This is a genomic window from Algibacter mikhailovii, assembly GCF_014651495.1.
Lineage (GTDB): Bacteria > Bacteroidota > Bacteroidia > Flavobacteriales > Flavobacteriaceae > Algibacter_E > Algibacter_E mikhailovii.
In genome coordinates, this window is the sequence record NZ_BMWZ01000003.1 from 115,344 (window position 1) to 230,686 (window position 115,343).

Below are 115,343 nucleotides of genomic sequence, written 5' to 3' on the forward strand. Positions count from 1 at the left end.
AAGTGTACCAAATTTAAGTATTCGTCCGATTGTTTTACTGGGCTTCATTCTAGAATCTTTTTTATTTGATGATATACCGTTTTCATATCTGGTGAGAGACTTTCATAAATACCTGGTTCACATTTTTTCAAAAAAGCTTCTTTATCTACCTCTATAAACGTCAAACCCAATTTTTTCAATTCTTGCTGCACACTTTTTTCATTTTCCTGAAATAATTGGTGTTCAAAATCCTGCATATCTTTTGCTGCTTCAAGAAAAATAGTTTGCAAATCTTTTGGGAGCTTCTGAAATTGTTTTTCACCAATAACGGGATAACTCCAACTTACCACATGACCAGTCAAATTAATGTAGCTCTGTACTTCTGAGAAACCAGCACTTTTTATTAAAGCAAAAGGATTTTCCTGAGCCTCAATAGTGCCTTGCTGTAATGAAGTAAAAACTTCAGAAAACGCCATAGGTGTGGGCTTGGCGCCTAATGTAGACCAGGCTGTTACAAATGCAGGAACATTAGGGATTCTTATAATTAAACCTTTCAAATCATCTGGATGTTTTATAGGTCGGTTTGATGTTAAATGACGTTCGCCTCTTTGAAAAAAAGCAACTGGTCTTAAACCCGTTTTTTGAATCATTTCTTTTTCCATTTGTTGTCCAATGGAACTATTTATAAATTTCTTCATATCAATGGAATCCCTCATAAAGAAAGGCAACTCACAAAAAATAGCCATTTCAAACCAATTGCTTAATACAGACCCTGTAGTAGTCATATCAATAACCTCCGCTTGAATTAAACGAATCGCTTCAATTTCTTTTGATAATTGTTCAGAAGGATAAACTTCCAATTTCATTCTACCCTTTGAGCGTTCATAAAGCAAATCCGCTAAATGTTCAAAGCCTTTGTACCATGTATGATTTTCATTAACAAGAAGACTGGCTCGAAATAAAAATTCTGGTTCCTTATCCTTTTTTGATTGACATTGAATCATTAAAAGACAAACCAATAAGAGCACGAATACATTAAGTAAAAACCTAAATTCACATCTTAATTTCAACATTAGATTTGAATAATTTTTTATTCCTTCTGAAATGTAAGGAATAATTGTTCTACATCCACATTATTGAATTATTATCTAACTAGGTTTTAATAATTTATTTGACCAATTACACTCTTGATAACTCCATACAACCATTATTATATATGTAATGGCTTCTTGCATGTTCCTATTGCTTCTTAAAGGTTATTTAATATAAATAAAACAAGTTCAATTGCCCTAAAGAATATGACAATAACTACTAATACCAAGAAAGATATATGTGAAGTAATAACATGATAAACCTAATCCTTGCCTTATACAAGTTAAAAGCGCCCAATGAATTAGCCAATGAAAAAAATTAAGTACTTAAAAAGTTAAAGATTAGAGTATACAGAAAATTATATTAGAATGAAATATACCGATTCAAATCCCACAAAAATTATTTATCTTTCCTGAGTATTTCTTCAATAAAAAGCGGCACGCTATTTGTTGAATAAAAAACGCTAATGAAAAAACAACTCTTCATTTTACTAATGCTTTTGCCATTGCTCTCTGTTGGGCAAGCAAGTAAGCTATACCGTAAAGCATTGCGATCAACTGATTTTGATGAAAAGATACAACTGCTCAATGAAGTCATTAAGTTAGAGCCTAAAAATTTGGATGCTTATTTTCAGAGGGGACTAGCAAAAAATGATTCAGGAGATTACCATGGAGCCATAGTTGATTACTCCAAAATTATAGTGGAGCAACCTGATGCTGACACGTATTACAATAGAGGGAATTCAAGATATAGTATAAAAGATTTAAGCGGGGCTAAAGAAGATTACGCAAAAGCTTTCATGCTAGACAAAAACTTTTTTGATGCATTGTATAGCTTGGCTTGTGTGCGGTATGACCTTGAAGAATATGAACGCGCCATACTTGATTTTAATAAAGTCATCAAAGCCGTACCTAATCAACCCAAATTATATACGTTAAGAGCATCAGCATATAAAGCGGTAGAAAAATATACGGAAGCTGCACAAGATTATTCAACCGCCATTTTAATTGCGCCAAACGCTATGCATTATTACAATAGAGGTGCCTTTCTAATGGATATTAATTATTACGAAAATGCAAACGAAGATTTAACCCGATCTTTGCGCTTAAATAGCAATAACGCATACGCCTATTTTTACAGAGGTGCTTCTTATTTAATACTAGGTGAATATACTAAGGCCATTTCTGACTTCAATGAGGCCCTCAAATTTGACAATATGGATTTTGATGCTCATTTAGGAATAGCCATGGCCTATAATAAGGTTAATGACCATGAAAATGCCAAGGCGAGCTTTAAACGTGCCAACGAAATTTTATCTATCGATGATGACGTTTCAAGTATTAACCCCTACAATAATACCTATTGGTTTCAAAATCAATATTATTATTTTAATAACAATCTTGCCCCACTAGCAAAGTTATAGGCATACCAACATTCAGCCAAATTAATTTTATTCCATTTCCGGTCAATGAAATTTATTATGAATTAAATAATCAGGATTCCATGTAACTGAAGGATATTTTAAGCGGAAATAACTAGGAATAAAACCTCAACTTTAAGAAAGTTATCCTCTATATTTTAATGGCAAATGCACCACTTTTTTTGTTTCATAAAAATCTTCACTAAAGTAATCACTTAAGTTATAAATAGTAGTTGTTCTATAATCTTTAAGTTCATCTGAAAGATCACCTCCCTTTAGATATAGAATTCCATTTTTTAGTTCATGGTTTTGTTTTTTTGCAATCTTTCCCTTGATCCAATGCACGAATGTAGGCATCGCAGCAACAGCTCTACTAACGATGAAATCATAAGTGTCATCAATAGCCTCTACTCTACTATGGGTTGTTTTCACATTGGTTATACCCAACCCTTCTATAACTTCATCTACCACTTTTAATTTTTTGGCGATACTATCAACTAAATGAAACGAACACTCAGGAAACAAAATTGCTAAGGGAATACCAGGAAAGCCTCCTCCCGTTCCAACATCTAATATTTTACTTCCCGCTTTAAATGACATTACTTTAGCAATACCTAATGAATGTAGGACATGACGCAAATACAACTCATCAATATCTTTTCGAGATACCACGTTGATTTTTAAATTCCAGTCTTGATACAAAGATTCTAATTGTTTAAACTTTTGTATCTGATCCTCTGTAAGGTCAGTAAAATACTTTAAAATGAGCTCCATTAAATTCTAGTGTTTTATAAATCAACAACATAACTCGCTAAAAAGAATGCCAATAATCAACTAAGCATCTATGATTAAACGATGACTGTTCTTGTTAAATTTTCAACAAAAATATGCTTTTTCAATACATTTTTTTACATAAAAATGGTATTACTTAAGTTGGTTTATACCTATCTTTGCCCTCAGGTATGATCAGCAATTTATATTATTTATCATATTAAATATAATAGCATGAGTAAACAAGCACTTTCATTTTCAAGAACTGATTCTGCAAAATTTTTCAAAACACTAAATAAACGCGTTAACGATTATTTTAAAGAAAACAATATAAAACGCACTGGTAATTGGAAACTTTATTCAAAAGCCATTTTCATGTTTGCCTTATTGATTGTACCAACAGTTCTGGTACTTACGGTAGATTTACCTTGGTGGGTACAAATATTATGTATGGTATGTACTGGTGTTGGCATGGCCGGTGTAGGCATGAATGTCATGCACGATGCTAATCACGGCTCTTTTTCTAGTAAAAAGTGGGTTAACAAATTAATGGGAAGCAGCATTTATATATTAGCTGGTAATGACTACAATTGGAAAGTACAACACAATGTTTTACATCATACATACACCAATATTCAAGGTCACGATGAAGATATTGATGCTGGTAGAATTATTAGATTCTCAAAGCACACCAAATGGTTAAAAATTCATCAATATCAAAAATATTATGCATTTTTCTTATATGGATTATTAACGGCCAATTGGGCGATAACCACAGATTTTATTCAAACCTACCATTATCTTAAAAGAAAACTAGCCTATGGAAAATTACCCCACCCGGCTACCCAATGGACTAAATTAATTATTGGAAAGATTGTTTATTACTCCATTTGGGTTTTACTACCAATATCACTTGGTTTTACATGGTGGCAAGTTTTAATTGGTTTTATAGTAATGCATTATACGGCCGGAATTATTTTAAGTGTCATTTTTCAATTAGCACATGTGATGCCAAATACAGAGATGCCCTTACCTGATTCTGATGGAAATATGAAAAACACTTGGGCTATCCACCAATTATTTACAACATCAAATTTCTCACCAAAAAGCTGGTTGGCTGAATTTTATACCGGAGGATTAAATAGACAAGTTGAACACCACTTATTTGCCAATATTAGTCACGTACACTATAGCAAAATCGCCAAAATAGTTAAAGAAACTGCAAAAGAGTTTAGCTTACCATACAACGAATATAATTCGTTTTGGCAAGCTGTAGCTGAACATTATAACCAATTAAAGGTCTTAGGAAGAAAACCTAACATGGCCTAATCATTATATTTACTTTTAACAAATAATTAAATGCAATTACTATCTGATAGAATTTTAAACATGTCTACGTCTGCAACGTTGGCCATGGCAGCAAAAGCAAGAGAACTTAGAGGAGAAGGAAAAGATATTATCGGTTTAAGTTTGGGAGAACCAGATTTTAACACGCCGGATTTCATCAAAGAAGCTGCGGTTCAAGCTATTAATGATAACTATAATTCTTATACTCCTGTTGATGGGTATGCTGATTTAAAAGAAGCCATTATCACAAAATTCAAGCGTGACAATAACTTAACATATTCTCCAAGCCAAATAGTTGTTTCTACAGGAGCTAAACAGGCATTATTTAATATTGCTGGTGTTATGCTAAATAAAGGAGACGAAGTGATTTTACCATGTCCATATTGGGTAAGTTATGCGGATATCGTGAAATTATTTGATGGTGTACCCGTTGAAGTCAAAACATCTATTGATACCGATTTTAAAATGACCGCGAATCAACTGGAAGCTGCAATCACGCCAAATACTAAAATGATGTGGTTTAGCTCACCTTGCAACCCAAGTGGATCGGTATACAGTAAAGCTGAACTACAAGCTTTAGTTGACGTATTAGCCAAACATCCAGATATATATGTGGTTTCTGATGAAATTTATGAACACATTAATTATGGTAAAGGTCATACAAGTATTGCGAGCTTTGAAGAAATGTACGATCGTACTATTACTGTAAATGGTGTTTCTAAAGCGTTTGCTATGACTGGATGGCGTATTGGTTATATTGGTGGTCCTGAAAAAATAGCACGTGCCTGTAATAAATTGCAAGGACAAGCTACTAGTGGTGCCAACTGTATCGCCCAACGTGCTGTGATAACAGCCTGTACAGAGTCTCCTGAAAAAGTAAAATATATGATCGACGAATTTAAACAACGTCGTGATTTAATTTTAGGCTTATTAAATGATATTGAAGGATTTAAATGCAATGTGCCTGATGGTGCTTTTTATGTATTTCCTGATGTAACTCATTTTTATGGAAAAACTTTAAAAGGAACGAAAATCAATAATGCCAGTGATTTTTCATTATTCTTACTGGAAGAAGCCCTTGTAGCAACGGTAACTGGAGAAGCTTTTGGTAACCCTGATTGTATAAGGATATCCTATGCTGCGTCCAACGAGCAAATTATTGAAGCCATAAAGCGTATAAAAGAAGCGGTAAGCTAATAACATATCACTTGAAATATTTTATAAAGCCACTAATATGATATTAGTGGCTTTTTTAAGTTATAGCATATAATCCCCCTGTAAGTATGAGAATAATAACTATAAAACCAATTAAGTATGTTATCCGCGCTTGCTTATTCTCTCTGGTTAGTCGTTCTTTAATTTCCATCAACTTTTCTGGTGTGGCTTTAGGAAAATCTTTAATTTCCACATGCTCATAACTACCAGATAATGCTTTTCTATCTTTTCTTTTTGATAATAGGCTTCTGTTATTCTTTAACGAATTGTTTGCAGCGGCCATTGCCCCTTCTCCTCCCATAATTTCTAATATTTTAATTGCGAATCTTTGTTGAAATATGCAACAAAGCAGTATTGAGTTTTAGAAGATATCTTAAAACATCAATTAATAATTTCGTAGTAGCTACTCTATAATATATGTAGGTTATTTTATAAAAATGTTACAATCGAGCTTAGTATTTTGCATTAGTGATGAGGTCCTTTTTTTGTAATAAAGCATAGAATAGCCTAAATAAGGTTTAGTAAATAAGGCGACCTATACTTCATTCGATTCCGGAAAAGGAAATCCCCAATTAAACTATCTGTTACGCCAAAAGAAGGGTGTAAAAAGAATCAGAACTGTGAATAGCTCTAAACGACCTATAAGCATTAAAAAAGACGCCCACCATTTACCTAAACTAGGCAAACCAGCATAATTGTTAACCGGCCCATAATCACCTAGGGCAGGTCCTACATTACCAAGTGTAGATGCAGCCAAACCAACGGCCGATTTAAATTCAATACCCATTATAGAAAACCCTAAAGAACCTATTATAAAAGATAACATATAAAGAATAAAAAAGGCCAAAACATTGAATACAATAAATCTATTAATAGCTTTTTTATTATAACGAACAGGTACGATAGCGTGTGGGTGAAGGGTACGTTTAAACTCGAGAAAACCGTTCTTTATTAATATTAAATGACGAACTACCTTTACCCCTCCAGAGGTACTACCAGCAGAACCGCCTAAAAACATCAGACCAAAAAAGAAAACCATTAAAAAAGGTGTCCACAAAGTATAATCTGCTGTTACAAAACCTGTAGTGGTTACAATAGCTAGTACTTGAAATAAAGAATGCCTAAAGGCACTTTCCCCTTCACCCCAAACCATGGGATGATCAATTGACGAGGCACTAACATCTGCCCTAAAATAAATAACAAGTGCCGCTACAATAGTAAATACAGCAATGAATTTGAAATACAATTTAAACTCCTCATCATGTATAATTTTTTGAACTTTCCCTTTAAAAGCAAAGTAGCTCAAAACAAAATTTGTTCCGGCTAAGAACATAAATAGTATAATAATATATTGAATAATAGGCTGCCCATTCCAATAAGCCACACTAGCATTTTTTGTAGAAAACCCGCCAGTTGATAAGGTACATAGCGCATGGTTTATAGCATCAAAAAACGACATTCCTGCTGCGGTAAGCAAAATAGTTTCAGCAGCTGTATATCCCACATAAATAAGCCATAAACGCTTAGCCGTATCTGTAATTCTTGGATGTAATTTATCTGTACTTGGTCCTGGTGCCTCAGCCGCAAATAATTGCATCCCTCCTATACCTAACAATGGTAAAATAGCAATAGCCAAAACAATAATCCCCATTCCACCAATCCAATGAGTCATACTTCTCCAAAACAAGACACCTTTTGGCACGGCCTCAATATCATTGAGAATAGAAGCCCCTGTGGTGGTGTAACCCGATATGGTTTCAAAAAAAGCATTGGTAAATTCTGGAATACTATTAGTAAATACATAAGGTAAAGTTCCTGATAGAGACATAATAACCCATCCAAAAGTAACCACAATATAACCTTCACGTTTATTTATCTCCTTCTCATGCAATCGTGTAAAAAACATGCATAATATACCTATTAATGAAGTAATAATTCCAGCAAGACAAATTGATAGTGTAACACCGTCTTGATAAAAGAAACTTATGAGTGCAGACAATAACATAAAGCCACCGTTAAACAAAAGCAGCAGCCCTAACATGTGAACTATAATTTTATAATTGAGTTTCAATATAGTATTGTTTAATTATGGTTTTAAACAAAAAGCTTTTCGACCGTTTTTATCGACTTCAACAAGCAACAGACAACAACGCGATCACCTTCCTGAATTTTAAAACTCCCAAGCGCAATCATACCCACACCATTTCTAATAACCCCTCCAATAATTGCTGTGATAGGAAAATTAATAGACTTAATGGTTTTATTACAAACCGCAGAATTTGCTTTGACCTCAAACTCTAATAATTCAGCATTTAAATTACTAAGCTTGGTCATAGCCACAACTTCTCCTCGCCTTATATATCGAAATATATTGTTTGCTGCCAGTAACTTTTTATTTATTAAAGTATCTATTCCTATAGAGTGTGATAAATCAAAATAGTCCATATTTTCAACCAAAGCGATGGTTTTTTTAACGCCTTTTGATTTAGCAACTAAACATGACATGATATTCGTTTCAGAGTTTGGTCCTACAGCAATAAAGGCATCCATTTGGGCAATATTTTCCTCTTCAAGAACATCAACGTTTCTACCATCACTATTAATAACCAAGACTTTCGTTAGTTCATCTGCAATCTCAAAAGCTCGATCTCGATTACCTTCTAATAGCTTTGCATTAAAGCCTTTCTCGCTTAAGTCTCTAGCGGTTTTATATCCTATTTGGCTTCCCCCCAAAATCATGACATCCTTGATGGCTCTATTTTCTTTACCTGTTAAACGGCATAACTCATCTGCACCTCCTTCTGAAGTAATAAAAACCACTGTGTCACCACGTTTAAACTTTGTATTGCCCCTAGGGATAATGGTATATTGCGTTCCAAACCGTTGAATCGCTATCGGTACAAAATGTATTTCAGGAAAAATCTCAGCAGCCTGCTTAACTGTTTTACCAACAAAAGAAGCCGATCTTGGTAGTGTTAATCCCGCCATAGTAAGTGCACCATCTTCAAACTCATAGTTTTCATCAAATGAAGATTGTTTTAATGACAATTCAATTTCTGCTGCAGCCAATGCCTCTGGTGATATTAATTCATCAATGCCAAACTTGGTAAATCCCACTTCGTCTTTGTAATGAATAAACTCTGTATTAGATATTCTTGCTATCGTTTTTGTAGCGCCAAGTTGTTTGGCCAAAACACATACCGTTATATTAATAGATTCGCTTGAAGTAACAGCAATAAAAAGTTCACATGAGTCCACACGAGCTTCCCTTAAAATTGCAATTGAAGTAGCATCACCTTTAACCGTTCTAATATCTAAATGGGTATCTGCGTAGGCTAAACCTTTTTTATCTGGGTCTATCAGTGTGATTTCTTGCGATTCGTAAGAGAGCAATTTTGCCAAATGAAATCCTACTTCACCTGCACCAGCAATTATTATCTTCATGGTTTAAATATCATAAAAAGTACAACAAATATAGTATAAAATCAATATTGTATTACGCAATAGCGTTAATATAATTATTTAGAATCCTTATTATGTAATACTTACCTAATAGTTTATATTTGCCAAAAATTTAAAGTTTTGTCAAAAATAAAACCATACAAGGATAGCGATTTAACCAAAAAAGAACAAGTCACTAAAATGTTTGATAACATTTCAGGTGAATATGATGGTTTAAACCGCGTAATTTCTTTTGGAATAGACATTAAGTGGCGCAAAAAAGTTGTTAAACTGGTTAAAGAAAATAATCCAGATACCATTTTAGATATTGCCACGGGAACTGGTGACTTAGCTATTAATCTTAGTGAAACCAACGCCTCTAAAATTATTGGTTTAGATATAAGCAGCGGCATGCTTGAGATTGGTAAGACTAAAATCAATAAGAAAGGATTAGACTCTAAAATAGATATGATTTTAGGGGATAGTGAAAACATGCCTTTCGAGGATGATTCTTTTGATGCTATCACCGTTGCATTTGGCATAAGAAACTTTGAAAATCTTGAAAACGGACTAAAAGAAATTTTAAGAGTTCTTAAACCAGGCGGTGCTTTTGTAATACTAGAAACTTCTGTCCCTACAAAAACACCTTTTAAACAGGGCTATAAATTGTATACAAATAATATTATGCCATTTATTGGAAAAACATTTTCTAAGGATCAAAGCGCCTATGCCTATTTAAGCGAATCAGCCTCTGTTTTCCCTTATGGTGAAAACTTAAACAATATTTTACGAAAAATGGGGTTTATTAATGTTGAAGATTTTCCACAAACTTTTGGAGTGGCAACAATTTACAAATCATCTAAGTAATAATATGAACCTTTCATAACTAAAAACAATACAATACTACTTTTAAGAGCCTCAAGTAACCATTGAAAAAACTAGTAAAACACATGAAACACGTTTTAATATTAATCGCTTTTTTATTTATATCTCAAGTATCTACTGCCCAGCTCTTTCAAAAAGAAAAAGTAACCTATGATGCCAATCAAGGGCAAGGTTCTACAGATAATGACTTATTGAGGTGGGGTTATTTCCTTGGACTGAATGGCTATGATTTCAAATTCAATTATAACGAAGACTTAAGAGACATATATGTTAAGCGCGGTCCTGGATTCAATGTTGGTCTTATTGGTAACTTGCGCATTAATAAATTTATTGATTTACGATTAGAGCCGGGACTATCAATAAATACTAGAGAATTACATTATAGCCCAAGTTATTTTGATGGTCAAGATTACAAACCTTCTGACTTAGTTAGGGAAATTAAATCTACTTACATTCACATTCCTTTATTGGTTAAGGTATCTACAAAGCGTGTAAACAACTTTAAACCTTTTATAGTTGGCGGCTTTTCAACAGCATTGAATTTATCTAGTAATGAAGATAATCCTGAGGATAATGATAATGGCCAATTTAGAACAACCAGTAACCCCTTCTTTTATGAGTTAGGCTTTGGTATAGACTTCTATTTGTACAATTTTAAATTCACACCTTCCATTAGAGGAATATTTGGTATAAGTGATGAATTAGTTAGAGACGAAGACCCTAACAGTCCTTGGACCAGTAATATTGCAAGTATGAAAACACGTGGGGCCTTTCTAAACTTTACATTTCAATAGTATTGTTTTCTAGGTTCCTCTTTTAAACTCACTTAATAATATTGCGGTAGCTGTCGCTACATTCAAGCTTTCTGTCACCTGCATATCTCCAAATCGAGGTATTGATATTTTATCTGTAATCGCGGCCTCTACTTCCTTAGAAATACCATTTGCCTCATTACCCATAACTATTATCCCCGATTTTGGTAAGTTCAATTTATACACATTATCACCATCCATGAAGGCACCATAAATGGGACTTTTATTCCCTTTTAAAAACGGCACCAAATCCAGATAATTTACAGTCACTCTTGTTATAGACCCCATAGTTGCTTGAATAACTTTTGGATTATAACAATCAACAGTTTCATTAGAACAAACCAAATTTTCAATTCCAAACCAATCACAAAGTCTAATAATGGTCCCTAAATTACCCGGGTCCCTTACGGCATCTAAAACCACTATTAGTCCGTTTTCATTAATTGGTTTCAATTCTGGTTTTTTAAAAACGGCTAAAGCATTGTTTGGGCTTGTTAAAAAACTGATGCGCTTTAAATCAGATTCAGAAATTAAAACTTCATTTTTGGCATCAATATTGATTTCCTCTGTGGTGTATAAGGCATAAAGTTCCAAATTAGATTGCATTAATTCTTTAATCGTCTTAACGCCTTCAGCAACAAACAAATCATGTTTTTGTCTATATTTTTTTTGCTTTAAACTCGTTATTAATTTTATTTGACTTTTAGAAAGCATGATTAAATTTATATTTTTTATAAAGAAAAGAAAATAATAAACAGATTAGTCAGACCCTGCGAATATTTAAATATTTTTTTGGTATAATTAATGTATTTTTGACATTATAACCAATACTTAACATTTTGTTTAATTATTAAAATTACAAAACCCAAAACTAAGTATACTTTCATTTGAATAAACAACTCCTAAAAATATTAATTTTCATCATAATTGGAGCGCAATTAATTTCCTGTGATGCTGTAAAAAGAGTTGCAGACGATGAGCATTTACTTACAAAAAACGCCGTCATCATTAATAGTGAAACTGATAAAAGGGAATCCATAGAAAACTTGCTTGCTCAAAAGCCTAATAAGAAGATTGCTAGTTTCCCCTTGAGTCTTCATGTATATAATTCAGCACGACCAAATAGAGATTCTATTTTTGATGCTTGGTTAAATAAAAAGCCAAAACGAAAAGAACATCTAAAAAACTTGTATTCTCAAAAGCAAGTAGACCAAATAAGAGCTTCGGCAATAGGGTTTAACAAATGGCTAAAAAAAACAGGAGAGCCTCCTGTTATAGTTGATGAAGATAAAGCAAAGAAATCGGTTAAAAATCTTGAGGCATACCATACTAATAATGGTTGGTTTAACGCTAAAGCGGATTACAATATCACCAAAAATGATGATAAAAGAGCGGAAATAGAATACACTGTAGATACAGGAACACCTTATATTCTTGATTCTATAACGACCACAATAAAATCGCCTTCTATTCAAGCACTTTATGAAGATATAAAACAAGAAAGTTATTTAAAGGAAAATGAGCAATACAAAACCTCTGATTTTGAAAATGAGCGCGATCGAATTTCATCGAAACTAAGAAATTCTGGAATTTATCATTTTAATACGGATTATGTATCTTTTGTTATTGACACCATAGGGACTAATAAAAAAGTAAATGTAAATCTAACGATTCCCGATCGGGCAATCAGAACCCCCGACTCCTTAGAGCGAGAACCGTTTAAAGTGTTCAACATTCAAGCAGTAAATATAATAACTGATTACTCTTTTGAAAATAGCAGTAAACCTTTTCAAGACTCAGTCTCTTATGACGGCTATAATTTATACAGCTATGGAAAAATGAGATACCGTCCAAAAACCATTACAGATGCCATATTTATAAAACCAGGAGATGTATTTAAAGAAATTGATGTTCTCCGTACTTACCGTCATTTAAAAGAACTTAAGGTCTTTAAATATCCGAATATTGAAATCACAGAACATCTTGATAATACGCTTACCCATACCATAAAGCTCTCTCCTTTAAAAAAATTCAGTTTAGGTTTAGGTGCTGATGTTTCCCAAAGTAATATACAAACTATTGGATTTTCATTTAACCCAAGTTTGCAAATGCGCAATATATTCAGAGGTGCAGAGACTTTAAGTGTTACTGCTAAGGCTGCGGTAGGTGCATCAAGAGACAAAAACAATCCTAATGATGCTTTTTTTGATATCATTGAATATGGGGTGGATTTAAGACTCACAATTCCCAGATTATTTACTCCTTTTTATACTAAGCATATCATTCCGAAATACATGTCGCCCACAACCCAAATTGGACTGGCAACTACAAGTCAAACCAATATTGGACTGGACAAACAAACTTTTATTGGGTCGTTAAATTATAACTGGCTACCCACTGAAGAATTGAATAATCGAATTAACCTCATTAACATTGAGTATGTCCGAAATTTAAATCCTGACAATTATTTTGGAGTATATCAAACATCCTATAACTCCTTAAATAAAATTGCCCAAGATGTTGGATATATTGATCCCGACGAAAACTTAGGTATTCCAGAAGAAGCAGATGAATTTATTGATTACGCCTTGGGCCCTCCTCCTGCTCCAGAATTATCAGAAGACCAATTAAATGAAGTAAACAGTATTGACGAGCGAAAAACTAGACTTACTGAAAACAACCTAATTCTTTCGTCAAGTTTCAGTTTCACTAAGGATAACAGAACGAACTTGTTTGATGAAGATTTTTCTATTTTCAGATTTAAATTTGAAGGAGCAGGAAATTTATTATATGCTGCCTCAGACCTTTTAGGTCTGGAAAAAGATGCTAGTGGACGTTACACGCTTTTTAATGTGGCATACTCTCAATATTTAAAAACGGAATTGGATTATGTGAAACACTGGGATTTGGGCAAAAAAAATGTCATAGCCATAAGAGGCTTTTTTGGTATTGCTATTCCCTATGGAAACTCAAACAGTATACCTTTTGCTAAAAGTTTCTTTGCTGGAGGCCCCAATGATAATAGAGCTTGGTCTGCCTATAGCTTAGGTCCCGGTAGTTCAAAAACCAGAGATGAATTCAATGAAGCCAATCTTAAAATTGCATTTAGTGCAGAACAGCGATTCAATATTTTCGAGAAATTAAATGGCGCCGTGTTTGTTGATGTTGGTAATATCTGGAACGTTCTTGATAATGTAACAGACCCAAATGCCACCTTTACAGGGTTAAGTTCTCTTAAAGACATAGCCGTAGGATCTGGAATTGGTTTGCGTTATGACTTTAGTTATTTTGTCTTTAGATTAGATGTTGGTTTTAAAACCTATGACCCTTCATATCAAGAAAAAAACAGGTGGTTTAATGATTATAATTTCTCTAACGCAGTATATAACATTGGTATAAACTACCCATTTTGAGCAAGATATCTTTACTATAATACTATAACGTTTTAGTGTTTTTTAACTAATTCACGCTTCAAAACGCCTGTAAATTCCTTAAAATTTGATTACTTTTGATTTCTAATAATTAGAAATTAATTTAAATTAAAAAAATGGGACATAACATAAAACCTGGAGTAGCTACAGGACAAGAGGTTCAAGCTATATTTAATCATGCCAAAGCTAACAACTATGCACTTCCTGCTGTAAACGTTATTGGCTCAGATACTATAAATGGTGTTTTAGAAACTGCAAGAGATTTAAATGCTCCTGTTATTATTCAATTTTCTAATGGTGGTGCACAATTTAATGCAGGTAAAGGTTTAAGTAATGACGGCCAAAAAGCCGCAATTACTGGAGCAATTGCTGGAGCAAAACATGTTCACACTTTAGCTGAAGCATATGGCGTGCCTGTTATTTTACATACAGATCACTGTGCTAAAAAACTTCTACCTTGGATTGGCGGGTTATTAGACGCTAGTGAGAAGCACTTTGCTGAAACTGGAAAATCGTTATTCAGTTCTCACATGATTGACTTATCTGAAGAGCCTATTGAAGAAAACATTGCTATCTGTAAAACCTATTTAGAGCGCATGAGCAAAATGGGAATGACTTTAGAAATTGAGCTTGGTATTACTGGTGGTGAAGAAGATGGTGTTGATAATACAGATGTTGATGACTCAAAATTATACACACAACCAGAGGAAGTTGCTTATGCTTATGAAGAATTAAGTAAAGTAAGTCCTCAATTTACCATTGCAGCTGCTTTTGGTAATGTACATGGTGTTTACAAACCGGGTAATGTAAAATTAACTCCAAAAATCTTAAAAAACTCTCAGGAGTTTATTACCAAGAAATACGGTGTTGAAGAAAACCATATTGACTTTGTTTTCCACGGTGGATCAGGATCTACAGTTGAAGAAATTCGTGAAGGTATTAGCTATGGTGTTATTAAAATGAACATTGATACTGATTTACAATACGCTTTCATGAGCGGTATTAGAGACTATATGGGTGAGAAATCTGAATATTTAAAGTCACAGATTGGTAACCCTGATGGTGATGATTCTCCAAATAAGAAATATTACGATCCAAGAGTTTGGTTACGTGAAGGCGAAAAAACATTTGTAACGCGTTTGAAAAAAGCGTTTGAAGACTTAAACAATGTAAATACTTTATAAACCTAAGTGTTTTTATTGTAAATATGAAAGAAAAAGACTCTGTTTAACACAGGGTCTTTTTGTTTTATCTACCTAGACAACAACACCTTAACCTCATTAAGGTAATAAAATCATAAAAGGCTGGCTCCTAAATTAAAAAAAGGTTTAATTTTGTAGTTAGGCTTAAAGGCGTCGGTTTTCAGGATGATTCTGAAAAGCTTCAATTAATGCCTCAATCTTAAACGAAAAGTTTGATTGTATTTTAATTTTAAAAACCACCTATTTAAGGTGATCAAAATAATAAATCATTATGTCTTGGTTTAAAAGAAAAACAGCAGGAATAACCACAACCACGGAAGAGAAAAAAGATACGCCAAAAGGATTATGGTATAAATCTCCAACTGGAAAAATTGTAGATACTGAAGAATTAGAAAAAAACTTTTATGTAAGTCCGGAAGATGGTTATCATGTTAGAATTGGAAGCAAAGAGTATTTTGAAATTCTTTTTGATGATAATAAATTCAAAGAACTAGACAAAAACTTAGAATCAAAAGATCCATTAAAATTTGAGGATACAAAAAAATATCCTGAGCGTTTAAAAGTTGCTCAAGATAAAACCAAACTAAAAGATGCTGTTCGTACGGCTGTTGGAAAATCAAAAGGAAAAGATTTAGTAGTTGCTTGTATGGATTTTGCTTTTATCGGCGGATCTATGGGTAGTGTTGTGGGTGAGAAAATTGCAAGAGCAGCAGATTACTCATTAAAAAACAATATACCGCTAATGGTTATTTCTAAATCAGGTGGCGCTAGAATGATGGAAGCAGCATTATCTTTAATGCAATTAGCAAAAACATCTGTAAAGTTAGCACAATTATCTGATGCCAAAATACCTTATATATCCTTATGCACAGATCCAACAACAGGAGGAACAACTGCTTCTTTTGCGATGTTAGGTGACATTAATATTAGTGAGCCTGGCGCTTTAATTGGCTTCGCAGGACCGCGTATTGTTAGAGATACCACAGGTAAAGAACTTCCTGAAGGCTTCCAAACTTCTGAATTCTTACTGGAGCACGGTTTCTTAGATTTTATAACCCTAAGAAAAGACTTAAAAGACAAAGTAAATCAATACATAGACTTAATTACTAACCAGCCTTTAAGGTCATAATTTTTATTTAGTTACTTCCCCCTAGGTACACAGAATGTTTTAATAGCCTAACATTCTAAAAAAATATAAAAATGAAAACAAAAGCCACATTATTAATTATCCTACTATTAAATGTTTTAAGTTGTGATGAAATAGACAAACTCACTGAGTTTGATGTTAGAGACAATTTTGAAAGCGTATTTAGAATTTCAGAAAGCGCAAATTCCGAAGGTCAACCAGTAAGTATAACCGAAACAGTTACCGTTGATATTTCAACCAATCAAGAAATTGCTGACAATTTAAATCTAATTCAAAGTATTGCTATTGAATCTATTACTTTTAAAATTGAAAATTTCTCTGGAAATGACAATATTACATTAAGTAATGCGTCTATAGCGTTTAACAATGAAATAATTACATTAGAAGATATTAACTTAAGCTCTGCCGAGGGTTCAGGCACTGTTTATAACATTGGAACAGCAAGTAATTACAACACCATTGCTAATATTTTAAAAAATGATCCCTCAGTTACAGCAAAAATTTCTGGTACAATAAGTGAAATACCTGTTAGTTTTGACCTAAGACTGAAAGTGGACCTTAAAGTAGTAATTGACGTAATTTAATTAAAGAAAGCGTTTCCAAAACCAAGAATAGTAATTAAGTCTGCGTAATATCTCAAACCCTTATTCTTTGGTTATATTTTAACGATACATTCTATAAAATTCACTTCTTGGAAAACAAAATTAATTAAGCCTGTTAGTTAATATCTAACGGGCTTTTTTGTTCAACGCCTTTTAAATATATTAAAAACTCACTACCTACACCTACCTCACTTTTAACTTCAACTTTACCCCCCATAGACTCAATATGGTTTTTAGTGATAAACAAACCTAAACCTATGGCATCTTTATTAGAATGGAAGGTTTTATACATGTGAAAGAGTTTCTTCCCGTATTTTTCTAAATCAATACCTACACCATTATCCTCTATTTTTAGTACAACAAATTGATCTTCATTGGTTGAAGAGATTTCTACTTTTGATTGTCTTTCTTCAGACCTATACTTTATAGCATTAGTTAAAAAATTCAATATAATACTATCTAAATAAGCAGGCACACCTTTTACTAATAACTCTTCATCAATACGGTTAATGATTGTAGTATTGGTATTTTGAGCAAGTGCTGTAACATTATAAATTGCTTTTTCAACATAACCATAAAGGTTCAATGTATGCAATTCATCATTTCCTACTTGCTTTATTTTTGCAACCTCGGTTAAATGAGAAACGGTTTCCTCTAAATTCTCAATCGCTTTTGAGAGTAATAGAAAGTTTTCATTTTCAGCGAGTAAAGTAAACTCCTCCTTCAGGAAATCTTTAATCGTTGATAAATTACCGGAGTGAGACCTTAAATTATGGGTTACTATATCTGCAAAGGCCGTGAGTCTTTCATTCTGCTCTCTTACTACAGCAAGCATAAGTTTTAGCTTATCCTGATTTAATTTTCTACTTGTTTGATCAGAGAACTGCCAAATCATTTGCCCAGGAGTACCATCCTTATTATAAATTAAGGATACAGAAATTAACACCCAAATAATCGTACCGTCCTTATGAAAATAACGTTGCATTACTCTATACCTACTTATTTTCCTTTGCATTAAACGTTCATACTTTGTGGCATGAACACCTAAGTCTTGTCTAAAAACAATATTTTGAATGTCCATATTGAACAATTCATTTCTAGTATATCCAAAGAGACTACAAATACTATCGTTTACTTTTACCCATTCGCCATCCAATGTTAAAATAACTATACCATTGTATGTATTATTGAAAATTTCTTCAAAAGAGTCATAAGTATCCGGAATACTATTATTAAGGAAACTAGATTTCATGCGGAGATAATTATAAGTTAGTTTTTAACTATAAGTATTGATCCTTGGGGAGGGTCTAGCTAAAATAACAAAAATAAATGTTTCAAGCTAAAAAATTACTATATTTGCCGCTCGAAAGAAAGGCTTTCGATTACATAACAATCATTTACAATAATATTAGCATGTATTTATCAAAAGAATCAAAAGAAGAAATGTTTGCAAAACACGGTAAAGGTAAAAACGATACCGGTTCTGCTGAAGGACAAATTGCGTTATTTACGCATAGAATTAATCACTTAACTGAACACTTAAAAAACAATCGTAAAGATTTTAATACTGAGCGTTCATTGGTAAAACTAGTAGGTAAGCGTCGTGCTTTATTGGATTACTTAACTAAGAAAGATATCTTAAGATATCGTGCCATAGTAAAAGAATTAGGATTAAGAAAATAGTCTACAACATAAAGACCACGCTAAAGCGTGGTTTTTTGTTTATACCTTTTTGTTTTTAATAGTGCATAGAGCATATAAAAAAAGGTTAGACTTATTACAATATAACTCAAGCGCAGGAGTTTAAACCGCGTAAATAGAAGAAGCTAATTATAGTTTTTCATTGGTCATACACACAACAACTACACAACACAACGACCATTGTTTAATTAAATTTAGGCATAGCTATGCTTAAATTACAAGAAAAAATTTATGATTCCAAAAGTTTTTAAAGAGGTTATTGACCTTGGTGATGGTAGAGAAATTTCTATCGAAACCGGAAAATTGGCAAAACAAGCTCACGGTAGTGTTGTTGTTCAATCTGGAAAATGTATGTTATTATGTACAGTTGTTTCCAACTACAAACAGGCCGATGTAGACTTTTTACCTTTAACGGTAGACTACAGAGAAAAATTTGCTGCTGCGGGAAGGTATCCAGGAGGTTTCTTTAAGAGAGAAGCTAGACCAAGTGACGGAGAAGTATTAACCATGCGTTTAGTTGACCGTGTTTTACGTCCATTATTCCCAAAAGATTATCATTCTGAAACTCAGGTGATGATTCAATTAATGTCTCATGATGATGATGTTATGCCAGATGCTATGGCAGGTTTAGCAGCTTCTGCGGCTATTCAATTATCTGATTTCCCGTTTGAGTGCCCAATCTCTGAAGCTAGAGTTGGTCGTGTAAATGGTGAATTCATTATTAACCCTACTAGAGCGCAATTAGAAGAGTCTGACATTGATATGATGATTGGTGCTTCTGCGGATTCGGTAATGATGGTTGAAGGTGAAATGGATGAGATTTCTGAAGAAGAAATGACTGAAGCTATTAAGTTTGCACACGAAGCTATTAAAGTACAATGTGCTGCGCAAGTAGCCTTAGCTGAAGCTTTCGGTAAAAAAGAAGTACGTGAGTACGAGCCAGAACGCGAAGATGCTGATTTAGCTCAGAAAATCCATGATATGGCATACGATAAAGTATATGCTGTAGCTCAAGCAGGTTCTGCTAAACATGAACGTAGTGCTGCTTTTGGAGAAATTAAAGAAGAAATCAAAGCATCTTTCTCTGAGGAAGAGCAAGAAGATTTTGGCGGATTAATTTCTAAATACTATTCTAAAGCTGAAAAAGCTGCGGTTAGAGATTTAACTCTAAATGAAGGTTTACGTTTAGACGGACGTAAAACAGATGAAATTAGACCAATTTGGTGTGAGGTTGATTATTTACCTTCTACTCATGGATCTTCAATCTTTACACGTGGGGAAACTCAAGCATTAGCTACTGTTACCTTAGGTACTTCTAGAGAAGCTAACCAAATAGATATGCCATCTTACGAAGGTGAAGAGCGTTTCTATTTACACTATAACTTCCCTCCTTTTTCAACGGGTGAAGCTAGACCTATTCGTGGAACATCTCGTCGTGAGGTAGGACATGGAAATTTAGCACAACGTGCTTTAAAAGGTATGGTTCCTGAAGATTGTCCTTATACAGTTCGTGTGGTTTCTGAGATTTTAGAATCTAATGGTTCTTCTTCTATGGCAACCGTTTGTGCTGGAACTATGGCTATGATGGATGCTGGTGTACAATTAAAGAAACCGGTTTCTGGAATTGCAATGGGATTAATCTCAGATGCGGAGTCTGGAAAATACGCTGTGCTTTCAGATATTTTAGGAGATGAAGATCACTTAGGAGATATGGACTTTAAGGTTACAGGTACTGCTGATGGTATTACAGCCTGTCAAATGGATATTAAAGTAAAAGGTTTAAGTTACGAGATTCTTGTAAATGCATTAAAGCAAGCCCGTGATGGCCGTTTACATATCTTAGGTAAAATTACTGAAACTATTGAAACACCTAATAATGAAGTAAAAGAACATGCGCCTACAATGATTACTAGACGTATTCCTAACGAATTTATTGGAGCTTTAATTGGTCCTGGAGGAAAAGTAATTCAAGAATTACAAAAAGAAACTGAAACAACTATCGTTATCAATGAAGATCCTGTTACTGAAGAGGGTGTTGTTGAAGTTTTAGGTGTTGGCAGTAAAGGCATAGATGCTGTTTTGGCAAAAATTGACTCGTTATTGTTTAAGCCAGAAGTTGGTAGCGTTTACGAAGTTAAAGTTATTAAAATGCTTGACTTTGGAGCTGTTGTTGAATATGTTGAAGCACCAGGAAACGAAGTATTACTTCACGTAAGTGAATTAGCATGGGAACGTACTGAAAATGTTTCTGATGTTGTTAATATGGGTGATGTATTTGATGTAAAATACTTCGGTATAGATTCTAGAACGCGTAAAGAAAAAGTATCTCGTAAAGCTATTCTACCTAAACCAGAAGGTTATGTTGCTAGACCACCAAGAGAGAACAACGACCGCGGTGGACGTGGTAGAGATAGCAGAGGTAGAGACAATCGAGGACGTGATAATCGCAATAGAGATAATCGCAGAGACGATAGAAAACCAAGAGAAGATAAAAAAGAAGATTAATTCTTAAATCTTTATAAATTTAAAGCCAATGGGTACATACTCATTGGCTTTTTTTTGATATTATTTCAATTAAAGCAAGTATTTATATTTAATATGAGAAGAATAAAATCTAAACCCAGATTATTCTCGTATAACTCATAAATCCATGCTAAAAAATGAAAACTACCTTAAGTAAACTTTCCCCTCTAGTTTCAAAAAATATAAATAATAACTCCAATTATTGGGGCACCTTTGTTATTGCTTGTACATTTTTCTTAATGATAGATGCCATCTACCTATTTTACATCTTACAAAATGACTTCTATGAATTTAATATAGAACGTGCCTCCACCATATTTGGGTTAACCTTTATGGCCATTGCTGGTGCATTAGTGCTTTTCAAGGCTTGTTTTTTTATTTATACGTTGTACAGATATTTTTGCTATAAACCGATAGCATCAGTTACAGATGACAAATTACCAACCTGTACCGTAATTGTCCCGGCTTACAATGAAGGCAAACAGGTATATGAGACACTTATGAGCTTAGCTAAGAGCGATTACCCTAATAAAAAATTACAACTATTGGCCATTGATGACGGTAGTAAGGATGACACATGGTCTTGGATAGAAGAAGCTAAAGCGGTTTTAGGTGACAGCTTATCTATTTTTAAACAACCCAAAAATAAAGGGAAACGTCATGCGCTTTATCGTGGATTCCATGAAGGTACAGGCGACCTATTCGTAACCGTTGACAGTGATTCTATAGTAGAAAAAAACACGTTAAGAAACCTTGTTAGTCCAATAGCTATAAATGAAAATTGTGGTGCGGTAGCAGGAAATATAAGAGTCTTAAATAACAAAAAAGCGTTACTTCCAAAAATGCTAGATGTAAGTTTCGTTTTAAGTTTTGAATTTGTACGTTCTGCTGAGAGCAGTCTTAATTCTGTACTATGCACGCCAGGAGCCTTAGCGGCATATCGCCGAGATGCTGTATTTGCCTGTCTTCCAGAATGGATTGATCAAAAATTTATGGGAAAACCATCCGATATAGGTGAAGATCGCGCTATGACCAACATGATATTAAAACAAGGCTACCATGTTTTATTTCAAAAAAATGCATATGCCTATACTAACGTTCCAGAAAAATACAGTGGATTGTATAAAATGTTTATTAGATGGGGCCGAAGCAATGTTCGTGAAAACATAGCCATGTCTAAATATGTATTCACCAATTTTAAAGATGAATCAAAGTTTGGTACACGTCTGCTTTTTTTAAGTCAGTCTCTAGAAATCATAATGTGTTACCCGTTTTTAATTTTTATGCTACTTTTTGTTGCTACTCACCCGTTACTGTTTATTAGTTCAACATTATTTAGTGTCTTTATTCTATCAACGTTTCCCGTCCTATTTTATGCCAAAAAATATAAACTTTCAGAATCGTTATGGGCATATACCTATAGTGTTTTATACACATTTGGATTATTTTGGATTACACCATATGCCATTGCAACGGCCAATAAAAGTGGTTGGTTAACACGTGAATTACCAAAAAATAAGACAACCAAATAGCTTCATAAGCATTCAATAAAAATAAAATAGGCATCTGGAATTATTCATACTTTTCCATCCAATCAAAATGCTTTGCAATTAAAGCTTCCTTATTGTTATTTACATAATCTATAAGAGCTTTAGAAATTGCCGACATATTTTTGGAACTTAACCATATTAAATTCCAATTCGTGACAATTGGTAAACCTTTTACAGGAATAATTTGTAGATCGCCAATAGTAATGGCATTTTTAATTCCTATTAAAGGCATAATAGAAAAGCCTAGTCCCGAAATAACTGCTTGTTTTAAAGCCTCATTAGAAGTTAATTCCATTTTTTTATAAGTCGATATTTTTTTAGAATCTATGAATTTTTCCATGGCTAAGCGTGTGGCAGAACCTTGCTCTCTATAAATAAGAGGTAACTTTTGAAATTCAGATTTTGATAAATTTTTCCCCTTATGCTTATATTGCTTTCCGCCTACCATGTATAGCTCATTTCTCATAAGCTCTATTCTGTTAATTTTCAATTTATTGGGTATCGTAGAAACCATCGCAAAATCAATCTCATTATTCTCTAAAGCCTTTATAACAACAGCCTTGTTGGTAACATCCATAATGAGGTCCACGCCTCTGTTTTCATTAATAAAATCCGAAATAATAAAGGGCATAACATATTTTGCTGTTGAAACTATCGCAATTTTTAATTTTCCTGCCAGTTCCCCTTGGTATGATAACGCCTTATAATCTATGGCCTTTACTTCATCCATTATTTTTTGTCCTGCCACAACGACTTCTTCTCCAAATTCGGTGATATAAATACGCCTTCCAACCAATTCAAAAAGAGGAATTTTAAATTGTTCTTGAAACTTTTTTAACTGTATTGAAACAGCCGGCTGAGTTAAATAAAGAGCTTCCGAAGCCTTAGTAACACTTTGTAATTGAGCTACTTTTAAAAACACTTCCAACTGATGCAAGGTATAGTTCATAATATATATTTATGTATTTCATAATAAATATAAATAAAAATAAATGAAAAATATGTATAAACTTTGCATCAAACAAAAATCCATGAAAGAAAGACTTTTTACCAGCCTTAAAACAATCAATGAAATACCAATCACATTTAGTGCTGTTTTTATCTTTTCGATGTATCTGACCTTTATTTCCTTATCACTAAAAAGCAACAAGCTACTTCTAGAAGAGCTTATTTTATGCGGCGCTATAATTGGCCTAGCATTAATAAATGGACATAACAACAACCTGTAACTAATAGAATAATTGAACTTCTTATGGATTTACATTTACTAATTGACAATCTTACAAACCCTGCCCTGCTATTTTTCTTTCTCGGGTTAATAGCTGTTCAACTTAAAAGCGATTTAAAAATCCCCGAGAACTCATCTAAATTCATCTCTCTATACTTATTATTAGCCATAGGCTTTAAGGGCGGCCAAGAACTTTCTCACAGTACTTTTTCTATGGAAATAGTTTGGTCTTTAGTCTTTGGTATATTTTTAGCCTTGACCGTACCCGTATACACCTATTACATATTACGCAAAAAATTCAGCATTGACAATGCTGGGGCTATCGCAGCCTCCTACGGCTCAGTAAGCGCAGTAACCTTTATAACTACAATTGCGTTTTTAGAAATGGAACAAATACCCTTTAATGGGCATATGGTAGCTGTCATGGCATTAATGGAAGCCCCATCGATCATGATAGGCCTTTTTTTAATTATGATTTCAAAAGGCAGTCGTGGAAATTCAGATATACCCATTAAAAACGTACTTCAACACGCCCTTTTCAACGGCAGTGTTCTATTAATTATTGGGAGTTTAGTTATAGGATTTTTGGCCAGCGACGCACAAGCTGAAGGTATAAAACCATTTACTACAGATATCTTCAAAGGATTTTTAGCCGTGTTTCTACTTGACATGGGCATAACCAGCGGTAGAAAGATTTCAGATTTAATTAAGAAGGGCTGGTTCGCTCTTATATTCGCTATAATTATTCCAATTATTAATGGCACTTTAGTTGCCTTAGCCAGTGGGCTTTTTATTGAAGGTGTAGGGAACAGACTTTTATTTGCCATATTAGCAGCTAGCGCATCTTATATTGCCGTTCCGGCTGCCATGAAGATTGCAGTCCCTAAAGCAAGTCCAAGTCTTTACATCCCCATGGCATTGGCAATAACATTCCCCTTTAATATTACCCTAGGCATGCCACTTTACTTATGTATTATTCAAAATTTCTAATAACTTTAAATATAAAATCTCATGGAAACAGTACAAAAAAAATCAGAAAAACAACAATTGAAGCAACACGTTAATCTTGTAGACGGGACATTTACTTTATCAGAGGCTAGAACCATTCTTAACGGCCTTTTGGATACAAAAATAAATTTCCATAAAATTCAAAGATTATCAATTAACGAAGGCGATAGCAGTGACCCATGCACCTTTGATACCGGCAGAATAGTTGAACTTATAGATTCAAAACAAGACACTAAAACATTCTTAGCCGATGCAAATTTAAAAGGAAAAAAATTAAGAATTGAAAGTACCGTTACAATAAACGTTATTGATTAATTTCGCTTTCTTAATATATTAAACCCCATCAATTGTAATGAAATGATGGGGTTTAAATCTTTTATTGCCGTTAAAACTTACCTCTCGGTATAAGTTTAAAAAAACACACCAATTTTGATTTCTTTTCTAAAACAACAAAAAAATTGTCAAATTATTTTTGAAAAGCCGACTATTTATTTATGCTAATTTCAATAGAATAACAGAAAAACTTAATCACACCTAATCAATTAATTGGTCACTTGGCACTAGGATTATTACATATCTAGTAATCCAAATCGAGTCGCAGGAACATGTTAAATGGAAACCAACATAAGCATAGCCTGGACTAAATTAGCATCCTTATCTTTAGATTCCGTTAATTACAAACGCTTTAAATAATTGCCACTGGTCCAAATCGCCGTTTATAATAAATATATCACTATTCTTAAAAATCGTGCTAATTCCTCCTGCAACAGCGCCTAATGAAGCCCCTGCTGTCACATCCATTATCACATAATCTGATTTAGAAAAGGAAAAAGAGAGCATTCCAACCTCATCATCACTTTCTCGGTTAGCAAGGCCATGAACTAGGCCTAATCCAGCACCAATTAAAGCGCCTTTAAAAACATTATGACCTCCCGACTTCTTAGTTTTAATTAGCCCAATATTTCTCATGAAAAAACTTTGATACACTTTAGAAGAACGCTTTAAACCAATTACACTATCGTTGATAAAGGCAATTCTACCTTTAGCAATTTTATTTCCTTCCAAATCATAAACTCTAACAAACATGTTCTTAATAGTTTCAGATTTCTGAGCCATGCTCAAATATGAATTTAGGAATAGAGAAAACATCAAAATAAAGGCGACAACTTTCATATATATGGAACTTTTAATTAATAGCTACCCATAAAGCTATGGTGTAACTAAATATTAATTATCCAAAAATATCTTGTGAATAGAATTTAGGACGTCCAACGATTATTTCGGACGCCGTTGTGGTTTAATATTTACCTCTAAATGCAGACGGAGTTTCGGAAGTAAATTTTTTAAAAGCGGCATAAAATGTAGATTTTGAGTTAAAACCACATTCTAATCCTATAGCTACTATAGTATAATCCTTAAAATCACTATTAGAAAGAAACTTCTTGGCTTGCTCGACCCTTAATCCATTTATAAAATCAGAGAAATTATAATCACTATAAGAATTTATTAATTTTGATAAATAACTTTTACTCATGCCAAAATCAGCAGCTAATACCTCCATACTTAATAAAGGATCGAGATATAACTTCGCTTGAATTATATGGGCTCTTACCTTATCAAAATCTTGTTGATGTTTGTCATTAAAGAAATCGTCCTCAGCATGAAAACGGCCTTCTAAATTCTGAGAACCAATAAGCACTTTATCTGTTTGTATTGAACTTCGTAAAACAATTCTATCTCTTAAAACATTGTACTTATAGAACCCTTGATACCCCATCCAATATAAAACTATAGAAGAACTAAGATTTAAAAACTTATAGGCATCATTATTACCTGTTAGCATTTTGACGCCAACAGCAATGGCCCAAAAACCAATAACCATTACCCCCATTCTAATAAACCATTTAATCCAATTTAAATCATCATAAGACAATATGTACGTAATTAAATGATCTCTTTTAAAGATTAGCAAACAGGCCTTTACAAAAAGAAAAATGCTAAATACTAAATTGAAAATTTCTTCAAATATGGTGTAGTTTTCAATTATTGAAGTGTTTCTATCTGGAACATTAAAATATACAAATGCAATTAAGGCGAACCTAACTAGCATTTCAATAACGAAAACTAGTCTTGAAAATTTCAAGAAATCCCTAACCTTATTCTGAACTTGTACAAAGTGCGTTGCAAAGGCATAAAACATAGGTAAAATAAAAACATACCAGGGCACTAGTAATTGTTGTATCACAAACAAATCTGAAACATAGCCATTATCTATTAACCACCGCTGAAGATTATTTAATGAGATAAAAAGAACTGTGAGGTTTAAAAAAATTATAACTCTATCACATTTTTTTTTCACAAAAGTCGTCACAAGATTAAATCCAAAACCTTGTATCACACCTGCAATTAAAAAAAAGTTGATAATTGAAGTCAAAATCGTCAGTAAAATTTTACTAAATATAAGAAATTCAACAATTTAGTACTATTTCTGAAAATAAAAATCCTCCACCTAAATCAAAAAAAACAATTAAACCACCAAGATCACCTAAATACATACTTCATTAAAGAATGTGGTATATGCAATCCACAATTTCTTTTGTACTTGTTTTGATACCTCTTGAGTATACAACCAAGGCGTTCTTAATGATGCCAAAGTAAACTCAATGCTCATTAATTACCAGTAAATAACAGGAACATAAATGCACCATAACCAATAACTAGAACAAATCCTTTCCATCTACTTATTTCTAATTTCTTTGGCAAAAGAACTAGGGGAATTAAGACTGCCGCAAAAGCTAACATCCAGAAGATATCATTTGAAAGTATGCTGCCCTCGGTAACGGGGATAGGCTTTACCAAGGCTGTCAAGCCAAGTACGGAACCAATATTAAAAATATTACTACCTATTAAGTTCCCTAAAGAAATAGCTTTTTCTTGCTTAGCCGCAGCAATAACTGAAGCTGCTAGTTCTGGTACACTAGTACCAATTGCTATTAAAGATACGCCAATTACAGCCTCACTAACCCCTATTGCCCTTGCGATATCTTTTGAACCCGCAACGAGCCACTCACTGCCAAAATAAAGCGAGGCCGCACCAATAAGTAGCCACAAGCCAATCTTAAAATTTGAAACAATAGCCAAAGCATCATCTACCTCTTCTACAACAACATCCTTTTTAGCCTTCTTAATAAGTACGAATAGAAAAGTTATTAGACCAACAAATAAAACGCCCCCCTCTAAAACAGATAATACATCATCATTTTTTAGGAAATAATACAATGCTATTGAAAACACCATCATTACTGGCCAATTAAGTTTATAGAATGACTGATCAACCAATATTGACCCTACCATAGCAGTAATACCTAGCACCAGGCCTATATTGGCAATATTAGAACCAATTACGTTATTAATAGCAATAGCTGGCGAACCTGAAAACGCAGCTTGAAGACTCACGAGCAATTCAGGAGCAGATGTCGCAAAAGAAACTACAGTCATCCCTATGATCATTTTGGAAATATTGAATTTAAAAGATAAGGCTACCGATGACCGTACTAAATACTCCCCACCTAAAACCAACAATATAAATCCAAGAATTACCCAAACAATACTCATAAAATATTTTTTACGAAGATAGATGAAAGTAAAAAAGTGAAAAGTGAAAAAATGAAAATTTTTAAAAACTTAAAAAATAGCCTTAGAACCAAGGCAGTATTTAATTAAATCAAGACACGACTTAATACCTTCTTTCATTTATGCTTTTACCATCATTTAAAGATTAAATCTATTAAAAACACCATTTTATGAATAAAAATCCCCTTGGATTCAAAACAACCTCCAAAAAAACCCCTTGAATTATTACATATTAAAACAATAAAAGCTAATTAGTATTTCATTTTAAAACACAAATCAAGACAACAACATTACATATGTAACACAAATCATCTTTTTACTTACACATCAGCATTCAAATTCATAGATTTTATACTATTCATTTGGCGGACATATGGCAAAATATATATCTTAAAAAAATAGTGCTATAAACAACCTAATTATTAACCTTTAATACCTGAAAAAAATGATAACGCTTGCCAAACTTGTAATTGATGTAATACTTTTTATTATATCATTCATCTAACCCATAAAAATGTAAAACTTCGTCTAGAATGAGTTTTATAATTTTTTACAAACCTAAAAGCAAGTATTAAACTTTTCAGAGTAGACTCCAAGGAAAACTTCATAATAGAATATTTCCCTTTTAGGGTTAGTACAACTTTACTCAAATAATTTTATTCACCTAAAAACATATGACTATGCTAACAATTCTCGGAATTTCATTAATTATTATTGGACTATTATCCTTCATTTTAAAACTTGTCCTTAAACCAAATAAACTTATAGATTGGTTTAATAAAAAACGTAGTTTACAAATCACCATTATAGGCTTAATTATGAGTGCATTTACAGGCATGTTCTTTTACGCCGATGCCGGAACTGCTTATGCAGTACAATACGTAACCGGAGGAGACAAAATGATAACCACACAAGGCGTAAAATTAAAATGGTGGGGAAGAATTATTCCTTTGTCCTATGAAACTTCTATAAAAGATATTATTACCGCTCCAAAGGAAGAACTTCCAAGAAACGGACAAGGTATTTACAATAGAAAAGCCCAAAAATGGGAGTTTAGTGATGCCATTAAGGCTGAAATAAGTACCTCTGTAATTGTGGGTGTCAACATAAATGACGAGGCGGTATTTCTTAACATGGCCGACAGAAATCGCAGCGAAGCTAAACTCATATATGGAAGAGTTCTACCCAACATAGATGCTGCAATAAAAAACACTTGTAAATTAATGGATGCACAAGATTATATCTCTGGTCAGGCCTCTGATTTTGATAGATACTTTAGAGACCAACTTGAAAATGGTATGTATCAAGTAGAATTATACTATGAATCTGATAATAACAACGAAATTGTTGGAGATACTTCAACCGTAAGACAAATAAAAATTGGAAAATCCAGTAAACAAAAAAAGTTTAGAATAAAAAGAGATTCAAGTGGTGAAATAATAAGAGATAACTCGAACACATTGAAACAATACGGATTAAAGATTTATCAAGCCCAGGTCACGGGAATCGATTGGGAAGAATCATTTGATAAAAGACTAGATCTTCAAAAAAATGAAGTCGCTCAAACTCAATTAGAAAAACAACAAGCAGAACGCGAATATTATAGAGCAAAAAAAGAAGTTGCCAAAGGTGAGTCTGAAAAAGCTAAAGAAAGAGCACGATTAGAAAAAATTCAAATTCAACAAACTATTGAAGCGGAAACTCAAGCCAAAGTTGCCGGATTTAATTTAATAAAGGAAAAAAAGCAATTTGAAGTCGAGCAGTTCAAAGCTAAAAGTAAAAAAGTAGCCGCTGATGCGCAATACTATGAAAATGCGAAATTAGTAAGTGCTGGTTTAACCCCTCAGGAAAAAGCGGAGTGGAATTATAAAACAACCGTTGGTGTGGCGCAACAACTTAAAGATTTAAGTCTGCCTCAAACCTATATTGACGGTGGAACAAATGGAAGTAATGGCAATTTATTACAATCATTAATTGGTGCAGATTTAGCTAAGAAAATGATGAATAATGGAGTAAAAGAATAATAAAAGAATACGCTCCAATAGTGCTTTATCTATTCTAAACAAAAATCAATTATATAGAAACCAGAGCCTAAAAGACTCTGGTTTCTATTTTTAATTGTTTATTATTCCATAAATTTGATATATAGATTTTAAAATCATGCAAAAAAAGCTATTCAAAATATTGGCTAGACTTAATAAGGTATTACTACCAATTTACAGCAAAAAACAATTGGACTTAGCTAAAGCTAGTAAAATACAAATGGCCATTATAGGCTGGAAGTGGTATGTTACTAAAAATGCTCTAGACTAGTTAATTTAGTAAACATATAGCCTTACAAACATGCCATAAAATCTAACTTAGGTCTTCTAAAAGCGATAACCAACACCCACCACTAAAGAATAGGTTGCGTACTCTTGTTTATAATCCCAATAAGCACCGGCCATTAATCCCCATGGCCCATTTAATTCATGGATAAATTCGCCACCAAGTCTTGTTACAAATAGATTTTCGTTTTTTTCTAATTCAATGCCTAGACCTGCCATTACCTTAAAAAAGCTGAAGAGTTCATAAGAAGCACCACCCAGAACCATAAAAGCATTTTCCCTATTAAGCTCTTTTGAAAGCACTAAATATTTACCTAACTCAAAATCGAGCATTAAAATTAATTCCCATCGCTCACTAATTTCTCTTGAATAATCAAAACCTATAGCAGGCACAAATACATCTCCAGAAGCCTCTGAATGCAGTTCTGAGCTTCCTGGTATATGTGTGTATCCAAAATTTAATAAAAATGAATTCTTTAGTTCTGGTTCCTCAGATCGCGTTTCTTGAGCCATTAGATTTAGGTTTCCCAATAGAATCAAAACCATCACTTTTGATAATAATTTGAACGTCGTATTCATAGTTTTCTTTTTATAATTACTCAAAGTTAAAGTTTTCAATGATTCCCAAAGTGATTCTTTATAAAATTTCATATAAAATTATTCGTCCTTGGTTCTTTTATAAATTCTTAACAACAGGAACTCTATAAAAAGGTCATCATTAAGATCTCGCAAAATAGTAGTGTATTATAATAATTTTAAGATATTTGTAAGCAACTCATCAATAACCACTTATATTTTATAAAACTTCATGAATTTAAAAACATCCAACCTCATTATTGTAATATGCTTTATTTTAGGTGTGTCAGAATTATTATATGCCCAGAATATAAAAGGTGAATTAAAAAAATGGCATAAAGTAACCCTAGAGTTTGAAGGTCCTTTAACCGCTGAAGATGCAGAAAACAACCCTTTTCTTAATTATAAACTTGATGTTACATTTACACATAAAAAATCAGGTAAAACTTATGTTATTCCCGGATATTACGCCGCAGATGGCAGGGCCGCAAATTCAAGTGCCAGCTCAGGGAATATTTGGAAAGTACATTTTGCGCCAGATGAAATTGGACATTGGGAGTACGCCGTGAAGTTTGTAAAAGGAAAATGGGCATCAATAAGAGTTTCTAATAAATTAAAGTCGGCCAACTATATGGATCAAATGACGGGTTCAATTAACATTGAGCAGACTGATAAAGTAGGAAGAGATTTCAGGGGAAAAGGGCGTTTGCAATATGTTGGAGAACGTTATTTAAAATTTGAAGAAAACGGCGAGTACTTTCTTAAATGTGGATCTGATGCTCCAGAAAATTTTCTTGCCTATGAAGATTTTGATGGCACTTTCCACAATGACGGTTATAAAGACGATTTGGTGAAAACTTGGGAAGCCCACTTACAAGATTGGAAAAAAAATGACCCCAGTTGGAAAAATGGTAAAGGAAAAGCTATTATAGGCGCTATTAATTATTTATCCTCAAAGGGTATGAATGCCTTCTCTTTTATAACTATGAATATAGAAGGAGATGACAAAAACGTTTTTCCATATGTTGATTATAATACCTATGATCGGTTTGACACCTCAAAACTAGATCAGTGGGAAATATTATTTGAGCACGCCGACAAACTTGGTATGTTTCTTCATTTCAAAACACTAGAGGCCGAAAATCAAGGTTTACTGGATCATGGTGGTACGGGACTTTACACCAAACTATATTACAGAGAACTTATTGCTCGTTTTGGACATCATTTAGCCCTTAACTGGAATCTTTGTGAAGAAACTGGCGACTGGCAAAACCCACCTAAAACATTTCCGGTAGATGTTCAAGGACGATTAACCCTTGCGAATTATGTATCCTCCATTGATCCCTACAAGCATCATATCGTTATTCATAATGGCAATTGGTTTACCGGCCTATATGGTGTTGATAGTAAATTTACAGGGGCTTCACTGCAAACCAATAGAGCTGATTTTGCAAATGTGCATAAGCAAGTATTAAGAATATTCGACGAGGCCAATAGCGAAGGGAGTACTTGGGCAGTGGCATGTGATGAACCTGGTGATGCCCAACATGCCTTATTACCCGATTCTGAAAATCCTGAACATGATAATGCTCGTAAAAATGGATTATGGGGAGCTATGATGGCTGGCGCATGGGGAACAGAATGGTATTTTGGATATAAACACGCACATTCAGATTTAACCTGTCAAGACTTTAGATCTCGTGACCTTTTCTGGGAGCAGGGAAAAATATGTCTCGATTTTTTCAAGAATAACAATATAGAATACTGGAATATGAACTCTAATGACACTCTCATTTCATCTGATGGTGACTTTGTCCTAGCCGATGCAGGGAAAAGTTATGTGGTATTCCTTAAAAATGGCGGTGAATCTACCTTAGACTTAGGTAGCAACAAGGGTACTTATGATGTTTTATGGTATAACCCTAGAACTGGCGGTAAACTTCAGCATGGCTCTATAAAAACCATAAGTCATAATGGTAACGGTAAACCTTCGCTAGGTGAAGCTCCTTCCCAAAAAAACATGGATTGGGTTGTGTATTTAAACAAAATTGAATGAGGTTTAACTACGCCTATTTATTTTAAGGGCTAAAGGCTTAGTCGTTTTGGCAGCATACAACCAACTATACAGCTAGCTTTAGGCTTCTTAAAGACATCTAAACACTAGTCATTGATAACAATTTGAACTTATTCGTAACACATTTCATGTAAACCAACAAATAATAAATTGTACACATTAAAAGTACCTTTTTCTATCATTTCAAATGGAATAATTAAGGTAACAGAAAAACAAACTGTGACAAATGAATAATTATTAAAAATTAGGATAGGGAATAAATAAAAAGGTTCATGCATCATTTAAACACATGAACCTCTTAAATTCTCCCTTAAGAACTTAATTAATAGCTCTTTAAATGTAATCATTTTTTAAATACTATTGATTAAATTATCCCTTTTTTTTTATCTAAAACCAAGAATTCTGTTTTTTCTACTTACCAAAACCGCAAAAAAACTCAAAGACTATCCCCTTAAAAAACTAAATAAAGCTATTAACCATCCAGACGCGAGAATAATCTTTGAGCAAATTATAAGATACTGATTTTAAACCACATAAATACAATATTCTCTATAAAATACAGATAATTCCTCACATCTGGTAATTTGAAAGAATTTTAACCTCTTTTTTGAGATTCGTTTAGCTGATTACCAAAAAACACAAACTTACAAGGATTTAAGGAGCCAAAACAACATAGAAATAACCGTGAATTTTTTAGCATAAACCTAAACAATTAATCCATGTTTTAGCTAGTCTTGTATATATTTCAAAAACAAAAAAGCCTCCAATCTCTTGGAAGCTTTATTATCAGTAGTGACCTCGACAGGATTCAAACCTGTAACCTCTTGAGCCGTAATCAAGTGCGCTATTCAGTTGCGCCACGAGGCCATTTTTGTGGCTGCAAATATACAGTTTTTATTAAATTGGCCGCATTACAGTTTACAAAACAAGTAGCAGATGCTGTGTCTGAAATCGTGCTACTTGATCCTTATCCAATATAAATACCTGATTAAAAAACCTTTAAACAATGTGTGCTTTCAAATAAAAACCCCATACCCAAAGTATTAGGAATAATCTCATTATGAAACAAAATACTTTATGAGTATCTCGTTAAAAAAACAGAAGCATACAAATCCTTTTTTCAAGTTCCGTTGGAGTTTAAAACCCTAACAACTCCTAGAATATGATTTATTCCTTCTGATACATTCTTAAATATCCATTCGGTAATATCTCAATAAATTAGGATCAAGTTCCCAAATCAACAGTCCTAGTGTTTTTATAATGAGATTAGTCGTTACTAAACTTACAATAAACAAAACCACCGTTTAAGGGAATCATCATTTCTCCATGTTTTAACCGCCATGAGAAACCATAACGGTGATAAGTTATTTATAAAACTTTACTCTAAGCAGACTAAATTAAATAATAATTAATGTAGTCCGTATTAACATAATTGTGCAAAAAAATAACTGTTTTTAGTTTTACTTTGCTCATTATGAATTTCTGTATAAATCCTCAAGGAGAAAATTTCTATTTAGCTTTTATTTAATAATTGTTGCTTTGCATCGGTAACCTTTGTTACAAACTCCATCTACATACTCAGTTACTTTTGCATTAATAAAACAATTTATTAATGAAAAAAGCACTTTTCTTATTTACCATCTCATTTTTATATTGGTCTATTTCCCTGAATGCACAAGAAATAGTTCTAATCACAAAAGAAAAAGTCCTATCTCTTGCATCAGAAAACAATACTTCATTAAAAATTTCCGAACAGGACTTTTATCAAGCAAGAGGTGATTTCAGACAAACCAATGCTGTTTTTTTACCTCAAATTACAGCCAGCCACACAGGATTAGGCACTACCAACCCATTAATGGCATTCGGGTCTAAATTAAATCAACAAATTATAACACAAGATGATTTTAATCCGACGTTGCTCAACAATCCTTCTCAGATTGAAAATTATGCTACGGTATTTGAGGTTAAGCAACCAATATTAAATATAGATGGGTTTCACCAACGTAAAGCGGCAAAATCTAAAATGGAAGCTATGTCCCTAAAAACAAAAAGAACATCTGATTATTTGTTCTTTGAAGTTGAAAAAGCATATATGCAACTCCAATTGGCTTATAAAGGTGTAGATGTCATGGAAGATGCTTTAACAGCTGCTCTAGCTAATAAAAAAATAGCGGAAAACAGTTTCAAACAGGGCTATTTACAACGAGCAGATGTCTTGAATGTTGAAGTGCGTGTGTCTGAAATTAGAAACCAGTTACAAACTGCAAAAAGCAATATTTTAAATGCTTCAAACTATTTATCCTTTTTAATGAATGAAAACCAAGTTTTGGTTTATAGGCCCGCAGATAATTTACAACTTTCCAAGTTTCAAGTAAAGCATGAGTTAATCTCAGAAAACCGTTCAGATATTAAAGCCATGCAACTCGCCTCAGCAGCTTATGAGTCAATGCATAAAGCTGATAACATGGCATTTTTACCAAGTTTAAATGCCTTCGGAAGCTATGAATTACATGATGATAAAATTTTTCAAGGTGGCGCCAGCGGATACACTTTTGGAGCCCAACTTAGTTGGGATATATTTCAAGGGTCGAAACGATTTGGAAAAGCACAGAAAAGTAAAGCTGAATTTGAAAAATCAAAACTTGAATATGAACAATACATATCTCAAAGCAATTTAGAATTAAACAAAGCAAAGCGTTCTTTAATGGATTTACAAAACAAACTAAGCTTAACTTCACTTGCTCTTGAACAATCAGAGGAATCCTTGAGAATTAGAACAAACAGATTTAAAGAAGGATTAGAAAAAACTTCAGATTTATTGCAATCAGAAACACAATATTCTCAAAAACAATTAGAACATTATCAAACCATTTTTGAATATAATTATGCATTAGCATATCTACAGTTTTTAACTAAGGATTAACAAAACGCCCTATTTAAAACTCTTAAAATAAAATTAAAGACCATGAAAAAACATATCTATATACTGACTTTATCACTAATCTTTTTGAGCTGTAACAGTGATTACAAAAAAAACATTAATGAAAATGCACCATATATTAACGTTAAAATTAGTCATGTTAATAACCAAACTAACAGTCCATTTTTATCAGTTAGTGGAAAAATAAAATCCGTTATGAGTGCAGATCTTAGTACTAGAATAATGGGTTATGTTAACAAGGTACATGTTAATGTAGGCGATACAGTAAAAAAAGGACAGTTGTTGATTTCTATTAATAATGCTGATTTACAAGCCAAACAAGCCCAAGTAAACGCAAATATTTCAGAGGCCACCGCTGCTTTCAATATCGCTGAAAAAGACTTTATACGTTTTAAAAATCTTTTTTCAGAAGAGAGCGCATCTCAAAAAGAAATGGATGACATGACCGCTCATTTTGAAATGGCAAAAGCACGTTTAGAAGGTGCTTATCAAATGAAAAATGAAATTGAAGCCCAGTTTGCATATTCCAATATTACAGCTCCTTTTAATGGTGTAATAACAGGCAAACATATTGAAGCCGGTAATATGGCAAACCCTGGTGCACCCCTAATAAGTTTAGAAAATCCTAATAATTTTGAAGTTATCGCTATGGTTCCAGAAACTGAGATTTCAGAAATCACAAAAGGAAGTGAAGTAACTGTTATAGTTAACTCCATAAATAAAACTTTAAAAGGTATAATTAGCGAAATAAGTGGTTCTGCTAAACATACAGGCGGGCAATATTTAGTAAAAATAGTTTTAGTTAAAACTGACATTAACATCCTATCAGGAATGTTTGCCACGGTGCAGTTTCCTGTTCAAAGGAAATCTAAATCAGATTTGGTTCTAATTCCTTATGAAGCTATTATTGAAAATGGTCAGTTATCTGGTTTATATACAATAAATGAAAATAATACTGCCATATTGCGCTGGTTACGTTTAGGTAGAAGACTTGGCAATCAAGTTGAAGTTTTATCGGGATTAAAAAACGGAGAAGCATACATACTGTCAGCGGATGGAAAACTATTTAACGGAGCTAAGGTAAAGCCATCTTCAACAGCAGAAAAATAGAACTAGAAATCTAATTCGACAAAGTTTAAACATATAACTAATCAGTATCGCGTTAAGGAAAGTAGTAAAAATCCTTTTTAAACTCCAAATATGTTTAAAAAAGATGGCAACGAATAACCTGTCTAAACGCTCAAATAAATTAAAACAATGAAAGAAGGTCTTGCTGGAAAAATAGCCAAAGTATTTATAGGCTCTAAGCTTACAGTACTTTTAATGGTAGTATTCATGGTTATTGGCGTGTACAGTTCGTTTTTAATTCCGCGTGAGGAAGAACCTCAAATTGACGTGCCTATGGCAGATATTTTTGTAGGATATCCTGGTGCCAGCCCTACCGAAGTAGAGTCTAGAGTTCTTAAACCTTTAGAGCAACTCATTTCAAACATAAAAGGTGTTGAATATGTGTACTCTACGGCCATGGAAGAACAAGGCATGGTTATCGTTCAGTTTTATGTAGGCGAAGATATTGAGCGGTCATTTGTAAAATTATATAATGAGATAAACAAGCATATGGACCATATGCCAAAAGGGGTAACATTTCCATTAGTTAAAACACGTGCTATTGATGATGTACCTATGCTTGGTCTCACCCTTTGGAGTGAAAATTATGATGATTATCAATTAAGCCAAATAGCCCAAGAATTAGAGCATGAAATTAAAACCGTGCACGACGTTGCCATTACACATAAAATTGGTGGTAGAAACCGACAGCTACGCGTTGTTATTGATAAAGATAAGTTAGCTGCAAGTGGTTTAGATTTATTGTCTGTTTCTGAAATGATAAATGCCAATAATGCACAATTGAATTCGGGCAGTTTTAACAAGAATGACACCGAATTTCTTGTTAAAACAGGAACTTTTCTAGCAACAGTAACGGATGTAGAAAATTTGGTTATTGGTGTACAACAAAACCAACCCATCTATTTAAAACAAGTAGCGAGCATAATTGATGGACCAGAAATACCTCAAAATTACGTGAGTTTAGGTTTTGGTCAAGGCAGTGAAAAGGCATCTAAATATAGATCAGAATACCCTGCAGTTACTATCTCTGTAGCCAAAAGAAAGGGTGCCGATGCTATGAAAATTGCAGATGTAATTATTGATAAAGTTGAAAACTTACGTAAAACTTTAATTCCTAACGATGTCCATGTAGAAGTTACTCGGAACTACGGTGAAACGGCCTCACATAAAGTATCAGAATTACTATTGCACCTTATAGGGTCTATTATTGCCGTAACATTTGTGGTTATGCTTGCCATGGGTTGGCGCGGTGGTTTAGTGGTGTTTTTATCTGTCCCTATCACTTTCGCCCTTACCCTACTAAGCTATTATATGCTAGATTATACGCTTAACAGAATTACACTTTTTGCCTTGGTATTTGTTACTGGAATTGTTGTAGACGACTCTATTATCATTGCTGAGAATATGCATAGGCATTTTAAAATGAAGCGCCTACCCTTTAAACAAGCTGCATTGTATGCCATTAATGAAGTTGGAAACCCAACCATTTTAGCAACATTTACGGTTATAGCCTCAGTTTTACCCATGGCTTTTGTTTCTGGGTTAATGGGACCATATATGGCGCCAATGCCCATTGGAGCATCTATCGCTATGATTTTATCCCTATTTGTAGCTCTAACAATTACGCCATATTTAGGCTATATTTTCTTAAAGGAGAAGGAGAAAAAGAACAAAATTGAAAAGATTGAAAAACCCATAGAAGACACTTTCATTTATAGGGTATATAACAAATTTGAACGCCCCTTAATTGAAAATAAATCTAAGCGCTGGCTATTCCTAGGTGGTACATTTATGCTATTAATTGGAACCATGGTATTGTTTTTTACTAAATCAGTAGCTGTTAAAATGTTGCCTTTTGATAATAAGAATGAATTCCAAGTAGTCATTGATATGCCAGAAGGCACAACACTTGAGCGCACGGCAGTTGTTGCACAAGAAATCTCTCAATATTTAACCACTAGACCTGAAGTCATAAATTATCAAAATTATATAGGGACTTCTGCTCCTATAACATTTAATGGTTTGGTACGTCATTATGATTTACGCGGAGGTAGTAATATGGCTGATATTCAAGTAAATTTAATAGATAAAAGTGAACGTAAAGCCCAAAGCCATGACATCGCAAAGTTATTGCGCCCTGAGATTCAAAGAATAGCATCAAAATACAATGCCAATGTAAAACTGGTAGAGGTACCTCCTGGCCCCCCTGTTTTATCCACCATTGTTGCAGAAATTTATGGTCCTAACTATGACAAGCAAATTGAGATTGCTAACCAAGTTCAAAGCATTTTAAAAAACACCGCTGATGTTGTAGACATTGATTGGATGGTTGAAGCTGATCAGATTGAATATCAATTTAATATTAATAAAGAAAAGGCCATGCTATATGGTGTTGCTCCACAGCAAATTGTTTATACCATGAATATGGCATTGTCTAACAAAGCCATAACAAATTTGTACGATGAAAATGCATTGAATCAAGTTGGTTTAGTGCTTGCTTTAGATGAAAAAGAAAAATCTACAATTAATGATATTTCACAGTTAAAAGTAAAATCTAAACAAGGTCATCTGATTCCTATTGCAGATTTAGTAGATATTAAGCAAGGCACTAAAGCCAAAAGTATTTACAGAAAAAACCAAAAGCGCGTTGTTTATGTAATGGCTGATATGGCTGGACAACTAGAAAGCCCTGCATATGCTATTTTAGGCATGGAAGAAAAATTAAAACAAATTCAGCTACCAAAAGGCTATAAGATTAACGAAATGTATTTAGGACAACCTGATTTTGAAGATGACTATACGGTAAAATGGGATGGTGAATGGCAAATTACTTTAGAAGTATTTAGAGATTTAGGTATAGCCTTTTTAGGTGCCATTATCTTGATTTATATTTTAATAGTTGGTTGGTTTCAAAATTTTAAAGCGCCAATTGTAATGATGGTGGCTATCCCATTATCATTAATAGGCATTATTTTGGGGCACTGGATGATGGATGCTTTTTTTACAGCCACATCATTTATAGGCATGATTGCCTTAGCTGGAATTATGGTGCGAAATTCAGTTTTATTAATTGATTTTATCAATTTACGTTTAGCTGAAGGAATTCCATTAAAACAAGCAGCTATTGAAGCTGGAGCCGTGCGTACTACTCCTATTTTATTAACCGCAGGAACTGTGGTTATTGGTGCTTTTGTTATTCTTTTTGACCCTATTTTCCAAGGACTCGCTATTTCTTTAATGGGTGGCACCATAGTATCAACAATATTAACCCTATTGGTTGTACCGCTAGTATATTATATGATTGAACGTAAAAACTATAAATAATGAAATTAGTCATGGTAACATCAGTAGAAGCGTTTCAAAAAGATGTTTTGAAACTTTTCAAAGAAGCAAATATTGAAAATTTTAGTAGCTCAGATATTGATGGTCATAAAAACACCACTTCAACATTAATGGCTTCTAATTGGTTTTCATCTATAAAAGGAAGTAATGAATCCAGGCTATTTTTCTCTTTTACCAAAGATCAAAACATAGATACCCTGTTCCAATTGATTAAAGAATTTAACAGCACGTTAATTACAAATAACCCATTAAAAGCAGTCGTTATACCGATAGAAAACTATATTTAAACTTATAATTATGAAAAACAGAATTGTTAGAGCCGTTGCAGGAACCTTTGTATTAATTAGTCTCTTGCTAGCTATTTATATTAATATAAATTGGTTGTGGTTTACGGCGTTTGTAGGCGCAAATTTATTGCAATCTTCCATTACAAAATGGTGTTTAATGGACACTATATTAGAAAGGGTTTTTAAAATAAATAACTAAAAAAATAAACGCATCCAAAACCCTTATTTAAAAAGCGTTTTGGATGCGTTTTAATGGTATTTACAAATTGTATTAGATGAAAAGTAATTGACACCCTTCTTGATCGGCTCTACTATAAAAATCTCCTATAGTTAATATACCATCTAAATCATCAATAAGGTCTTCCTCTTTTAAATGAAACATATCAACGGCTAGTTTACATGCCCAAAGTTTACATCCAGAATCTGTTAAAATTTCTAAAAACTCTCCTATAGGGGGCATATCAAGTTTTTCCATTTCTTTTTTCATCATTTTGGTTGCCAAGGCTTCCATACCTGGCAAACCCCCAAGCATAGTAGGAATATGCATTCCTGGGTTACCTACAGTAGCTACTTTTAAATGTTCTAATTTTTTCTTCTGAATCGCTTCTAGACCAAAGAAGGTGAAAAATATTTCAGATTCAATGCCTTCCATTCTTGCCCCGTTTGCCATTACAAAAGCCGCATAAGCATTTTCAATGGTTGCTTTTGATAAAATAAAAAGCATTTTTTTAACTTTAGTTCCCATAATCTTATAATTTTATTAAGTCCAATTTTATTTTAAATACAACTTTTTGGTTTTGGAATACCAGCTATTAAGGTTGATTTCTTTAATGGTCCTCCAGGAAACAGTGCATAAAATTCTTTTATGTTTATTACACCGCTTTTTTTAATCCCTCTAATTGACAGAGGTTCTTCTTTAAGATGTTTATCCTGAAGATACTCAACAACTTCCCAATGCTTTTCGGTCATTACAACATTGCACTCCCCAGCGATACATTCACAAACTTCTCGATCCCATTGTTTAAAATCAACTAGGTATCCTTCTTCATTAACATCTACTTCTTTATTTGCTATTACTTTTTTCATGATTTCTAATTTTTACTAATTTCTGTTATTTATCTGCTTTTATATCGAATATTTTTCCTTTAAAACTCATATTTCTACCAACAAATGGAATGGGAATACCTTTTAACAACATATTCCAATATATCCACCTAAATGCTAATTTTCCCCAATGGTTAAAAACACTTTCTTTTAATAACTTAAGCGGTCCAATTTTTGCAAATGGAAATGTACCATGCACTGGTTCTTGTTTATAATTAAAATCTATTAAAAGTGCCTTATTATTACCCGTTTCAATGAAACAATTAGCATGACCATCAAACTCTTCTTTCAGCTTATAACCTTTGGTATATAAAATAATATTATCCGTTAGGGTTTCTGCCTGAAAGTGCGCTACAGATCCAGCTTTAGATGCGGGCACATTGGTTGCATCTCCAATAACAAAAATGTTATCATGAGCTATAGATTGTAAGGTATGTTTATGTGTTGGAATAAAATTTAAATCATCGCCTAAACCAGATCGTTCTATTACTTCATCACCCATATTTGTAGGTACTGTTACTAATAAATCAAAAGGAATTTCCCTGTCTACGTAATCTACAATGGCTTTCTTTTCATTATCAACCTCCATGACAGCAAAATCAGTCTCTATGTTAATTTGCTTTTCCTTCAATAAGTAATTTAAGGCTTTCGTACATGTTGGTTTTGTAAAGGCGCCATCTAAAGGGGTTACATAAGTAATATCCACCTTGTCTCGCATGCCTTTTTTCTTAAAATAAGAGTCGGCCAAAAAGGCAAATTCTAAAGGTGCAACTGGACATTTAATTGGCATTTCAGTAATATGAACTACTAATTTACCACCTTGCCAATCGCGTAATTTATTACGTAAAGCCAAAGCTCCCTCATAAGTATAAAAATCAAAAATATCTTTTTGCCATAACGGCCCTAATAAACCATCGGTTTCGTCTGGTGCAATTTTAGATCCTGTAGCTACGATTAAAATATCATAACTCAAGGTTTCGTCTTCTAATTCAACTTTATTAGTTTCGGGAAAAATTTGTTTTATTTCTTTCTGAATATAATTCACCCCTTTAGGTACAAATTTCTTCCCTTCTTTTTTAACTTGATTTTCAGTGTAAGTATCAAAAGGTAAAAACAAAAAACCTGGTTGATAGTAATGTGTTTTATATTGATCAACTATGGTAATTTTCCATTCCTTATTTGAAAGTTTAGACACTAAGTGATTGGACATCATTGTTCCAGATGTACCTGCTCCTAATATTATTAAATTTTTCATTTTTTTAGAGTTTAATGTTTACCCAAAACACACATTTAAGTATGATGCTAAATTAAACCTAACATGAAGTTTAAACTATGACAAAAATCATGTAAACCCTTGTGTAACAAAGGTTACACAAGGGTTTACACAAAACAAAGTTTAAAAACAAACCTGTGAATTATGATAAAAATCATAGTTACAATTATGTCCACCGAGTAGCTTTGAATATAAATTTTCCAACTCAGTATTTTGTTCAAATACTAACAGAATACTCTTAAATACTTTAATTATGAAAACTAATTTATTTAACTATGTATTACTATTGTTCTCGACCTTTGCCTTCTCGCAAGCTGGTCATATTATGCAAGGTGTAGGCGCTATAAACATGTCAATGGGAGGAGCAGCAACCGCACAACCATTGGATATCTCTGGAGCGTTACAATGGAACCCAGCTTCAATTTCTTCTTTTGATTATCAAACTATAAAACTGGATGTTGGTTTGTTTTCATCATCTCCAGAATTAAGCTCTTCATTTGGGCCGTTATCTGGAACTACTATGGACGATAGAGGAACATCAATTATGCCTAATATAGCTTATGTTTGGGCTAAAGAAGGAAGTAAACATACCTTTGGAGCTTCTGCCTTTGGCATTAGTGGTTTTGGAGTAACATTTCCTGAAGATTCCAATTATCCTCAAGATATTTTAGGCAACCCTAATCCAAACTACAACCCTAATCAAAGTTCAAATCCAATAAATTTCCCGCAAAATGCTGGAGGATTTGGTCATATAGAATCAGACTATATGCTACTGCAAGTAAGCTTAAGTTATGCTTATGAAATAACCGATAAATTTTCAATAGGTGTTCAGCCCAATATAAACTATGCCGCCTTACAACTCATGCCAAATCCAACAGCAAACCCTTCAATGACAGCTGGCTACTCTGCTACTAACAAAGCATCAGCAATTGGCTACGGCGCACAGTTCGGCTTATTCTATGATTCCGGCTTTGGCCTTAAGCTGGGAGCCTCCTATAAAACAACACAAAAATTTCAAGAATTTGAATTTGATAATACTTATTTAGATAATTCTATGGCAACTAGTAAATTCCAAATGGATTATCCTGCCATCTTATCATTTGGTCTTGGTTATTCAGTCAGTGATGTTGATTTGGCTCTTGATTTTAGGAGAGTAGATTATGAAAACACCGAAGGATTCTCAAAAACAGGATGGACACAAACAGGATCTGTTTCAGGATTTGGATGGCAAAATATTTCTATTCTATCAGCAGGTTTACAGTATAAAGGTATTAGTAAATTACCTCTACGTATTGGTTATACTTATAGTTCAAATCCAATACCTGAGGATGTTACATTCTTCAATGTTCCTGCTACTGCTGTTATTAAAAATGCCTTTCAATTTGGATTAAGTTACGAAGTTAATAGTAATTGGAAAATTGATGGAGTTTACCATTATGGAGATAGCGGAGATGCCACAAAAGGACAAATGTTAAGCCCTTTTGCAGTATCACCTTCAAATCCCTTGGGAAAAATAGCAGGGTCTTCAATTTCTTATGATATGACAACTTCAATGATTATGCTTGGAGTTAGTTACACATTTAATAAGCCAACTGATTAAAGAAAAGAGTAACCCGAATAAATATTTGACATAATAAAAACAAAAAAGCTTCCATTACAATGGAAGCTTTTTAAATATTGTGACCTCGACAGGATTCAAACCTGTAACCTCTTGAGCCGTAATCAAGTGCGCTATTCAGTTGCGCCACGAGGCCTTTAATGCGGGTGCAAATATACATTTTTTATTAAAATACAAGCAAATATTTATGTCGAAAAAAAAATATTAACCTCGCAACACCTCTATTTATAATTCATATATTTTCATGAAGTATTATTATGATATAGAAAAGAGTAAAATATCCCGCATAATAGTGTCGTTTTACAAAGCGAAAGCGCTTTCAAACTACAAAATCTATACAAACTTCCAATAGAGATAATAAACCATGTTAAAACTTAGCCTAATTGATGATTTTCAGGATAGCCTAAATGAATAATATTAGCTTTTCCTAACAAATTATAACATGTTTTAATCTTTTATCTTCCATGAAGAATTGATTCAGGTAGAAAATCATTATTTTTGAAGCTATGACAAAACAGTTATTACAAGAAAAATACAATCATATTTTAGATGAGAAGCTTATCAAAGAAATTTTTGAAATTGGCACATTTAAAACATTTAAAAAAGATGATATAATTATTGACATCAATCAACCACTTCAACATATACCTTTATTACTTACCGGTCATATCAAAATTCTCAGAGAAGATAATGAAGGTAATGAATTGCTTATTTATTTTTTAGAAGCTGGGGAAACCTGTACCATGTCTCTAACCTGTTGTTTAGGCACAACAAAAAGTAAAATAAGAGCTGTGGCAGAAGAAGATTCTAGCCTTGTAATGATTCCCGTAGAAAACATGCAAAAATGGTTTAATAACAATGATAGTTGGAGAAATTTTATTTTGGAAGCTTATCAAACGCGATTTGATGAAATGCTGGAAACCATTGACAACTTAGCATTTATGAAAATGGATGAAAGGCTTTACAAATATCTTTATAATAAAACTATACTTCACAACTCCAAAATCATTATTGTTAAACATCAAGACATTGCTATTGATTTACATACCTCTCGGGTAGTTATTTCAAGACTTCTAAAACAATTAGAAAACAAAAATAAAATTAAACTTAGTAGAAATAAGATTGAAGTTTTTTAGTTTTTCTAGTCAGATAATGTAAGGAGACTTTAGTTATATATCTTGATCCGAATTAAAAGTTATAAAGGCAAGTTTATTGCTTAGTACGAGGTGCATACATTTTTCACCATAGTAATATATTCAACTAAACATCAAGTCATTAGACCTTTAAGTAACATTTATCACAAATACAATAGACTGAATATTATAATTTTGCAAAAAAAAAAAAAAAAATGGAATCTCTTTTAAACCCTTGGCCGTGGTATGTTTCGGGCCCATTAATAGCCCTAGTCATGGCGCTTTTACTCTATTTTGGAAAGACCTTTGGTATGTCTTCTAATTTAAGAACATTATGTGCAATAGGCGGCGCCGGAAAAATATCTAATTTTTTTAAATTTAATTGGAGAGATCAAGCTTGGAATTTAACGGTTGTTTTAGGAGCCATAATCGGGGGGTATATAGCGGTTCAATATTTATCAAATAATAGTGGGACAGACTTAAACCCAAAAACCGCTGCTGAACTAAAAACTATGGGGTTTGAAAATCCTGGATCTACATTGGTGCCCAATGAAATATTTGGTTTAGATATTTTGACAACCCCAAAGGGAGTTCTACTTTTAGTTATTGGCGGCTTGCTCGTTGGTTTTGGAACGCGATACGCAGATGGATGCACTTCTGGGCACGCGATTACAGGTTTAAGCAGTTTACAAAAACCTTCTCTAATAGCCGTTATTGGATTCTTTATTGGTGGACTAATAATGACTAATTTTATTTTACCCTTATTATTTTAAGTATGAAATTTCTAAAATTTTTATTTGTTGGTATTTTCTTTGGAATTGTTCTGGTCAAATCTGAAGCGGTTTCTTGGTTCAGAATTTACGAAATGTTCCGTTTTCAGTCTTTTCACATGTATGGCATTATAGGTACTGCAGTGGCTTCAGGAATTCTGTTTCTACAAATTGCAAAAAAAGGACACATCAAAAGCATAAAAGGCGCAGACATTTTTGTTCCTAAAAAGGATAATGGATTAATTAGATACATAGTGGGCGGCATTATTTTCGGATTCGGCTGGGCACTAATTGGTGCTTGTCCTGGTCCTATGTATATTCTCTTAGGTACAGGTGTTTGGAGTATGATAGTGGTTATAGCCGCAGCCACTTTAGGAACTTTTATATATGGTGTACTTAAAAATAAATTACCGCACTAAGCATGGATAATATCCAAATTTTAGGATACATTGGCGCACTGATAGTTGGTCTGGTTTTGGGGCTAATTGGCGGCGGAGGTTCTATTCTTACCGTACCACTTTTAGTTTATCTTTTAGGTTATAATCCTGTTGTTGCAACAGCATATTCTCTTTTTGTAGTAGGTACCTCATCTATGGTGGGAACCTATCAAAAATACAAAAAGGGATTGGTAGACTTTAAAACAGGATTAGCCTTTTCGTTTCCATCATTTATTGCGGTGTATTTATCTAGAAGGTATCTTGTTCCCGGAATTCCTAATCATTTGTTTTCTTGGGGCGGCTATACTTTAACAAAAGATATGGGCATCATGCTTTTCTTTGCCATTATCATGTTGTTTGCGGCCATTTCAATGATTAAAAAAGGTGAACCAGAAGATACCCAATCAAGTGGCCAGCCTTATTACAAAACGTTCTTTCAAGGCGTTGTTATCGGAACTATTACTGGTGTTATTGGCGCAGGAGGTGGTTTTCTGTATGTTCCGGCTTTAGTGCTTTGGGCGAATATCCCAATGAAAAAAGCCGTAGGCACCTCTTTAATTATAGTAACTATAAATTCCCTTATTGGGTTTATTGGAGATATTCAAACATTAGATATTGAATGGTTTTTTCTCTTAACTTTTACGGGTATTTCAATTCTTGGAATACTTATAGGTGTATTTCTGTCCAAATTTGTAAGTAGTAGCAAACTAAAAAAGAGCTTTGGCGTCTTTGTTTTACTCATGGCTGGTTACATAATGTATAAGGAACTACAGTAGCTCAGTGTAATATAAGTTACATATTGACTGCTAACTATTTAGTAATTTTGAACAACTATTAAAGTTCATATAGAACACTTCCGTCATAGGAAATCACTAAAAATTAAAAACTATGAAAATAGAACAAATTTATACAGGCTGTTTAGCACAGGGGGCATATTATATTGAATCTAATGGAGAGGTCGCTATTATTGACCCATTACGAGAAACACAACAATATGTTGACAAAGCTAATGCAGAGGGTGCTAAAATTAAATATATATTTGAAACTCATTTTCATGCTGATTTTGTTTCAGGACATGTGGATTTGGCTAAAAAAACTGGAGCTACAATTGTTTTCGGACCTGGTGCTGAAACATCATATGATATTCATACAGCAAAAGACAATGAAGAGTTTAAACTTGGTGATGTTATTATTAAAGTGCTTCACACCCCAGGGCATACTTTAGAATCTTCCACTTTTTTATTAATTGATGAAAAAGGTAAAGATCATGCCATTTTTTCTGGTGACACCTTATTTTTAGGGGATGTTGGCAGGCCTGATTTAGCAATTAAATCTGACTTAACTAAAGAAGATTTAGCGGGTATGCTTTTTGATTCGCTTCGCAATAAAATAATGCCATTGGCTGATGATGTAATAGTATATCCAGCGCATGGTGCGGGTTCTGCTTGTGGTAAAAATTTAAGCAAAGAGACCGTTGGTGTTTTAGGCGATCAGAAGCAAACGAATTATGCGCTTAGAGCTGATATGACTAAAACTGAATTTGTGAAAGAAGTGCTTGATGGTATTGCACCACCACCACAATACTTTGCAAAAAATGCTATGATGAATAAATCTGGCTATGATAATTTTGAAACCATTCTTAAAAAGGGTGATACACCATTGAGTCCTGAAGAATTTGAAGCCGTGGCAAACAACGAAGATGCCTTAGTTTTAGATGTTAGAAATGAACAAGAATTTGTCAAAGCACACATACCTAATTCCATTTTTATTGGAATTCATGGAGGATTTGCACCTTGGGTTGGAGCTTTAATTACCGATTTAAAACAACCTATTTTATTAGTTACCCCAGAAGGCAAAGAACAAGAAACGGTTACGCGATTATCTCGGGTTGGCTATGATAACACCTTAGGTTATTTAGAAGGAGGAATTGAAGCTTGGCAAAATGCTGGTAAAGATATTGAAACCATAAAATCAGTTTCTGTTCAGGAATTCGCTCAAGACTTTAAAAATAATAATGTAGAGGTTTTAGATGTTAGAAAGGATGGTGAATACAAATCTGAGCATTTAGAAGGTGATAACGTGAAACATTTCGCTTTAGATTATATAAATGACAACATGAATACCATTGACCAAAATCAAGAATACTATGTGCATTGTGCTGGTGGTTATCGTTCTGTAATTGCGGCTTCCATTTTAAAGGCTAGAGGCTTTAATAAACTCATTGATATTGCGGGTGGATTTGGAGCTATAAAAAACTCTGATTTACCAATTACAGCGTTTGTATGTCCTTCAACTTTATAAGATTAAATTGTTATAAGTATTTCTAAAAATATGCTATCCTCGAGGTTCTTCCTCGGGGATTTTTTTCACACTAACTGACCGGTTTAATTTAGGAAATGCCTTTCTATTATAAGTCATATCAAACCTAGGGTCTGACACATAACCCATACGTTCCTGCTTTATAACTTCAATAGTTAAAAACCCAAATTCTTCAACCACCTTTCCTGTAATACGATAAACACCTTTTCCTTTAAACGGATAACGTTTAGCCACAGGTGGAAAATGTACTGTGTCTAGCCATTGGCCATCCTGATCCAAAAAGGTACCAAAATGCATACGATCCCCTTTATGTGTACTTGTGTTTTTGGCCGTAACTAAATAACCGTAAATCGTTATTACTTTATTTTTAAAAGCTTTCAAATCTGCGACTAAGCACCTATTAGTAGGTGGCGTTTCAAGAAGAGAAAAGACATTATATAGTGTGAAGTTCAATAATTCTAATTGGTCAAAAGCATTTTCTAAATCTGTAATTGTAAATTCTGGCAATACAAATTCCTTAGTGCCTACTTTAAATAACTGCGGTTGTAATTCATCAACTGCCAAATGGTTGTATTTATAATAAGCCTCCCATAAGAGCGTCCGTTTATCTTTCCCTAAACTTCTAAACGCATTAACTCTAATTAAGATATCGAGCTGCTCTATAGACATTGGTACACGTTCTATAAAATCATTTAAAGACGTAAACTTTTTTTCTGCTCGAGATCGTAATACATGAATCATATTACGTTTTTCAAAACCCTGTAGATGCTGAAACCCCAAATAAATATTAACCCCCTCTATAATGGTATCTACATGACTTTTATTAATACAAGGTGGATGAATAATACCACCTAATTTTTTAGCCTCATGAAAATAGAGTTCCGTTCTATAAAAGCCACCACCATTGTTAACCGTTGCTACCATATATTCTAAAGGGTAATAACATTTTAAAAACAAACTTTGATAAGACTCAACAGCATAAGATGCGGAATGTCCTTTTGCAAAAGCATAGCCTGCAAAACTTTCAATTTGTCGCCATACCTCAAATATTACGGCATCTTGTTCTCCTTTTTCACGACAATTAGAAATAAACTTTTCTTTAACAGCTAAAAATTCTTCTCTAGAACGGTATTTACCACTCATCCCTCGCCTTAACACATCAGCTTCTCCCAAATCTAAACCAGCATAATGATGTGCTACTTTAATAACATCTTCTTGATACACCATAACACCGTAAGTATCGGGCATAATATCCCATAATACAGGATGTGCTTTTTTTCTTCGTTCAGGGTTTTTATGTCTCAAAATATACTCGCGCATCATACCACTTTTTGCAACACCTGGACGAATAATAGAACTTGCTGCAACGAGTGTCAAATAATCTCTAACCCCTAATTTTTTAAGCAACATACGCATAGCAGGAGACTCAACATAAAAGCAGCCTATACATTCTGCTCGCGCTATCATATCATTAATCTGTTTATCAATGAAAAATGGTTTTGCATTATGAATATTGGGTAATGTAATCTCAGGACTGTTCTTCTCAATTATAGCAATAGCATCCTTTATTTTACCAAGTCCACGCTGTCCTAAAATATCAAACTTATACAAGCCCACATCTTCAGCAATATGCATATCAAATTGTACCGTTGGAAAGCCTTTAGGCGGCATATGAGTTGCCGAAAAATAATGAATGGGCTGTTCTGAAATTAAAATCCCAGCCGCATGTATACTAATATAATTTGGTCGTCCTTGTAGATAATTAGCATAACGCAATACCAAACTAGACAATTCATCAAGTTGTTTGTAATTAAACTTCCCTGAGCACAACTTATCAATTTCATATTTAGGTAACCCAAATACTTTACCTAGTTCGCGTACGGCACCTTTATACTGAAATGTGACATAAGCTCCTAACAATGCTACTTGGCCTTCAGATCCAAATGTTTCAAAAATAAAACGTGTCACATCTTCCCTATCCCAGGTTGAAAAATCGATATCAAAATCTGGAGGGGTTGTGCGATACAAATTCATAAACCGTTCAAAATACAAGTCTAACTCAATAGGGTCTACATCAGTGATTTCTAACAAATACGCAACAATACTATTAGCTCCACTACCTCTTCCTACATAATAATATCCTTTTGATTTTGCATATTGAATAATCTTCCAATTAATTAAAAAGAAGCTCACATAATTCTGTAACTTTATAAGACTCAGCTCCTTTTGCAACCGTTGTTTAATGGTTTTTGTAACAACATCATAGCGTTTAGGCAAACCTTCATTACAAAGGGCTACCAATTTTTCAAAATCCAGTGCCTTACTCTCATATAGGGTTGCTAAATTTTGACTCTTTTTAGTATTAGAAAAATCAAATTGAATACTACAACGCTCCAATACTTCTGTTGTATTTTTTAGAATATGTGGATAATCTTGAAATTTTTTTTCTATTTCAGAAGTTGATACTATGCTATGTTCTATTGATCCTTGCTGTAATTTAGGCAGCTTACTTAAAAGTGTATTATTATCAATAGCTCTTAATAAACGATGTATATTAAAATCTCGCTTATGTCTAAAACTTACCGTATGTAATACGACCAGATTATCCTTATACTGCTTAAATTTAGAAAACTGAAGTTTATTGATGTCTTGAAGCGATACCCCTATACATTCATTTTTAGCAAAAGTATATTTCTCAATAGCAAACACCTTTTTTAAAGGGTAAATTGTTATTACGTTTTGAAATTTTGGAGCTACATCAGGGAATTGTTGATTTGCATGTAAGTGTTTTGAAAGAAAATTATTTAATTCTAAAAACCCCTGATTATTAATTGCTAAACACACGTAACATTGTTGCGCATTATTCCTAAAGTCAATACCTACTACCGGCGTAATAGAATATTCGTTAGCGCGTCTAATAAAATTCAAACAACCTGAAGTATTATTAATATCAGTAAGCGGGAATACACTACAACCCTGCGCTTGAGCCAATTCTAAAAGCTCATTTTCGGCCATAGTGCCATAACGCAAACTATAATAAGAGTGATTATTTAAAAACATACTAGTATCTTTATCTACTGACTTCTATGCGCCAATACAATAGGAGGTTCTCCATTAAAAGGGTTTGTAAAGTTCCCAATTGATCTTGCCCCCTCTCCAAGTGCAGAAGCTCTCACCACACTTCGAGAGCCATAACGCAAACGAATTTTATCCATAGCATTATACAGGTTAACTGTTCGTTTTTGGTCATCAAACAAATTGATTTGATAGGTCCCTGAAGTTATCCCCCCATACTTCACTCCTACTAATCGCACAAGAACTCTTCTATCATACAGTTTTTCAAATAGTTCATGAACCAAAGGAATTAAATGATGATCTGCCGATGTGTAGGGTATCTTAAGTTGCTTGGAATACGTTTGAAAATCAGAATATCGAATTTTCACTGTTACTGTAGAAGCTAATTTCCCGCCTCGGCGTAACTGAAATGCTAAATCTTCAGCCATCGCTGCAAGCGTTGTTTTAATTTTAGAAACATCTATAGTATCTAAACCATAAGTACGCTCGCTGGAAATAGATTTTCGCTCATGATATTCAATAATTGGCGTATTATCAATGCCATTAGACCGTTGCCAAATAACACGTCCATTTTTACCAAAAACAGAAGTCATCATTTCCACAGGCATTTGTTGTACCGTATGTACCGTTTTAATACCCATATTACAAAAGGCTCTAAAGGTCTTTTCTCCAACCAATGGAATCTTTTTAATTGAAAGTGGTGCAAGAAATTCCTTTTCTGAACCTACATCTATTTTTAATTGATTATTAGGTTTTGCCTCATTGGTAGCGACCTTAGAAACTGTCTTATTTCCTGAAAGTCCAAATGATATAGGCAGTCCTGATTCTCTAATTACTTTTTGACGTAGTTCTGTAGCATATTTATAACATCCAAAAAAACGATCCATCCCAGAAAGATCTGCATAAAACTCATCAACACTTGCTTTTTCCAAGACAGGAACTTCACTTTGCAAAATCTCTGTAACTAGCTTAGAATACTTTGTATAAGTCCCTGCATTTCCTCTAATAAAAATAGCGTGACCACATAATTGTCTTGCCATTTTCATGGGCATGCCAGAATGCACGCCATATGCTCGTGTTTCATAACTAGCAGCACTTACTACACCACGACCACCTAAACCACCAACAATAACGGGCTTATTGTTTAGTTTGCTATCTAAAAGTCGTTCACAAGAGACAAAGAAAGCATCTAAGTCGAGATGTAAAATAGTACGCTTCATAAAAGTGATCGTATTTCTAAAAGTATTTTGTTCTACAAAAATATAGAACAAAAACAAATATTCTATATTTGTATATATTTTAATTATTAACAAATTAGCATTTAGATTAAGAAAACCACTTAACAACACTGTAGATGAATGATTTACATGAAAACCAAGTATTACTTTTAAACTTACTTGATGAACATATTGACACTCCACTTACCATAAGACAAATTCAGGAAATCTTAAATTTTTCTTCATCTAGTATGGTGGCCCATCATATTCAAAAACTAGAACAAAAAGGCTATTTAAAACGGAATCCTCACAACCCAAGAGACTATCAAATTTTCATTAATCCAGAACGTCCAATAGTCTATTTAAACTTATATGGTCATGCGCAATGCGGGAAAAATGGGTCTATACTAGACGGAAACCCTATTGATAAAATCCCTATTGCCTCAAGATTACTTAAATTTCCTGCCAACCAAGGTTTTATTGTCACTGCCAAAGGAAATTCTATGGAACCGCTTATTAAAGAAGGTGATTTAGTTATTGCACATAAGAAAAATGAAGCCTCAAACGGAGATAACATTGTATGTGTTTATGGAGAAAAAGTAATCATTAAAACCTTTTTTAAGCAAAATGACACAATAACATTAAGTTCTCTAAATAGTAAAAGTCATTCTCCTATAATTATTGTAGACGATTACTTCAAAATTGAAGGTGTAGTAAAAAATGTCATTAAATACAGTTAGCATTATTTCTGAAAAAGCTGTAATAATCGTATTTTAGTATAAACTTATTCCCCCATGAAAACAACTCTAGAAATACAAAACTTAAAATGTGGTGGTTGTGCGCACACCATTACCACTAAATTGAATGAATTAAGCGAGGTTTCAGATGTTTTTGTTGACAATGAGAACTTCTCTGTGACGTTTACCTACACAACAGAACCTGTGCTGTTAGAAGCTAAAAACGTATTAGTTAAACTGGGGTATCCCGAAGTAGGCGATAAAAATGCAATAACAACAAAAGCTAAATCTTTTGTAAGTTGCGCCATTGGAAGAATAAATAATTAAACTATTTCAGCACTTAATCCTGCTTCTAAAAGCAACGTACAACGTGGTTTTAAATCGTCAAAAAAACCTGTTTTAACAGTACATTTCCCCTTGTAGTGCACTAGAAGAGCACATTGCTCAGCTTGTTCGGCAGTATGCTCACAAGCATAAATTAATGTTTCAATAACGTGATCAAAAGTATTCACATCATCATTAAATAATACAATCTCATTTTGAGCTAAGACCTCTTCCTTAAGTAGTACTTCTTCGGATATTTTTTCTTTAGTACCCATTTTTTTTATACTAATTTATAAATTTTAGCGATACCCAATTGTTTCTTTCTAATTTTTCTGTAAAATTTAACAAATGTTTTTCACATTCCTGTTGAATCATAGGAATATCATCATTGTAAAAACCACTTAAAAATAGCATACCGCCCTTATTCAAGCAAGACACATAAGTCGCCATATCTTGCATTAAAATATTCCTATTAATATTCGCAATAATGACATCGTATGTTTTCCCTTCAAGCACAGCTGCATCTCCCTCAATAACCGTAATATGCTTACAATTATTGCGTTCAACATTTTCTAAACTATTTAGGTAACACCAGTTATCATAATCAACAGCATCAATAGGTTTTGCGCCCTTCAATTCAGTTAAAATAGCCAAAACACCTGTACCGCAGCCCATATCTAAAACTGATTTACCATTAAAATCATTCTTCAAAATATGTTGAATCATCATGTGTGTAGTTTCATGATGTCCTGTACCAAAACTCATTTTGGGTTCAATAATTATATCATACTTTGTATCAAAGGTATCATGAAAAGGTGCTCTAACCGCACAAAGATTGTCCACCACAATAGGGTTAAAGTTTTTCTCCCATTCTGCATTCCAATTGGTTTGCTCTATTTCATTAAACTCGAAAGTGATTTTGAATTCCTCAGAATTCAGAATTTGTATATCATCTAAAACAGTCTCCTGCCATTCTTCTTTTTGAATATAGGCCGTTACGCCTTTTTCTGTCTCTACAAAACTTTCAAAACCGGCATATCCTAGTTCTGCAATAAGAATTTCAACTCCTGGCTGTAAAGGTACTACTGTAAACTCGTAACCGATATAAATGATGTTTGACATAGTCGTTTTTTTGCGACTACAAAGATATGAAGATATCCCCTATAACAATTCTTTCTCAATCGCTATTTTAATAATTCCTACGCTGTTTTTAGCACCCAGCTTACTCATTATATTCATCCTATGAGTCTCAACGGTTTTAGGACTAATAAACAACTTTTCTGAGATTTGCTGAGTTGTTAATTCTTCGGAAATAGCAATTAAAACATCATGTTCTCTTCTGGTTAACTTTGGTATTAAACCATTATCATTCGTCTTTTTAACCCTTTGCTGTATGAGTCGTGATTGAATGTCTTTTTGCAAAAATAATTCTCCAGACAAAACAGTTTTCATGGCTGTTACCAATTCAAGTTTATCTGTATTTTTTAATAGATAGCCGTGAACCCCATTTTTAAGCATTCGCCTTACAAACGAGATATCTTCAAAATTAGTAAGTGCTATTATTTTTAAATCAGGTTGTAATTTTAATAGTTTTTTACTTAAGTTTATACCATTAATATCGGGTAGATTAATATCTAAAAATAAGACATCGGGCATATCAATTCCAATCTGTTCTATGGTTTGTTTCCCATTTTCGTACAAGCCTACAATTTTCAATTCTGGGGAGCCTTGAAGCATAGAAGGAATACCTTGTAGTACCATTTTATGATCGTCTGTTATGGCTATTTTAATTTCCATTAAGCGTTTCTTTGTTTATTTCTATAGTATAAGACGTACCAGCTTCATTAGAGATTAAATCTACTGTGGCTTGTAAATAATCTATCCTTGATTGTACATTACTTAAACCAATACCACTTGACTCAATATTGGTTTTATCAAAGCCTTTCCCATCATCTTCTATAGTCATTTGAATAAGATTGTTGCGGTTACTTATTTGCACATTTATATTAGAAGCATCGGCATGCTTTAGACTATTTGTAACTAACTCCTGAATAATTCTAAAGCTATTGACTTCTGCCTTTTTAGACATATCAACAACATCTCCCAAGTGCTGAAATGTAATTTCTATGCTAGGATTTAATTCATTCAAATTAGCACAATACGCATCGGCGGCTTCTACTAAATCAAACTTTTCTAAAGACGGCGGCACAAGATTATGTGAAATAGCCCTTACTTGTTTACATGAATCATCAATCATGGTGATAGCCTCCTTAATTACTTTATTATTCATCTCCAACAATGAGGATAATTTATATTTTATAGCGGATAAATCGCCATTAACCCCATCATGCAATTCTTTTGCTATACGGAACCGTTCCTTTTCTTCACCTTCAATTAAAGACTCTAAGGTTTTTATCTGAAACTCACGTTTAAGCGTCAACAACTCCTGATTCTTTCGTTTTTGACGTTGTTTAAATAAAAAGACCAATAAGATTGAGGCGATAGTTAAAAATACAATTGTTCCCAACATATAGTTGTTTTGCGTTTTCTTTTTTTGAATTTCGGACGCTTTGTCTTTAAGTTCTAATTGTTGATTAGCAATCTCTTTGTCTTTTTTTACAGTTTGATACTTAGCTTCAGCAATAGCAAGAGATTTTTTATTCTTTTCAGAATTTAAAGAATCCATTATTTTAACATGCTTAAGGAGGTACTCGTTTGACTTCTTATAGTTACCTAATTCCCTTTCAGCACGAGACCAACTCATATAAGAAAACGGGCTCATTATGCGTTCTGCATTTGCAGGGTCTTGCTCTTGCGCTTTTTCAAAATTTTGTATGGCCTTTTTTGCATGACCAGCCTCCTCATAGTGCTTCCCTAGATAAGTGTAGGCTAGCATAATGTCTTGTGGTGCTCCTCTTTTTTTTGCATTTTTTAAAGCAGTTAAAAAAGCATTTTCGGCTTCCAGTGTTTTTTTTAATTCATCTAAGTACCTTCCCTTTTGCAGGAACGTATGAAAACATAATAGATTTAACTTTGTTTCTTTGCAAATATTTTCAGATTCAATTAAATAAGTATTCGCTTTTTCTAGATCCTTATTTTTTAAAGCAAAAATTGTTAAATTATTTAATATATGCCCTTTTAATGATTTTTGGCCACTAGCTTCGGCACTTATCAGCGCTCGTTGTAAATAGTCTATAGCAAGCGTATCTACACCGGTAAGTCTGTAAACGTTTGAAATATTATATTGGGTAAAAGCAATCTTAGACTGATCACCTATGCTTTCCATTATTTTAAGAGCTCTGGTATAATAAGCAATCTTTTCATCTAACTCATTTGTTTCACTTAGTAAATTAGCATAGGCTGATAAAATTTGTCCGAACTTCTTTTTGTTCGAAATACTATCAACAAGTGGTAATGCTTTTTTGTATGACTCTTTTGCTTTATTAATTTCCCCAATTTCACTATAATATACACCCATAAAATAATAACCGCCATCGAGCAAATAATCATTATTTTTCTTTGATAAATCTATAGCATCTAAGGTGTATTTCTTTAGACTGTCTAAACTAAATCCGCCATATTTTCCCGCTAAAATTAAACAGTTTTTAATTTTTATTGTGTCGTGTATTTTAGAATTGGTTAAAGATAATTTTAGACTGTCAACCTCTCTACTTTGAGAAAGTCCACAGTAAAAAGAAACGCTGATTAAAATAAAAAGTACTTTTTTTTTCATTTGTAATAACATATAAACCAATCAAACACTTTATTTTTCTTCAAAAGCAAATTTTCCAGCTATTAAATGTAAGAAAATTATAAACTACTTTTAGAATTAGTTACACAGGTCACTACCACCAATCACCCATTTATCGTCATTAATATAATAAGCACCATCTTCGGTATAACGCTCAATAGGCATATAACTTACCTCTCCAGCATTAGATGCTAAGCGCAGTACCATATAATTATTAACATCCATTAAACTCCGAAGCCCTTCGCCAGCACTGGTATTAGACCAAGCTTCACCATCCATACCCGGCCCGCCAGAACTCAAGTCTGAATACCCCTCAATTGCAAAGCCTCCGTTTGAACAAAAATGAATAGTTGTTTTACTATTTGATCCCACACTCACCGTATTATTAAAGTCCGAAGTGTAATACGAGTTATACCTAATTAGTTTTCTTCCCTTAAAGATATCGGCGCTTTGTTCGGCCTTAGGGTTCATAATCGATCTATATTTTATTGACTTTGAAATGACTACAGCTAAATCCTGTAAATCATCATTAAAACTATTTTTGGGCACTAACACAACGGTCATTACGCCTCCTCTTCCCCAAAGTTTACTTCTTGAAACTACAGCAACTACAACAATCTCTTGCCCATTACCACGTCCTTGATATAGTGCTATTAGGTCGCCATTATCCAACTCCATTATATCGGTCGCTAAACTGGCCTGCCAACCTTCTTCTAGAATTTCTTGCTGCATTTTTTCTAGAACCATCTGCTCTGTTGTCCAGCCATGTTCAATAAACATGATGCCCGCTGCATTCTTCGGGTTACTCAACAAAATTTGTCCGTAGTTTTCTTCCTGAACCACCCATCCACTTGGCAAATTTGCAGACATGGCTATTCCTATAAACTTTGTTTGCGAATAGGATAACAAATTCATAAATATTAAAACTAGAATAGTAAGTTTTTTTACTTCCGTACTATAAGGTTCCATAAGCCTTGTTATTATAAAATCCGATTTACTTTTTAATCACTTTGTTTTCTATATCAATTACTGATCACGTTCTTATTGTAGAATCTATAAATTTAAAACCAAACTATTTTCCGAATCTATAGGCTATCCCAACTTGAATTTGGTTGATCTTTATATAGTTATTACTATCCCCATTTTCTAAAAGGTTGGTTTGTCCCCAAACATATCGAGCATCTATTGCTATTTTTTCAGAAATATCATAAGCTACTCCAAAATCTACAGCAAAATTAAAACTGCTAATATTTGGAGCAGGGTCGAGAAGAAATGCAAAACTAGGACCAGCAAAAACATGAAATTTCTCCTTTATGGGATAGCTCAATAACACCGGAACTTGAATTTGATTAAAATCCTTAACCCCCACAAAACGCAATTCAGGCTGAAATTCAAAATTTCCGAAAACATTAAAATCACTTAACGCTAAGCCTAAATAAAATCCCGTTTCATTATTCGTACCTTTTGAGGTAATCGATGATGTATTATTTGTATCCACCAATGCTTTTTGAGAATACACTTTAGTTGTCACGTCAGTAGGTGTATCTGTAGGCTCATCACTAGGTCCATTTGCTGGTACTATGGGTATATTACTAGCGTATTTAACACTCATAAAACTGGCACCTCCTGTTACCTTTAAATTTTGACAAAAGGCCATTGCTGTTACTAATAGCATTGCGATTGTAGTAGTTATTCTTGTTTTCATTTTAATATGGATTTAAGATTAGTTCTTAATGATTTTCCCCGATTTAACGAGGTGACCTTGCGAATACAGGGAATATAAATACATGCCATTATTTAATTCTGAAATATCGATTTTAGAAGCATTATTCTCTAGCTCATTCACAGTTTTTACCACCTTTCCCAAACCATCATAGATTTTCAATTTTAAATCTTTTGAAGGGGATTTAAGGTTTATTGTAAATACATTTTTTACAGGATTTGGATAAATACGTAATACACTACCCTCGTTTGAACCGTTTGAAACTCGAAGTCCATTTATACACTTCCCTGAAGCACCAGCATTAAAAATACTCTGTATTTCTATGCTTGATAACGCTCTATTATAAATACCAATCTCATCTAATTGTCCTCCAAAAAAGTTAGAATAATCACTGTTTTGATTATTAAGCTGAGCTCCAATAGTTAAAGGTAGCCCTGAGCTACTTGCTGGAGGATTTGCAAACATCTCCCATCCAAAATCAAAACCATCAGCATATATAATATGTTGATTGCCTTGACGAACATAAGCGTAATGGTGCCATTGAAAATCTTCAAAAGCTGGTCCGCCCAGCACAATATCCGCTCCTGTATTATCTTTGAATACACATTGAAATATTTGCCCTAAAAAACGTATTGAATACGTTATTTTTTCATCTTCCGTTCCTTTACAAAGGACTGTGTTTTCCTCATTAAACACAGTTTGTAATGCCCAAAACTCAACAGTTACATCTCCGGTAATATCCAGATTTGTGCTACTTGGTACGTTTACAACATCGTTTACACCATCAAATTCAAATGCACTATTTACCGTACCTGTACTATAAGACACGCCATTGGGTGTTCCGTTATTATTACCAACAGAATCATTGGCATTGTCCTCAGCCGCCCACCAACTTATAAGGCTGTTAGGAGGTATTGCACATACTACATTTTGAGTCGTCTGACTTTCAGATAGGCCAGTACTCTCGGGGCTATTGTAAACATTTTGAACACTGTGATTTTTAGAGCTATTAGCAATAATACCCTGCTGAGCAAATGACAAAGCAGATATACATATAGTTATAAAATATAGTTTTTTCATTGTATTAGGTTATTAGTTATTATGCTGCGGTGTCGTCTCCATCAGTTGACACTTCATTACAAATTATTATTATTCTTAATTCCGCTTTATTTCCACTTGTATCAACAAATTCAAATATTACAGAATATGTACCAGGCGTATCTGTTGAAAATGATGTATACACTTCATCAGTAGACTCTGAATGCGTATGAACCACCTCTCCAGCAGGATTAATTACCTTGACTGTCCCGCTATTAACTTTGACATTATCACTAGCTCCTGCATTAAGAACAACAGTAGTTATTGCCTCTGGCGTACCTATTGGATAAAAAACAGCATTGTCATTGGGTGTTACAATAATAATCTTTGGAGCCTCAGTATCAGACTCCTCAAGAATGGCAGTTTCTGCTGGGCAACCACTACCAACAATGACCACCGCAAAAACAGCCATTAACGTTGGTAAAATTGATGTTTTAAAAAGATTTTTCATGATTTTTAGAATTTATTGTTAATTGTTTATATAATCGCAGATACGCCATTAATGAAATGGCAATTAGAATAATAGCTATGCCTTGGGAGTGCGACAAGACCCCAGATATTATTTGCCCTCGCACATCCCCTCTAAAAATTTCTAAAACTATTCGGCAAATGCCATAGTAGCTTAAATAGATTAAAAAAAGTTGTCCATTAAACGCTTTATGTTTTTTGATAACCAGCATAATTACGAGCCCTATACATAAAAGCATAGATTCGTATAACTGGGTGGGGTGCACAGGTAAATTATTAGAAACTGGAAACGCCATACCAAACACATGCTCTGTAGGTTTCCCGTAGCAACAACCTGCTAAGAAACAGCCCGTTCTACCTACAATTTGAATAAGTGTAGTACTAATTGCAAGAACATCTAAAATAGGCCATATTGGTAAGCTGTGTTTTTTAAAATACCAAATGGCGGTTGGAATTACAAAAATAAACGATCCGTAGAAGACAAAGCCACTAGAATAAGTATCTAAAACGGCATTGGGATTGGTGATATAATACTGAGGTCTTTCTAAATATAAAAACACCTTACCACCAATATAACCTGCTAAAAAGAGCAGATAAATAAAATTATTAGATATGCTTATTCCTAATTCTTTTTTAAGCGTATACTTGCCATATAGACTTGCCAATAATGTTCCTAAAACAATACATACTGCGTAGGATGCAATAGGTATATAGTTTAATCCTAATAAGCCTTTTAAATTAATATTGAAAAGTTCTGGATACATACTTAACTATCTTAACATTTTAATAGTTGCAAGTTATATTCACCTCTCAACAAAAAAGTAAGGGCATTCCTTGATTTATAAAAAATCAGGGAATACCCTTAGACAAAAAAAATCCTGCCAACATGAAAGTATAGCAGGACTTTAGTATTTAAATAAAATTCTATTTATTAAAATGCATTAACGATAGCAAAGAAATCATCTGCATTAAGTGCAGCTCCACCAATTAATCCACCATCAACATCTGGCTTAGAAAAAATCTCTTTTGCATTTCCTGGCTTACAGCTACCACCGTATAAAATTGACGTATTGTTAGCCACATCATTACCATATTTATCGGCTAATGTTTTTCTAATAAAGGCATGCATATCTTGTGCTTGCTCTGGACTAGCTGTTTCTCCTGTTCCAATAGCCCAAACTGGCTCATATGCCAAAACAATATTTTTAAAAGCATCTGCATCTAAATGAAATAATGCATTACTAATTTGACTTTCTACAATAGCTTCTTGAGTATTAGATTTTCTGTCCGCCAATACTTCACCAAAACAGAATATAATGCGTAAGTTATTCGTTAAGGCGGCATCCACTTTTTTAGCTAATGAGGCATCTGTTTCATTAAAATATTCACGGCGTTCACTATGTCCTAAAATAACCGTTTTAACGCCTACACTTTTTAACATACTAGCACTAATTTCGCCAGTATAAGCACCATTTTCTGCAAAGTGCATATTTTGTGCAATCACCTCAATTGATGAAGACTTTAAAGCTTCATTAGCTTGATACAAATTGGTAAACGCAGGAGCAACCATTACTTCTGCATCCGATGATTTTGTTTGGCTTTTTAAATCTGCTAATAATGATTCTGTTTGTGATAAATCATTATTCATTTTCCAGTTACCTGCTACGATATTTTTTCTCATAATCTTGTGCTAACCTCTTAAAAACAGAGGGGTATCTTTTGTTTATAAATTTAATAGTCTTGTTTATTAGTACAAAAATAGCTAATTTTTTAATGCTTCTACCAACTTATCGTCATCAGCTTCAATAACATTAAATACAACGATTTCGCCAACTTTATTAATTAGCATATATCTAGGAATCCAACTAATATTTACGAAATCAGCAAAGGCGCAATCCTTACCATCTTGCATATAATAATGTTCACCCTTTACCTTGTACTTTTTAATACCTCTTTTCCAGGCATCTTGTGCTCTATCTAAAGATAAAAAGACATAGACCGCTTCAGGATAAGCTTTCTGTAAAGCCCTTACTTTAGGCATCCCTTTTATACAATCACCACACCAAGACGCCCATATATCTATAATAATATTCTTGCCTTCATGGGCTTTTAATATATCTTTAAATTCAATAGATTCCCCTTCTAAAGTGGTGAACGTATCATTAAGAGCTGGTTCATTAAATGTTGTTGGCTCTGTGGTATTACAACTCAAAAAAACTATGAGAACAACCAGTAAATATTTCATTTTTTTCATTTTTAAATTTTCTTTTATTAGACTAAAGAGTCTGCCATAATCTTTCAATCTAACAAAAGTAGACTATCATTCCAATTTAACTTTAGGATCTAACCAAACATACATTAAATCAACAAAAATATTGATAATTATAAATAACAAGGCAATAATTAAAACAGACCCCATTATTACAGGTAGGTCTAAAGTATTTAAGGCGTTTACTATTTCTTTACCCAATCCATTCCAACCAAAAATATACTCTACAAATACAGCACCTGCTAACATGGAAGCAAACCACCCTGAAATAGCTGTTACCACAGGATTTAAAGCATTTTTAATGGCATGTTTTTTAATAATCTGAAATTCACTTAAGCCCTTGGCCCTTGCTGTTCTTATATAATCTTGATTAAAAACTTCTAGTAATGAATTACGCATCAATTGTATAACAACTGCCAATGGGCGAATACCTAATACAACCGCAGGAAGAATCAAATTTTTCCATTTAATATGCATGCCTTCACCAAAATCATCCAATTCATATAAACTCCCTGTCATTTCTAAATGCGTAAACTCGTGAAGAATATACCCGAAAAGCCATGCAAATATAATGGCACTAAAAAAGGAAGGGATACTCATTCCTAAGGTGCTCAAAACCATAATGGTTTTGTCTAACCAAGTATCTTTATAAAGCGCAGAAATAACCCCCAAGCATATCCCTAAAATAATGGCAATAAAAATGGCGGCGACTGCTAAAACAATAGTATTGGGCAATGTTTCAGCTAAAACTTGACTTACTTTTTTCCCTTGTTTTGTAAATGACTCTCTTAAGTAAGGCCATTTTAACACAATGGTGCTAGAACCTAAGGAAATTAACTTAGCTTCATTATACTTGTTCTCTTCTAAATAAGTATAATCACTAGATTGGTTAGAATGGAATGACATAGGTGACAAATCATTTAAATAATATAAGTACTGCGTACCAATTGATTTATCAAAGCCATACTTCTGTTTAACCAAAGCTAATTGCTCGCTGTCCTCATTTTGCCCAAGCATCATTTGCGCTGGATCACCAGGAAGTACGTTAAATAAAAAGAAAATAACAGTAACTACCCCAAAAAGAGTGAGGATAGCATAAAATATTTTATTTATTAAGTAGCTTATCAGCTTGATATAATATTAGTAATCAATTAACATCTTTTAGTAATTCCATAATCCAAGGATTGTCTTTTTCCAGCTCTTTAACTTCTTGTAGGGTATAAACTTTATATTCAAAATCATCTCCAAAAAGTCCTTTACCATGCTCAGCTAAGGTAGTTTCAAACCCAGAAATTCGTCTTAAGGCATCTACTTTAGATGGATTTTTAATAGGCCATATAATATTTTCTGGTGAACTATTCTGATTCAACACCGTACCTTGAGTACCATAAACCTGCTCTTTACCATTGCTCATTAAATACCTATCCTTGGCCATAGCAAATTTTATATTATCTAATTCCTTATTTCTTGCTGCTTGTTCAAGTAAGGATAAATACTCTCCAATTTTATCAGAATGCTGGATAACATAAAATGCCGCTGCACTTGTTTTATCTCCAACTAAAGATTTACCAGGATATCCATGGTCCTTTATTACTGCTTCAACTTCAATTAAATTGAGACTGTCAATTTTTGATTGCTCTTTAAAGTTATTATCAAAATTCTCCCAAGTATCCCTAAATTTCTGATCAAGACTAAAAACATGGTCTAATTTCGTTTTTAGCTCAGGATTCGAAAAAGTCATTGGTAAATCCAAATCCGCAATATCATTCCAATGCACTTTCTGCATTACCGTTCCTTTATCTAACTCCAATACACCAGGATTTGAACGCACTACAGTTTTTAAAGCCTTTTCATCACATAAATACCATTCAAAATCTATCTTATAAGCTTCATTAATTCGTTGTTTAGCCTCATCACCTGAAGCAGTTAAACCAATAACCTCATAACCACGTTTTCGTGCCAAATCTTGTAACTTTTTCAACTTTAAAGCTCCATTTCGCTCTATTTTTTCCAAACTATAAGAAACCACAACAATTACGTTGTCTTTGTTCAAAAATTCTTCTGTCAAATCTGCTTCATTTGTTTCAATAGAGAAATCTACTACTGGTGGTGTATATCCTTCCTGAAGCACTTCTGTTTCAACTGATACAAAATCGCCCTCCACAGTGGGATAGGATCCATCGGTAACAATGATTTTATCAGACCCATTGACATTAAACTTCCAACTGTATTCTAAAACAGGTTTTGGAGCATCTTCAGGGATAATCATACCTTCATGAATATTTTCACCTATGGCATATGCTCTAAAATCTATAGATGGTAAATGTTCTAAAACATGAAACCCAAACCATAAACTCAAAATAAAACTCATTAAAGCTAAAACAGTGGTTTGCAACTTCCCAAATACCGGTTGTATATGTTTTAATCCAAAAAATAAGACTAATATAAAGAGTAGCAAAACAACATCTTTTGTAAAACTTTCCCATGGTGTTAATTTTAAAGCATCACCAAAACATCCGCAATCCTTCACTTTATCAAAATAAGCAGAATAAAAAGTTAAAAAGGTGAAAAACAGAATCATTAAGAGCAAACTCCAAACCGTAAATTTTGGCTTATAGCCAATGAGAAGAAAGGCTCCCAATACAACTTCAAAAACCACTACTAAAACTGATATTCCCAATGCATATGGCTCAAGAAATGGCAGGTTCAAGACATCTGGACTAAAGTATTCCTGTAATTTATATGAAAACCCAAGTGGATCATTAAGTTTTATAAAGCCTGAAATGATAAATAAAACACCTACAAAAATTCTAGATAAAGCGACTAATGCCTTCATACATTTTCACTTTTTAAATGAATCATCGCAAAAACGGCATAGTTTATCATATCTTGATAATTAGCATCTATACCTTCACTTACTATCGTTTTCCCCTGATTGTCCTCAATTTGTTTCACTCGTAATAATTTTTGCAAAATCAAATCGGTTAAACTGCTCACACGCATATCTCTCCAAGCCTCACCATAATCATGATTTTTATCTTCCATGAGTTGTTTAGTGATAGCAGCCTTTTCGGTATATAAAGCCACCGCCGTTTCAGTAGACATATCTGGCTGTTCAACAACCCCCTTCTCTAACTGAATTAGGGCCATAATGCAATAATTAATAATCCCAATAAACTCACTTTCTTGACCTTCATCTACTTTCTGCACATCATTTTCCTGTAATCCCCGAATGCGTTGTGCTTTGATAAAAATTTGATCGGTGAGTGACGGTAATCTAAGAATCCTCCAGGCACTTCCATAATCGCTCATTTTCTTTTCAAACAAACTTTTACAAGTATGTATTACGGCATCATATTGTTTTGAAGTATCTTGCATCTATAAATTCATTTTTGCGTAAATTTCGCATAAATTATTAAAACCTTCAAGGTTTATGGTTTAAAGTTTTAAATGATATTCCTGTACCCTAGAAAATTGAATACATGACCATTAATTGTAAAGGCCAACTTGTTGACTTATCATCACCAAAAGTAATGGGGATTTTAAATATTACACCAGACTCATTCTATGATGGCGGCACACATAAAGATCAAAAAGAAGTTTTAAAACATGTTGAAAAAATGCGCCATGAGGGAGCAACTTTTGTCGATGTTGGTGCCTATAGTTCTAGACCTAATGCAGCGCATGTAAGCGAAACAGAAGAATTAAATAGAATACTGCCCATTGTTAATCTTATTTTAAATGAGTTTCCTGAAACCCTAATTTCAATAGACACTTTTAGAAGTCAGGTAGCGAAGCAATGTATTGAAGCAGGTGCTGCACTGATTAACGATATTTCAGCCGGTTCTTTAGATGACAAAATGATGCCTACTATTGCCAATTTACACGTACCATACATTATGATGCACATGCGAGGTACACCCCAAAATATGCAAGAGCAGACAACCTATGATAATTTGGTAAAGGATATTCTTTTTTACTTTTCTGAACGAATTAAAACGGCAAAAGCTTTAGGAATCATTGATTTGATAGTTGACCCAGGATTTGGATTTGCCAAAACTTTAACTCAGAACTATGAACTCTTAAATAAATTGGAGCTGTTTAAAATGATTGAAAACCCCTTATTAGTTGGTGTCTCCAGAAAATCAATGATATATAAAACCTTAGGGATAACGGCTAAAGAAGCTTTAAATGGCACATCCATACTGAATACCATTGCACTGCAGAAGGGCGCATCAATATTACGGGTTCATGACGTTAAAGAAGCCATGGAATGCATTACACTTGTTGAATCATTGACTAATTAGTCAGAAGCTAAAGAAAATGAAAAGAAATTTAATTATTCTAATAATTTTAGCTTGTTTTTCCTGTAAAAATGATAAAGTTATTCAATTACCAGAAATCAATAATTCAGAAATTTCAGAAATAAATGATGTATCTGCCGCTTATATATTTTATAACGAATCAAAACCCGACAGCACTGAACTCAATCGAAAGAATCTTATAAGTACCACAAATTGGTTGGTCAATATTGACAAACGCTTAACGCTAAGTCAGGTTATTCCTCATATTAAATATTTGCAAGAAAAGAAAAGTAACTCAAGTCATAAAAACAACAAGGCTAAAAACTATTTCACTTGTCACGATACCAATGAAAATAATCTAGGTTTTATAGAATTCACTCCTGTGATTTATCAAAACAAACCAATTAACACCTTAATTGAAAACAATATAAATACAGAGTTAGAACGTTTAATAATCTTTTTTAACCGTTTAAACAGTATAACCATTTATTCCAAGGCTGGCAAAACAGCTCTTATTGACTCCAACGCCGCCCACTTAAAACAGGACTTATTATCAATAATAAAAAATCAAAAAAGCAAAACCAAATTGGTTTTAAGCTTCAATAACGGTTTAACGTTTCAAGATTATATTTCGTTAAAATCAATCTTGTCAGCTTTTAAAAACCAACCCATTTCGATATCTAATATTGAATTCATTTCTAATTAATCAGATTTTCTTAAATTTACAAAAACCCACCACCATTGGATATCTTTAATGACCTTTTAAATTTCTCAATAGTTGATATTATTGATGTCATTCTTGTTGCCCTACTGCTATACTATTTATACAAGCTTGTTAAAGGTACAGTTGCCATAAATATTTTTTTAGGAATTATTATTATATATGGTGCTTGGCGACTAACTAGCTTTCTTAATATGGAACTCCTTACAAGTATTTTTGGAGGATTCATGAAGGTTGGTATTATTGCGTTAATAGTTGTTTTTCAGCCTGAGATAAGAAAATTTCTGCTTATGGTAGGATCTACAAACCTAGGGCGGGGATCTAAGTTTTTTAAAAACATTAAATTCTTAAAATCTGATATATCTGATGGATCAGATGTCGATGCCATTGTTACTGCCTGCAATAAAATGTCCATGTCTAAAACTGGTGCATTAATTGTTTTTGAGCGAAATAACAATCTTGATTTCTTATCAGAATCTGGTGATGAGATGAATATTAAAGTCACACAACCTATTATAGAAAGCATCTTTTTTAAAAATAGTCCTTTGCATGACGGTGCCATTATTGTGAGTAATAATATTGTAAAAGCAACGCGCGTAATACTGCCGGTCAACAATGAAAAGAACATACCGCAACGTTTCGGGTTACGCCATAGAGCAGCTATTGGGGTTACCGAAAAAACAGATGCTCTGGCCTTAGTAGTAAGCGAGGAGACAGGACATATATCATACTTTAAAGATGGAGAGTTTGTTGTTTTTGAAGACACCAATGAGCTCAATACTATAATTAAGAATGATTTAGCTTAATGTTTTGTAAAAATTGTAACAACAATTTAATTAACCAAGCAGATTACTGCCATAATTGTGGCGAAAAAATAATTAGAAATAGATTAACATTAAAAAATCTATTTCACCTTTACGCGCAGACCTTTTTTAATTTTGATAATAAATTTTTTCAAACCTTTGTTAACCTATTTTCAAAACCGGAAGTTGTTGTTACAGCATATATTGATGGCGTAAGAAAAAAGTACATCAATGTTATTAGCTATTTTGCTTTAGCTCTAACATTAGTAGGTCTTGAATATTATATTATCAATAATTACTTCCCTGGATTTTCTGACTTATCAACAGTAACAGCAAAAGGCACAGAACACTTTACCAATTCTGTGTTAAAGTTTATACAAGGTCATCAATCATTACTTCTAATAGGTATGATTCCCGTTTTTGCCTTTTTGATTAAAGGTGTTTTTTACAAAATTACAACCTATAATTATACTGAGTTATTAGTAGTTCTTATTTATGTTTTTGCCCACACCACAATTATAACAGCTATTATTTCTATAATTTCTGCTGCCTTTGGTTTAAAATTAAGTGCTATTGGGTATGAATTAATTGTTTTAAAAACGGTGTATTTATTTTATGTTTTAAAACGATTATACCGTTTAAACTTAAAAACAACAATAGTAAAGACCTTACTATTTTTCATATTAGTAGTTTGTCTATATTTTGTATTAATTATCGCTTTAACAGCAGTCTTTTACGTCATCAAAGGTCCTGACTTTTTGGAAAACCTAATTACCTCGTAATGACTATGCAAGCTCTTCCTGCAAAAATTGCACTTCATATAGGTTTTTATAATACCCATTGTCTTTATTAAGTAACTCAGCATGCGTGCCCTGCTCAACAATTTCACCAGAATCCATAACAATAATTTTATCAGCTTTTTTAACCGTTGCTAATCTATGGGCAATCACAATAGAGCTGCGACCTTTTGTAATTTTATCCGTAGCATTTTGGATCAATTGTTCAGAATACGAGTCAACCGAAGATGTAGCTTCATCTAATACTAAAATACTTGGATTGGTAACATAAGCTCTTAAAAAAGAAATGAGTTGGCGCTGTCCAGAAGACAACATTACACCCCGTTCTTTCACATTATAATGATATCCATTTGGCAGAGACATTATAAAATCATGAATTCCTATATCCTTTGCTGCTTGAAAAACTTGTTCTTCAGTTATTTCAGGGTGATTTAAGGTAATATTATTCATAATCGTATCTGCAAATAAAAACACATCTTGCAGTACCACGGCAATTTGTGTTCTTAAAGACGATAAAGTCACAGCTTTAATATTCGTGCCATCAACCATTATGGAGCCTTCTTTTATCTCGTAAAAACGATTCAATAAATTAATAATAGTAGATTTCCCAGCCCCCGTGGCTCCAACTATTGCAACCGTTTCTCCAGCGGCTACATCAAATGAAATACCTTTTAATACAGGTTCATCCTCCACATAATTAAAATAAACGTTTTTAAACGAAATTTCCCCTTTAAAATGTTCTGCTACATGCGTGCCTGAATCATCAATCTGCGATGTGGTATCAATCACTTTAAAAACTCTCGCTGCGGCTACCATACCCATTTGAAGCGTATTAAACTTATCTGCTATTTGACGCAATGGTCTAAATAACATGGGAATGAACATTATGAATGAAATTAAAATACCTTGTGTTACGCTACCATCTAAAACTACATTTAATCCGCCATACCAAGCTACTAGGCCTATGGTTATAGATGAAGATAAATCTGCCAATGGAAAGAAAATAGAGTTATACCAAACGGTTTTTAGCCAACCTTTTTTATGCCGCTCATTTATTGCCTTAAAATTTTGAGACTCTATAGACTCCCGCGTAAAAAGCTGTAATATTTTCATCCCCGTAATACGCTCTTGAACAAATGAATTTAAATTAGACACTTCAGTTCTAACTTCCTCAAAAGCCCTTTTCATATACTTCTGAAAAATTCGAGTGGCATAAAGCAATATGGGTAGCATTAAAAACACAATTAAACTTAATTTCAGATTGGTAAAAACCATAAAACCAAAAACCACAGCCATGGTTAATAGATCTCTTACAATCATGAAAAGTCCCTGACCAAAAATATCGGCGATACGCTCCATATCAGTCACAGCGCGTGTAATTAAAACACCTACCGAGGAATTGTCATAGTATTTCATTTTAAACCGCAATAAATGATCAAAGAGCTTTACTCTAACATCCATTACTAAATTTTGACCTAACCAAGTGGCGTAATAAATAAAAAGTAACTGAAAAAAAGTTTGAAGAATAAGTACGGCTAACATGAGTATGATGAAGTACAAAAAATTTTCAGCTTCTTGTTTAGCAATACTTTCATCAATAGCATACTGCGTTATTTTAGGTGTTGCTACGCTAAAAACAGCCAACATAATCACAAGAATTATCAGACCAAAAAATATTAACCTGTATGGCTTTATATATTCAAAAAGGCGCTTGAATAACTTAAAATCAAAAACAGTGTCTTTTCCTTTACCCATCTATAGTTTTATATCCTCAGGATATTCAATTTTTGTTAAATATAAAGCATGTGCCGGTACAGAAAAACCAGCTTCACTCCTATTTTTAGATTTAATAATACTGTGCAAATCAGCAACTTCTGTTTTACCTATTCCAATATTAATCATGGTTCCAACAATGGCCCGTACCATATTACGTAAAAAACGATTTGCTTGAATTTCAAAATGAAGCTCATCATCCTTATAGCGCCAACGGGCTTTCATTATCTCACAATTATACGTTTTTACATCGGTATTACTTTTTGAAAAGCATTGAAAATCTTTATACTGAAATAAAACTTCAGCCCCTTCATTCATTTTATCAATATCCAAAACCTTCTTAACGTAATAACTGGTATCAGTGGTAAAAGCGTTCTTTTTTATGTTAACCTTGTATACATAAGTTCTACTTAAAGCCTCAAAACGTGCGTGCACCTCTGGCTTCACTTTAAATATACTATGAATAGCTATATCAACCGGTAAAAAAGAATTCAATTTAAAAACCAATTCTTTTTCTTTAAAAATAAGATCGGAATCAAAGTGTGCAAACATTTGGATGGCATGCACGCCAGTATCTGTCCTGCCCGCTCCCATAATAGCAATTTTACTTCCTAAAATTGTAGATAAGCCATTCTCAATAACTTCTTGAACTGAAATATCATGAGGCTGGATTTGCCAACCATGATAGGATTTACCGTTATACGAAAGTTCTATAAAATACCTCAACTACCTCCTATTTTTGTAAGAACACAAAGATAATGAGATAAGTGATTCTAAAAACAGCATTATTCTTAAATAAATAATAAATATTAGTATTCTGCTATCACGTTTTAATACGTTGACGTTAATTAAAATTGTTAGTATAAAATATTAAGTTTTTGCTGGTCTTCTATCTTAATAATCCCAGAATTAATAATGGTATTATTCATTTGATGGTTGTTCTTTTCTCCCCAGAGGAGCGCAACAAGTTTAATAGGATTATTTTTGAATGTGTTATTGTTTAATGTCACATTAACAATGCCTCGTGTTTGGATTAAAATCCCATTACTATCGGCATTTCCACATCGTGTAAAAGTGCTATTATATACATTTAAACATCCACCAATAGTAGACTCATCATAGCCATCTCTAAAAAAATTTATAACATTGCCTTTTACATTCTCAAATTCACAATGGTCAAACGTTACCATTTCGGCATTATAATCGCCTTTTAAATCTGCAGCCAATTCGATACCGTTTTTACAATTTTTTATAATTGTATTTTTAATGTGTATAGAGTCCGCAAAAGATCCTTTCGTCGCTTTAAGAACATAATCAAAGCCATTAATTGTACACCCCTCCATAAACAAGCTGTAATTTGAAAACATTTTTTCCTTTAAAGGGGCAAAAGTAAACTTGTTCTTAGAACTAATAAGTATTAAATTTTCTAATTTAATATTGCCTCTAGGATTCATTTCGAAGGCAGAAGAATCATCTGTTCCTGTAAAAACTAGTTTTACCTTATTTTTAGTATCCTTGGCGCGAATGACGATTTTTTTATCAATTTTAAGACTTTCTCCTATAGTGTAAAGCGAATCCGTTAACTCGATAATATCACCATCTGCGGCTTGAAGGATTTTATCAGCAAGTTCATTTTCAGCTGATGAAGCTAAAAACACCTTTTGATTATTAGCAGTTTCTTTAGGTGAAAACCAATCAGGGCCATATTTTTTCTTATCTATCTTAAATTTTTCTGCCAAAAACAGATTATTGATAGCTCCTATGGTATTCTTATCGGTTCTTGAGGAACCAAAAATATCGTTCTGAATTTTATTAAAATCATAGCCTTCATAAACTTCATTTAAGATCGGATTTTTGGCGTCCTCTGGGGCATATAACCAATCATTTATCTTTTTCATTTTTAAGGTTCCATTCTGGAACACATCATACGTAGTATATTTGATATTGTTGTTGTCAATCAAATTATTCTTGAACCGTATACCGTCAATTTTGCTATGATTAATAACAGGTGATTCATCCTTCTTAGTATTATAAATGATATTATTTGCTACAATAGAACGAATTGGAGGGGCCGAGCGAATTTCGCTAATTGGAAGCACATCTGCACTTTTTATGTTTTGACCAACTCCTATTTGCCATGGTGATTTACAATCTACCCAAGTATTATAAGTCACCACAACATCTGAAACTTGCAGATATCGGTTTAAAGGCGTCATGGGAATGCCATTCATAATAGCAAGAGGTGCTCTAAAATTTGAGCCATTAATTTTGTAAAAATAGTTATTGGTAATCCAATGGCCTGTATTTACTACCCTAATTCCGCCATAAAAGTCAGATTCATCACCCCCAATAAAAATATTACCATCTACCGAGGAGTAACTTCCATGTCTTAACACAAGTGAACCTTCACATTTGTAAAAAATATTATTCTTGAATGAGTTAAAATTTGTTTTATCAGAAATAATTTCAACTTCCCCATTACAGGCTTCAAAATAATTATTAGATACATTAACAAATCCAGGAGATACTCGTGTTTTACTATCTCCAACCCTGATGGTCTCAGCTCTGGGCCCTCCCTTTCTTGGACGTGGCCCAAAATAATTATCTACTATTTGATGGTACGTATTTATATGCTCATTGCCAGTAAAAAAAACTCTTAAGGTTTCTCCATCATTAGATTTTCCAGTTATGTAACAATGGTCTAATTTATTATGTTTTCCGTAAAACACAATCCATCGATCATTTATTAATCTATTTGGCTTAGTAAAACCATCAATGACAGTGCTGGTTACCCTACAATGGTTTGCCGTACTATCTTCACCAATCATGTATCGAATTATCGCGTTTTTTGGAGAATAGCCATTTCTGAAATACAAGCCTTTTACGTTAAGGTATTCGCCACCTAGATGAAGAAAGGAAGCGCCCTCAATAAAAACCTTTCCTGGAGTTTCCGCCCGTAAGGTAATTGGCCGGTCTTTTGTGCCTATGCCATAGAAGTTAATCTTTGCATCTTGCCATACCCCGTTCTTGAGAACGATATCATCACCGGGAGCTACTTGTTCAATGGCTAACTCTAATTCTTCCAAATCTTTCACATAAATACTTTTTATTTTTTTTTCACAAGAAAAAAGCAGAAGTACTGCGCTTATAAAAAGAATGGCGTTTTTCATCTGTAGACTTACTTTTATTTGATAGAAGTAAATGTATAGAAAATTTCTATTAATTTATTGCAGAAGAATTATATGGATAATTTAACTCAATAAATCCTAGACGCCTGTTTGTAAAAGATTAAAACAATTATCTCTAACTTTACCAATCTACTATACAAGTATAATTGATGACTAAAATTTTACTCCTTTCTGACACCCATGGTTACATTGATAATGATATTTTAAAATATGTAAAACAAGCGGATGAAGTATGGCATGCTGGTGATATTGGTGACTTAAAAGTCACTGATGCTATTAAAGAATTAAAACCCTTGCGTGCTGTTTATGGCAACATTGATGATGCTAAAACACGTGGTGAGTTTCCAGAACACAACCGTTTTATGTGTGAAGATGTTGATGTATGGATAACCCATATTGGGGGCTATCCACCAAAATATAATACCAAAGTCATTACTGACATCAAACAAAACCCACCAAGACTGTTTATTTGCGGACATTCACACATACTAAAAGTTATGCCAGATAAAAACTTACACCTTATTCATATGAATCCGGGAGCAGCTGGTAAACACGGGTTTCACAAAACACGAACAATGCTCAGATTTACTATAGACGGAAAAAAAATTGACAATTTAGAGGTTATTGAATTTCCTGTAAGGCATCCTAAATAACGAGCCCTTTTTTGTCATGCCATTTTAGTATTAAGTTGTAGCTTTGTCAACTTATAAATTATATATAATTATGAGTTTAGTAAAAGAAAATGACACCGTAAAAGTACATTATACGGGTACATTAAGTAATGGTCAAGTCTTTGATAGTTCTTTAGAAAGAGAACCTTTAGAAATCACTTTAGGTCAAGGTTTGCTTATCCCTGGTTTTGAAAAAGGTTTAGTAGATATGGCGGTTAACCAAAAGAAAACTATAAACATTCCTGTAGATGAAGCTTATGGTGAGATTAATAACGAATTATTTTATAATGTAGGTAAAGATCAATTACCTCCAGAAATGACTCCTGAGGTTGGTATGGCTTTAGCTTCAAAAGGACCTGATGGTAAAGAAGTACAATTTAGAGTGGCTGAAGTAAATGACGACCATATAGTTGTGGATGCAAATCACCCATTAGCAGGTCAAGCATTAACCTTTGAACTAGAACTTATTGACATAGCTTAAGTTTTTAGCACAAATCACAATAATTAAAAGTCTGCGACCTAGGTTTCAGACTTTTTTTATACCATATCACATAAAAAAGCCCAAGATCTTCACCTTGGGCTTACGCACTAATAATACTAAGATATCAGGTTTTTAACGTAACCTATCTACAGATTTGACAAGATCTTCATCCTTCTTGATGGCCTTATTGGCTAGGGCCAAAAATACGATAGAAACAATAGGGAGAAGCATCCCAATACCTTTCTCAGAAACCGCCGTTTCTCCAGATACATTTAGAGATTGGTACACGAAAAATCCTAGTAAAATAAAGTTTAATATGATATTTAGACGTCCCAACATAAATTGAGCAATCCTATTTTTAAACATAATTAATGAAATCAAAGATAATAAAGCAGAACCGATAAACAAACCTATATAAACTAAATTATCTTTTGCAAAAACAACCGTACCATCGTTGCTAACCCATAAATGGAACACAAAAATAAGTCCTGCAGAAATAATAGCAGCACATAATAAATAAATAGTCTGAATTCGTTGTAACATCTTACTATAATTATATCAGTTTAATTGACTTAAATAAAACGCTTTTAAAGTTTTCAATTTCAAATTAATAAAAAAAAACAACAATGTTGGTTGACCTTTTAATTTCTCTCAGAATTTAAAAAGGCATACTTTTTCATTGCTTCAAATTCTACTAATTATTGACATTTGAGCGCAAAAATAGTAGAATTAATGAGAAAAAATAAAATATTGTTGTATAATTGCATTAATAATTCACAACAATCGCAAAAACAAGCGATTAATTCTTCAGATTTAAAAATCATATTATATGAATACTCAACAGAGTATTCGGCACAAAATATTCAATTAAAACATCCATGTTTGAAATTTCACAATTAAAAGAAAAAAAACTAACTGAATTACAGGAGATTGCAAAAAAACTAAGCGTTCCTAAGTATCGATCTTTAAAAAAATTAGATTTAGTTTATCAAATATTAGATCAACAGGCAGCAGACCCAAAAGCTATAAAAGCTGTTGTATCTCCAACAGAACCTGCTGAAAAGACAGAAACCCCAAAAGCTAAACCTGCAAGAAAACCAAGACAGCGTGTTCAAAAACCAACCAAAGATGCACAGCCTAAGGCCATTGAAAAAGCGCCTGAAGAAAAGGTAACTGAGTCTGTAACTAAGGTTGAAGCGAATGAAAAAGCTGAAGCTCCGCAACAACAGAACAGACCGGCAAAAAAGCCAGTACACAAACCAAACCCCAGGCCACAAAACGACAATCAAAAGAAGCCTAATCCAAGAAATAATCAAAATCAACATAAAAACCAGAAAAACGGGAATGTTGATAGAGGGAATAAGGACAACAGAAACCGTTATAGAGAGCCAGATTTTGAGTTTGACGCAATCATAGAAAGCGAGGGTGTACTTGATATAATGCAAGATGGGTATGGCTTTTTACGTTCATCAGATTATAACTACCTATCATCTCCTGATGATATTTATGTATCGCAATCACAAATTAGATTATTTGGCTTAAAGGTTGGGGATACTGTATTTGGAAACGTGAGACCTCCGAAAGAAGGTGAAAAATATTTCCCATTAATTAAAGTAAGTCAAATTAATGGTCAGAATCCAAATGTGGTAAGAGACCGTGTCTCTTTTGAACATTTAACACCATTATTTCCTGAAGAAAAATTCAAATTAGCAGAGCGTCAAAGCACCATATCAACACGAATTATGGACTTGTTTTCACCTATAGGTAAAGGACAACGTGGTATGATTGTTTCTCAGCCAAAAACTGGTAAAACCATGCTATTAAAGGATGTTGCCAATGCTATTGCTGCCAATCACCCGGAAGTCTATCAAATGATTTTATTAATTGATGAGCGACCTGAGGAGGTAACTGATATGCAACGAAATGTACAAGGTGAAGTTATAGCTTCAACCTTTGACAAAGAAGCGCACGAGCACGTTAAAATTGCGAATATTGTTCTTGAAAAAGCAAAGCGCCTAGTAGAATGTGGTCATGATGTGGTGATCTTACTAGATTCTATTACGCGTTTAGCCAGGGCTTACAACTCGGTTCAGCCGGCTTCAGGAAAAATATTAAGTGGTGGTGTTGATGCCAATGCTTTGCATAAACCAAAACGTTTCTTTGGAGCTGCTCGTAATATTGAAAATGGTGGTTCTTTAACCATTATTGCTACGGCACTTACAGAAACAGGATCTAAAATGGACGAAGTAATTTTTGAAGAATTTAAAGGTACTGGTAATATGGAACTTCAATTGGATAGAAAAATATCTAATCGTAGAATTTTCCCTGCTATTGACCTTACATCTTCAAGTACACGTCGCGATGACATTCTACTAGATGACTCTACAGTTCAACGTATGTGGGTAATGCGCAAATATTTAGCAGATATGAACCCAGTTGAAGCTATGGAATTCATTAACGAGCGTTTCAAGCAAACTAGAAATAATGAAGAGTTTTTAATATCCATGAATGGATAATCGATTATTAACTTTACCAACTAAACGAAAAAAGTCTTTACCTAGTGTAAAGACTTTTTTCATTTCTAGGCCGATCCCTAACATAGTTTTTCAAACAGTATCCTTTAAGACACAATTTCCTTTTACAATAAAATAACCATAGTTTCCAAAACAATCTTTTGGACATAATACATACCTTGAAAAGACTGATAATATATGCAATGCCATTGAGGTTATATTTAATAACAAAAGTCGCTTCATTCTTAGATATTAAAAACCTTTTCACTTAAAGTTTTCAATAAGAATACTATTCCTATTAAAACATTTCTTATTTTTAAGAGAAAATCAAGACACCATGAATGCAATCAAGTACCCGAAGTCATTTTCACATATTGGTATAACCGTTCCAGATATTCATAAAGCCGTAAAGTTTTACGAGGACATTATGGGATGGTACGTGATAATGAAACCATCAACAGTAAAGAAGGAAAAAGAAACGGCAATTGGCCAAATGTGCATTGATGTCTTTGGTGAAGCATGGGAAACCTTTGAAATTGCCCATATGTCTACCTCTGATGGTATTGGTATTGAATTGTTCTCATTCCCCCATGGTATTAAGGAAGAACCAGAATTCAACCCTTTTAATACAGGTCTCTTTCACTTTTGTATTCAAGACCCAGATATTGAAAATTTGACAAAAAAAATAGTTGAGAACGGTGGAAAACAGCGTATGCCCATCAGAGAATATTATCCAAATGAAAAACCTTATAAAATGGTTTATGTTGAAGACCCATTTGGAATTGTATTCGAGATATACACACACAGTTATGAATTGACTTACTCTTCAGGAGCCTATCAAGAATAGATAACCACTCAAAAATAATAGCGACTAAAAAAAAGCTACTCAAAATTTGAGTAGCTTTTTAAATTAAATGATTTGATTATCTATTTTTTAATACGCATTCAGGAGATCTCTGTATTCTTTTAAATCCGAAATATTCATTTTGTTATCCAGGTTTTTAATAAGAGATAATAAATACTTTAAGCTTTCTTCTGGAGCTTCATCATCTGTAGACTCAATTACACCTTCCACCTCATCTACGGGTTCATCATCTAAAATAGGGATTAAGAAAGAACCATTTGCTTCTATGTGCTCATAAGTTAGTCTAAGCACTTTAACTACCAAAGGAATTTCAGCTTCTAAAGCATAAGTTCTTAATTCCTTAATATCATCAATTAATGTATCTGTATTAATTCCTGTTTTATCAAGATTTACCAGAATTTTATCGATTAATTTTATTGCCTTTTTATTTTCCAAGAGATTATAATTAAGTGAGTGTCCTATTTTTTAATATTGCAAATTTATAGTTTTATTAGTGTTTTAAAACTAAAAACTTAAAAGAAAATCATAAAAAAAGCTTCTCATTTCTGAGAAGCTTTTTATTATCTTGAAACTTTAATACAATTAAAGTGCTGCAACGTGCTTTGCTAAACCTGATTTTAAGTTAGCTGCCTTATTAGCATGTATAACGTTTTTCTTAGCTAATCTATCTAACATAGAAACTACAGAAGGAAACATAGTTTCAGCTTCTTTTTTGTCTGTCAACTCACGTAATTTTTTAATAGCATTACGAGTTGTTTTATGCTGATACTTATTAGTTAAACGTTTTGCTTCGTTACTTCTAATTCTTTTTAATGCTGACTTATGATTTGCCATTTTATTCTTTCTTATTAAAATATTGTAGCCCGTAGGGGAATCGAACCCCTCTTACCAGGATGAAAACCTGGCGTCCTAGCCGATAGACGAACGGGCCATTTGTTTTGAGTGCGCAAATATAAATTTAATTTACAAAACTGCAACTAAAATTTAAAAATTACTTCACTGTTTCAAATAACTTACAATGTTTTCCATTGCGGATGCAAAAATACAACTATTTTTAAATGTTGCAAGAGCAATATAATTTTTTTTTAAAAAAATTTATTTCACCCGCCATTTTCGCCAAATTTAATAAGCTTTTGCAAACAATACTCTACGTTTAGAAGGGTTTCCAGAATAAACACAAACCCCTTCTTCATCCTTCCCTTCTAGCGGAATACATCTAATAGTTGCTTTGGTCAACTCTTTAATCTTATCTTCTGTCTCATTTGTGCCATCCCAATGTGCAGAAACAAACCCGGTTTTTGTTTCTAAGACACTCTTAAATTCATCAAAGGTATCTACTTCTGTAATATGCTCGTTTCTGAAATCTAATGCTTTATTAAAAAGGGCATCTTGAATCTCTTTAATTAATCCCTCAACTTTATCATTTAAATTATCTAGAGCCACAACCTCTTTTGTGAGTGTGTCACGACGCGCTACCTCTACAGTGCCATTAGCCAAGTCTCTGGCTCCAATAGCTATTCTAATAGGGACACCTTGCAATTCATGCTGAGCAAACTTAGCACCAGGTCTACGGGTCGTTCTATTATCATATTTAACGGTAATATGTTTGGCTCTAAAATCACAAATAATACTATTTGCAACTTCGGTAATCGCTTCTAAATCTTCTTCGCTTTTATAAATAGGAACAATAACAACTTGATTTGGTGCTAAGCTTGGCGGTAATACCAATCCATGATCATCACTATGCGTCATAATTAAAGCCCCCATTAAACGTGTTGAAACACCCCAAGAGGTCGCCCACACATAATCCTGTTTCCCTTCTTTATTAGCAAATTTAACATCAAAAGCCTTAGCAAAATTTTGTCCTAAAAAGTGAGATGTTCCAGCCTGTAAGGCCTTGCCATCTTGCATTAAAGCTTCAATACAATAGGTCTCATCAGCACCCGCAAAACGTTCGCTTTCAGTTTTTAAGCCCTGAATAACAGGAATAGCCATAAATTTTTCAACAAAAGTAGCATAGACATTATTCATTAACTCTGCCTCAGCCAAAGCTTCTTTTTTGGTTTCATGTGCCGTATGCCCTTCTTGCCACAAAAATTCTGCGGTTCGCAAAAACAAACGTGTTCGCATTTCCCATCGTACAACATTAGCCCATTGATTAATGAGAAGTGGCAAATCTCTATAAGACTGCACCCATCCTCTAAACGTATTCCAGATAATAGCTTCTGAAGTCGGTCTTACAATAAGCTCTTCTTCTAATTTAGCTTCTGGATCTACTCTCAATTTCCCTGCATTATCCGGATCATTCTGCAACCTATAGTGCGTTACAATAGCACACTCTTTGGCAAAACCTTCCGCATTTTTCTCTTCAGCCTCAAACAAACTTTTAGGAACAAACAATGGGAAATAGGCGTTTTGATGACCTGTTTCTTTGAACATTTTATCCAATTCAGCCTGCATTTTCTCCCAAATTGCATAACCGTAAGGCTTTATAACCATGCAACCTCTAACGGCTGAATTCTCGGCAAGGTCAGCTTTTACAACCAATTCGTTATACCATTTCGAATAATCTTCCGCTCTACTAGTAAGTTTTTTACTCATATTTTTGTTTTGGCACAAATGTTGTGACTAAGTTAAATAAGAAAATAGTTCAGCAAAACTAACTATTTTTGTGATGTTCAACAATTAAATTCAATAGATATGCATACATACAACTACTTAAAAGAAAAAGTATCATTAGCAGGCTTGCTAGGTCTTCTTCTAAGTTTAGCATCCTGTGGATCCTATGAATATGTTGGCATAGACAATGATGGAATATACGGAGAACCCACCGTAACTCATCAAGAAAAAGCAGTTGAAACGCCACCCAAAAATGACACAAACTACTATGAGAACTATTTCCAAACTAAAGCTATAGAGTCGGAAAACCTAGACAATGACAATGCAATATTTACCGATATAGATTCATACGAAAACTCAAGTTATGTTGAAAATGACACTATACCTAACAATTATCAAGGCTATCCTGGATGGGGACAAAGCAACAGTAATGTTGTTGTTAATGTAAACGCTGGCTGGGGAGGCTGGGGTGGTTGGGGCGTTGGTTTTGGCTGGGGCTGGGGAGGATATTATGGCGGATACTACCCCGGCTGGGGTTATCCGGGATGGGGTTATCCAGGATGGGGATACCCAGGTTGGGGGTATCCAGGATGGGGCTATCCGGGATACGGCTACTACCGCAGTCCATATGTATCATATAATGCTAGTAGACGAGGTAGTTATTATTCTAGAGGCTACAGCGGCTCTCAATCTGGTAGACGCAGCTCGTATAGCTCAACGGCAAATGGAGGAAGGCGAAGCGCGTATGCCTCTAATAATTCCAGAAATTCTGCATCAGGAAATAGCAGTTCAAGACGAAGTTCTGTAAATTCAAATAACAGGACGACATCAAAGTATACCACAACGCGCAGAAGTAGCAGTGTAAATAGAAATAATACAACATCCGGCTACAGTACTAGACGCAGTTATAGTACTACGGGAAATAGAACATACTCAGGTACCACAAGACGATCAGTTAGCACAAGAACGCCCTCTGGAAACTCAACATCTCGAGCTTCAACTTCTCAATCTAGAAGAAGTTCAAGCAGCGTTTATAGCCAACCGAGCAGAAGTTATAATTCAGGCGGTAGCACCTACAGAAATTCGTCCTCAAGAAGCTCAGGTTACTCACCTAGCAGAAGTTCTAGTTCAGGCTCAAGTGGCTCAATGTCCAGATCTTCAGGAGCTAGTAGAAGTTCAGGTGGAGGACGCTCATCAGGTGGTGGCGGAAGAAGACGCTAATCTTATATTTATAAAAAAACTAATAATATGAAAAAGTTTAAATTACTATTCATAGGAATCCTATCTATGTCTACCATATACGGCCAAGAAATTAGCGATGTCCTAAGATATTCGCAAAACGAAATTCACGGAACAGCTCGTTTTAGGGCTATGAGTGGGGCTTTTGGGGCCTTAGGGGGCGATATGAGTGCTGTAAGTTTAAATCCTGCTGGTTCTGTAGTATTTAGCCAGAGTCATGCCTCAGTAACAGGCTCTGTAGTAGGCACGGATAACACCACTAATTATTTCAGTAATTACAGCAATTCTGAAGAATCAAAATTTCAAATTAACCAAGGTGGCGCCGCATTTATTTTCAGAAACAATAACAGAAGCTCAGATTGGACCAAATTTGCATTATCATTTAATTATGAACGCACCAATAACCATAATAGTAGCTGGAATGCACGTGGACTTAATACTGACGGAGATCAAGACTTCAGTAATTCGGTAGCAAGCTACTTTTATGACTATGCAGATGGCAAAAGACTTGATGAAATATCTGCTCTACCCGATGAATCAATCACTAGAGCTTATAGAGAAATTGGAGACCTATATGGGCATGCGCATCAGCAAGCTTTTCTTGGCTATGAATCTTACATCTTAGATCCAGAATTCGATGAGGATGATAACACAACCTATTTTGCAAATGTTGGCCCAGGAAGTTTCAATCATAATTACACCTATATTGCCGCTGGATACAACTCTAAAATGAGTTTCAACTTAGCTACCCAATACAAAAACATCCTTTCATTAGGACTAAATTTAAATTCTCATTTTTTGAGTTATGATAGGACAACCATACTACTAGAAGACAATTCAAATATAGGATCAACAATTACTAATATCGATTTTCGAAATAACTTATGGACCAGAGGAACAGGTTTTTCATTCCAACTTGGTGCTATTGTTAAAGTGACCCCAGAATTTAGAGCTGGTATAGTTTATGACTCGCCTACCTGGTATTCTATAGATGAAGAAACAAGTCAATCTGTTACTACTGTTGAAGAAACCGACTCCAATTCTTTTACAACCGTAATTAACCCAGGAATTGTAAATGTCTACCCGAGATACAACTTACAATCCCCAGGAAGAATTACGGGTAGTTTGGCTTATATAATAGCAAAACGCGGATTAATTAGTTTTGATTATTCTAACACAAATTACAGCAAAACACAATTAAGTCCAACTTATGACGATTTTTTTGCTGATCAAAATGAGGTTATGCGTAATACTTTTGCGAACGCATCAACATATCGGTTTGGGGCGGAATATAAAATAAAACAAATAAGCCTAAGAGGTGGTTACAGGTTTGAAGAAAGTCCGTACGCAAACAAAACAACAGTGGGCGATTTAACAGGATTTTCTTTTGGTCTTGGATGCAATTTTGGCAGTATGCGTATAGATCTAGCCTATGATCAAGCTGAAAGATCTTCTCAAAATAGCTTGTACAATTTAAATTTTGGCACACCCCCTTCTGCCAATGTGAATACTAAAAATCAAAATTTCACATTCACCTTAGCATTTAATATTTAATTCAGAAAAGAATGAGGGTACATCTAATGAATAGCAAACTTCATTTTTTTATATAGAGTTTACTGTAATTAAACAGCACTTTTATTGACCAATTACAGATATTAATTATTTGCCAACATCAAGCGTTTAAAAAGAGAAATGCTTATATTTGCAAATTAAATTTTTAGCTATTAAAGATGAAATTTGATAATAATTTAGACGATTTAGAAGCCTTAGGAAACGAGCACATTGGCACTTCAGAAAACACGCCAATGCGCAATGATGCCTTCAAACTTTCTAATGAAGAAAAAATAGATATTATTAAGGATGATGTTCGTCATATCATGGAAACCTTAGGTTTAGATTTAACTGATGACAGCCTTAGCGGTACACCAAACCGCGTAGCAAAAATGTTTGTTAAAGAAATATTTGGAGGTCTTGATCCAAAGAAAAAACCTAGCGCTTCAACTTTTGATAACAAATACAAATATGGAGAAATGCTCGTTGAAAAAAACATAACTGTTTATTCAACTTGTGAACACCACTTACTTCCTATAGTTGGGCGAGCTCATATTGCTTATATATCTAATGGCACTGTAGTTGGCTTATCTAAAATGAATCGTATTGTTGATTATTTCGCTAAACGTCCTCAAGTACAAGAGCGTCTTACCATACAGGTAGTTAGAGAACTTCAAGAAGTGTTGGACACTAAAGATGTTGCTTGTGTGATTGATGCCAAACATCTGTGCGTTAATTCTAGAGGAATTAGAGATATAGAAAGCAGCACCGTAACCTCTGAATTTGGAGGGAAATTTAAAGACATGGCAACACGCAGAGAGTTTTTAGATTACATCAAATTGGACACTACATTTTAATTATCAGTTGAAATAATTAACGCGACAACTACCTAACATGCCATTATACCAATCGCAACAAATAAAAATATATAATTCCCTTACGGGAAAAAAAGAGGTTTTCAAACCCATTAACGAAGGACACATAGGCATGTATGTTTGTGGTCCTACTGTTTATAGCAATGTGCATTTAGGAAACGTAAGAACGTTTATGTCATTTGACATGGTATTTCGCTACCTCAAACAATTAGGCTACAAAGTACGATATGTACGTAACATTACAGATGCAGGTCATTTAGAAAATGATGCCGATGCGGGTGAAGATAAAATCACGAAAAAAGCACGTTTAGAAGAAATAGAACCTATGGAGGTTGTGCAACGCTATACAGTTGACTTTCATAATATTTTAAATGTCTTTAATTTTTTACCTCCTAGTATAGAACCAACGGCAACAGGTCATATCATTGAACAAATAGAATTAATAAATACAATTATTGCAAATGGCTACGCCTATGAGGTAAACGGCTCTGTTTACTTTGATGTCCATAAGTTTAATGAAACCAATGATTACGGAAAATTAAGCAAACGTAAACTTGACGATCTTATTCATAACACCAGGGTGCTTGATGGTCAAAGTGATAAAAAGAATCCGCAAGATTTTGCCCTTTGGAAAAAAGCAGAACCACAGCACATTATGCGTTGGCCATCTCCATGGAGCGATGGTTTCCCTGGATGGCACCTTGAATGTACAGCCATGAGCACCAAATATTTAGGTGAACGTTTTGATATACATGGCGGAGGAATGGATTTAAAATTCCCCCATCACGAATGCGAAATCGCTCAGAACGAAGCAGCAAAAGGTGTTTCTCCTGTAAATTATTGGATGCACGCCAATATGTTAGAGTTAAATGGCTCTAGAATGTCAAAATCTACTGGAAACACAGTCAATCCAGGAGAATTACTTTCTGGCAATAACAAGTTCTTTAGTAAAGCCTATAGCCCAAGTGTTATCCGATTTTTTAATGCACAATCCTCTTACCGCAGTGTTCTAGATTTAACAGATGATGGTTTATTGGGAAGTGAAAAAGGATTTTATAGATTGATGGATGCAGTCAATCAATTACCCGCCTTGAAAGCTTCAGGGACATCTTCTATTGATATTGTAGCATGGAAACAAAAATGTTATGATGCCATGAATGATGATTTTAATTCACCTATTCTAATAGCACATCTTTTTGAAGCAGCTAAATACATCAATCAAATTAAAGAAGGTCAAGCTTCTATTTCCTCTGATGATTTAAGAACATTCAAGGACACGATTAATATTTTTGTTTTTGATGTTTTAGGGCTTGAAAACAATTCTAATTCTGATTCTGGAACAGATAAATTATCAGGAGCGGTTGACGTTTTAATTAAATTGCGTCAGGAGGCTAGAGCCAATAAAGATTTTGCGTTATCAGATAAAATCCGGGATGAATTAGCCGAAGTCGGTATTCAGCTTAAAGACGGAAAAGACGGCACAACATACTCTGTGAACTAACCTTTTAATTTAGTATACGCTTAGTTCGGGTAAAAAACGTAAAGTTTGGGGTAGAATTGATATATTCTTTAGCCTTTTAATTTTCTAATTTGCCCATCAATTAGCTTATCTCATCCAGCGGATTCAAATCTTCTAGGAATTATTGAGAATAAGCCAAGGCTAGGACTATTCAAACTAAATTAAAATGTTCAAAAAAAACACTGCAATTATACATATAATTGCACTTTCTATTTGCTTCTCATTTACATCCCCTTTAAGTGCTCAAACGCCAGACACCAATTCGTTTGTAGAGGCATTTAAAGACTTCCGGAGAAAGGAGAAAAACTTAAGAAAATGGGATGCTCCTGTAATTGCAGACCTAGACCAAGATGGATACTTAGACCTACTAATCAACGATCATGGCTACGGCATCCAAGTGTGCTGGAACAACAAAGGCAAATATGCTAAACCATATGACATTATTATGGGTGACCTGCATGGCGTTTCCGTTGGTGATTTTGATAAAGACGGTGATTTAGAGATTATCATGTCACGGGGTGGTGGTTCAGGAAGTAATGCTAGAAACTCAAAAATGTATCGGGTAACCAAACAACGTGAATTTGTGGAATTACCAGATTTCAAGGTGCCCCTTGCTCTTATGCGAGGAAGAACTGTAAAATTTATTGACTTAAATAATAACGGTGAACTTGATCTTCTAAATTTTGCTTTTCCTGATTTGAAAATGAAAGGTGAAACAGAAAACTATATTTATGAAAATAATGGTTCAGGACAACTTACACTTAAATCAACCATACCAGCCTCGAAGGTTAATGGTCAAAAAGCCTTAACTACAGATATTAATGGCGACAACATCATGGATATCATATTATATGGCTATGACAATGTCATAGTATATAAAGGTAATGGTGATTTTAGTTTTTCTGATGTTACAAAGAAAGCACTTCCAAATGACCTAGAAAACGTTACCAGCATTGTTGAAATAGATTATGATAACGATGGAGATTTTGATTTGTTTTTCACAAGAGGTTTAGAATTTCAAAAAGGAGAAACTTTTTTCAATAAAGACACTAATGTATGGGGGTTCTTTACAAAACGAGGTGCTTTTAAGTTTGATGATTTAGAAACTGGAGATATTCTTAATATTGAAAACTTCCAATCGCAATGGCCTAACAACGATACCTATTATATTGGTGAATCTTCATATAAATATGAATTTTCAGGTGAAACGCATTCTGGCAAGGATATTAGATTAGTCAATAGCGATGCTCTTGGCTTTCCAGATAATGCCAATCACAAAGAACAAACAGGGCATTATATTGGTTATGTTGGTAATGATAAATGGCGACTTTCTGGATTTCTTTGGGCGCCAGCTACTGGAATAATTCGTGGCGTAAAAGATTATCCAGAATATAATCATCCCAAAGGACTTAAAGATGTCTTGCTAGAAAATACAGGAGGAAAATTTAAAGAAGTCACCCAAAAGCTAAATCTATCTAATAAAGAGCACACCATGGCTTCTACGGTAGCAGATTTTGACAATAACGGCTATCAAGATATTCTTGTGATAAGACGCGGCAACTTGGTATCCCCAAACGAATCATTAATTTACTTAAATCAAGGCGGCTCTGGATTTAATACATTGAGCAATCATAATATTATTTCAACAGAATTGGGCGCTATAGGCATGGCGGTTGAAACTGTTGATTATAATAAAAATGGAAAAATTGATATTGTTATTGGTAACGAACGCGGCAAATGGCATTTATTTAAGAATGAATTAGCTTCTGCCAAACAAAACAATTTTATAACCATAGAAGTTAGTAATTCTAAACGAGGTCACGTTAGTCCGCTTGGTGCAGTTGTAGAAGTAAGTTCATGTAAAAACAAACAATTAAAACGTATTGGATCTTCAGGTTCTCAATACTCACTTAATTATAATACGTTTGCTCATTTTGGTCTTGGAACATGTAGTTCTGGGATTAAAGTTAAAGTGACTTATTCTAACGGAGAATCTATTGAACAAACCATTTCAAACATAAACCAAACTGTTCTTATAGGTAAGAAAAATTAAATCTAATATCTGTTAAATATCATTTATAAAATTCTAAAATATTATGGCTAAGATTTCAAAACCAATAAAACTACTTCTCCTTGGAACTTTTATCTCTATAATGAGCTGTCTAGGCCAACAGGCCAAACCTAATATATTATTCATATTATGTGACGACCTAGGTTATAATGATGTTGGCTTCAATGGATCAACAGATATAACCACACCAGAATTAGATAAGTTGGCCGACAATGGCACTATCTTTACTTCAGCCTATGTAGCACATCCGTTCTGTGGTCCAAGTAGAGCTTCATTACTAACAGGGCGCTATTCTCAAGAAATAGGAACCCCATTTAACCTTCATGGAAATTCTAGTAAGAATGACGAAGACAATATGGGTATACCTTTAGAAGAAACATTTATATCCAAAGTACTAAATGATGCTGGATATTACACTAGCGTTATAGGAAAATGGCATTTAGGAAACTCTCCTAAATACCATCCCAACAAACGAGGTTTTGATAACTTTTACGGATTTCTAGGTGGAGGTCATGATTACTTTCCAGCCAAATATCAGAAAGAATACGAAAGACAAGTAAATGCCGGAAATAAAAATATTCGCGACTATGTTCATCCTTTAGAGCACAATAATAAAACAGTAAAAGAAACCGAATACATAACCGATGCCTTATCTAGAGAGGCCGTTAAAGACATAAAACTGGCTTCTAAAAATAAAGAACCTTTCTTTATGTATTTATCTTATAATGCGCCTCATGTTCCATTACAAGCCAAAGAAGAAGACCTTGCGATTTTTAAAAATATTGAAAATAAAGAACGAAGAACCTATGCTGCTATGGTATATGCAGTAGACAGAGGGGTTGGAAAAATTGTAGACGCCTTAAAAGAAACTAATCAATATAAGAACACCCTAATTGTTTTTATGAGTGATAACGGCGGAAATTTTAATCATGGTGCTAATAATTCCCCACTCAAAGGAACCAAAGGAGATGCATGGGAAGGCGGTTATCGCGTACCTATGTTCTTTCATTACCCAAATAAACTAAAAAAAGGTAAGCAATTTGATTATCCTGTGTCTGCTTTAGATTTGTATCCTACGTTTGTCAATCTAGCCAAGGCAACAATTCCTAAAGGTAAAATATTGGACGGAAAAGACATCATGAACCATGTAACATCAAATACAGACGCACATAAAGACGAAATGATCTACTGCTTGCGTTACAGACATGGCCATTGTGATGTTGGAGCTAGAAAAGGAGATTGGAAAATTACACGAGTTGGAAATGAACCATGGCGATTAACAAATATCACGGAAGATATAGGTGAAAAGAAAAATGTTGGAGGTAGATATCCTGAAAAATTAAGAGAAATGGTTGTTGAAACCGAAAAATGGACAGAAAGCTTCGTAAAACCACTATGGTACTATTCTGCCAAAGATGAAGAATTATGGAATGACGGCAGAATGCCTCAGTATGAAGAGACCTTCACCGTTGATCCACTTATCAATCCTGCCTCTAAAAAATAACAGCTGTACAATATACTTCGTGTAAAATTGCCAAGGCTTCAAACATTGATTTACTAATTTTTGTTTGAAGCCTTTTTAATTCTATAAACATTACCTAACTATTAAACCAGAAACAGTTTAATCCCCGACTATATTGCTTAAAATCTAGAGTTACTATTGCCTTACTATTAAGTCTTAGCTGTTTAACTAAAAATGTTAAGTGAAATTTATTTGGACATCACTAAGAGGCCTCATAAATATTTTTAGACCATAGTAAAACAAAGAAATTCCCCAAATTGATCTATTTATTATAAATGAATTAAGTCTATCTATTTAAAAATTTATGAGGTCCTACAGAAAAAAAAACTCCTCAAAAAAACTTAGATTGAATTAATTAAGTTCGTCAAATTCACACCTCTATTCAAATCCATTTTTTTTCTTAACCTATGACGTGCAACATGGACACTCCCTAGTGATATTCCCAAAAGATAAGCCATTTCTTTCCCTGAAAAGTTAAGTTTTATTAAAGCACAAAGTTTAAGATCAGCCCCCGACAAATCAGGAATTTTTTGTTGCAAACGTTCATAAAACCCAACATTCTGTTCTTTAAATCTTGTATTGAATGCATCCCAAAGACTTTCAGATCTCCCCTCAATCATTTTCAACAAAGATTTAGCCTGATGCTCAGAGTTCGAGGATTTAATAAAATCTATAAGTTTCTTAATTATCTCTTCTTTTTCAATAAGTCTTAAAGTACTCCCAGTTAACTCCTTATTTTTAATGTCAATTAACGCCATTGAGTCTTTTTCCTTTTTTTGATGTTTCAATGACCTAATCCTAAAAATCACAACAAATCCAAAAATCACAACCACAAATAAAAACACATATAGCAAGTTTCTAAACCGCAAAACATCTTTTTCTTTGTTTGCCAATTCTAAATTTTTTGAATTTAGTAGTTCTTTCTTTTTAGCCAGCTCGTCCTTATATCTATTCCGTACCGTTAAAAACCCTCTATTTCTATCTTTCCGCGGATTTAGATACATATCACTTATAAACTTCGCCTTTTGTTCACTCTCATACGCCTTTTTGTATTCACCCTGTCTGTACAATAAATTGGCATATTGCGAGTACACAAAGGATTTATAGAATATATTCTCCCCGGTTTCATCCTCTATTGAAACTGCCTTTTCAAAATACTGCTTAGCATCTACATAGCGTTTAAGCCCAATATTTACACCACCAATACGCCCATAAAGAATAATTAAGAAACTTTTTATGAACTTAGCCTTATCCGTATTTTGGCCAGCATTTTCTAATGCCGAAGCGGCCCATACTAACAAGGTTTTTGCAGCAGCAAGTTCATTAGTCATTTCAAATAAACTGGCCTCTTTCTCAGCAAGAAATATTTTATCAAATTTCTCGTTTCTAAAGGTGCTCAATGTCCTACATGAATCTATCTGTGCCTTTAATCCATCATAATTAGAAATTCTCTGATAATACATCATTAAATTATAATGTGATTGATATAAATCACCAATATCAATTTTACTCTGCTTATAGAGTACCTTATAGTATTTATGCGCCTTCAGAAAGTTGCTACCTGCGTCTTCATCCTGCTTGTATAAATAAGCCAAAACACCAAGTTCTTCATGCGCCTTCGCTATTAAAACTGAGTCTTGAATTTCTTCAGCCATAAATAGTGCTTCTCCTGCATGACTAAAAGCCTTACCGTACTCAAATTGACCACGCTCAAATGCACTCAAACGCACTAAACTTTTTATATCTCTTTGGGCTTCACCTTTTTGATATGTCTTCTGAAGGGTATTATAGATCGAATCATCTAGGGAATCTGAATAGAATTGCCTCTCATCGGAATACGTTCTAAATTGCTGAGCATGTAAACTCACAAAACACATTATGTTAAGTAAATACAATAAGACAATCTTTTGATTATTAATCCTTATAGTATTCATATAGAATAATTTAAGTCATTTTTAAAAAACAAACATCATTACAATTGTTAAGTTACATATTACACGAATTATTACAATGTTAAGTTTATGTAATCCCTAAAATTAGGAATTAATAATGACACAACATAGATTTATACATGTCTTTTACAGGCACCGTTAATTTCAGATAAACATTGAATCTAATGAGATTATTCTATTACCTAATTGTTTTTATCAGCATATCTAGCTGCAGTCAGAAACAAAACTCCATAAAAAAACCAAACATCCTATTCATTGGCATTGACGATTTGCGTCCAGAATTAGGATGTTATGGCTCTGATATAGCTATAAGTCCTAATCTCGATAAACTTGCCAGTCAAGGTTTACTATTTAACAACGCGTATTGTCAACAAGCTATTTGTGGCCCATCTAGAGCGAGCTTACTCAGTGGAATTAGACCGGAAACAAGCGGGGTATTTCATAATTACATAAAATTTCGAGAAGTCAATCCAGATGTAGTCACCTTACCTCAACATTTTATAAACAATGGCTACGAAGCCGTTTATACAGGAAAAATTTACCATCATGGAGACTTAGACGATGAGAAATCTTGGAGTAGACTACCAGTAGTAGATAGCATGAATTCAAAAGGTATAAAAAAACCTGTAGGCTTTGCTTTAGAAAAAAATATTAAAGAACGTACTGCAACCAAGAAAGAAATGATAGCCAAATATGGTGATGTCGCCAAATATGGACTCGCTATGGGGCAGGCCTATGAAAGTGCAGATGTCCCAGATAACACCTATAGAGACGGTTATAACACAGAGTTGGCAATTGCCACTATGAAAGAAATGGTAGCTAAGGGAGATAAGCCTTTCTTTCTTGGTTTAGGGTTTAACAAACCGCATTTAAATTGGGTGTCTCCAAAAAAATATTGGGATTTATATGACCGAGAAAAAATAAAGCTATCTACACAAACGGAGAGCCCAATCAATGGCGCAGCAATGGGGTTACATGCGTCATTTGAATTACGTGTACGAAGCGGCATTCCTAAACAGGGAAAAATTGATGATGAACTAGCTATAACCTTAAAGCATGCCTATTTGGCCTGCGTAAGTTATGTTGATGCTCAAATAGGAAAAATGATTGCAGCCCTTGAGGAAGCAGGAGTTAGAGACAATACCATAATAATTATCTGGAGCGACCACGGCTGGCATCTGGGTGATATGGGCATCTGGGGAAAAGCTACCAATTATGAAATTGCTACCCGAGTACCTATGATGATATGGACACCAGATATGCCAACAGGTAGTCAAGGAAAAACCACAGATGCCTTAGTAGAATTGATAGACATGTACCCTACTTTATCCGATTTAGCTGGTTTAGAAATACCCGCACATGTTGAAGGCACAAGCTATAAAACTTTGATAGATAACCCCAATACTGAATGGAAAACAGCGGCTTTTAGTCAATTCCCCTCCCCTGCCTTAAGAGAATGGGGCGGATTTCCAATTAGACCCGCCATGCGAGAAACCTATTTCGGACCTTTACTTAAAGAAGTTGAAGGAAAAATTAAAACACAACAAGGAAACAAATGGGATAGAGATTTGTTCGAAAATAATTTAATGGGCTATGCAATGCGAACAGAAAATTACAGATTTATTGTTTGGAAAGATAGAGCAAACCAAGCAAAAGCCCCCTTGTTTGTAGAGTTATTTGACCACACAACAGATCCAAAAGAAACTAAAAACATTGCAGAATCAAACCCAGAATTGGTCAATAAATTAATGAACCAATTCAACAAAGGGTGGCAAGAAAATCAAGTAAAAACAGGTGTTAACCAACTATAAAATAAGAATTAAATGAAACGAAGAGAATTTTTTAGTAAGGGAACTAAAGTTGCATTGGCAGCGGGTTCAATTCCATTCATCACTGCCTCTTGTGCTAGTACAAATGATGTGGTTTACAACAAAAAAGAAGACAAATGGCATCATCTAGGAACTGGAGAATCTGGAATTGTAAATCGAAAGAAAACCACCGAGTTTGATGTTGCGGTAATTGGAGGTGGTGCCGCAGGAATTTGTGCTGCTGTTTCAGCAGCGAGAAACGGAGCTAAAGTCGTTTTAGTTCAAGACAGACCGGTATTGGGAGGTAACGCTTCAAGCGAAATACACGTGCATTTAAATGGTGTAAACAACATCAAAGGAAAAGCCGAAAGAGAAACCGGATTAATTGAAGAAATTTTGTTGTTAAACCGTTTTGAAAACGAGCAAGAGTCTTGGTCCGTATGGGATCACGTGTTATACGAGTTTGTGGTTAGAGAACCAAACTTAACTTTAATGATGAATACCCAAGCCATGGAAGCTGTAATGGAGGGTAATAAAATAAAATCTGCATTGTGTTGGCAAGGAACTACAGAAACCATGTACACTATAAATGCTGATGTTTTTATTGACTGTTCGGGTGATGGCCTATTGGCTGCGACTTCAGGTGCCGAATACAGAACCGGAAGAGAAGGAAAAAAAGAATTTGATGAAACCTTCGCTCCAGATGAACCAGATGGATGGCAAATGGGAGCAACATTGATTATGGAATCAAAAGACATGGGAAGACCAATGAAATATTCTCCACCTTCATTTGCTATTAAATACACCCATGAGGGTGCTCATAAAAAAAGACATTTTAAAGGCTTTCAAGACGGAATTTGGTGGATCGAAGTTGGTAGTGATAATGATATCATTGCAGATTTTGAACAAAATAGACATAAATTAATGGGATATATGCATGGCGTTTGGGATTATATCAAAAACTCAGGTAATTTCCCAGAAGCTGAAACCTTAGCCTTAGATTGGGTAGGTTCATTCCCTGGTCGTAGAGAATCTAGACGGTTTATTGGCGATTATATAGTTTCTGAAAGAGATATGACCGAACACAAACATTTTGAAGATGCAGTTGCCTATGGCGGTTGGTCCTTAGATGAACACAACCCAGGTGGTATAGAAAACCTTTCAGAACCACCAAGTTATTTTCACTATCATTTTAAAGAAGTGTATCAATTTCCGTTTAGAAGCTTGTATTCTAAAAACGTTAGCAACCTCATGTTTGCAGGAAGAAATGTGAGTCAAACACATATTGCATTATCATCATCAAGAATCATGGCTACTTGTGCTTTACAAGGGCAAGCCGTTGGTACAGCTGCTTCTATTTGTAATAAAAGGAATGTTTCTCCAAGAGAAGTTGGACAAAAACATATTAACGAACTACAAGAACAGCTATTAAGAGATGATGCTTTTATTCCCAAAAGACCTGCGAATGACCCGTTAGATTTAGCTAGAAAATCAAGTCTCATCTTTGGATCTACAACCTCATCAGGAGCTGCCAAGAACCTTTTAAATGGCATGTCTCGTGATATTGATGGCGAAATAAATCACTGGCAATCTGATGGACTTTCTGCCAACGTTCAATTAGAATGGGAAACTCCGATCGATTTATCTAAAGTGGAATTAAAATGTGATACGAACATAAAACGTAATATCATGATGCGCAAGGACAGTAGAAATGATGAGCTTTATGGCAATGGTGTTCCAAAGGAAATGCTAAAAACTTTAAGTTTACAAGGGCGTGTAAATGGAAAGTGGGTAGACTTAGGCAACATTTCTGAGAATAAAACACGATTAATCAAGTTTAGTTTTGAATCAATAAAAGTTACTGCCATAAAAATTGATATGACTAAAACTTATGGTGCTGAAAATGTTAAACTCTTTGAAGTCCGTTGTTACGCTTAATACATGATATCATTTACTAAATTATTTTTTTGGTTAATCATCCTTCCCACTTTATGGTTAAGTCCTTTCGAGGGAACACAAAATAGGTTTAAAACCATAAAACACGAGGTGATTATTAATCACCCTGGAGAAAAAGACCCCGTATTTACCATACTTAATGAAATTCAAAACCAAGATGGTCTTCCTACCCGCTATACCATGGATGTATATTCTGTGATTTGCCTTGAGGAGGTGTGCAAGGTCATTCCCGTAAAGCTTTTTTGGAACAACACAGGTGAGTATCAAAAATACGAATTGGCTAAAGGAGAAACTCTTGAAAAATATGAAGCCGATCTGTTTGAAACCGAAGACTATATAAAACTGCAGAGTATATTGGCCAATAACAATTCTCCATTCAAAGAAGTATATATTGATGAAATCCTAACAGTTCCCGATGAGCATGGTAATGAAGATGTTGATGCCGTTTCAGGAGCTACTGCATTGGAGCTTGATGAGAAAGACACTGTTCCTGGTGCAGCATTAACCTGTTTTACACTTTGGCATTGGGCCAATGGCGATGTGGTTTTAAAAATAAAGGCTCAAACAGGAAAATCTGCCTCAGAAATTCAACTTATCGATTTTATCTTAGATAAGAATAACACCTATTTTCATATTGCTTTAGAAGAATTAGAATCACGCGAATTATATACAGCACCTTTTATTGATGCTACAATTCAAAAGGTTTTAAAAGAGGAATCTGTTTTAAGGCCAGCTTATAAATTTTTGGAGAAAGCAGGAAATGACAATTATTTAAAAGCCAGTAAAACATTGTTCGTTCAAGGGCATAAGGAACAAAAACTTGCTGCGTTGCAATCATTGAAGCAAACAAAACAAAATGTTCCAAAATTATATTTGGACACCTTGAGCGATAAGGTCTCAACCTTAAATTCTTACCAAGAAACCTCGCTCCTTTTGGAATTGATGCAAAGCAAAAATCCGAATTCACAGCAAGTCATTAAAAATGTCATGCCGCTCTTGGAATCTGAATTTCTAATAGCGAGACGCGCCTTTTGGTTTCTTAAAAATCAAATACTTGACGATAATCAGGTCAATCTAGTAAATGCATTTGAAGAACAATATAAAGACAGACTCTAAACGTAAAACTCAAAAAAACATAGTACACTTCTGCATATACTAATCGATCCTGAAGGATTTAGTATAAACGACAAATCATCCTTACCCATGGGAATTATGGTAGCCCTAACAGCCTCTTTTTGGTTTATATTTTGGAAACCAAAAAAAGAACAACCCTAAGCAATAAAAAGCATAAGACATTTATAGTATCTTTGAATAAAGTACAAGATACAGAAATTGCATTCTATTAGAAACATACTTATTGCACCAATTTTATTCCTAATTAAGGTATATCAACTATTTATATCACCTCTAACCCCAGCAACGTGTAGATTTCAACCTACATGTTCTCATTACAGCAAAGAAGCCCTACAAAAACACGGCCTTTTTAAAGGAGGTTGGTTAGCCATAAAACGTATTTTTAGTTGCCATCCTTGGGGAGGAAGTGGTTATGATCCTGTTCCTGAGAAGGATGACAACTAAAAAAACCCCTTCGCGCCGGCTCGCCTGTTCTCTAAAAATGTACACTGTACATTTTCTTTACGTTCCATCGCCTTGGGGAGGTTCAGGTTATGATCCTGTTCCATAAAATAAAAGTCCTGTAATTATTGTAATTTACTGGTCTAAATCCATTTTAATGAAATTACAATATTCTTCAATTTTACTGATAGCAGGTATCCTAATGACACTTCTATCCTGTACAAAACCAAATAAAGAATATGCCACTACGATAATATTTGGTGGTAACATATATACGGCGGACTCCTTACAACCAAAAGTAGAGGCAGTAGGTATTAAAGGAAATTCCATAATTTTCACAGGAAATCTCAAGGCGGCAGAAGCATATAAAAATAGAGAAACTCAACTCATTAATTTAAAAGGAAAAACCATGACTCCAGGTTTTATTGAAGGGCATGGTCATTTTATGGGCATGGGATATAATGAATTAAATCTTAATTTAATAAACACAACCAGTTATCAAGCTCTTATAGATGCCGTTTCTGAACGTGTAAAATCAGCAAAACCTGGTGAATGGATTCTAGGTAGAGGATGGCATCAAAGCAAATGGGATTCACTGCCTGAAGAAATAGTAAAAGGGTTTCAAACCCATCATAGGTTAAGTGAGGTTTCACCTAATAACCCGGTCTATTTAAGACATGCAAGTGGACATGCAGGATTTGCTAATGCTAAAGCCATGGAACTTGCAGGTTTGAAAGTTTTGGCCAAAGAAGGCATTCAAACAACGTTTAATGCTGATGGCGGTGAAGTAATTATTGATGAATTCGGAAGACCTACTGGTATTTTTAATGAACGGGCCCAAACCCTGATTACGAAACGTATTCCTGAAAAAACACTCGAAACTGACATAAAAGCATTTGAACTTGCCACAGCATCGTGTTTAAAAAACGGTATCACTAGTTTTCATGATGCTGGTATTCCCAAAGAAACAATAGCCTTATATGAAAAAATGAAATCGGAGGGTAAAATGAATACTCGAATTTATGCTATGCTTACAGGTTGGGATAAAAATTTACTAGAGGAATGGTACGCAAAAGGGCCCTTAATAGACCCTGATCATTTATTCACGGTACGCTCTGTAAAACTTAACTGTGACGGTGCTTTAGGATCTCGAGGCGCATGGTTATTACAACCCTATACGGATAGACCAAATCATTTTGGACACGAGACCCTACCTATGGATTTTGTACAAGAAACTGCGTTAAACGGCCTTAATAATGGTTTTCAAGTGTGTGCTCATGCTATTGGTGATCGAGCCAACAGAGAGATTTTAGATCGCTATGAATATGCCCTACAACAACACCCTGAAGCTGCTAAAAACCATAGATTTCGTATTGAACATGCGCAGCATTTAGACCCTGAAGATATCCCAAGGTTTTCGGAATTAAATGTGATTCCGGCTATGCAGGCTATTCATATGTCTTCGGACAGACCATGGGCTATTGACCGCTTAGGAGAACAGCGTATTAAAGACGGGGCTTATATGTGGCAAGCCTTATTGCAAAGCGGTGTGCCTATAGTGAATGGAACAGATGTACCTGTTGAACCTATAAACCCAATTGCAAGCTTTTATGCTAGTGTTACCCGAAAAACATTAAAAGGTACTCCCGATACAGGTTATGAACCCGATCAAAAAATGACGCGACAGCAAGCTCTTAAATCCTATACCATATTTGCTGCTTATGGCGCTTTTGAAGAAAGCATCAAAGGCTCTATTTCTGTAGGCAAACTTGCTGATTTCACCATTTTTGACCAAGACATCATGACTGTAGCAGAAAGTGATATCTTAAACACTAAAGTTTCTATGACTATCTTTAACGGAAAAACGGTATTTAATGCAGCAACCAAATAACATAGGATTTATAAAAAATAGTAAAAACAGGTACCTGTTAATACTCTGCCCTATGAACTTAAGCCTTAGGAATCTGTTTTAGAATCGCTAATACAAACTTCCAATATTTTTGAACCGACGAAATTTGAGCGCGCTCATCTGGTGAATGCGCTCCTTTAATGTTAGGTCCAAAACTAATCATATCCATTTCTGGATAGTTCTGCCCCAAAATACCACATTCTAAGCCGGCATGACAGGCTGCCACATGCGGATCTTCGCCATTTAACTCCTTATATAATGGCTTCATTACTTTTAATATTGCCGAATCCATATTAGGCGTCCATCCTGGATAATCTCCAGAACATTCAACTTCACACCCTGTTAATTCAAAGGTTGCTCTGAGCGTATTCATTAAATCAATTTTAGCACTTTCTACTGAAGATCGTGTTAAACATCCAACATGAATACTACCGTCCTTAACTAAGACCCTCGCTATATTATTAGAAGTCTCTACCAATCCAGGAATATCAGCACTCATTCTATAAACTCCATTAATAGCAGCATACATGGCACGAGTAAAACCTTCTTGAACACCCAAATCCATTATTGATTTTGGAGTTTCACATTTTGAAACACTGATTTTCAAATCAGGTTCCATAGTTTTAAGCTCCCTTTGGATTGTATTTACAACTAAAGCCATATCTAAAAGAAAAGCGTCTTCATGCACCGCATCAATAGCAATAATGGCATTACTTTCTCGAGGAATAGCATTTCTCAAACTTCCACCATCGATACTAGAAATACGTAGTCCAAAATTTTCAAAGCCATCAAATAATACACGATTCATAATCTTATTTGCATTCCCTAAACCTTCATGAATCTGCATACCGGAATGACCACCTTGCAATCCTGTAACAGAAATGGCGTACCCCACTTTGAACTCAGGAGTTTCTTCCTCTTCATAGTTACGTTTCGCAGTAACATCAATACCCCCTGCGCAACCAACACCTATTTCATCGTCTTCTTCCGTATCTAGGTTCAATAAAATACCACCGCTCAACAAACCGCCTTTTAACCCCATGGCACCTGTCATTCCAGTTTCTTCATCTACTGTGAATAAAGCTTCAATTGCGGGATGCGGAATATCTGTACTTTCTAAAATAGCCATAATTGTTGCCACACCAAGACCATTGTCTGCACCTAGGGTTGTCCCCCTTGCCTTAACCCAATCACCGTCAATAAACATATCTATACCTTGGGTGTCAAAATCAAACGCCGTATCGTTGTTTTTTTGATGCACCATATCTAAATGCGATTGCATAACTACTGTAATCCTATCTTCCATACCTTGAGTGGCGGGCTTTTTTATAATAACATTCCCAACTTCATCTACTACAGTTTTCAAACCAAGATTTTCGCCAAAATTTTTCATAAACGCAATAACACGTTCTTCCTTTTTTGAAGGTCTTGGAACCGCATTTAAATCCGCAAATTTATTCCATAATGATTTTGGTTCAAGTTGTCTTATTTCTGTGCTCATAGTTTTAATATCTAAAGTCACAAAGATACATTTTAGCTAGTATGTTTTTGTAAACATTTTTCTATTTTTGATCTATGCTAAAAAAGAAAAAAACCATTATTGCGCTTTCTCTAATTCCGCAGATTTTAATGGTACGTTTATTATCCCATTATCCAGAATTTATAGAACGTTATTACAGCAATGGACTCTATGAATGGCTCTCAAAAGTATTTCGATTTGTTTTAGGCTGGCTTCCTTTCTCTTTTGGCGATGTACTTTATATTTTTATGATTGTTTACTTGATTCGCTGGATGGTAAAAAACAGAAGGCGCTTAAGAAATGATACAAAAAACTGGCTTTTAGAGGTTTTATCTACTAGTGCCTTATTTTATTTTGCTTTTCATTTATTTTGGGGCTTGAATTACTACAGACTACCACTACACAAAAGTTTAAAATTAGATCATGAATATACTACTGATCAATTAATTGAGCTTACCGAAAAACTTATCAAAAAATCTAATACCTTACACACATCTCTGGCTAGTAATGACAGTCTTCCTGTTACATTTCCTTATTCTAAAAATGACATTTTTAAAATGACATCAAATGGTTATGAACATTTAAAAGCCATTTTTTTTAATTTAGAATACCATCCAAAATCTATAAAGAAGTCTTTAATAAGCTATCCGCTTTCATATATGGGCTACAGTGGATATTTAAACCCCTTAACCAATGAAGCCCATGTTAATGGACTACTGCCTATATATAGATTCCCAACCACCTCGGCTCATGAAATTGCCCATCAATTGGGGTACGCAGCAGAAAATGAGGCTAACTTCATAGGTTTTCTCGCGAGTATTAAAAACGATAATGCCTATATAAATTATAGCGGATACACCTTTGGTTTAAGTTATTGTCTTAATGAAGTTTATAGACGTGATGAAGCGCTTTATGAAACGATGCTTGAATCTGTGAATAAAGGCATTTTAAAAAACTCAGAAGAAGTAAGACGCTTTTATGAAGCTTTTGAAAACCCAGCAGAACCCTTCTTTAAACTTTTTATGGATAATTTTTTAAAGGCCAATAATCAAAGTAAAGGCATGCAAAGTTACAGTTATGTTGTAGCCTTATTGGTTAACTATTTTGAAAAAGAAAACTTGTAAGTGCTTTTTACTCTACTATTTGGGCTCCCTCAGGAACTTCAAATATTTCTGAATTAATCTTGTCTTTAGAAACCTTGATATTAATAAATTTTAAGTCACTCTTTTTCTCTGTTGGTTTATTATTTTCATAAGCATACCACGACAAAGTTTCTGGCAATATTAAACCATTCACTTCTTGCCAGTCACTATATTTTATAAAATGAAATTCCTTGCCTTTTTCTTTTGTAAAAAAAGTAACGGTATATCCCAACCATGTCATTTTATGTGTTTCCGCGTCGAAATATAAGATGTATTCATCTTCTGGTGACTCCCCTACTCCTGAGTTATACCCTATCCTTATTCCTGGAAAAGTCTGTCCTTCAAAAACTAAGGGGTCCGCATCACTATAAACTATTCCATCATCAGCTAAAATAAAAGGCATAGCATAAAAGTAGAGCATCAAATTATAGTAAAATTTTGGCTTCCCTTTATAATGCATGGAATCTTGTTTAATCCATACATCTTGTCCGTTATAGCCTATTTGAAATTTATCGGTTGAAATAAACGACTTTCTGTTTTTTAAATCGGTTAATGTCCGCTCTGCGCCATTGGGCTTTTCCATAGTAAACTCCAAAGTCTGGAAAGTATTCCAATGTTTCAAACCGCCATGGGCCTCAAATACATTCAGTAAATTTTTTGGGTATTTATTATCCCTAATGGATGTGTCTTCTTTGGAAGATATAACAACCTTTTCTTTTTGTTCTTTACATGCGACAAAAAGGAATACTGAAAATACGAAAAGAATAGACTTCATTTATATATGTTTTAGGTTTCCATGTTTGACGAAATTAGAAACAAATAATTACACAAAAATCAATTACTTTTGTTTAATACTTATGAAATTAATTAGCAGTCCGCAAAATCCCTTTATTCGACAACTTGTACAACTCAAGGATAAATCACGTGATCGTAAAAAATCAGGTACGTTTTTAATTGAAGGTATACGGGAAATCAATTTAGCTCTAAAAGGAGGTTATACCCTAGAAACTCTTTTATTCTGCCCAGAACTGTTTTCTAATAATCAATTAAAGGATTTTACAAATGACACCTCTAATTGTATTGAAATATCAAAAGAGGTTTACCAAAAATTAGCCTATCGGGAAACTACCGAAGGTGTTTTAGCCATAGCAAAAGTAAAAAACCATGCATTGACCAATTTAAATTTTACTACAAGTAATCCCTTAGTATTGATTGCTGAAGCTCCTGAAAAGCCAGGAAATATTGGTGCTTTATTAAGAACAGCCGATGCTGCAAATGTAGATGCTGTTATAATAGCCAACCCAAAAACAGACTTATATAATCCCAATATTATTCGATCTAGTGTGGGTTGTGTCTTCACCAATCAAATTGGTACAGGAACGACCTCTGAAATAATTAACTTTTTAAAATTAAAAAACATAAATATCTACTGTGCTATTTTACAAGAATCTGTACCTTATCACAGTCAAGATTTCACCAAACCTAGCGCTATTGTTGTTGGAACAGAAGCCACTGGCTTAAGTGAAGAATGGCGAAATCAGTCGACTCAAAATATTATTATTCCCATGCAAGGTGAAATAGATTCTATGAATGTTTCTGTTGCAGCGGGAATTCTTATTTTTGAAGCGAAAAGACAGCGAGGTTTTAATTAAATTAAATTAATTTAATTGTGATGTAAAACCATCATAATTTCTCAAACAAAACTACGTATATACCGATTGACGCATTACAAAGACGTTAAACAACAAACATGACTGCAAACACACTTTTTTACATCATAATAGCTATTATTACAATCAACTTTATAAAGGATAAAGTTATTGATGCACTAAACGCAAAACATTTTAATGATGCCCTTCCTGATGACCTAAAAGATGTTTATGACGATGTAGAATATAAAAAATCACAAAATTATAAAGCAACCAAATATAAATTTGGCATTATCACCTCAACATTCTCCGTAATACTAACCTTAGGTTTTTTATTGTTAGATGGATTTGAGTATGTGGACACTATAGCTAGATCCTTGAGCGAAAACCCAATAATCTTTGCCCTAATTTTCTTTGGAATAATTATGATAGGTAGTGATATTTTAACTACACCTTTTTCATTCTACAGCACTTTTGTAATTGAAGAAAAATTCGGTTTTAATAAAACAACAAAAAAGCTTTTTGTAATAGATAAGATAAAAGGATGGCTTATGATGGCCATTTTTGGTGGCAGTATTTTAGCTTTAATTATTTGGTTTTACACAATTACTGGAAAAAACTTTTGGCTATATGCATGGGCATTAATAGCCATATTTACATTGTTTATGAATATGTTTTACTCCAAACTTATTGTACCATTATTTAATAAGCAAACATCGCTTGAAGAAGGCCATTTAAGAGATCAAATTGCAGCATACGCGAGAACTGTTGGATTTAAATTGGACAAAATATTTGTAATTGACGGTTCTAAACGCAGTACAAAAGCGAATGCCTATTTTTCAGGATTTGGGAGTGAAAAACGAGTAACGCTTTATGACACATTAATTAACGATTTGGAAGAAGAAGAAATTGTTGCAGTCCTCGCACACGAGGTAGGGCATTATAAAAAGAAACATATTATTTTTAATCTTATTTCCTCTATTTTACTAACGGGCATTACGCTTTATATTTTATCCTTATTCATTTCAAACCCTATTTTATCTAAAGCTATTGGTGTTGATATCCCGAGTTTCCATATAGGCCTTATTGCCTTTGGCATATTATATGCTCCAATCTCAGAAATCACAGGACTTGTAATGAATTTATTTTCTAGAAAATTTGAATATCAGGCGGATGATTTTGCAAAAAACACGTACCAATCAGAACCATTAATTAATTCCCTTAAAAAACTTTCTAAAAATAGTTTAAGTAATTTAACACCACATCCTGCGTACGTATTTATGCATTACTCACATCCTACGCTTTTAGAACGGATTAAAAATTTGAGGAAGTAAAATGAAGTCTACCTTATAAATACAAGGTCGTTCTCCTTGGACATCGCTTCACTAAAGCCGTAGCCCATATAATTAAAGCCTTTTATATCATCAATAGTTTGTGCATTGGTATCTATAATATATCTAGCCATTGCCCCTCGCGCTTCTTTAGCAAAGAATGAAATCATCTTATATTCGCCATTTTTAAAATCTTTAAAATTGGCAGTAACAACAGGAACTTTAAGAATCTTTTTATTTATAGCTTTAAAATATTCATTGCTTGCTAAGTTTAAAAAAACTTCATCGTCCTTTAACTCTTCATTCAAAAATTTTGTAATATCTTTTTTCCAAAACTCATAAAGATTTTTCTTTACGCCCACAGGTAGTTTTGTTCCCATTTCCAATCGGTAGGGCTGAATGAGGTCGGTTGGTTTTAGGACACCGTATAATCCGGATAGAATACGCACTGTATTTTGCATAACCTCTTGTTTATCCTCTGGAATCGTATAAGCATCCAAACCTCTATAAACATCGCCATTAAAAGCATAAATGGCTGGCCTCGCATTATCTTTTGTGAATGGTAGTTCCCAAGATTGATTACGTTCGTAGTTTAGCTGACCTAAAGCATCTGAAATGCTCATAAGCTTAGATAAAGCTCTAGCCGATTTCTTTCTAAGCAATTTATTTAAACGCTCAGGCTGTTTTAAAAAAGACGGCTCTGTATACTGTGTTGTTGGTAATTTACTTTCAAAATCTAACGATTTTGCTGGTGATAATACTAATTTCATTTAGGATAAACTTTTTATTTTGCACAACGGGAGATAATCAAAAACCTAGATTATTCTGAATCCCCTTCTCCAAACAAACAATTACTTCGGTTCAAATTTACAACTCCTAAATTACTTTTAATATTGCTACCTAGAATTATTTTAAATGAGGATATAAGTGAAGTTTATAACATGAATTCATGATACATTAATTCTAAATTTTACCTTATTTCAAAATGAATAGGTTTAAAAGTACCATTATTACTATCCTCCGCAGAACAAGCCGTTAAGCTCACAATGACATCCATTAGCGCTTTAAAGAGGTTAAAAGCAAAAACTTCAACCCATAAAGACTTAAATTAAGGTTAATGCGTTTTGTAAAACACCAAAAGAAGGAATTGTCTTAATATTTAGCAAGTACTAATTTTCCCCAATTCCCAGTTCTAATTTGAAAATAAGACAAGAACCAACAACTTACATATCCTCTTCAAGAATATTAAATTCGGCAACCGCATTATCAGCATTATATTTAATTAACTTATAATGATGATACAAAGCTTTCCAAATTGTCCAAGATTTGTATTGAAAACCATTCTCTTCAGCATATTCCTTAATAACTTGGGTTGCCTCAGGAGAATAAACAGGGCTAATATTGGGATATATATGGTGAATGATATGATAATTGAAATTTCCCATTAAATTACGGCTAAACCAACTATCCATAGTAACATCATTGGTAGTAATAAACTGATGCTCTAGCCAACTATTAGGCATTTTACCATTTTCATCTGGAACAGGAAATTCATTAGTTAGATTAGGGTGTGCAGTAAGCAAGATGGTCAAGGCAACTAAACTTCCTACAACCAGCATAAGTAATAAAGCACCAAGTGCCGTAGCAACACTCTGACCCAGCATAATAGGAATGAATACCATGTAAAAAATAAAGAATATTTTAAAGAAAAACAGCTTCACATATTCTATTGGAGGAATTTTATCAAGCTTCTTTTTAATGCAACGGTCTTTCTGAAAGAAGTCTTTAAAATCTCTAATTAAAATCCAGTTGAATAAATACAAGGGATACATAAAAAATACGAGTATATGCTGCTTCTTATGAATAGGCTTTGTTTCACTGGCAGGGTATATTTTTACGGGTCCTGCTTGCTCAATATCAGAATCCCAGCCCATAATATTTTGATAATTATGATGCATTTTAATATGCCTGTTCTTCCAGATAAAACTATTTGCTCCTAAAAGGTCAAAAACGATTAATACTAAATTATTTGACCAATTTTTCTTAAAAACATGATTATGAACAGCATCATGAATGATATTAAGGAAAATAAATACAATTACTAAACCTAAACATGCATAAAGCATATAATACAACCCCGTATGTTCAATATTGTATAAGGCTAAAAAGTAAACAATTACATAAAGTGAAATACAAAAAAACGTAGTTACCTTTTTTGCCGTATTCCTTGATTTTGGTAAATCTTTGACAACAGCATCAACCTTTTTTTTAAGTATTCGGTAGTGTTTATTATCTGTAGAATTTTGCTTAAAAGTGATATCTACACTCATATAATTAGCTTTAGTTTTTATGCAAAATTAAAGATTATCTATTAAAACAACAAGCATAAACCCATGGAAATTCAGCAGAAAAACAATGGATAAAACACTAGTAATCAGTAAGCTTTTCAAGCTTACAAAAAGACAAATCTTGTTTGTGATAATTCATTTTTTTCACTGTAATATTTTAGAATACCAAAGATTTTATAAAAATATTTTACTTTTTTGTAACAAACTGAAACAAACATACGTATAACTACTGAATGCCCTATTTATTCACACATTAAATTCAGGAAGACATTAGATGAGACAACTTAAAATTACGAAGCAGGTAACTAATAGAGAAACCGCTTCGTTAGATAAATATCTGCAGGAAATTGGTAAGGTTGATTTAATTACAGCCGATGAAGAAGTTGAATTAGCACAACGCATCAAAGCTGGAGATCAAATAGCTTTAGAAAAACTGACAAAAGCGAATTTAAGATTCGTTGTCTCAGTTGCGAAACAATATCAAAACCAAGGTCTTACATTGCCAGATTTAATTAATGAAGGGAATTTAGGACTTATAAAAGCGGCTCAACGTTTTGATGAAACACGTGGTTTTAAGTTTATATCCTATGCCGTTTGGTGGATTCGTCAATCGATTCTGCAAGCTTTGGCTGAACAATCTCGTATTGTACGTTTGCCGTTAAACAAAATTGGATCGATTAATAAAATTAATAAAACATTTGCCTTTTTAGAGCAAAGTCATGAGCGTCCTCCTTCAGCTGAAGAGATCGCAAAAGAATTGGATATGACCATCAATGACGTTAAAGAATCCATGAAGAATTCTGGACGTCATGTAAGTATGGATGCTCCTTTAGTAGAAGGTGAAGATTCTAACTTATACGATGTATTAAACTCGGGTGAATCACCTAACCCTGACAAGGAATTATTACACGAATCTCTGCGTACTGAAATTGAACGTGCTCTAGAAACATTAACACCTCGAGAAGCAGATGTTATTCGTTTATATTTTGGTTTAGGCAACCAACACCCAATGACGCTTGAAGAAATTGGAGAAACGTTTGATTTAACACGCGAGCGTGTAAGACAAATTAAAGAAAAAGCTATTCGTAGATTAAAACATACATCTAGAAGTAAAATATTAAAAACATATTTAGGATAGTAATTGATTACAATTACGACTAAATTACAGTAACAAACAGTTACATCATAACTGTTCGTTTTTTGATTGATGAAAGAACCCCCGGCTGATTACCGGGGGTTTATTTTTGGTCTTAATTCAAATTAATTTTCCTTTAAAAAAGACTTTATCTATCTTTGCCAAAATTTAAATGATATGTCATCAAAACTAATTGCCCCTTCAGTATTAGCAGCAGATTTTGCCAACCTTCAACGTGATGTTGAAATGGTTAATGCAAGTGATGCAGATTGGTTTCATATTGATATTATGGATGGTGTTTTTGTACCAAACATTTCATTCGGCATGCCGGTATTACAAGCCATTTCAAAGCATGCAAAAAAAACAATTGACGTTCATTTAATGATTGTTGACCCTGATCGTTATATTAAAACGTTTGCTGAATTAGGTAGCGATATTTTAACCGTGCATTACGAAGCTTGCACGCATTTACATAGAACATTGCAGGCTATTAAAGCTGAAGGAATGAAAGCAGGCGTTGCGCTTAATCCGCACACAAATGTTAGCCTTTTGGAAGACACAATTAATGATATTGATTTAGTTTGTATCATGAGTGTTAACCCTGGTTTTGGAGGGCAAAGCTTCATTGAAAACACTTATAATAAAGTCAAGCAACTTAAAGAATTAATTACGCGTAAAGGGGCATCAACACAAATTGAGATTGATGGTGGTGTTACCAATAAAAACGCAAAGCAATTAGTAGATGCGGGAGCTGATGTTCTGGTTGCCGGTAGTTATGTCTTTAAAAGTAAAACCCAGGAAGAAACCATAAAAGACCTAAAGGCTATTGCCAATTCTTAATATTGTTGGTGGTAATAATTGAGTAAATCAGTTGTTGTAATAATACCCACTAAGGTATCGTTATCTACCACAGGTAAGGCGTGAAATTCTCGAGTGGCTAATATTTTGGTAACCTCTTTAATTGTAGTATCACTGGTTACTGTTACTACATCCTTCACCATAACTTGCTCAATTGTAAACATGTTATAAACTACAGATTCAACTGTGTTTTCAAATTTTGAAGACGTTTCAGCATAACTTATTCGCATTAAATCAGTATAACTTAACATACCTATAATCATATCTCTCGAAACCACAGGAATGTGCCTAATTTTATTTCTTTTAAATAATGTTTCAGCCTTTTCTAAATCATCTGATTTTGTTAACGCTACAATATTTCTTGTCATAATTTCAGATACTGGCGTGCGCTGTCTCATATTGATACGTATTTAATCGTTTAATAATTCTTTATTAAGTTTTAAAATTGAAGTAATAAATATTTAATAAGATCAGTTGTTGTAACAATTCCAGTTAAGGCATTATTATCGACTACAGGCAAAGCATGAAACTCCTTTGATGCTAAAATTTCAGCAACCTCTTTTATTGAATTTGACGATGAAACGGACACAATATTCCTATTCATTACCTGTTCAATATTAAACATACTATAGACCATAACATCAGACATATTATCATCATCATTTAATGCAACATCTGCGAAACTTAATCTTAGCAAATCAGTATAACTTAGCATTCCAATAATTGCATTGCCATCTACAACAGGGATATGTCTTATATGGTTGGCTTTAAATAAATGCTCAGCAGTTTCTAAACTATCGTGCTTTTTTAATGTAATGACAGGCGTGGTCATTATCATGGAAATTGGTGCTTTTCGTATCATGATCTTCAGTTTTAAATTTAGTTACCACTAAAATTATTGAAATCATTTCTAAAAATTCATGACAAAAATCATACAACAGCTTAATAACCAGCAAAATTAAAATTCAGCATTTGTTTTGTTTTACTATAAACTTCGGGGAAATACGTCTGAAATTCCCTCGGTGTTTCTATAAATGTCTCCATGATTACAGCTAAAAATTCAAACTGGTTTGTAAACGCATATTTCCTGAAATAATTAGATGTCACCAATTTTTGTCGCAACTCAGGTTTTTCAGCCATTAGCTGTGTTAATTCCTTAAAGCTATCACTAAAAATTGTAGAACTAATATCGCGTTCTTTCATACTATTTATGTGGATAGCATGTGTTAACTCATGAATTCCTAGATTTAAGTTGTCATTTTCTATATCTAAGCCTATTTTAAAATCTTCCCAACTTAGAACAAGGGTCTTTAATTTAGGGTTAAATTCTCCCTTATGCAATGCCTGATTTGTATTTGAGAAAAAGGCCTTGGGATATATTACTATTTTAGAAATTATTCCAATATAATAATCTCTAAAACCAAAGGTTAGCATAACAGCCGTGGCAGATATCATCACCTTAACTTCATCTGTAATAAGGCATCCGTCTCTGCCAATAAAATCCTTATCCTTTATAAAAGAGGCAACACGGTGTTCGAAATACAATTTGTATTTAGGATCTAATTTATTGTAAAAGTTGAAATGTTTTTTAAGGATTAATTTTTCAGAATCACTAAGCGTTCTTAATCTAAAATATAAGTGCGTATACCAAGGCTTCATGTACTTCATGACGTATGCTGTCTCCAGCATTTTCTTTAAATACCGTAAGATAATAATCATCATAATTACAAAGAAAACCATAAGTATGGCTTGACCAGCCATAGAAGACTGCTTTAAAACTAAAAAATAGGGCATATCAAAAGATGAAAACTGTGTTGTTATGAGGTAAAAGTAAGACAACTAGTGCGTAATAAATCAGAACAACCTAACATTTTTCCGGACTATTTTTAGACTATGCCCCCATTATCATTTACGATACTCATGCTTTACATAATCTACTTCCATAATCCAGGATTTACCTGTCATAGGTGAGTCGGTAATTTTGGCGAAGTTCAAAATAGCGAACATAGGTTCCGGATATTTATCCCCTTCTCCAATATTACGATAAATTTCCTTACCATCAAGTCTATAGACAAGATCACTCCCTTCCCATTCTACACTGTACTCATGCCACTCATTTAATGTCGCCGGAAAATTTCTTCGCTTACTTTCCCAATCCCCTTTATCGCATTCCCCCAAACTGACTATTGCCCCGGTGGTAAATTCATCCTTCATATGATCTCCATGATGTTCAAAAATATCAATCTCTCCAGATCCTGTTAGAGGCCAACATATATTCTCATTATCCTCCTCAACAGGAGATTCATTGTTTTGAGCGCCCAGCAACCACCAAGCAGGGAACATGCTTGCCTCTCCATTACTAGACATTTTTAGTTTGGCCGTCCATTTCCCTTTCACAAACTCCTTCCTGTTTTTTGAACAAATTCTACCTGCAACATATTCAGTATCTGGATGCTGTTTTCCATGCTTATCCAAATTATCACAACTCTGTCTTTCATCCAATTTAATAACTTTCAGTTTTAGTGTGCCATCACTTACCTCGCGAGTTCCAAATGCGCCATCAGGGACATAGCACTGTGTTTCATTATTTACCCATATACGTTGATCCTGCCAATTATCAGGATTGAATGTTTGAAACTCATCTAGAAAATCTACATCCCAAACTTTAGACACTTCCTTTTTCTTTGATTCTTCTTTATTGTTCATTTTACAGGATACTATTATTATCCCGATGAACAGGATACTTAATAAACGGAAATAAGATGCATGCTTCATATTTAAAAGTTTTTAATATCATTCAATTTTCATCAACTACTCTTCTGAATTTCACAAGATTTCACTTCACACATCTTTTATTATGCAGAGAGTAAATCTAATATTTCAGAATTAATTCTTGCTGGTTTTTGAGTTTTTGAATCTATTAAACACCACAATGTTTCTGCTTTTGCAATTAAAGTTTGGTCTTTCACTATAGCGACATGACGTTTTGATTTCACTCCTTTAGATTCTCCTACCCAAGTTATCACAGTAATTTCATCACCTAAAAATGCCTCTCCTAAATAATCAATTTCATGACGTAGGCAAACCCAATAATACTTTGCGTTTATTTTGGCATTAGACAGTATGGTCCAATGTTTTTCAGACGCATCATTAATCCATTTCACATAAACCAAATTATTCACATGATTTAAGGTATCAATATCCTCTTGTCCAACCTCAACACCAAACTCATGAGATATTGTATTTATTGGTGGAATATTACTTAGATCTTTTCGATTCAAAATTTATGATTTTATAGACAGTACCACCAAATTAATCATTTTGAGATAATTTCTACATACTACAAGTCATATTTACATTAATCAACACCAAGTCATAGGAGCAATTTTATTAATCCTATTACCTTATAGACCCATTGCTAAACTATCTTTTTATCAATTTTATACTTTTTAGACCTGTTAGTGTTTTTACCCGAGCAAAATATATTCCAGATTCTAAAGTATAAGCATCCAGAGTTACATGTTTAGATTTAGGATTTACAGTCATTATTTTTTTTCCATGAACATTAAAAACCACTATAGATTCTATCAGTTCCTGAGAAGATTTCAAATACCATGAATTCTGAGAAGGATTAGGGTAAACACTAAAACTATTGAACTCTTGTTCATTAA

General features: G+C 33.8%; 106 protein-coding genes and 3 tRNA genes (2 of these 109 cut by a window edge). 55 read left to right on the top strand and 54 right to left on the bottom strand.

The features are described from left to right. A protein-coding gene (locus IE051_RS06645; RefSeq protein ID WP_189360012.1) for a TRAP transporter small permease crosses the window boundary here: on the bottom strand, window positions 1–48 show its beginning. 420 nt of this gene lie to the left of the window's left edge; only the first 48 of its 468 coding nucleotides appear in the window; its start codon is at window positions 46–48; its stop codon lies off the left edge, out of view. Further along, on the bottom strand, window positions 45–1,052 hold the full coding sequence (locus IE051_RS06650; protein WP_189360013.1) for a TRAP transporter substrate-binding protein: 1,008 nt from the start codon (window positions 1,050–1,052) through the stop codon (window positions 45–47). The genes IE051_RS06645 and IE051_RS06650 overlap by 4 nt, the downstream gene beginning before the upstream one ends. Window positions 1,053–1,537: 485 nt before the next feature. Between IE051_RS06650 and IE051_RS06655 the strand changes: the two genes are divergently transcribed. Beyond that, entirely contained in the window at window positions 1,538–2,494 is a 957-nt protein-coding gene (locus tag IE051_RS06655; protein ID WP_189360014.1) for a tetratricopeptide repeat protein, read from the top strand. Between the two features lie 141 nt (window positions 2,495–2,635). Here the strand turns inward: IE051_RS06655 and rsmG are convergent, their stop codons facing one another. Beyond that, window positions 2,636–3,265 carry a 16S rRNA (guanine(527)-N(7))-methyltransferase RsmG gene (gene rsmG, locus IE051_RS06660; RefSeq protein WP_189360015.1) on the bottom strand — a complete coding sequence of 210 codons (630 nt, stop codon included), beginning with the start codon at window positions 3,263–3,265 and terminating at the stop codon, window positions 2,636–2,638. Between the two features lie 231 nt (window positions 3,266–3,496). Here rsmG and IE051_RS06665 point away from each other — a divergent pair, with 231 nt between their 5' ends. Both IE051_RS06665 and IE051_RS06670 read left to right on the top strand, forming a co-directional pair. Beyond that, window positions 3,497–4,591, top strand: a complete 1,095-nt coding sequence (locus tag IE051_RS06665) for a fatty acid desaturase family protein (protein ID WP_189360016.1) — start codon at window positions 3,497–3,499, stop codon at window positions 4,589–4,591. Window positions 4,592–4,621: 30 nt separating this feature from the next. Next, a complete protein-coding gene (locus IE051_RS06670) occupies window positions 4,622–5,806 on the top strand; it encodes a pyridoxal phosphate-dependent aminotransferase (protein ID WP_189360017.1) in 1,185 nt (394 codons plus the stop codon). Between the two features lie 55 nt (window positions 5,807–5,861). On the opposite strand, the gene IE051_RS06675 is transcribed toward IE051_RS06670, so the two are convergent. The 3 genes from IE051_RS06675 to trkA all read right to left on the bottom strand — a co-directional run bounded on the left by IE051_RS06675 (window position 5,862) and on the right by trkA (window position 9,268). Beyond that, a complete protein-coding gene (locus tag IE051_RS06675; RefSeq protein ID WP_189360018.1) occupies window positions 5,862–6,125 on the bottom strand; it encodes a hypothetical protein in 264 nt (87 codons plus the stop codon). A 276-nt stretch (window positions 6,126–6,401) separates the two neighbouring features. After that, complete coding sequence (locus tag IE051_RS06680; RefSeq protein ID WP_189360019.1) at window positions 6,402–7,865, bottom strand: TrkH family potassium uptake protein; 1,464 nt, start codon at window positions 7,863–7,865, stop codon at window positions 6,402–6,404. Between the two features lie 53 nt (window positions 7,866–7,918). Beyond that, window positions 7,919–9,268, bottom strand: a complete 1,350-nt coding sequence (gene trkA / locus IE051_RS06685) for a Trk system potassium transporter TrkA (protein ID WP_189360020.1) — start codon at window positions 9,266–9,268, stop codon at window positions 7,919–7,921. A gap of 138 nt (window positions 9,269–9,406) precedes the next feature. Between trkA and ubiE the strand changes: the two genes are divergently transcribed. Next, window positions 9,407–10,132 (top strand): bifunctional demethylmenaquinone methyltransferase/2-methoxy-6-polyprenyl-1,4-benzoquinol methylase UbiE, encoded by a 726-nt coding sequence (gene ubiE / locus IE051_RS06690; RefSeq protein WP_189360021.1) that lies wholly within the window; start codon window positions 9,407–9,409, stop codon window positions 10,130–10,132. A gap of 83 nt (window positions 10,133–10,215) precedes the next feature. Next, the gene (porT, locus tag IE051_RS06695) at window positions 10,216–10,944 is read left to right on the top strand and encodes a type IX secretion/gliding motility protein PorT/SprT (RefSeq protein ID WP_189360022.1); all 729 of its coding nucleotides are present in this window, start codon (window positions 10,216–10,218) and stop codon (window positions 10,942–10,944) included. A gap of 9 nt (window positions 10,945–10,953) precedes the next feature. Here the strand turns inward: porT and IE051_RS06700 are convergent, their stop codons facing one another. Then, window positions 10,954–11,676, bottom strand: a complete 723-nt coding sequence (locus IE051_RS06700) for a TrmH family RNA methyltransferase (protein WP_189360023.1) — start codon at window positions 11,674–11,676, stop codon at window positions 10,954–10,956. A gap of 173 nt (window positions 11,677–11,849) precedes the next feature. On the opposite strand from IE051_RS06700, the gene tamL reads away from it, so the two are divergent. From tamL to IE051_RS06720, 4 genes are all read left to right on the top strand, one after another. After that, window positions 11,850–14,375: a translocation and assembly module lipoprotein TamL gene (tamL, locus tag IE051_RS06705; RefSeq protein ID WP_189360024.1), complete on the top strand. Its 2,526-nt coding sequence runs from the start codon at window positions 11,850–11,852 to the stop codon at window positions 14,373–14,375. 134 nt (window positions 14,376–14,509) lie between these two features. Next, a complete protein-coding gene (gene fbaA, locus IE051_RS06710) occupies window positions 14,510–15,577 on the top strand; it encodes a class II fructose-bisphosphate aldolase (protein ID WP_189360025.1) in 1,068 nt (355 codons plus the stop codon). A gap of 289 nt (window positions 15,578–15,866) precedes the next feature. Continuing rightward, complete coding sequence (gene accD, locus IE051_RS06715; RefSeq protein WP_189360026.1) at window positions 15,867–16,724, top strand: acetyl-CoA carboxylase, carboxyltransferase subunit beta; 858 nt, start codon at window positions 15,867–15,869, stop codon at window positions 16,722–16,724. Between the two features lie 71 nt (window positions 16,725–16,795). After that, the gene (locus IE051_RS06720; protein WP_189360027.1) at window positions 16,796–17,326 is read left to right on the top strand and encodes a hypothetical protein; all 531 of its coding nucleotides are present in this window, start codon (window positions 16,796–16,798) and stop codon (window positions 17,324–17,326) included. 133 nt (window positions 17,327–17,459) lie between these two features. Here the strand turns inward: IE051_RS06720 and IE051_RS06725 are convergent, their stop codons facing one another. After that, window positions 17,460–18,596, bottom strand: coding sequence for a PAS domain-containing sensor histidine kinase (locus IE051_RS06725; RefSeq protein ID WP_189360028.1), 1,137 nt, complete (start codon window positions 18,594–18,596; stop codon window positions 17,460–17,462). Window positions 18,597–18,757: 161 nt separating this feature from the next. Here IE051_RS06725 and rpsO point away from each other — a divergent pair, with 161 nt between their 5' ends. From rpsO to IE051_RS06740, 3 genes are all read left to right on the top strand, one after another. Then, window positions 18,758–19,027, top strand: a complete 270-nt coding sequence (rpsO, locus tag IE051_RS06730) for a 30S ribosomal protein S15 (protein ID WP_189360392.1) — start codon at window positions 18,758–18,760, stop codon at window positions 19,025–19,027. 249 nt (window positions 19,028–19,276) lie between these two features. After that, window positions 19,277–21,550, top strand: a complete 2,274-nt coding sequence (locus IE051_RS06735) for a polyribonucleotide nucleotidyltransferase (protein ID WP_189360029.1) — start codon at window positions 19,277–19,279, stop codon at window positions 21,548–21,550. Between the two features lie 155 nt (window positions 21,551–21,705). Then, a complete protein-coding gene (locus IE051_RS06740) occupies window positions 21,706–23,100 on the top strand; it encodes a glycosyltransferase family 2 protein (RefSeq protein ID WP_189360030.1) in 1,395 nt (464 codons plus the stop codon). A gap of 40 nt (window positions 23,101–23,140) precedes the next feature. Here IE051_RS06740 and IE051_RS06745 read toward each other — a convergent pair whose 3' ends face one another. Next, entirely contained in the window at window positions 23,141–24,067 is a 927-nt protein-coding gene (locus IE051_RS06745; protein ID WP_189360031.1) for a LysR family transcriptional regulator, read from the bottom strand. Between the two features lie 82 nt (window positions 24,068–24,149). On the opposite strand from IE051_RS06745, the gene IE051_RS06750 reads away from it, so the two are divergent. From IE051_RS06750 to IE051_RS06760, 3 genes are read left to right on the top strand one after another with little or no spacing between them, the layout of a single operon-like run. After that, window positions 24,150–24,347, top strand: coding sequence for a hypothetical protein (locus IE051_RS06750; RefSeq protein ID WP_189360032.1), 198 nt, complete (start codon window positions 24,150–24,152; stop codon window positions 24,345–24,347). Window positions 24,348–24,370: 23 nt separating this feature from the next. Next, entirely contained in the window at window positions 24,371–25,336 is a 966-nt protein-coding gene (locus IE051_RS06755) for a sodium-dependent bicarbonate transport family permease (protein WP_189360033.1), read from the top strand. Between the two features lie 21 nt (window positions 25,337–25,357). Next, window positions 25,358–25,669: a hypothetical protein gene (locus tag IE051_RS06760; RefSeq protein ID WP_189360034.1), complete on the top strand. Its 312-nt coding sequence runs from the start codon at window positions 25,358–25,360 to the stop codon at window positions 25,667–25,669. Window positions 25,670–26,014: 345 nt separating this feature from the next. Here IE051_RS06760 and IE051_RS06765 read toward each other — a convergent pair whose 3' ends face one another. From IE051_RS06765 to IE051_RS06775, 4 genes are all read right to left on the bottom strand, one after another. After that, window positions 26,015–26,527: a hypothetical protein gene (locus IE051_RS06765; protein ID WP_189360035.1), complete on the bottom strand. Its 513-nt coding sequence runs from the start codon at window positions 26,525–26,527 to the stop codon at window positions 26,015–26,017. Between the two features lie 124 nt (window positions 26,528–26,651). Continuing rightward, on the bottom strand, window positions 26,652–27,788 hold the full coding sequence (locus tag IE051_RS06770) for a helix-turn-helix domain-containing protein (protein WP_189360036.1): 1,137 nt from the start codon (window positions 27,786–27,788) through the stop codon (window positions 26,652–26,654). Between the two features lie 111 nt (window positions 27,789–27,899). After that, window positions 27,900–28,025, bottom strand: coding sequence for a hypothetical protein (locus tag IE051_RS18675; protein WP_262891387.1), 126 nt, complete (start codon window positions 28,023–28,025; stop codon window positions 27,900–27,902). Next, window positions 28,025–28,969 (bottom strand): calcium/sodium antiporter, encoded by a 945-nt coding sequence (locus IE051_RS06775; protein WP_189360037.1) that lies wholly within the window; start codon window positions 28,967–28,969, stop codon window positions 28,025–28,027. Before IE051_RS06775 ends, IE051_RS18675 begins: the two co-directional genes overlap by 1 nt. Window positions 28,970–29,667: 698 nt before the next feature. On the opposite strand from IE051_RS06775, the gene IE051_RS06780 reads away from it, so the two are divergent. Next, on the top strand, window positions 29,668–31,011 hold the full coding sequence (locus IE051_RS06780) for an SPFH domain-containing protein (protein ID WP_189360038.1): 1,344 nt from the start codon (window positions 29,668–29,670) through the stop codon (window positions 31,009–31,011). A 136-nt stretch (window positions 31,012–31,147) separates the two neighbouring features. Further along, the gene (locus tag IE051_RS06785) at window positions 31,148–31,300 is read left to right on the top strand and encodes an SsrA-binding protein (protein ID WP_189360039.1); all 153 of its coding nucleotides are present in this window, start codon (window positions 31,148–31,150) and stop codon (window positions 31,298–31,300) included. A 56-nt stretch (window positions 31,301–31,356) separates the two neighbouring features. Here IE051_RS06785 and IE051_RS06790 read toward each other — a convergent pair whose 3' ends face one another. Next, entirely contained in the window at window positions 31,357–31,893 is a 537-nt protein-coding gene (locus IE051_RS06790) for a hypothetical protein (protein ID WP_189360040.1), read from the bottom strand. A gap of 229 nt (window positions 31,894–32,122) precedes the next feature. Here IE051_RS06790 and IE051_RS06795 point away from each other — a divergent pair, with 229 nt between their 5' ends. Further along, window positions 32,123–33,946, top strand: a complete 1,824-nt coding sequence (locus IE051_RS06795; protein ID WP_189360041.1) for a DUF5060 domain-containing protein — start codon at window positions 32,123–32,125, stop codon at window positions 33,944–33,946. An 811-nt stretch (window positions 33,947–34,757) separates the two neighbouring features. Here the strand turns inward: IE051_RS06795 and IE051_RS06800 are convergent. Continuing rightward, window positions 34,758–34,831, bottom strand: a tRNA-Arg gene (locus tag IE051_RS06800). 745 nt (window positions 34,832–35,576) lie between these two features. On the opposite strand from IE051_RS06800, the gene IE051_RS06805 reads away from it, so the two are divergent. The 5 genes from IE051_RS06805 to IE051_RS06825 all read left to right on the top strand — a co-directional run bounded on the left by IE051_RS06805 (window position 35,577) and on the right by IE051_RS06825 (window position 41,861). Next, window positions 35,577–36,887, top strand: coding sequence for a TolC family protein (locus IE051_RS06805; protein WP_189360042.1), 1,311 nt, complete (start codon window positions 35,577–35,579; stop codon window positions 36,885–36,887). A gap of 42 nt (window positions 36,888–36,929) precedes the next feature. Then, a complete protein-coding gene (locus IE051_RS06810; protein WP_189360043.1) occupies window positions 36,930–38,015 on the top strand; it encodes an efflux RND transporter periplasmic adaptor subunit in 1,086 nt (361 codons plus the stop codon). Between the two features lie 147 nt (window positions 38,016–38,162). Then, a complete protein-coding gene (locus tag IE051_RS06815) occupies window positions 38,163–41,357 on the top strand; it encodes an efflux RND transporter permease subunit (RefSeq protein ID WP_189360044.1) in 3,195 nt (1,064 codons plus the stop codon). Next, window positions 41,357–41,662, top strand: coding sequence for a hypothetical protein (locus IE051_RS06820; RefSeq protein ID WP_189360045.1), 306 nt, complete (start codon window positions 41,357–41,359; stop codon window positions 41,660–41,662). The genes IE051_RS06815 and IE051_RS06820 overlap by 1 nt, the downstream gene beginning before the upstream one ends. Before the next feature lie 10 nt (window positions 41,663–41,672). Then, window positions 41,673–41,861, top strand: coding sequence for a YgaP family membrane protein (locus tag IE051_RS06825; RefSeq protein ID WP_189360046.1), 189 nt, complete (start codon window positions 41,673–41,675; stop codon window positions 41,859–41,861). Window positions 41,862–41,933: 72 nt separating this feature from the next. Here the strand turns inward: IE051_RS06825 and IE051_RS06830 are convergent, their stop codons facing one another. Genes IE051_RS06830 through sqr form a run of 3 tightly spaced genes read right to left on the bottom strand, consistent with a single transcriptional unit; the run spans window position 41,934 to window position 44,021 of the window. Further along, on the bottom strand, window positions 41,934–42,407 hold the full coding sequence (locus IE051_RS06830) for a DsrE/DsrF/DrsH-like family protein (RefSeq protein WP_189360047.1): 474 nt from the start codon (window positions 42,405–42,407) through the stop codon (window positions 41,934–41,936). 32 nt (window positions 42,408–42,439) lie between these two features. Beyond that, the gene (locus IE051_RS06835) at window positions 42,440–42,748 is read right to left on the bottom strand and encodes a TusE/DsrC/DsvC family sulfur relay protein (protein ID WP_189360048.1); all 309 of its coding nucleotides are present in this window, start codon (window positions 42,746–42,748) and stop codon (window positions 42,440–42,442) included. 25 nt (window positions 42,749–42,773) lie between these two features. Next, window positions 42,774–44,021, bottom strand: a complete 1,248-nt coding sequence (gene sqr / locus IE051_RS06840; protein WP_189360049.1) for a type III sulfide quinone reductase, selenoprotein subtype — start codon at window positions 44,019–44,021, stop codon at window positions 42,774–42,776. A 271-nt stretch (window positions 44,022–44,292) separates the two neighbouring features. Here sqr and IE051_RS06845 point away from each other — a divergent pair, with 271 nt between their 5' ends. Further along, window positions 44,293–45,639 carry an OmpP1/FadL family transporter gene (locus tag IE051_RS06845; RefSeq protein WP_189360050.1) on the top strand — a complete coding sequence of 449 codons (1,347 nt, stop codon included), beginning with the start codon at window positions 44,293–44,295 and terminating at the stop codon, window positions 45,637–45,639. Window positions 45,640–45,719: 80 nt separating this feature from the next. On the opposite strand, the gene IE051_RS06850 is transcribed toward IE051_RS06845, so the two are convergent. Then, a tRNA-Arg gene (locus tag IE051_RS06850) sits at window positions 45,720–45,793 on the bottom strand. A gap of 370 nt (window positions 45,794–46,163) precedes the next feature. Here IE051_RS06850 and IE051_RS06855 point away from each other — a divergent pair. From IE051_RS06855 to IE051_RS06875, 5 genes are all read left to right on the top strand, one after another. Further along, on the top strand, window positions 46,164–46,793 hold the full coding sequence (locus IE051_RS06855; RefSeq protein WP_189360051.1) for a Crp/Fnr family transcriptional regulator: 630 nt from the start codon (window positions 46,164–46,166) through the stop codon (window positions 46,791–46,793). Between the two features lie 212 nt (window positions 46,794–47,005). Next, a complete protein-coding gene (locus IE051_RS06860; protein WP_189360052.1) occupies window positions 47,006–47,563 on the top strand; it encodes a YeeE/YedE family protein in 558 nt (185 codons plus the stop codon). 2 nt (window positions 47,564–47,565) lie between these two features. Further along, window positions 47,566–47,979, top strand: a complete 414-nt coding sequence (locus tag IE051_RS06865; protein WP_189360053.1) for a DUF6691 family protein — start codon at window positions 47,566–47,568, stop codon at window positions 47,977–47,979. 2 nt (window positions 47,980–47,981) lie between these two features. Continuing rightward, window positions 47,982–48,773 carry a sulfite exporter TauE/SafE family protein gene (locus tag IE051_RS06870; protein ID WP_189360054.1) on the top strand — a complete coding sequence of 264 codons (792 nt, stop codon included), beginning with the start codon at window positions 47,982–47,984 and terminating at the stop codon, window positions 48,771–48,773. Window positions 48,774–48,885: 112 nt separating this feature from the next. Further along, complete coding sequence (locus IE051_RS06875; protein ID WP_189360055.1) at window positions 48,886–50,298, top strand: MBL fold metallo-hydrolase; 1,413 nt, start codon at window positions 48,886–48,888, stop codon at window positions 50,296–50,298. A 33-nt stretch (window positions 50,299–50,331) separates the two neighbouring features. On the opposite strand, the gene IE051_RS06880 is transcribed toward IE051_RS06875, so the two are convergent. Then, window positions 50,332–53,376: a DNA polymerase III subunit alpha gene (locus tag IE051_RS06880; protein WP_189360056.1), complete on the bottom strand. Its 3,045-nt coding sequence runs from the start codon at window positions 53,374–53,376 to the stop codon at window positions 50,332–50,334. Between the two features lie 14 nt (window positions 53,377–53,390). Next, entirely contained in the window at window positions 53,391–54,611 is a 1,221-nt protein-coding gene (gene dinB, locus IE051_RS06885) for a DNA polymerase IV (RefSeq protein ID WP_189360057.1), read from the bottom strand. Window positions 54,612–54,745: 134 nt separating this feature from the next. Between dinB and IE051_RS06890 the strand changes: the two genes are divergently transcribed. Continuing rightward, window positions 54,746–55,348 (top strand): LexA family protein, encoded by a 603-nt coding sequence (locus IE051_RS06890; protein WP_189360058.1) that lies wholly within the window; start codon window positions 54,746–54,748, stop codon window positions 55,346–55,348. 54 nt (window positions 55,349–55,402) lie between these two features. Continuing rightward, entirely contained in the window at window positions 55,403–55,672 is a 270-nt protein-coding gene (locus tag IE051_RS06895) for a heavy-metal-associated domain-containing protein (RefSeq protein WP_189360059.1), read from the top strand. Here the strand turns inward: IE051_RS06895 and IE051_RS06900 are convergent. The 14 genes from IE051_RS06900 to IE051_RS06965 form a co-directional block, all read right to left on the bottom strand. Beyond that, window positions 55,669–55,944 carry an ATP-dependent Clp protease adaptor ClpS gene (locus IE051_RS06900; RefSeq protein WP_189360060.1) on the bottom strand — a complete coding sequence of 92 codons (276 nt, stop codon included), beginning with the start codon at window positions 55,942–55,944 and terminating at the stop codon, window positions 55,669–55,671. The two genes, IE051_RS06895 and IE051_RS06900, sit on opposite strands and share 4 nt — an antisense overlap. A gap of 10 nt (window positions 55,945–55,954) precedes the next feature. Continuing rightward, window positions 55,955–56,791, bottom strand: a complete 837-nt coding sequence (prmA, locus tag IE051_RS06905; RefSeq protein WP_189360061.1) for a 50S ribosomal protein L11 methyltransferase — start codon at window positions 56,789–56,791, stop codon at window positions 55,955–55,957. A gap of 39 nt (window positions 56,792–56,830) precedes the next feature. Beyond that, window positions 56,831–57,466, bottom strand: a complete 636-nt coding sequence (locus IE051_RS06910) for a response regulator (RefSeq protein WP_189360062.1) — start codon at window positions 57,464–57,466, stop codon at window positions 56,831–56,833. Further along, window positions 57,456–59,402 carry a tetratricopeptide repeat-containing sensor histidine kinase gene (locus tag IE051_RS06915; protein WP_189360063.1) on the bottom strand — a complete coding sequence of 649 codons (1,947 nt, stop codon included), beginning with the start codon at window positions 59,400–59,402 and terminating at the stop codon, window positions 57,456–57,458. Before IE051_RS06915 ends, IE051_RS06910 begins: the two co-directional genes overlap by 11 nt. 96 nt (window positions 59,403–59,498) lie before the next feature. Beyond that, on the bottom strand, window positions 59,499–60,389 hold the full coding sequence (locus tag IE051_RS06920; protein ID WP_189360064.1) for a hypothetical protein: 891 nt from the start codon (window positions 60,387–60,389) through the stop codon (window positions 59,499–59,501). 103 nt (window positions 60,390–60,492) lie between these two features. After that, complete coding sequence (locus tag IE051_RS06925) at window positions 60,493–61,125, bottom strand: outer membrane beta-barrel protein (protein WP_189360065.1); 633 nt, start codon at window positions 61,123–61,125, stop codon at window positions 60,493–60,495. An 18-nt stretch (window positions 61,126–61,143) separates the two neighbouring features. Next, window positions 61,144–62,223, bottom strand: coding sequence for a T9SS type A sorting domain-containing protein (locus tag IE051_RS06930; RefSeq protein ID WP_189360066.1), 1,080 nt, complete (start codon window positions 62,221–62,223; stop codon window positions 61,144–61,146). 19 nt (window positions 62,224–62,242) lie between these two features. Beyond that, a complete protein-coding gene (locus tag IE051_RS06935; RefSeq protein WP_189360067.1) occupies window positions 62,243–62,692 on the bottom strand; it encodes a hypothetical protein in 450 nt (149 codons plus the stop codon). After that, on the bottom strand, window positions 62,676–63,473 hold the full coding sequence (locus IE051_RS06940; protein ID WP_189360068.1) for a prolipoprotein diacylglyceryl transferase: 798 nt from the start codon (window positions 63,471–63,473) through the stop codon (window positions 62,676–62,678). The genes IE051_RS06935 and IE051_RS06940 overlap by 17 nt, the downstream gene beginning before the upstream one ends. A 167-nt stretch (window positions 63,474–63,640) precedes the next feature. Continuing rightward, window positions 63,641–64,390: a triose-phosphate isomerase gene (gene tpiA, locus IE051_RS06945; protein WP_189360069.1), complete on the bottom strand. Its 750-nt coding sequence runs from the start codon at window positions 64,388–64,390 to the stop codon at window positions 63,641–63,643. A gap of 81 nt (window positions 64,391–64,471) precedes the next feature. Then, window positions 64,472–64,954 carry a TlpA family protein disulfide reductase gene (locus tag IE051_RS06950; RefSeq protein ID WP_229796747.1) on the bottom strand — a complete coding sequence of 161 codons (483 nt, stop codon included), beginning with the start codon at window positions 64,952–64,954 and terminating at the stop codon, window positions 64,472–64,474. Window positions 64,955–65,029: 75 nt separating this feature from the next. Beyond that, on the bottom strand, window positions 65,030–66,106 hold the full coding sequence (locus IE051_RS06955) for an ABC transporter permease (RefSeq protein WP_189360393.1): 1,077 nt from the start codon (window positions 66,104–66,106) through the stop codon (window positions 65,030–65,032). A 19-nt stretch (window positions 66,107–66,125) separates the two neighbouring features. Continuing rightward, on the bottom strand, window positions 66,126–67,814 hold the full coding sequence (locus tag IE051_RS06960; RefSeq protein WP_189360071.1) for a BT_3928 family protein: 1,689 nt from the start codon (window positions 67,812–67,814) through the stop codon (window positions 66,126–66,128). Then, complete coding sequence (locus IE051_RS06965) at window positions 67,811–68,356, bottom strand: DUF1599 domain-containing protein (protein WP_189360072.1); 546 nt, start codon at window positions 68,354–68,356, stop codon at window positions 67,811–67,813. Before IE051_RS06965 ends, IE051_RS06960 begins: the two co-directional genes overlap by 4 nt. Before the next feature lie 104 nt (window positions 68,357–68,460). Between IE051_RS06965 and folP the strand changes: the two genes are divergently transcribed. From folP to IE051_RS06985, 4 genes are read left to right on the top strand one after another with little or no spacing between them, the layout of a single operon-like run. Further along, window positions 68,461–69,285 carry a dihydropteroate synthase gene (gene folP / locus IE051_RS06970; protein WP_189360073.1) on the top strand — a complete coding sequence of 275 codons (825 nt, stop codon included), beginning with the start codon at window positions 68,461–68,463 and terminating at the stop codon, window positions 69,283–69,285. A gap of 16 nt (window positions 69,286–69,301) precedes the next feature. Continuing rightward, window positions 69,302–69,988, top strand: coding sequence for a hypothetical protein (locus IE051_RS06975; protein ID WP_189360074.1), 687 nt, complete (start codon window positions 69,302–69,304; stop codon window positions 69,986–69,988). Between the two features lie 35 nt (window positions 69,989–70,023). Next, window positions 70,024–70,809: a diadenylate cyclase gene (locus IE051_RS06980; protein WP_189360075.1), complete on the top strand. Its 786-nt coding sequence runs from the start codon at window positions 70,024–70,026 to the stop codon at window positions 70,807–70,809. Continuing rightward, window positions 70,809–71,588: a DUF3667 domain-containing protein gene (locus IE051_RS06985; protein WP_189360076.1), complete on the top strand. Its 780-nt coding sequence runs from the start codon at window positions 70,809–70,811 to the stop codon at window positions 71,586–71,588. Before IE051_RS06980 ends, IE051_RS06985 begins: the two co-directional genes overlap by 1 nt. Window positions 71,589–71,591: 3 nt before the next feature. Here IE051_RS06985 and IE051_RS06990 read toward each other — a convergent pair whose 3' ends face one another. From IE051_RS06990 to IE051_RS07000, 3 genes are all read right to left on the bottom strand, one after another. Further along, complete coding sequence (locus IE051_RS06990; protein ID WP_189360077.1) at window positions 71,592–73,358, bottom strand: ABC transporter ATP-binding protein; 1,767 nt, start codon at window positions 73,356–73,358, stop codon at window positions 71,592–71,594. Next, on the bottom strand, window positions 73,359–74,102 hold the full coding sequence (truA, locus tag IE051_RS06995; RefSeq protein ID WP_189360078.1) for a tRNA pseudouridine(38-40) synthase TruA: 744 nt from the start codon (window positions 74,100–74,102) through the stop codon (window positions 73,359–73,361). A gap of 131 nt (window positions 74,103–74,233) precedes the next feature. Next, window positions 74,234–76,546 carry a chondroitinase-B domain-containing protein gene (locus IE051_RS07000; RefSeq protein ID WP_189360079.1) on the bottom strand — a complete coding sequence of 771 codons (2,313 nt, stop codon included), beginning with the start codon at window positions 76,544–76,546 and terminating at the stop codon, window positions 74,234–74,236. Between the two features lie 167 nt (window positions 76,547–76,713). Here IE051_RS07000 and IE051_RS07005 point away from each other — a divergent pair, with 167 nt between their 5' ends. Next, the gene (locus tag IE051_RS07005) at window positions 76,714–77,217 is read left to right on the top strand and encodes a metallophosphoesterase family protein (protein ID WP_189360080.1); all 504 of its coding nucleotides are present in this window, start codon (window positions 76,714–76,716) and stop codon (window positions 77,215–77,217) included. A gap of 70 nt (window positions 77,218–77,287) precedes the next feature. Continuing rightward, the gene (locus tag IE051_RS07010; RefSeq protein WP_189360081.1) at window positions 77,288–77,716 is read left to right on the top strand and encodes an FKBP-type peptidyl-prolyl cis-trans isomerase; all 429 of its coding nucleotides are present in this window, start codon (window positions 77,288–77,290) and stop codon (window positions 77,714–77,716) included. A gap of 132 nt (window positions 77,717–77,848) precedes the next feature. Here IE051_RS07010 and IE051_RS07015 read toward each other — a convergent pair whose 3' ends face one another. Further along, window positions 77,849–78,259, bottom strand: a complete 411-nt coding sequence (locus tag IE051_RS07015) for a DUF4293 domain-containing protein (RefSeq protein ID WP_189360082.1) — start codon at window positions 78,257–78,259, stop codon at window positions 77,849–77,851. Between the two features lie 335 nt (window positions 78,260–78,594). On the opposite strand from IE051_RS07015, the gene rho reads away from it, so the two are divergent. Continuing rightward, complete coding sequence (gene rho, locus IE051_RS07020; protein ID WP_189360083.1) at window positions 78,595–80,232, top strand: transcription termination factor Rho; 1,638 nt, start codon at window positions 78,595–78,597, stop codon at window positions 80,230–80,232. A 334-nt stretch (window positions 80,233–80,566) separates the two neighbouring features. Continuing rightward, complete coding sequence (locus IE051_RS07025) at window positions 80,567–81,076, top strand: lactoylglutathione lyase family protein (protein WP_189360084.1); 510 nt, start codon at window positions 80,567–80,569, stop codon at window positions 81,074–81,076. Window positions 81,077–81,163: 87 nt separating this feature from the next. Here the strand turns inward: IE051_RS07025 and IE051_RS07030 are convergent, their stop codons facing one another. The 4 genes from IE051_RS07030 to proS all read right to left on the bottom strand — a co-directional run bounded on the left by IE051_RS07030 (window position 81,164) and on the right by proS (window position 83,695). Beyond that, window positions 81,164–81,529 carry a hypothetical protein gene (locus tag IE051_RS07030; protein ID WP_189360085.1) on the bottom strand — a complete coding sequence of 122 codons (366 nt, stop codon included), beginning with the start codon at window positions 81,527–81,529 and terminating at the stop codon, window positions 81,164–81,166. 147 nt (window positions 81,530–81,676) lie between these two features. Next, on the bottom strand, window positions 81,677–81,928 hold the full coding sequence (gene rpsT / locus IE051_RS07035; protein ID WP_092852814.1) for a 30S ribosomal protein S20: 252 nt from the start codon (window positions 81,926–81,928) through the stop codon (window positions 81,677–81,679). A 25-nt stretch (window positions 81,929–81,953) separates the two neighbouring features. Then, window positions 81,954–82,025, bottom strand: a tRNA-Glu gene (locus IE051_RS07040). A gap of 191 nt (window positions 82,026–82,216) precedes the next feature. Beyond that, on the bottom strand, window positions 82,217–83,695 hold the full coding sequence (gene proS / locus IE051_RS07045) for a proline--tRNA ligase (protein WP_189360086.1): 1,479 nt from the start codon (window positions 83,693–83,695) through the stop codon (window positions 82,217–82,219). Window positions 83,696–83,794: 99 nt separating this feature from the next. On the opposite strand from proS, the gene IE051_RS07050 reads away from it, so the two are divergent. The 6 genes from IE051_RS07050 to IE051_RS07075 all read left to right on the top strand — a co-directional run bounded on the left by IE051_RS07050 (window position 83,795) and on the right by IE051_RS07075 (window position 92,472). After that, complete coding sequence (locus tag IE051_RS07050) at window positions 83,795–84,934, top strand: hypothetical protein (RefSeq protein WP_189360087.1); 1,140 nt, start codon at window positions 83,795–83,797, stop codon at window positions 84,932–84,934. A gap of 27 nt (window positions 84,935–84,961) precedes the next feature. Further along, the gene (locus tag IE051_RS07055; protein ID WP_189360088.1) at window positions 84,962–86,506 is read left to right on the top strand and encodes an OmpP1/FadL family transporter; all 1,545 of its coding nucleotides are present in this window, start codon (window positions 84,962–84,964) and stop codon (window positions 86,504–86,506) included. Between the two features lie 176 nt (window positions 86,507–86,682). After that, window positions 86,683–87,360, top strand: a complete 678-nt coding sequence (gene folE / locus IE051_RS07060) for a GTP cyclohydrolase I FolE (protein ID WP_189360089.1) — start codon at window positions 86,683–86,685, stop codon at window positions 87,358–87,360. A 37-nt stretch (window positions 87,361–87,397) separates the two neighbouring features. Continuing rightward, window positions 87,398–88,879 (top strand): cysteine--tRNA ligase, encoded by a 1,482-nt coding sequence (cysS, locus tag IE051_RS07065; RefSeq protein ID WP_189360090.1) that lies wholly within the window; start codon window positions 87,398–87,400, stop codon window positions 88,877–88,879. 184 nt (window positions 88,880–89,063) lie between these two features. Further along, entirely contained in the window at window positions 89,064–90,950 is a 1,887-nt protein-coding gene (locus IE051_RS07070; RefSeq protein WP_189360091.1) for a CRTAC1 family protein, read from the top strand. Between the two features lie 43 nt (window positions 90,951–90,993). Beyond that, window positions 90,994–92,472 (top strand): sulfatase-like hydrolase/transferase, encoded by a 1,479-nt coding sequence (locus IE051_RS07075; RefSeq protein WP_189360092.1) that lies wholly within the window; start codon window positions 90,994–90,996, stop codon window positions 92,470–92,472. A gap of 359 nt (window positions 92,473–92,831) precedes the next feature. Here the strand turns inward: IE051_RS07075 and IE051_RS07080 are convergent, their stop codons facing one another. After that, window positions 92,832–94,424 carry a helix-turn-helix transcriptional regulator gene (locus IE051_RS07080; protein WP_189360093.1) on the bottom strand — a complete coding sequence of 531 codons (1,593 nt, stop codon included), beginning with the start codon at window positions 94,422–94,424 and terminating at the stop codon, window positions 92,832–92,834. A gap of 182 nt (window positions 94,425–94,606) precedes the next feature. Between IE051_RS07080 and IE051_RS07085 the strand changes: the two genes are divergently transcribed. The 5 genes from IE051_RS07085 to IE051_RS07105 all read left to right on the top strand — a co-directional run bounded on the left by IE051_RS07085 (window position 94,607) and on the right by IE051_RS07105 (window position 101,672). Then, complete coding sequence (locus IE051_RS07085) at window positions 94,607–96,253, top strand: sulfatase (protein WP_189360094.1); 1,647 nt, start codon at window positions 94,607–94,609, stop codon at window positions 96,251–96,253. 12 nt (window positions 96,254–96,265) lie between these two features. Then, window positions 96,266–98,188 (top strand): FAD-dependent oxidoreductase, encoded by a 1,923-nt coding sequence (locus tag IE051_RS07090; RefSeq protein ID WP_189360095.1) that lies wholly within the window; start codon window positions 96,266–96,268, stop codon window positions 98,186–98,188. A 3-nt stretch (window positions 98,189–98,191) separates the two neighbouring features. After that, the gene (locus IE051_RS07095; RefSeq protein ID WP_189360096.1) at window positions 98,192–99,322 is read left to right on the top strand and encodes a hypothetical protein; all 1,131 of its coding nucleotides are present in this window, start codon (window positions 98,192–98,194) and stop codon (window positions 99,320–99,322) included. A gap of 225 nt (window positions 99,323–99,547) precedes the next feature. Next, window positions 99,548–99,784, top strand: coding sequence for a membrane protein insertion efficiency factor YidD (gene yidD / locus IE051_RS07100; RefSeq protein WP_189360394.1), 237 nt, complete (start codon window positions 99,548–99,550; stop codon window positions 99,782–99,784). A 154-nt stretch (window positions 99,785–99,938) separates the two neighbouring features. Further along, the gene (locus tag IE051_RS07105) at window positions 99,939–101,672 is read left to right on the top strand and encodes an amidohydrolase (protein ID WP_189360097.1); all 1,734 of its coding nucleotides are present in this window, start codon (window positions 99,939–99,941) and stop codon (window positions 101,670–101,672) included. Window positions 101,673–101,730: 58 nt separating this feature from the next. On the opposite strand, the gene IE051_RS07110 is transcribed toward IE051_RS07105, so the two are convergent. Beyond that, entirely contained in the window at window positions 101,731–103,191 is a 1,461-nt protein-coding gene (locus IE051_RS07110) for an aminoacyl-histidine dipeptidase (RefSeq protein ID WP_189360098.1), read from the bottom strand. Window positions 103,192–103,265: 74 nt separating this feature from the next. On the opposite strand from IE051_RS07110, the gene IE051_RS07115 reads away from it, so the two are divergent. After that, window positions 103,266–104,333 carry a DUF3810 domain-containing protein gene (locus tag IE051_RS07115; protein ID WP_189360099.1) on the top strand — a complete coding sequence of 356 codons (1,068 nt, stop codon included), beginning with the start codon at window positions 103,266–103,268 and terminating at the stop codon, window positions 104,331–104,333. Between the two features lie 7 nt (window positions 104,334–104,340). On the opposite strand, the gene IE051_RS07120 is transcribed toward IE051_RS07115, so the two are convergent. Beyond that, complete coding sequence (locus tag IE051_RS07120) at window positions 104,341–105,126, bottom strand: DUF6503 family protein (protein WP_189360100.1); 786 nt, start codon at window positions 105,124–105,126, stop codon at window positions 104,341–104,343. A gap of 82 nt (window positions 105,127–105,208) precedes the next feature. Here IE051_RS07120 and IE051_RS07125 point away from each other — a divergent pair, with 82 nt between their 5' ends. Together IE051_RS07125 and IE051_RS07130 are read left to right on the top strand one after the other, a co-directional pair. After that, window positions 105,209–106,003: a TrmH family RNA methyltransferase gene (locus tag IE051_RS07125; protein WP_189360101.1), complete on the top strand. Its 795-nt coding sequence runs from the start codon at window positions 105,209–105,211 to the stop codon at window positions 106,001–106,003. 98 nt (window positions 106,004–106,101) lie between these two features. Continuing rightward, a complete protein-coding gene (locus IE051_RS07130) occupies window positions 106,102–107,334 on the top strand; it encodes a M48 family metallopeptidase (RefSeq protein WP_189360102.1) in 1,233 nt (410 codons plus the stop codon). Window positions 107,335–107,342: 8 nt separating this feature from the next. Here IE051_RS07130 and yaaA read toward each other — a convergent pair whose 3' ends face one another. Together yaaA and IE051_RS07140 are read right to left on the bottom strand one after the other, a co-directional pair. After that, on the bottom strand, window positions 107,343–108,101 hold the full coding sequence (gene yaaA / locus IE051_RS07135; RefSeq protein WP_189360103.1) for a peroxide stress protein YaaA: 759 nt from the start codon (window positions 108,099–108,101) through the stop codon (window positions 107,343–107,345). A 453-nt stretch (window positions 108,102–108,554) separates the two neighbouring features. Then, window positions 108,555–109,661: a fatty acid desaturase family protein gene (locus IE051_RS07140; protein ID WP_189360104.1), complete on the bottom strand. Its 1,107-nt coding sequence runs from the start codon at window positions 109,659–109,661 to the stop codon at window positions 108,555–108,557. A gap of 292 nt (window positions 109,662–109,953) precedes the next feature. Between IE051_RS07140 and IE051_RS07145 the strand changes: the two genes are divergently transcribed. Together IE051_RS07145 and rpe are read left to right on the top strand one after the other, a co-directional pair. Then, window positions 109,954–110,817 carry a sigma-70 family RNA polymerase sigma factor gene (locus IE051_RS07145; protein ID WP_019387909.1) on the top strand — a complete coding sequence of 288 codons (864 nt, stop codon included), beginning with the start codon at window positions 109,954–109,956 and terminating at the stop codon, window positions 110,815–110,817. Between the two features lie 174 nt (window positions 110,818–110,991). Then, window positions 110,992–111,654 carry a ribulose-phosphate 3-epimerase gene (rpe, locus tag IE051_RS07150; protein WP_189360105.1) on the top strand — a complete coding sequence of 221 codons (663 nt, stop codon included), beginning with the start codon at window positions 110,992–110,994 and terminating at the stop codon, window positions 111,652–111,654. Here the strand turns inward: rpe and IE051_RS07155 are convergent. From IE051_RS07155 to IE051_RS07180, 6 genes are all read right to left on the bottom strand, one after another. After that, window positions 111,651–112,070: a CBS domain-containing protein gene (locus tag IE051_RS07155; RefSeq protein WP_189360106.1), complete on the bottom strand. Its 420-nt coding sequence runs from the start codon at window positions 112,068–112,070 to the stop codon at window positions 111,651–111,653. The two genes, rpe and IE051_RS07155, sit on opposite strands and share 4 nt — an antisense overlap. Window positions 112,071–112,111: 41 nt before the next feature. Then, the gene (locus IE051_RS07160) at window positions 112,112–112,534 is read right to left on the bottom strand and encodes a CBS domain-containing protein (protein ID WP_189360107.1); all 423 of its coding nucleotides are present in this window, start codon (window positions 112,532–112,534) and stop codon (window positions 112,112–112,114) included. Between the two features lie 80 nt (window positions 112,535–112,614). Next, entirely contained in the window at window positions 112,615–113,466 is an 852-nt protein-coding gene (locus IE051_RS07165; RefSeq protein ID WP_229796748.1) for a zinc-dependent peptidase, read from the bottom strand. A 111-nt stretch (window positions 113,467–113,577) separates the two neighbouring features. Next, window positions 113,578–114,447 carry a glycoside hydrolase family 16 protein gene (locus IE051_RS07170; protein WP_189360108.1) on the bottom strand — a complete coding sequence of 290 codons (870 nt, stop codon included), beginning with the start codon at window positions 114,445–114,447 and terminating at the stop codon, window positions 113,578–113,580. 80 nt (window positions 114,448–114,527) lie between these two features. Continuing rightward, a complete protein-coding gene (locus IE051_RS07175; protein WP_229796749.1) occupies window positions 114,528–114,953 on the bottom strand; it encodes an acyl-CoA thioesterase in 426 nt (141 codons plus the stop codon). Between the two features lie 142 nt (window positions 114,954–115,095). After that, a protein-coding gene (locus IE051_RS07180; RefSeq protein WP_189360109.1) for a glycosyl hydrolase crosses the window boundary here: on the bottom strand, window positions 115,096–115,343 show its 3' end. It continues 4,519 nt past the right edge of the window; 248 of the gene's 4,767 nt are visible here — the last part of the coding sequence; the start codon falls outside the window, past its right edge; it ends in the stop codon at window positions 115,096–115,098.

Coding starts and splice junctions, on each gene's coding strand:
- IE051_RS06650 (WP_189360013.1), bottom strand. CDS start 1,052: ATGTTGAAATTAAGATGTGAATTTAGGTTTTTACTTAATGTATTCGTG.
- IE051_RS06655 (WP_189360014.1), top strand. CDS start 1,538: ATGAAAAAACAACTCTTCATTTTACTAATGCTTTTGCCATTGCTCTCT.
- rsmG (WP_189360015.1), bottom strand. CDS start 3,265: ATGGAGCTCATTTTAAAGTATTTTACTGACCTTACAGAGGATCAGATA.
- IE051_RS06665 (WP_189360016.1), top strand. CDS start 3,497: ATGAGTAAACAAGCACTTTCATTTTCAAGAACTGATTCTGCAAAATTT.
- IE051_RS06670 (WP_189360017.1), top strand. CDS start 4,622: ATGCAATTACTATCTGATAGAATTTTAAACATGTCTACGTCTGCAACG.
- IE051_RS06675 (WP_189360018.1), bottom strand. CDS start 6,125: ATGGGAGGAGAAGGGGCAATGGCCGCTGCAAACAATTCGTTAAAGAAT.
- IE051_RS06680 (WP_189360019.1), bottom strand. CDS start 7,865: ATGTTAGGGCTGCTGCTTTTGTTTAACGGTGGCTTTATGTTATTGTCT.
- trkA (WP_189360020.1), bottom strand. CDS start 9,268: ATGAAGATAATAATTGCTGGTGCAGGTGAAGTAGGATTTCATTTGGCA.
- porT (WP_189360022.1), top strand. CDS start 10,216: ATGAAACACGTTTTAATATTAATCGCTTTTTTATTTATATCTCAAGTA.
- IE051_RS06700 (WP_189360023.1), bottom strand. CDS start 11,676: ATGCTTTCTAAAAGTCAAATAAAATTAATAACGAGTTTAAAGCAAAAA.
- fbaA (WP_189360025.1), top strand. CDS start 14,510: ATGGGACATAACATAAAACCTGGAGTAGCTACAGGACAAGAGGTTCAA.
- accD (WP_189360026.1), top strand. CDS start 15,867: ATGTCTTGGTTTAAAAGAAAAACAGCAGGAATAACCACAACCACGGAA.
- IE051_RS06720 (WP_189360027.1), top strand. CDS start 16,796: ATGAAAACAAAAGCCACATTATTAATTATCCTACTATTAAATGTTTTA.
- IE051_RS06725 (WP_189360028.1), bottom strand. CDS start 18,596: ATGAAATCTAGTTTCCTTAATAATAGTATTCCGGATACTTATGACTCT.
- rpsO (WP_189360392.1), top strand. CDS start 18,758: ATGTATTTATCAAAAGAATCAAAAGAAGAAATGTTTGCAAAACACGGT.
- IE051_RS06735 (WP_189360029.1), top strand. CDS start 19,277: ATGATTCCAAAAGTTTTTAAAGAGGTTATTGACCTTGGTGATGGTAGA.
- IE051_RS06740 (WP_189360030.1), top strand. CDS start 21,706: ATGAAAACTACCTTAAGTAAACTTTCCCCTCTAGTTTCAAAAAATATA.
- IE051_RS06745 (WP_189360031.1), bottom strand. CDS start 24,067: ATGAACTATACCTTGCATCAGTTGGAAGTGTTTTTAAAAGTAGCTCAA.
- IE051_RS06750 (WP_189360032.1), top strand. CDS start 24,150: ATGAAAGAAAGACTTTTTACCAGCCTTAAAACAATCAATGAAATACCA.
- IE051_RS06755 (WP_189360033.1), top strand. CDS start 24,371: ATGGATTTACATTTACTAATTGACAATCTTACAAACCCTGCCCTGCTA.
- IE051_RS06760 (WP_189360034.1), top strand. CDS start 25,358: ATGGAAACAGTACAAAAAAAATCAGAAAAACAACAATTGAAGCAACAC.
- IE051_RS06765 (WP_189360035.1), bottom strand. CDS start 26,527: ATGAAAGTTGTCGCCTTTATTTTGATGTTTTCTCTATTCCTAAATTCA.
- IE051_RS18675 (WP_262891387.1), bottom strand. CDS start 28,025: ATGAGCATTGAGTTTACTTTGGCATCATTAAGAACGCCTTGGTTGTAT.
- IE051_RS06775 (WP_189360037.1), bottom strand. CDS start 28,969: ATGAGTATTGTTTGGGTAATTCTTGGATTTATATTGTTGGTTTTAGGT.
- IE051_RS06780 (WP_189360038.1), top strand. CDS start 29,668: ATGCTAACAATTCTCGGAATTTCATTAATTATTATTGGACTATTATCC.
- IE051_RS06785 (WP_189360039.1), top strand. CDS start 31,148: ATGCAAAAAAAGCTATTCAAAATATTGGCTAGACTTAATAAGGTATTA.
- IE051_RS06790 (WP_189360040.1), bottom strand. CDS start 31,893: ATGAATACGACGTTCAAATTATTATCAAAAGTGATGGTTTTGATTCTA.
- IE051_RS06795 (WP_189360041.1), top strand. CDS start 32,123: ATGAATTTAAAAACATCCAACCTCATTATTGTAATATGCTTTATTTTA.
- IE051_RS06805 (WP_189360042.1), top strand. CDS start 35,577: ATGAAAAAAGCACTTTTCTTATTTACCATCTCATTTTTATATTGGTCT.
- IE051_RS06810 (WP_189360043.1), top strand. CDS start 36,930: ATGAAAAAACATATCTATATACTGACTTTATCACTAATCTTTTTGAGC.
- IE051_RS06815 (WP_189360044.1), top strand. CDS start 38,163: ATGAAAGAAGGTCTTGCTGGAAAAATAGCCAAAGTATTTATAGGCTCT.
- IE051_RS06820 (WP_189360045.1), top strand. CDS start 41,357: ATGAAATTAGTCATGGTAACATCAGTAGAAGCGTTTCAAAAAGATGTT.
- IE051_RS06825 (WP_189360046.1), top strand. CDS start 41,673: ATGAAAAACAGAATTGTTAGAGCCGTTGCAGGAACCTTTGTATTAATT.
- IE051_RS06830 (WP_189360047.1), bottom strand. CDS start 42,407: ATGGGAACTAAAGTTAAAAAAATGCTTTTTATTTTATCAAAAGCAACC.
- IE051_RS06835 (WP_189360048.1), bottom strand. CDS start 42,748: ATGAAAAAAGTAATAGCAAATAAAGAAGTAGATGTTAATGAAGAAGGA.
- sqr (WP_189360049.1), bottom strand. CDS start 44,021: ATGAAAAATTTAATAATATTAGGAGCAGGTACATCTGGAACAATGATG.
- IE051_RS06845 (WP_189360050.1), top strand. CDS start 44,293: ATGAAAACTAATTTATTTAACTATGTATTACTATTGTTCTCGACCTTT.
- IE051_RS06855 (WP_189360051.1), top strand. CDS start 46,164: ATGACAAAACAGTTATTACAAGAAAAATACAATCATATTTTAGATGAG.
- IE051_RS06860 (WP_189360052.1), top strand. CDS start 47,006: ATGGAATCTCTTTTAAACCCTTGGCCGTGGTATGTTTCGGGCCCATTA.
- IE051_RS06865 (WP_189360053.1), top strand. CDS start 47,566: ATGAAATTTCTAAAATTTTTATTTGTTGGTATTTTCTTTGGAATTGTT.
- IE051_RS06870 (WP_189360054.1), top strand. CDS start 47,982: ATGGATAATATCCAAATTTTAGGATACATTGGCGCACTGATAGTTGGT.
- IE051_RS06875 (WP_189360055.1), top strand. CDS start 48,886: ATGAAAATAGAACAAATTTATACAGGCTGTTTAGCACAGGGGGCATAT.
- IE051_RS06880 (WP_189360056.1), bottom strand. CDS start 53,376: ATGTTTTTAAATAATCACTCTTATTATAGTTTGCGTTATGGCACTATG.
- dinB (WP_189360057.1), bottom strand. CDS start 54,611: ATGAAGCGTACTATTTTACATCTCGACTTAGATGCTTTCTTTGTCTCT.
- IE051_RS06890 (WP_189360058.1), top strand. CDS start 54,746: ATGAATGATTTACATGAAAACCAAGTATTACTTTTAAACTTACTTGAT.
- IE051_RS06895 (WP_189360059.1), top strand. CDS start 55,403: ATGAAAACAACTCTAGAAATACAAAACTTAAAATGTGGTGGTTGTGCG.
- IE051_RS06900 (WP_189360060.1), bottom strand. CDS start 55,944: ATGGGTACTAAAGAAAAAATATCCGAAGAAGTACTACTTAAGGAAGAG.
- prmA (WP_189360061.1), bottom strand. CDS start 56,791: ATGTCAAACATCATTTATATCGGTTACGAGTTTACAGTAGTACCTTTA.
- IE051_RS06910 (WP_189360062.1), bottom strand. CDS start 57,466: ATGGAAATTAAAATAGCCATAACAGACGATCATAAAATGGTACTACAA.
- IE051_RS06915 (WP_189360063.1), bottom strand. CDS start 59,402: ATGAAAAAAAAAGTACTTTTTATTTTAATCAGCGTTTCTTTTTACTGT.
- IE051_RS06920 (WP_189360064.1), bottom strand. CDS start 60,389: ATGGAACCTTATAGTACGGAAGTAAAAAAACTTACTATTCTAGTTTTA.
- IE051_RS06925 (WP_189360065.1), bottom strand. CDS start 61,125: ATGAAAACAAGAATAACTACTACAATCGCAATGCTATTAGTAACAGCA.
- IE051_RS06930 (WP_189360066.1), bottom strand. CDS start 62,223: ATGAAAAAACTATATTTTATAACTATATGTATATCTGCTTTGTCATTT.
- IE051_RS06935 (WP_189360067.1), bottom strand. CDS start 62,692: ATGAAAAATCTTTTTAAAACATCAATTTTACCAACGTTAATGGCTGTT.
- IE051_RS06940 (WP_189360068.1), bottom strand. CDS start 63,473: ATGTATCCAGAACTTTTCAATATTAATTTAAAAGGCTTATTAGGATTA.
- tpiA (WP_189360069.1), bottom strand. CDS start 64,390: ATGAGAAAAAATATCGTAGCAGGTAACTGGAAAATGAATAATGATTTA.
- IE051_RS06950 (WP_229796747.1), bottom strand. CDS start 64,954: ATGAAATATTTACTGGTTGTTCTCATAGTTTTTTTGAGTTGTAATACC.
- IE051_RS06960 (WP_189360071.1), bottom strand. CDS start 67,814: ATGAAGGCATTAGTCGCTTTATCTAGAATTTTTGTAGGTGTTTTATTT.
- IE051_RS06965 (WP_189360072.1), bottom strand. CDS start 68,356: ATGCAAGATACTTCAAAACAATATGATGCCGTAATACATACTTGTAAA.
- folP (WP_189360073.1), top strand. CDS start 68,461: ATGACCATTAATTGTAAAGGCCAACTTGTTGACTTATCATCACCAAAA.
- IE051_RS06975 (WP_189360074.1), top strand. CDS start 69,302: ATGAAAAGAAATTTAATTATTCTAATAATTTTAGCTTGTTTTTCCTGT.
- IE051_RS06985 (WP_189360076.1), top strand. CDS start 70,809: ATGTTTTGTAAAAATTGTAACAACAATTTAATTAACCAAGCAGATTAC.
- IE051_RS06990 (WP_189360077.1), bottom strand. CDS start 73,358: ATGGGTAAAGGAAAAGACACTGTTTTTGATTTTAAGTTATTCAAGCGC.
- IE051_RS07000 (WP_189360079.1), bottom strand. CDS start 76,546: ATGAAAAACGCCATTCTTTTTATAAGCGCAGTACTTCTGCTTTTTTCT.
- IE051_RS07005 (WP_189360080.1), top strand. CDS start 76,714: ATGACTAAAATTTTACTCCTTTCTGACACCCATGGTTACATTGATAAT.
- IE051_RS07010 (WP_189360081.1), top strand. CDS start 77,288: ATGAGTTTAGTAAAAGAAAATGACACCGTAAAAGTACATTATACGGGT.
- IE051_RS07015 (WP_189360082.1), bottom strand. CDS start 78,259: ATGTTACAACGAATTCAGACTATTTATTTATTATGTGCTGCTATTATT.
- rho (WP_189360083.1), top strand. CDS start 78,595: ATGTTTGAAATTTCACAATTAAAAGAAAAAAAACTAACTGAATTACAG.
- IE051_RS07025 (WP_189360084.1), top strand. CDS start 80,567: ATGAATGCAATCAAGTACCCGAAGTCATTTTCACATATTGGTATAACC.
- rpsT (WP_092852814.1), bottom strand. CDS start 81,928: ATGGCAAATCATAAGTCAGCATTAAAAAGAATTAGAAGTAACGAAGCA.
- proS (WP_189360086.1), bottom strand. CDS start 83,695: ATGAGTAAAAAACTTACTAGTAGAGCGGAAGATTATTCGAAATGGTAT.
- IE051_RS07050 (WP_189360087.1), top strand. CDS start 83,795: ATGCATACATACAACTACTTAAAAGAAAAAGTATCATTAGCAGGCTTG.
- IE051_RS07055 (WP_189360088.1), top strand. CDS start 84,962: ATGAAAAAGTTTAAATTACTATTCATAGGAATCCTATCTATGTCTACC.
- folE (WP_189360089.1), top strand. CDS start 86,683: ATGAAATTTGATAATAATTTAGACGATTTAGAAGCCTTAGGAAACGAG.
- cysS (WP_189360090.1), top strand. CDS start 87,398: ATGCCATTATACCAATCGCAACAAATAAAAATATATAATTCCCTTACG.
- IE051_RS07070 (WP_189360091.1), top strand. CDS start 89,064: ATGTTCAAAAAAAACACTGCAATTATACATATAATTGCACTTTCTATT.
- IE051_RS07075 (WP_189360092.1), top strand. CDS start 90,994: ATGGCTAAGATTTCAAAACCAATAAAACTACTTCTCCTTGGAACTTTT.
- IE051_RS07080 (WP_189360093.1), bottom strand. CDS start 94,424: ATGAATACTATAAGGATTAATAATCAAAAGATTGTCTTATTGTATTTA.
- IE051_RS07085 (WP_189360094.1), top strand. CDS start 94,607: ATGAGATTATTCTATTACCTAATTGTTTTTATCAGCATATCTAGCTGC.
- IE051_RS07090 (WP_189360095.1), top strand. CDS start 96,266: ATGAAACGAAGAGAATTTTTTAGTAAGGGAACTAAAGTTGCATTGGCA.
- IE051_RS07095 (WP_189360096.1), top strand. CDS start 98,192: ATGATATCATTTACTAAATTATTTTTTTGGTTAATCATCCTTCCCACT.
- IE051_RS07105 (WP_189360097.1), top strand. CDS start 99,939: ATGAAATTACAATATTCTTCAATTTTACTGATAGCAGGTATCCTAATG.
- IE051_RS07110 (WP_189360098.1), bottom strand. CDS start 103,191: ATGAGCACAGAAATAAGACAACTTGAACCAAAATCATTATGGAATAAA.
- IE051_RS07115 (WP_189360099.1), top strand. CDS start 103,266: ATGCTAAAAAAGAAAAAAACCATTATTGCGCTTTCTCTAATTCCGCAG.
- IE051_RS07120 (WP_189360100.1), bottom strand. CDS start 105,126: ATGAAGTCTATTCTTTTCGTATTTTCAGTATTCCTTTTTGTCGCATGT.
- IE051_RS07125 (WP_189360101.1), top strand. CDS start 105,209: ATGAAATTAATTAGCAGTCCGCAAAATCCCTTTATTCGACAACTTGTA.
- IE051_RS07130 (WP_189360102.1), top strand. CDS start 106,102: ATGACTGCAAACACACTTTTTTACATCATAATAGCTATTATTACAATC.
- yaaA (WP_189360103.1), bottom strand. CDS start 108,101: ATGAAATTAGTATTATCACCAGCAAAATCGTTAGATTTTGAAAGTAAA.
- IE051_RS07140 (WP_189360104.1), bottom strand. CDS start 109,661: ATGAGTGTAGATATCACTTTTAAGCAAAATTCTACAGATAATAAACAC.
- IE051_RS07145 (WP_019387909.1), top strand. CDS start 109,954: ATGAGACAACTTAAAATTACGAAGCAGGTAACTAATAGAGAAACCGCT.
- rpe (WP_189360105.1), top strand. CDS start 110,992: ATGTCATCAAAACTAATTGCCCCTTCAGTATTAGCAGCAGATTTTGCC.
- IE051_RS07155 (WP_189360106.1), bottom strand. CDS start 112,070: ATGAGACAGCGCACGCCAGTATCTGAAATTATGACAAGAAATATTGTA.
- IE051_RS07160 (WP_189360107.1), bottom strand. CDS start 112,534: ATGATACGAAAAGCACCAATTTCCATGATAATGACCACGCCTGTCATT.
- IE051_RS07165 (WP_229796748.1), bottom strand. CDS start 113,466: ATGCCCTATTTTTTAGTTTTAAAGCAGTCTTCTATGGCTGGTCAAGCC.
- IE051_RS07170 (WP_189360108.1), bottom strand. CDS start 114,447: ATGAAGCATGCATCTTATTTCCGTTTATTAAGTATCCTGTTCATCGGG.